The sequence below is a fragment of the Curtobacterium sp. SL109 genome (assembly GCF_026672405.1).
Taxonomy (GTDB): domain Bacteria; phylum Actinomycetota; class Actinomycetes; order Actinomycetales; family Microbacteriaceae; genus Curtobacterium.
This window is the reverse complement of the sequence record NZ_JAPPRB010000002.1, coordinates 227,090-340,733: the sequence shown is the minus strand read 5'-3', so window position 1 is coordinate 340,733 and position 113,644 is coordinate 227,090. Positions and strand designations below refer to the sequence as shown.

117 protein-coding genes and 2 pseudogenes (2 of these 119 cut by a window edge) are annotated in these 113,644 nt (G+C 70.3%); 90 read left to right on the top strand and 29 right to left on the bottom strand.

The window, feature by feature from the left end; all coding sequences use genetic code 11:
• Positions 1-233, top strand: the 3' portion of a protein-coding gene (locus OVA28_RS02965) for a PadR family transcriptional regulator (protein WP_194660135.1). 445 nt of this gene lie to the left of the window's left edge; 233 of the gene's 678 nt are visible here — the last part of the coding sequence; the start codon falls outside the window, past its left edge; its stop codon occupies positions 231-233.
• 77 nt (positions 234-310) lie between these two features.
• Here the strand turns inward: OVA28_RS02965 and OVA28_RS02960 are convergent, their stop codons facing one another.
• Positions 311-928, bottom strand: coding sequence for an alpha/beta hydrolase (locus OVA28_RS02960; protein ID WP_268095683.1), 618 nt, complete (start codon positions 926-928; stop codon positions 311-313).
• A 90-nt stretch (positions 929-1,018) separates the two neighbouring features.
• Here OVA28_RS02960 and OVA28_RS02955 point away from each other — a divergent pair, with 90 nt between their 5' ends.
• Positions 1,019-1,567 carry an NUDIX hydrolase family protein gene (locus tag OVA28_RS02955; protein WP_071276854.1) on the top strand — a complete coding sequence of 183 codons (549 nt, stop codon included), beginning with the start codon at positions 1,019-1,021 and terminating at the stop codon, positions 1,565-1,567.
• A gap of 76 nt (positions 1,568-1,643) precedes the next feature.
• Here OVA28_RS02955 and OVA28_RS02950 read toward each other — a convergent pair whose 3' ends face one another.
• Both OVA28_RS02950 and OVA28_RS02945 read right to left on the bottom strand, forming a co-directional pair.
• The gene (locus OVA28_RS02950; protein ID WP_194659395.1) at positions 1,644-1,844 is read right to left on the bottom strand and encodes a CsbD family protein; all 201 of its coding nucleotides are present in this window, start codon (positions 1,842-1,844) and stop codon (positions 1,644-1,646) included.
• A 69-nt stretch (positions 1,845-1,913) separates the two neighbouring features.
• Positions 1,914-3,659 carry a DEAD/DEAH box helicase gene (locus tag OVA28_RS02945; protein WP_268095682.1) on the bottom strand — a complete coding sequence of 582 codons (1,746 nt, stop codon included), beginning with the start codon at positions 3,657-3,659 and terminating at the stop codon, positions 1,914-1,916.
• Between the two features lie 341 nt (positions 3,660-4,000).
• On the opposite strand from OVA28_RS02945, the gene OVA28_RS02940 reads away from it, so the two are divergent.
• Positions 4,001-4,831, top strand: coding sequence for an endo alpha-1,4 polygalactosaminidase (locus OVA28_RS02940; protein ID WP_268095681.1), 831 nt, complete (start codon positions 4,001-4,003; stop codon positions 4,829-4,831).
• 38 nt (positions 4,832-4,869) lie between these two features.
• On the opposite strand, the gene OVA28_RS02935 is transcribed toward OVA28_RS02940, so the two are convergent.
• The 4 genes from OVA28_RS02935 to OVA28_RS02920 form a co-directional block, all read right to left on the bottom strand.
• A complete protein-coding gene (locus OVA28_RS02935; RefSeq protein ID WP_194659392.1) occupies positions 4,870-5,235 on the bottom strand; it encodes a GntR family transcriptional regulator in 366 nt (121 codons plus the stop codon).
• An 11-nt stretch (positions 5,236-5,246) separates the two neighbouring features.
• Positions 5,247-5,816 (bottom strand): DUF1684 domain-containing protein, encoded by a 570-nt coding sequence (locus OVA28_RS02930; RefSeq protein WP_268098146.1) that lies wholly within the window; start codon positions 5,814-5,816, stop codon positions 5,247-5,249.
• 226 nt (positions 5,817-6,042) lie between these two features.
• Positions 6,043-6,519 carry a hypothetical protein gene (locus OVA28_RS02925; RefSeq protein WP_268095680.1) on the bottom strand — a complete coding sequence of 159 codons (477 nt, stop codon included), beginning with the start codon at positions 6,517-6,519 and terminating at the stop codon, positions 6,043-6,045.
• 78 nt (positions 6,520-6,597) lie between these two features.
• A complete protein-coding gene (locus OVA28_RS02920) occupies positions 6,598-7,230 on the bottom strand; it encodes a GNAT family N-acetyltransferase (RefSeq protein ID WP_194659390.1) in 633 nt (210 codons plus the stop codon).
• Positions 7,231-7,326: 96 nt separating this feature from the next.
• On the opposite strand from OVA28_RS02920, the gene OVA28_RS02915 reads away from it, so the two are divergent.
• Both OVA28_RS02915 and OVA28_RS02910 read left to right on the top strand, forming a co-directional pair.
• Positions 7,327-7,932, top strand: coding sequence for a hypothetical protein (locus OVA28_RS02915; RefSeq protein WP_268095679.1), 606 nt, complete (start codon positions 7,327-7,329; stop codon positions 7,930-7,932).
• Between the two features lie 58 nt (positions 7,933-7,990).
• Positions 7,991-8,293 (top strand): DUF427 domain-containing protein, encoded by a 303-nt coding sequence (locus OVA28_RS02910; protein ID WP_267424557.1) that lies wholly within the window; start codon positions 7,991-7,993, stop codon positions 8,291-8,293.
• 8 nt (positions 8,294-8,301) lie between these two features.
• On the opposite strand, the gene OVA28_RS02905 is transcribed toward OVA28_RS02910, so the two are convergent.
• On the bottom strand, positions 8,302-9,555 hold the full coding sequence (locus OVA28_RS02905) for an Nramp family divalent metal transporter (RefSeq protein WP_268095678.1): 1,254 nt from the start codon (positions 9,553-9,555) through the stop codon (positions 8,302-8,304).
• Between the two features lie 127 nt (positions 9,556-9,682).
• On the opposite strand from OVA28_RS02905, the gene OVA28_RS02900 reads away from it, so the two are divergent.
• Positions 9,683-10,252 (top strand): hypothetical protein, encoded by a 570-nt coding sequence (locus tag OVA28_RS02900; protein ID WP_268095677.1) that lies wholly within the window; start codon positions 9,683-9,685, stop codon positions 10,250-10,252.
• Between the two features lie 24 nt (positions 10,253-10,276).
• On the opposite strand, the gene OVA28_RS02895 is transcribed toward OVA28_RS02900, so the two are convergent.
• From OVA28_RS02895 to OVA28_RS02875, 5 genes are all read right to left on the bottom strand, one after another.
• Positions 10,277-10,972, bottom strand: a complete 696-nt coding sequence (locus OVA28_RS02895; protein ID WP_194659385.1) for a CGNR zinc finger domain-containing protein — start codon at positions 10,970-10,972, stop codon at positions 10,277-10,279.
• Between the two features lie 66 nt (positions 10,973-11,038).
• On the bottom strand, positions 11,039-11,509 hold the full coding sequence (locus OVA28_RS02890; RefSeq protein WP_194659384.1) for a SprT-like domain-containing protein: 471 nt from the start codon (positions 11,507-11,509) through the stop codon (positions 11,039-11,041).
• Positions 11,506-12,345, bottom strand: coding sequence for a hypothetical protein (locus OVA28_RS02885; protein ID WP_194659383.1), 840 nt, complete (start codon positions 12,343-12,345; stop codon positions 11,506-11,508). Before OVA28_RS02885 ends, OVA28_RS02890 begins: the two co-directional genes overlap by 4 nt.
• Before the next feature lie 99 nt (positions 12,346-12,444).
• On the bottom strand, positions 12,445-13,143 hold the full coding sequence (locus tag OVA28_RS02880; RefSeq protein ID WP_268095676.1) for a hypothetical protein: 699 nt from the start codon (positions 13,141-13,143) through the stop codon (positions 12,445-12,447).
• Positions 13,144-13,240: 97 nt separating this feature from the next.
• Entirely contained in the window at positions 13,241-14,083 is an 843-nt protein-coding gene (locus OVA28_RS02875; RefSeq protein ID WP_268095675.1) for a spermidine synthase, read from the bottom strand.
• Positions 14,084-14,214: 131 nt separating this feature from the next.
• Here OVA28_RS02875 and OVA28_RS02870 point away from each other — a divergent pair, with 131 nt between their 5' ends.
• The 6 genes from OVA28_RS02870 to OVA28_RS02845 all read left to right on the top strand — a co-directional run bounded on the left by OVA28_RS02870 (position 14,215) and on the right by OVA28_RS02845 (position 25,238).
• Complete coding sequence (locus OVA28_RS02870) at positions 14,215-14,715, top strand: hypothetical protein (protein ID WP_194659381.1); 501 nt, start codon at positions 14,215-14,217, stop codon at positions 14,713-14,715.
• The gene (locus tag OVA28_RS02865; RefSeq protein WP_268095674.1) at positions 14,712-15,911 is read left to right on the top strand and encodes a sensor histidine kinase; all 1,200 of its coding nucleotides are present in this window, start codon (positions 14,712-14,714) and stop codon (positions 15,909-15,911) included. Before OVA28_RS02870 ends, OVA28_RS02865 begins: the two co-directional genes overlap by 4 nt.
• Entirely contained in the window at positions 15,908-16,555 is a 648-nt protein-coding gene (locus OVA28_RS02860; protein ID WP_268095673.1) for a response regulator transcription factor, read from the top strand. The genes OVA28_RS02865 and OVA28_RS02860 overlap by 4 nt, the downstream gene beginning before the upstream one ends.
• A gap of 283 nt (positions 16,556-16,838) precedes the next feature.
• Positions 16,839-17,420 (top strand): hypothetical protein, encoded by a 582-nt coding sequence (locus OVA28_RS02855; protein WP_268095672.1) that lies wholly within the window; start codon positions 16,839-16,841, stop codon positions 17,418-17,420.
• Between the two features lie 397 nt (positions 17,421-17,817).
• A complete protein-coding gene (gene rpoB / locus OVA28_RS02850) occupies positions 17,818-21,309 on the top strand; it encodes a DNA-directed RNA polymerase subunit beta (protein ID WP_194659377.1) in 3,492 nt (1,163 codons plus the stop codon).
• 47 nt (positions 21,310-21,356) lie between these two features.
• On the top strand, positions 21,357-25,238 hold the full coding sequence (locus OVA28_RS02845; RefSeq protein ID WP_268095671.1) for a DNA-directed RNA polymerase subunit beta': 3,882 nt from the start codon (positions 21,357-21,359) through the stop codon (positions 25,236-25,238).
• A gap of 109 nt (positions 25,239-25,347) precedes the next feature.
• Here OVA28_RS02845 and OVA28_RS02840 read toward each other — a convergent pair whose 3' ends face one another.
• Both OVA28_RS02840 and OVA28_RS02835 read right to left on the bottom strand, forming a co-directional pair.
• Positions 25,348-26,448 carry a hypothetical protein gene (locus OVA28_RS02840; RefSeq protein ID WP_268095670.1) on the bottom strand — a complete coding sequence of 367 codons (1,101 nt, stop codon included), beginning with the start codon at positions 26,446-26,448 and terminating at the stop codon, positions 25,348-25,350.
• Positions 26,449-26,668: 220 nt separating this feature from the next.
• Positions 26,669-27,067 (bottom strand): VOC family protein, encoded by a 399-nt coding sequence (locus OVA28_RS02835; protein WP_194659374.1) that lies wholly within the window; start codon positions 27,065-27,067, stop codon positions 26,669-26,671.
• 273 nt (positions 27,068-27,340) lie between these two features.
• Here OVA28_RS02835 and OVA28_RS02830 point away from each other — a divergent pair, with 273 nt between their 5' ends.
• From OVA28_RS02830 to map, 43 genes and pseudogenes are all read left to right on the top strand, one after another.
• Entirely contained in the window at positions 27,341-29,005 is a 1,665-nt protein-coding gene (locus tag OVA28_RS02830; protein WP_194659373.1) for a GspE/PulE family protein, read from the top strand.
• Positions 29,006-29,026: 21 nt separating this feature from the next.
• Positions 29,027-30,592: a type IV pilus twitching motility protein PilT gene (locus OVA28_RS02825; protein ID WP_326493731.1), complete on the top strand. Its 1,566-nt coding sequence runs from the start codon at positions 29,027-29,029 to the stop codon at positions 30,590-30,592.
• On the top strand, positions 30,592-31,815 hold the full coding sequence (locus OVA28_RS02820; RefSeq protein ID WP_268095669.1) for a type II secretion system F family protein: 1,224 nt from the start codon (positions 30,592-30,594) through the stop codon (positions 31,813-31,815). The genes OVA28_RS02825 and OVA28_RS02820 overlap by 1 nt, the downstream gene beginning before the upstream one ends.
• Before the next feature lie 195 nt (positions 31,816-32,010).
• Positions 32,011-32,466, top strand: a complete 456-nt coding sequence (locus tag OVA28_RS02815) for a type IV pilin protein (protein ID WP_268095668.1) — start codon at positions 32,011-32,013, stop codon at positions 32,464-32,466.
• Positions 32,467-32,556: 90 nt separating this feature from the next.
• Positions 32,557-33,945: a type IV pilus modification PilV family protein gene (locus OVA28_RS02810; protein ID WP_268095667.1), complete on the top strand. Its 1,389-nt coding sequence runs from the start codon at positions 32,557-32,559 to the stop codon at positions 33,943-33,945.
• A 56-nt stretch (positions 33,946-34,001) separates the two neighbouring features.
• Positions 34,002-34,652: a hypothetical protein gene (locus OVA28_RS02805; RefSeq protein ID WP_268095666.1), complete on the top strand. Its 651-nt coding sequence runs from the start codon at positions 34,002-34,004 to the stop codon at positions 34,650-34,652.
• Complete coding sequence (locus tag OVA28_RS02800) at positions 34,649-36,487, top strand: hypothetical protein (RefSeq protein ID WP_268095665.1); 1,839 nt, start codon at positions 34,649-34,651, stop codon at positions 36,485-36,487. Before OVA28_RS02805 ends, OVA28_RS02800 begins: the two co-directional genes overlap by 4 nt.
• Positions 36,484-37,326: a prepilin peptidase gene (locus tag OVA28_RS02795; RefSeq protein WP_442780757.1), complete on the top strand. Its 843-nt coding sequence runs from the start codon at positions 36,484-36,486 to the stop codon at positions 37,324-37,326. The genes OVA28_RS02800 and OVA28_RS02795 overlap by 4 nt, the downstream gene beginning before the upstream one ends.
• A gap of 41 nt (positions 37,327-37,367) precedes the next feature.
• Complete coding sequence (gene pilM / locus OVA28_RS02790; protein WP_194659366.1) at positions 37,368-38,420, top strand: type IV pilus assembly protein PilM; 1,053 nt, start codon at positions 37,368-37,370, stop codon at positions 38,418-38,420.
• Positions 38,417-39,196 (top strand): hypothetical protein, encoded by a 780-nt coding sequence (locus tag OVA28_RS02785; RefSeq protein WP_268095664.1) that lies wholly within the window; start codon positions 38,417-38,419, stop codon positions 39,194-39,196. Before pilM ends, OVA28_RS02785 begins: the two co-directional genes overlap by 4 nt.
• Positions 39,197-39,199: 3 nt before the next feature.
• The gene (locus OVA28_RS02780) at positions 39,200-39,922 is read left to right on the top strand and encodes a hypothetical protein (RefSeq protein WP_268095663.1); all 723 of its coding nucleotides are present in this window, start codon (positions 39,200-39,202) and stop codon (positions 39,920-39,922) included.
• A gap of 189 nt (positions 39,923-40,111) precedes the next feature.
• Positions 40,112-40,726, top strand: a complete 615-nt coding sequence (locus tag OVA28_RS02775; protein ID WP_268095662.1) for a CBU_0592 family membrane protein — start codon at positions 40,112-40,114, stop codon at positions 40,724-40,726.
• 23 nt (positions 40,727-40,749) lie between these two features.
• Positions 40,750-41,172 carry a DUF6121 family protein gene (locus OVA28_RS02770; RefSeq protein ID WP_194659362.1) on the top strand — a complete coding sequence of 141 codons (423 nt, stop codon included), beginning with the start codon at positions 40,750-40,752 and terminating at the stop codon, positions 41,170-41,172.
• A gap of 63 nt (positions 41,173-41,235) precedes the next feature.
• Entirely contained in the window at positions 41,236-42,414 is a 1,179-nt protein-coding gene (locus OVA28_RS02765; protein ID WP_268095660.1) for a hypothetical protein, read from the top strand.
• Positions 42,415-42,797: 383 nt separating this feature from the next.
• Positions 42,798-43,166: a 30S ribosomal protein S12 gene (gene rpsL / locus OVA28_RS02760; protein WP_058728453.1), complete on the top strand. Its 369-nt coding sequence runs from the start codon at positions 42,798-42,800 to the stop codon at positions 43,164-43,166.
• 4 nt (positions 43,167-43,170) lie between these two features.
• Positions 43,171-43,642, top strand: a pseudogene (rpsG, locus tag OVA28_RS02755) (30S ribosomal protein S7).
• A gap of 87 nt (positions 43,643-43,729) precedes the next feature.
• Positions 43,730-45,848 (top strand): annotated as a pseudogene (gene fusA / locus OVA28_RS02750) (elongation factor G).
• A gap of 157 nt (positions 45,849-46,005) precedes the next feature.
• Positions 46,006-47,193: an elongation factor Tu gene (tuf, locus tag OVA28_RS02745; protein WP_071276770.1), complete on the top strand. Its 1,188-nt coding sequence runs from the start codon at positions 46,006-46,008 to the stop codon at positions 47,191-47,193.
• A 130-nt stretch (positions 47,194-47,323) separates the two neighbouring features.
• Positions 47,324-48,301 carry a DNA topoisomerase IB gene (locus OVA28_RS02740; protein WP_194659360.1) on the top strand — a complete coding sequence of 326 codons (978 nt, stop codon included), beginning with the start codon at positions 47,324-47,326 and terminating at the stop codon, positions 48,299-48,301.
• A gap of 282 nt (positions 48,302-48,583) precedes the next feature.
• Positions 48,584-49,219 (top strand): DarT ssDNA thymidine ADP-ribosyltransferase family protein, encoded by a 636-nt coding sequence (locus OVA28_RS02735; RefSeq protein ID WP_194659359.1) that lies wholly within the window; start codon positions 48,584-48,586, stop codon positions 49,217-49,219.
• A 577-nt stretch (positions 49,220-49,796) separates the two neighbouring features.
• A complete protein-coding gene (rpsJ, locus tag OVA28_RS02730; RefSeq protein ID WP_017885534.1) occupies positions 49,797-50,105 on the top strand; it encodes a 30S ribosomal protein S10 in 309 nt (102 codons plus the stop codon).
• A 13-nt stretch (positions 50,106-50,118) separates the two neighbouring features.
• Positions 50,119-50,775, top strand: coding sequence for a 50S ribosomal protein L3 (rplC, locus tag OVA28_RS02725; RefSeq protein ID WP_194626390.1), 657 nt, complete (start codon positions 50,119-50,121; stop codon positions 50,773-50,775).
• Positions 50,776-50,777: 2 nt separating this feature from the next.
• The gene (rplD, locus tag OVA28_RS02720) at positions 50,778-51,425 is read left to right on the top strand and encodes a 50S ribosomal protein L4 (protein ID WP_194659358.1); all 648 of its coding nucleotides are present in this window, start codon (positions 50,778-50,780) and stop codon (positions 51,423-51,425) included.
• Complete coding sequence (gene rplW / locus OVA28_RS02715; RefSeq protein WP_056121415.1) at positions 51,422-51,721, top strand: 50S ribosomal protein L23; 300 nt, start codon at positions 51,422-51,424, stop codon at positions 51,719-51,721. The genes rplD and rplW overlap by 4 nt, the downstream gene beginning before the upstream one ends.
• A gap of 18 nt (positions 51,722-51,739) precedes the next feature.
• Positions 51,740-52,579, top strand: coding sequence for a 50S ribosomal protein L2 (gene rplB / locus OVA28_RS02710; RefSeq protein ID WP_071276763.1), 840 nt, complete (start codon positions 51,740-51,742; stop codon positions 52,577-52,579).
• Between the two features lie 11 nt (positions 52,580-52,590).
• Positions 52,591-52,872 (top strand): 30S ribosomal protein S19, encoded by a 282-nt coding sequence (rpsS, locus tag OVA28_RS02705; RefSeq protein ID WP_071276761.1) that lies wholly within the window; start codon positions 52,591-52,593, stop codon positions 52,870-52,872.
• Between the two features lie 25 nt (positions 52,873-52,897).
• The gene (rplV, locus tag OVA28_RS02700; RefSeq protein ID WP_071276759.1) at positions 52,898-53,293 is read left to right on the top strand and encodes a 50S ribosomal protein L22; all 396 of its coding nucleotides are present in this window, start codon (positions 52,898-52,900) and stop codon (positions 53,291-53,293) included.
• Positions 53,293-54,108 carry a 30S ribosomal protein S3 gene (gene rpsC, locus OVA28_RS02695; protein ID WP_056121423.1) on the top strand — a complete coding sequence of 272 codons (816 nt, stop codon included), beginning with the start codon at positions 53,293-53,295 and terminating at the stop codon, positions 54,106-54,108. The genes rplV and rpsC overlap by 1 nt, the downstream gene beginning before the upstream one ends.
• A 2-nt stretch (positions 54,109-54,110) precedes the next feature.
• Positions 54,111-54,530 carry a 50S ribosomal protein L16 gene (gene rplP / locus OVA28_RS02690; protein ID WP_071276757.1) on the top strand — a complete coding sequence of 140 codons (420 nt, stop codon included), beginning with the start codon at positions 54,111-54,113 and terminating at the stop codon, positions 54,528-54,530.
• Positions 54,530-54,850, top strand: coding sequence for a 50S ribosomal protein L29 (gene rpmC, locus OVA28_RS02685; RefSeq protein WP_071276756.1), 321 nt, complete (start codon positions 54,530-54,532; stop codon positions 54,848-54,850). Before rplP ends, rpmC begins: the two co-directional genes overlap by 1 nt.
• Positions 54,850-55,134: a 30S ribosomal protein S17 gene (gene rpsQ / locus OVA28_RS02680; RefSeq protein ID WP_071276754.1), complete on the top strand. Its 285-nt coding sequence runs from the start codon at positions 54,850-54,852 to the stop codon at positions 55,132-55,134. Before rpmC ends, rpsQ begins: the two co-directional genes overlap by 1 nt.
• A gap of 35 nt (positions 55,135-55,169) precedes the next feature.
• Positions 55,170-55,538 carry a 50S ribosomal protein L14 gene (rplN, locus tag OVA28_RS02675; protein WP_017885523.1) on the top strand — a complete coding sequence of 123 codons (369 nt, stop codon included), beginning with the start codon at positions 55,170-55,172 and terminating at the stop codon, positions 55,536-55,538.
• Positions 55,539-55,541: 3 nt separating this feature from the next.
• Complete coding sequence (gene rplX, locus OVA28_RS02670) at positions 55,542-55,901, top strand: 50S ribosomal protein L24 (RefSeq protein WP_194626384.1); 360 nt, start codon at positions 55,542-55,544, stop codon at positions 55,899-55,901.
• Positions 55,901-56,491 carry a 50S ribosomal protein L5 gene (gene rplE / locus OVA28_RS02665; protein ID WP_194659357.1) on the top strand — a complete coding sequence of 197 codons (591 nt, stop codon included), beginning with the start codon at positions 55,901-55,903 and terminating at the stop codon, positions 56,489-56,491. Before rplX ends, rplE begins: the two co-directional genes overlap by 1 nt.
• A 153-nt stretch (positions 56,492-56,644) precedes the next feature.
• Positions 56,645-57,043 (top strand): 30S ribosomal protein S8, encoded by a 399-nt coding sequence (gene rpsH, locus OVA28_RS02660; protein WP_071276748.1) that lies wholly within the window; start codon positions 56,645-56,647, stop codon positions 57,041-57,043.
• Between the two features lie 6 nt (positions 57,044-57,049).
• A complete protein-coding gene (gene rplF, locus OVA28_RS02655) occupies positions 57,050-57,586 on the top strand; it encodes a 50S ribosomal protein L6 (protein WP_071276743.1) in 537 nt (178 codons plus the stop codon).
• A 2-nt stretch (positions 57,587-57,588) separates the two neighbouring features.
• Positions 57,589-57,966 carry a 50S ribosomal protein L18 gene (gene rplR, locus OVA28_RS02650; protein WP_071276741.1) on the top strand — a complete coding sequence of 126 codons (378 nt, stop codon included), beginning with the start codon at positions 57,589-57,591 and terminating at the stop codon, positions 57,964-57,966.
• A complete protein-coding gene (gene rpsE / locus OVA28_RS02645) occupies positions 57,963-58,772 on the top strand; it encodes a 30S ribosomal protein S5 (protein WP_442780756.1) in 810 nt (269 codons plus the stop codon). Before rplR ends, rpsE begins: the two co-directional genes overlap by 4 nt.
• Complete coding sequence (gene rpmD / locus OVA28_RS02640) at positions 58,772-58,957, top strand: 50S ribosomal protein L30 (RefSeq protein ID WP_083393236.1); 186 nt, start codon at positions 58,772-58,774, stop codon at positions 58,955-58,957. The genes rpsE and rpmD overlap by 1 nt, the downstream gene beginning before the upstream one ends.
• Positions 58,954-59,418: a 50S ribosomal protein L15 gene (gene rplO, locus OVA28_RS02635; protein WP_228504424.1), complete on the top strand. Its 465-nt coding sequence runs from the start codon at positions 58,954-58,956 to the stop codon at positions 59,416-59,418. The genes rpmD and rplO overlap by 4 nt, the downstream gene beginning before the upstream one ends.
• A 181-nt stretch (positions 59,419-59,599) precedes the next feature.
• Complete coding sequence (gene secY, locus OVA28_RS02630; RefSeq protein ID WP_194626380.1) at positions 59,600-60,922, top strand: preprotein translocase subunit SecY; 1,323 nt, start codon at positions 59,600-59,602, stop codon at positions 60,920-60,922.
• Positions 60,919-61,509 (top strand): adenylate kinase, encoded by a 591-nt coding sequence (locus OVA28_RS02625; RefSeq protein WP_194659356.1) that lies wholly within the window; start codon positions 60,919-60,921, stop codon positions 61,507-61,509. Before secY ends, OVA28_RS02625 begins: the two co-directional genes overlap by 4 nt.
• A gap of 5 nt (positions 61,510-61,514) precedes the next feature.
• Positions 61,515-62,348: a type I methionyl aminopeptidase gene (gene map, locus OVA28_RS02620; RefSeq protein WP_268095658.1), complete on the top strand. Its 834-nt coding sequence runs from the start codon at positions 61,515-61,517 to the stop codon at positions 62,346-62,348.
• 111 nt (positions 62,349-62,459) lie between these two features.
• Here the strand turns inward: map and OVA28_RS02615 are convergent, their stop codons facing one another.
• Positions 62,460-63,734: an LCP family protein gene (locus OVA28_RS02615; protein WP_268095657.1), complete on the bottom strand. Its 1,275-nt coding sequence runs from the start codon at positions 63,732-63,734 to the stop codon at positions 62,460-62,462.
• A 265-nt stretch (positions 63,735-63,999) separates the two neighbouring features.
• Between OVA28_RS02615 and infA the strand changes: the two genes are divergently transcribed.
• The 7 genes from infA (at position 64,000) to OVA28_RS02580 (ending at position 68,470) form a co-directional block, all read left to right on the top strand.
• Complete coding sequence (gene infA, locus OVA28_RS02610; RefSeq protein WP_017885509.1) at positions 64,000-64,221, top strand: translation initiation factor IF-1; 222 nt, start codon at positions 64,000-64,002, stop codon at positions 64,219-64,221.
• 70 nt (positions 64,222-64,291) lie between these two features.
• Positions 64,292-64,408 carry a 50S ribosomal protein L36 gene (gene rpmJ, locus OVA28_RS02605; RefSeq protein ID WP_071276701.1) on the top strand — a complete coding sequence of 39 codons (117 nt, stop codon included), beginning with the start codon at positions 64,292-64,294 and terminating at the stop codon, positions 64,406-64,408.
• A 162-nt stretch (positions 64,409-64,570) separates the two neighbouring features.
• The gene (gene rpsM / locus OVA28_RS02600; RefSeq protein WP_071276699.1) at positions 64,571-64,945 is read left to right on the top strand and encodes a 30S ribosomal protein S13; all 375 of its coding nucleotides are present in this window, start codon (positions 64,571-64,573) and stop codon (positions 64,943-64,945) included.
• 9 nt (positions 64,946-64,954) lie between these two features.
• The gene (rpsK, locus tag OVA28_RS02595) at positions 64,955-65,353 is read left to right on the top strand and encodes a 30S ribosomal protein S11 (RefSeq protein ID WP_017885507.1); all 399 of its coding nucleotides are present in this window, start codon (positions 64,955-64,957) and stop codon (positions 65,351-65,353) included.
• A 187-nt stretch (positions 65,354-65,540) separates the two neighbouring features.
• Complete coding sequence (locus tag OVA28_RS02590) at positions 65,541-66,536, top strand: DNA-directed RNA polymerase subunit alpha (RefSeq protein ID WP_071276697.1); 996 nt, start codon at positions 65,541-65,543, stop codon at positions 66,534-66,536.
• A 65-nt stretch (positions 66,537-66,601) separates the two neighbouring features.
• A complete protein-coding gene (rplQ, locus tag OVA28_RS02585) occupies positions 66,602-67,198 on the top strand; it encodes a 50S ribosomal protein L17 (protein WP_194659353.1) in 597 nt (198 codons plus the stop codon).
• Between the two features lie 150 nt (positions 67,199-67,348).
• Positions 67,349-68,470 carry an FUSC family protein gene (locus tag OVA28_RS02580; RefSeq protein ID WP_268095651.1) on the top strand — a complete coding sequence of 374 codons (1,122 nt, stop codon included), beginning with the start codon at positions 67,349-67,351 and terminating at the stop codon, positions 68,468-68,470.
• Positions 68,471-68,488: 18 nt separating this feature from the next.
• Here OVA28_RS02580 and OVA28_RS02575 read toward each other — a convergent pair whose 3' ends face one another.
• Positions 68,489-69,631: a hypothetical protein gene (locus OVA28_RS02575; protein ID WP_268095650.1), complete on the bottom strand. Its 1,143-nt coding sequence runs from the start codon at positions 69,629-69,631 to the stop codon at positions 68,489-68,491.
• A gap of 81 nt (positions 69,632-69,712) precedes the next feature.
• Entirely contained in the window at positions 69,713-70,867 is a 1,155-nt protein-coding gene (locus OVA28_RS02570) for a hypothetical protein (protein ID WP_268095649.1), read from the bottom strand.
• A gap of 81 nt (positions 70,868-70,948) precedes the next feature.
• Between OVA28_RS02570 and OVA28_RS02565 the strand changes: the two genes are divergently transcribed.
• Complete coding sequence (locus tag OVA28_RS02565; RefSeq protein ID WP_268095648.1) at positions 70,949-74,158, top strand: BTAD domain-containing putative transcriptional regulator; 3,210 nt, start codon at positions 70,949-70,951, stop codon at positions 74,156-74,158.
• A gap of 11 nt (positions 74,159-74,169) precedes the next feature.
• On the opposite strand, the gene OVA28_RS02560 is transcribed toward OVA28_RS02565, so the two are convergent.
• Both OVA28_RS02560 and OVA28_RS02555 read right to left on the bottom strand, forming a co-directional pair.
• Positions 74,170-75,015 carry an ABC transporter permease gene (locus OVA28_RS02560; protein WP_194663008.1) on the bottom strand — a complete coding sequence of 282 codons (846 nt, stop codon included), beginning with the start codon at positions 75,013-75,015 and terminating at the stop codon, positions 74,170-74,172.
• Positions 75,012-76,019, bottom strand: a complete 1,008-nt coding sequence (locus OVA28_RS02555; RefSeq protein WP_268095647.1) for an ATP-binding cassette domain-containing protein — start codon at positions 76,017-76,019, stop codon at positions 75,012-75,014. Before OVA28_RS02555 ends, OVA28_RS02560 begins: the two co-directional genes overlap by 4 nt.
• Positions 76,020-76,132: 113 nt before the next feature.
• On the opposite strand from OVA28_RS02555, the gene OVA28_RS02550 reads away from it, so the two are divergent.
• The 7 genes from OVA28_RS02550 (at position 76,133) to glmM (ending at position 84,116) form a co-directional block, all read left to right on the top strand.
• On the top strand, positions 76,133-77,110 hold the full coding sequence (locus OVA28_RS02550) for a tRNA pseudouridine synthase A (protein ID WP_442780755.1): 978 nt from the start codon (positions 76,133-76,135) through the stop codon (positions 77,108-77,110).
• Positions 77,107-77,853, top strand: coding sequence for an MBL fold metallo-hydrolase (locus tag OVA28_RS02545; protein WP_268095646.1), 747 nt, complete (start codon positions 77,107-77,109; stop codon positions 77,851-77,853). The genes OVA28_RS02550 and OVA28_RS02545 overlap by 4 nt, the downstream gene beginning before the upstream one ends.
• 36 nt (positions 77,854-77,889) lie before the next feature.
• Positions 77,890-78,147, top strand: a complete 258-nt coding sequence (locus tag OVA28_RS02540) for a hypothetical protein (RefSeq protein WP_268095645.1) — start codon at positions 77,890-77,892, stop codon at positions 78,145-78,147.
• A 95-nt stretch (positions 78,148-78,242) separates the two neighbouring features.
• On the top strand, positions 78,243-81,296 hold the full coding sequence (locus tag OVA28_RS02535; RefSeq protein WP_268095644.1) for an ExeM/NucH family extracellular endonuclease: 3,054 nt from the start codon (positions 78,243-78,245) through the stop codon (positions 81,294-81,296).
• A 452-nt stretch (positions 81,297-81,748) separates the two neighbouring features.
• Positions 81,749-82,195 carry a 50S ribosomal protein L13 gene (rplM, locus tag OVA28_RS02530; protein ID WP_056121470.1) on the top strand — a complete coding sequence of 149 codons (447 nt, stop codon included), beginning with the start codon at positions 81,749-81,751 and terminating at the stop codon, positions 82,193-82,195.
• Positions 82,196-82,234: 39 nt separating this feature from the next.
• Positions 82,235-82,720 carry a 30S ribosomal protein S9 gene (rpsI, locus tag OVA28_RS02525; protein ID WP_194663025.1) on the top strand — a complete coding sequence of 162 codons (486 nt, stop codon included), beginning with the start codon at positions 82,235-82,237 and terminating at the stop codon, positions 82,718-82,720.
• A 22-nt stretch (positions 82,721-82,742) separates the two neighbouring features.
• Entirely contained in the window at positions 82,743-84,116 is a 1,374-nt protein-coding gene (glmM, locus tag OVA28_RS02520) for a phosphoglucosamine mutase (RefSeq protein WP_194663027.1), read from the top strand.
• Between the two features lie 209 nt (positions 84,117-84,325).
• Here glmM and coaA read toward each other — a convergent pair whose 3' ends face one another.
• From coaA to OVA28_RS02505, 3 genes are all read right to left on the bottom strand, one after another.
• Positions 84,326-85,270: a type I pantothenate kinase gene (gene coaA, locus OVA28_RS02515; protein ID WP_194663029.1), complete on the bottom strand. Its 945-nt coding sequence runs from the start codon at positions 85,268-85,270 to the stop codon at positions 84,326-84,328.
• 102 nt (positions 85,271-85,372) lie between these two features.
• Positions 85,373-85,858 (bottom strand): glutathione peroxidase, encoded by a 486-nt coding sequence (locus OVA28_RS02510; protein WP_268095643.1) that lies wholly within the window; start codon positions 85,856-85,858, stop codon positions 85,373-85,375.
• Between the two features lie 9 nt (positions 85,859-85,867).
• Positions 85,868-87,055, bottom strand: coding sequence for an ATP-binding protein (locus OVA28_RS02505; protein WP_268095642.1), 1,188 nt, complete (start codon positions 87,053-87,055; stop codon positions 85,868-85,870).
• 125 nt (positions 87,056-87,180) lie between these two features.
• On the opposite strand from OVA28_RS02505, the gene glmS reads away from it, so the two are divergent.
• The 5 genes from glmS to tsaE are packed head-to-tail and all read left to right on the top strand — an operon-like array spanning position 87,181 to position 92,172.
• On the top strand, positions 87,181-89,028 hold the full coding sequence (gene glmS / locus OVA28_RS02500) for a glutamine--fructose-6-phosphate transaminase (isomerizing) (RefSeq protein WP_194663035.1): 1,848 nt from the start codon (positions 87,181-87,183) through the stop codon (positions 89,026-89,028).
• Positions 89,029-89,034: 6 nt separating this feature from the next.
• The gene (locus tag OVA28_RS02495) at positions 89,035-89,415 is read left to right on the top strand and encodes a holo-ACP synthase (protein WP_268095641.1); all 381 of its coding nucleotides are present in this window, start codon (positions 89,035-89,037) and stop codon (positions 89,413-89,415) included.
• Complete coding sequence (alr, locus tag OVA28_RS02490) at positions 89,412-90,515, top strand: alanine racemase (RefSeq protein WP_268095640.1); 1,104 nt, start codon at positions 89,412-89,414, stop codon at positions 90,513-90,515. The genes OVA28_RS02495 and alr (OVA28_RS02490) overlap by 4 nt, the downstream gene beginning before the upstream one ends.
• Positions 90,512-91,675, top strand: coding sequence for an alanine racemase (gene alr / locus OVA28_RS02485; protein WP_194663043.1), 1,164 nt, complete (start codon positions 90,512-90,514; stop codon positions 91,673-91,675). The genes alr (OVA28_RS02490) and alr (OVA28_RS02485) overlap by 4 nt, the downstream gene beginning before the upstream one ends.
• A gap of 38 nt (positions 91,676-91,713) precedes the next feature.
• Positions 91,714-92,172, top strand: a complete 459-nt coding sequence (gene tsaE, locus OVA28_RS02480; RefSeq protein WP_268098140.1) for a tRNA (adenosine(37)-N6)-threonylcarbamoyltransferase complex ATPase subunit type 1 TsaE — start codon at positions 91,714-91,716, stop codon at positions 92,170-92,172.
• On the opposite strand, the gene OVA28_RS02475 is transcribed toward tsaE, so the two are convergent.
• The 3 genes from OVA28_RS02475 to OVA28_RS02465 are packed head-to-tail and all read right to left on the bottom strand — an operon-like array spanning position 92,169 to position 95,045.
• On the bottom strand, positions 92,169-92,837 hold the full coding sequence (locus tag OVA28_RS02475) for a response regulator (RefSeq protein WP_268095639.1): 669 nt from the start codon (positions 92,835-92,837) through the stop codon (positions 92,169-92,171). The genes tsaE and OVA28_RS02475 overlap by 4 nt on opposite strands.
• Positions 92,834-94,108, bottom strand: coding sequence for a sensor histidine kinase (locus tag OVA28_RS02470; RefSeq protein ID WP_268095638.1), 1,275 nt, complete (start codon positions 94,106-94,108; stop codon positions 92,834-92,836). The genes OVA28_RS02475 and OVA28_RS02470 overlap by 4 nt, the downstream gene beginning before the upstream one ends.
• Positions 94,095-95,045 carry a CPBP family intramembrane glutamic endopeptidase gene (locus OVA28_RS02465; RefSeq protein ID WP_268095637.1) on the bottom strand — a complete coding sequence of 317 codons (951 nt, stop codon included), beginning with the start codon at positions 95,043-95,045 and terminating at the stop codon, positions 94,095-94,097. Before OVA28_RS02465 ends, OVA28_RS02470 begins: the two co-directional genes overlap by 14 nt.
• A gap of 139 nt (positions 95,046-95,184) precedes the next feature.
• Here OVA28_RS02465 and OVA28_RS02460 point away from each other — a divergent pair, with 139 nt between their 5' ends.
• The 5 genes from OVA28_RS02460 (at position 95,185) to OVA28_RS02440 (ending at position 98,655) form a co-directional block, all read left to right on the top strand.
• Positions 95,185-95,490 carry a hypothetical protein gene (locus tag OVA28_RS02460; RefSeq protein ID WP_268095636.1) on the top strand — a complete coding sequence of 102 codons (306 nt, stop codon included), beginning with the start codon at positions 95,185-95,187 and terminating at the stop codon, positions 95,488-95,490.
• 37 nt (positions 95,491-95,527) lie between these two features.
• Complete coding sequence (gene tsaB, locus OVA28_RS02455) at positions 95,528-96,157, top strand: tRNA (adenosine(37)-N6)-threonylcarbamoyltransferase complex dimerization subunit type 1 TsaB (RefSeq protein ID WP_268095635.1); 630 nt, start codon at positions 95,528-95,530, stop codon at positions 96,155-96,157.
• Positions 96,154-96,693: a ribosomal protein S18-alanine N-acetyltransferase gene (gene rimI, locus OVA28_RS02450; RefSeq protein ID WP_268095634.1), complete on the top strand. Its 540-nt coding sequence runs from the start codon at positions 96,154-96,156 to the stop codon at positions 96,691-96,693. Before tsaB ends, rimI begins: the two co-directional genes overlap by 4 nt.
• Entirely contained in the window at positions 96,686-97,735 is a 1,050-nt protein-coding gene (gene tsaD, locus OVA28_RS02445) for a tRNA (adenosine(37)-N6)-threonylcarbamoyltransferase complex transferase subunit TsaD (protein ID WP_268095633.1), read from the top strand. The genes rimI and tsaD overlap by 8 nt, the downstream gene beginning before the upstream one ends.
• A 119-nt stretch (positions 97,736-97,854) precedes the next feature.
• The gene (locus OVA28_RS02440) at positions 97,855-98,655 is read left to right on the top strand and encodes a DUF4190 domain-containing protein (RefSeq protein ID WP_268095632.1); all 801 of its coding nucleotides are present in this window, start codon (positions 97,855-97,857) and stop codon (positions 98,653-98,655) included.
• 54 nt (positions 98,656-98,709) lie between these two features.
• Here OVA28_RS02440 and OVA28_RS02435 read toward each other — a convergent pair whose 3' ends face one another.
• Positions 98,710-99,900 carry a class I SAM-dependent methyltransferase gene (locus tag OVA28_RS02435; protein ID WP_268095631.1) on the bottom strand — a complete coding sequence of 397 codons (1,191 nt, stop codon included), beginning with the start codon at positions 99,898-99,900 and terminating at the stop codon, positions 98,710-98,712.
• Between the two features lie 146 nt (positions 99,901-100,046).
• On the opposite strand from OVA28_RS02435, the gene groES reads away from it, so the two are divergent.
• Positions 100,047-100,343, top strand: a complete 297-nt coding sequence (gene groES / locus OVA28_RS02430; RefSeq protein ID WP_056121496.1) for a co-chaperone GroES — start codon at positions 100,047-100,049, stop codon at positions 100,341-100,343.
• 132 nt (positions 100,344-100,475) lie between these two features.
• Positions 100,476-101,417, top strand: a complete 942-nt coding sequence (gene rarD, locus OVA28_RS02425) for an EamA family transporter RarD (protein ID WP_268095630.1) — start codon at positions 100,476-100,478, stop codon at positions 101,415-101,417.
• Positions 101,418-101,508: 91 nt separating this feature from the next.
• Here rarD and OVA28_RS02420 read toward each other — a convergent pair whose 3' ends face one another.
• Positions 101,509-102,837, bottom strand: a complete 1,329-nt coding sequence (locus tag OVA28_RS02420) for an ABC transporter substrate-binding protein (protein WP_268095629.1) — start codon at positions 102,835-102,837, stop codon at positions 101,509-101,511.
• Between the two features lie 289 nt (positions 102,838-103,126).
• On the opposite strand from OVA28_RS02420, the gene OVA28_RS02415 reads away from it, so the two are divergent.
• Entirely contained in the window at positions 103,127-103,927 is an 801-nt protein-coding gene (locus OVA28_RS02415) for an SDR family oxidoreductase (RefSeq protein WP_194626322.1), read from the top strand.
• Between the two features lie 150 nt (positions 103,928-104,077).
• Here OVA28_RS02415 and guaB read toward each other — a convergent pair whose 3' ends face one another.
• Positions 104,078-105,580, bottom strand: coding sequence for an IMP dehydrogenase (gene guaB / locus OVA28_RS02410; protein WP_268095628.1), 1,503 nt, complete (start codon positions 105,578-105,580; stop codon positions 104,078-104,080).
• A gap of 230 nt (positions 105,581-105,810) precedes the next feature.
• Between guaB and OVA28_RS02405 the strand changes: the two genes are divergently transcribed.
• From OVA28_RS02405 to OVA28_RS02375, 7 genes are all read left to right on the top strand, one after another.
• Positions 105,811-107,238, top strand: coding sequence for a branched-chain amino acid ABC transporter permease (locus OVA28_RS02405; RefSeq protein ID WP_268095627.1), 1,428 nt, complete (start codon positions 105,811-105,813; stop codon positions 107,236-107,238).
• Positions 107,239-107,250: 12 nt separating this feature from the next.
• Positions 107,251-108,237, top strand: coding sequence for a branched-chain amino acid ABC transporter permease (locus OVA28_RS02400; protein WP_071276616.1), 987 nt, complete (start codon positions 107,251-107,253; stop codon positions 108,235-108,237).
• Entirely contained in the window at positions 108,230-109,207 is a 978-nt protein-coding gene (locus OVA28_RS02395) for an ABC transporter ATP-binding protein (protein WP_268095626.1), read from the top strand. The genes OVA28_RS02400 and OVA28_RS02395 overlap by 8 nt, the downstream gene beginning before the upstream one ends.
• 116 nt (positions 109,208-109,323) lie before the next feature.
• Positions 109,324-110,049, top strand: a complete 726-nt coding sequence (locus OVA28_RS02390; RefSeq protein WP_228505998.1) for an ABC transporter ATP-binding protein — start codon at positions 109,324-109,326, stop codon at positions 110,047-110,049.
• Between the two features lie 403 nt (positions 110,050-110,452).
• Entirely contained in the window at positions 110,453-110,635 is a 183-nt protein-coding gene (locus OVA28_RS02385) for a hypothetical protein (RefSeq protein WP_194663086.1), read from the top strand.
• A gap of 28 nt (positions 110,636-110,663) precedes the next feature.
• Positions 110,664-111,782, top strand: coding sequence for a GuaB3 family IMP dehydrogenase-related protein (locus OVA28_RS02380; RefSeq protein ID WP_071276610.1), 1,119 nt, complete (start codon positions 110,664-110,666; stop codon positions 111,780-111,782).
• Between the two features lie 124 nt (positions 111,783-111,906).
• On the top strand, positions 111,907-113,644 hold the 5' portion of the coding sequence (locus OVA28_RS02375) for a glycerol-3-phosphate dehydrogenase/oxidase (protein ID WP_194663088.1). Its footprint extends 134 nt past the window's final position; the window shows 1,738 of its 1,872 coding nt (coding positions 1-1,738); the start codon lies at positions 111,907-111,909; the stop codon falls past the right edge of the window.

Genomic DNA, 113,644 nt, shown 5'->3' with positions numbered 1-113,644 from the left:
AGCTCACGGACGCCGGCCGGGCCGAGGCAGCGGCCAAGGCCGACGAGATCGCCGCCGCGTGGGAGTCCACGCCCGGCATGCCCGACTCGCAGCGCGAGTTCGTCGAGGCGCTCCGCAAGACCATGGGCGTCCTGCACATGTACCGCACCAGTGCGACCGACGAGCAGGTCAAGGCCGCCGCGGCCAAGGTCGACCAGCTCCGCAAGGACCTCCTGCAGATCCTCGCCGACTGAGCCGGGCCACACGACGGACGGGAGGCTCCCCACCAGCTGGCGGGGAGCCTCCCGTCCGTCATGTGGTGGCGACGCCGTCAGCCGCCGATGAAGGCGGCCACGTCGGCCAGCTCCGCGGCCGACACCGCGTGTGGCAGCCCCTCGTAGGCACGGACGGTCACGTCCGTGTGCTCCGCTGCCCACACCGCGGTGCGCGCGGTGGCGTCACCGGGGATCACCGGGTCGAGGTCACCGTGACCGAGGAACACGCGGGGCCGGACGGCCGCGACCGCCTCGTCCCGGGAGTCGGTGACGCCCGGCACGACGAAGCCCGACAGGGACACCGCGAACGCGAAGCCCGCCGGCCGGGCGCGCAGGAGCTGCAGCGCCATCGACCCGCCCTGCGAGAAGCCGAGCAGCCCGATGCGCGGGTGGTCGGCCGCGACGCCGTCGACCCAGTCGAGGACCTCCTCGACCGCCGCGTCGACGGGTCCGAGCTCCGGCGACCCCGGCGTGCCGAGCGGGTACCAGCTGTGTCCGCCGCCCCACGGCAGCGGCGCCCGCAGCGAGGCGATCGTCCACGCGGGCGGCAGGGCCGGCGCGAGCGCGAGCAGGTCGTGCTCGTCGGAGCCGACGCCGTGCAGCGCGACGAGCAGGGGTGTGCCGGCGCGGTCACCGGTCGGGCGGGTCCACTGGACGAGGTCGGGGTCGATCATGCAGCCGACAGTAGCGACGCGCACCCGGTGTCCCTCCACGACCCCGCGCCCTTCCACCTGCTTCGCCCCGCCGCCTGGTAGACACGGAGCATGGCCTCGACGCGCACCCCCGATCCCGATCCTGACTCCGGCTGGCTGTCCGACGAGGAGCTCGCGATGGTCCGCCGTCGCCTGCCGATCTGCTACGTCGAAGCCATCCCCGTCCGCACCGACGGACTCGGCGTCGTGACCGAGGTCGGCGTGCTGCTCCGCGTGGCCCCGAGTGGGTCGATCGCCCGCACGCTCGTGTCCGGTCGCGTCATGTTCGGCGAGTCGATCCGCACGGCGCTGTTCCGGCACCTCGAGAAGGACCTCGGGCCGATGGCGTTCCCGCAGCTGCCGTCGAACCCGGCGCCGTTCACCGTGGCGGAGTACTTCCCGCTCCCCGGTGCCTCGGTCTACACGGACGAGCGCCAGCACGCGATCTCCCTGGCGTACGTCGTCCCCGTCACCGGGACGTGCGAGCCGCGGCAGGACGCCCTCGAGCTGACGTGGATGAGCCCGATGGAGGCCGCCTCGATCGCGGTGTCCGAGGAGATGGAGGGTGGCCGCGGCGCCCTGATGCGCGCCGGGCTCGCCTCGGTCGGCGCCCTGCTCTAGCCCCACGCACGACGAAGCCCCCGGGACCGATGGTCCCGGGGGCTTCGCAGCGCGGTCTGTCGAGACCGGCTTGGTCCTACTTGTTGTCCTTGAAGCTGTCGGCCACGCCGTGCGCGGCGTCCTTGACGTCGGTCGCACCCTGCTTGGTCGAGGCCTTGGCCTGGTCGGTCTGACCCTCGGCCTTCAGGCGGTCGTTGTCCGTCGTGTTGCCGACGGCTTCCTTGACCTTGCCGGCCGCCTTCTCAGCGGCGTTCTTGATGTCGTCGATGCCTGCCATGTGGCGGCTCCTTCCGTCGTCGGACAAAACCACCGGTGGTCGCTCGCGCGCCCGCCGATGACCAGGAACCTACGCGCTCTGCGGACACGCGTTCGCAGTCCCCACCCAGGTTCGACTCGCCCCCCCCGACGCAAGACACCGGTGTTCAGCAGTCGCGCCGCGGAGATCCGCGGTGCGACCACCGAACACCGGTGTCCCGCGGGGGTTGCACGCCCCGAGGGAGCGTGGGTCAGCGGCCGGTGCCGGCCGGACGGGAGGCACGGCGCGAGCCACCACGGCGGTTGCCGCTGGACTCGGTGCCGGCTGCGCGACCGGGGGCGTAGCCACCGTCGGAGGACCAGACCTGGGCGGACCCGCCGCGGGGCGAGTCGCTGCCGGCGCGACGGGGGCGCCACCGGAACGACGCTGACCGGTCGAGCCGGCGGACGAGGCGGACGAGCCCTCGGTGGCACGGCCACCGCGACGACCCGAACCCGAGCCGTTGCCGGCCGAGCTGGACTGCGCGGCCGGAGCCGAGCCTCCCGAGCGGCCACCGCGGCCACGGCCACGACCGGCGGACGACGAGCCCGCGGAGGACTGCTGCCGGCGCTGCGGCTGCTGCTGCTGGACGGCGGCCGGGTCCTCGTGACGGAGCGGGGCGATCTCGCCGACGAGCTCGAGCACCGGCGCGGACCGCGGGGTGACCTGCTGCGGCGCGACGGAGATCGCGGCCTTGCGCATCATCTGCGCGACGTCGCGACGCTCGGCGGGCATCACCACGGTGACGACGTCACCGGACGAACCGGCGCGGGCGGTCCGGCCCGAGCGGTGCAGGTACGCCTTGTGCTCGGTCGGCGGGTCGACGTGCACGACGAGCTCGACGTTGTCGACGTGCACACCGCGGGCGGCGACGTCGGTGGCGACGAGGACGAGGGCCTCGCCGGCGGAGAACTTGGCGAGGTTGCGCTCACGGGCACCCTGCGACAGGTTGCCCTGCAGGTCCACCGCGGGGATGCCCTGCGAGGAGAGCTGCTTCGCCAGGCGCTTGGCGTGGTGCTTCGTGCGCATGAAGAGGATGCGGCGACCGGTGCCCGAGGCGAGGGTCTGGACGAGGTCCTTCTTGCCGTCGGCGTCGGCGACCTCGAACACGTGGTGGGTCATCGCCTCGACGGGGCTGGACTCGTCGTCGACGGAGTGCATGACCGGGTTGTGCAGGAACTTCTTGACGAGCTTGTCCACGCCGTTGTCGAGCGTCGCGGAGAACAGCATGCGCTGCCCGCGCTCGGGCGTGGCCTGCATGATCTTCGTCACGCCGGGCAGGAAGCCCATGTCGGCCATGTGGTCGGCCTCGTCGAGGACGGTGACGTCGATCGCGTCGAGGTGGGCGTGGCCCTGCTGCATGAGGTCGGCGAGGCGGCCCGGGCAGGCGACGACGATGTCGACGCCGCTGCGGAGCGCGTCGACCTGACGACCCTGCGAGACGCCGCCGAAGATCGTCGTGGTGGTGAGGCCCATCGCCTTGGCGAGGGGGGCGAGCACGGCGTCGATCTGCGTCGCGAGCTCACGGGTCGGGGCGAGCACCAGGGCGCGGGGGCGGCCCGGGCGACGCTTCTGCGGGTTCGCCGCGAGACGGGCGACGAGGGGGATCGCGAACGCGATGGTCTTGCCGGAGCCGGTGCGACCGCGGCCGAGCACGTCCTTGCCCTTGAGGGAGTCGGGGAGCGTGTCCGCCTGGATCGGGAAGGCGTTCTCCTTGCCCTGGCTGACGAGCACGTCGACCATCGGGGCGGGGACGCCGAGGTCGGAGAAACGGATGTCTTCGATGGGGTTGGTCATGACGACCTTTCGGGCCGGATTCGGCCGTGGTGCGCGCTCGATCGGCGCGCGGGCGGGAGCATGTCCGCGTCCGTCGTCCGCTCGGGGAGCGGCCGTGTCCTCTGCTGGAGAGGACGTGGAGGTGCGGGCACTGTCGCCGCAGCAGAGAGCCTGGCACCGGTGTCCCACCCGGACGGGTTCCGGGGGAGCGGTGGTGCGCGATACGCATCGGTCGAGTTCGACCGGGAGGTTTCGGGGGCGTCCGTACGACGCACGAGGCGATCGGCGCCTCGAGTACAGCCAGTGTAGCGCTCCGACGGGACCCGGCGGAAGAGCAGGTCCCCCGTGGGACCCTGGACGTCGTGCGCCTCCGTTCCCTCCTGCTGCCCGCCGTCCTCCTCGTCACCCTGGTCGGCACCGCCGCCTGCGCGGCCGACACCGGCACGGCCGCAGGTGACGGCCACCGCGACCTCCCGACCTCGGGCGTGCCGGACTACCAGCTGGGTGGGGCCTACGCGCCGCCCGCCGGTGTGACCGTCGTCGAGCGGGACAGCACCGAGCGCCCGGCGAAGGGCACCTACGGCATCTGCTACGTCAACGGCTTCCAGACGCAGCCCGGCGACGCTGCCATGTGGAAGGAACAGCACCCGTCCGCGATCCTGCGCACCGCGGCCGGCAAGCCGGTGTCCGACCCGGGCTGGCCGGACGAGATGCTCCTCGACACCCGCACCGCGGCGAAGCGTGCCGTGGTCACGAAGGTCATCGGGAAGGCGATCACCCGCTGTGCCGACCGGGGCTTCGACGCCGTCGAGTTCGACAACCTCGACTCGTGGACCCGGTCGAAGGGCGCGCTGACGCGGGCGGACAACGTCGCGCTGGCGACGTCCCTCGTCGCGGCGGTGCACCGCGAGGGGATGGCGGCAGCGCAGAAGAACACCCCGCAGCTCGGCACGGCCGGCAAGCGGACCGCCGGGTTCGACTTCGCGGTCGCCGAGGAGTGCGTGCAGTACCGGGAGTGCTCGGCGTACACGGACGTCTACGCCAAGCGCGTCATCGACGTCGAGTACGCGGACACGCTGAAGCCCTCGTGGTCGTCGGTGTGCGCGATGCGGGACCGACCCGCGATGACGATCCTGCGCGACCGCGACCTGGTGCCGAAGGGCGACCCGGCGTACGTGTTCGACCACTGCTGAGCGCAGCAGCAGTCGACGCGACGGTGAGGCCGTGCTGCCTACGCGGGCCAGGCGTCCCGGAGCGCCGCTGCCGCCTGGTCGGCGGAGAGCCCGGCTGCACGGGCCTCGGTGACCACGCCGCGGATCGCCGCGGCGACCTCGTCCGGCACCGCTGCCGGCCGGACCACCCGCGTGCCTGCTCCCCGTGCGGTCTGCACGAGCCCGGACTCCTCGAGCAGCTGGTACGCCTTCGCGACCGTGCCGGGCGCGAGCTTGAGGTCGTCCGCGAGCGACCGCACGCTCGGCAGCCGCTGGCCGTCGACCAGGTAGCCGGCGGTGATCTGCGCCGCGATCTGGGAGCGCACCTGTTCGAACGGCGGGATGCGGCCGCCGGGGTCGAGTGCCACGAGGCTCGTCGTCGACATGTCCGGAGCTCCTAGAAGTCGTACTGCTCGCCGACGGGGATCGGCACCGCGACGGTGTTGCCGGGGGGAGCGAGCGGGCACGCCCAGGCCGGGTCGTACGCGCACGAGGGGTTGTACGCGAAGTTGAAGTCGAGCACGAGCTCGCCGTCGTCCCCACCGAGGTCGGCGCCCTTGATCGTGTCGAGCAGGTAGCGCCCGCCGCCGTACGTGCCGCGCGCCTTGCCGGCACTGGCGTCCTTGACGGGCACGAAGACACCGCCCGCGTAGCCGCCGTGCGACCAGACGTCGAGCGTGCCGATGCCGGGCAGGGAGACCACGCCGAGACGGTCGAAGTGCACGATGCCGTCGGTGCCCGTCTCGACGTCGAGCACCTGCGGCTCGGCGGTCTCGATACGGGCCCGGAAGCGCCACTCCGGGTCGTAGGCCGGCACGGGGAGCTCCTCGAAGTCGCGGGCGTCCTCGTCCAGCAGCGGACTGGCGGGGTGCTCGGCGAACATCGCGTCACGGGTCTCGCGCCACATCGCGTGCGCGGTCTCCGGGTCGGATGTCGCACGGACCCGGCGGTACAGGTCGAACGTCATGCGCCGCCAGTCCACGGTCGCCATCGTGCTGTGCACGCGGTCGTCGGTCGTCGGCTCCTGGGGGCGCGTCTGGCTCACAGAGTCGAGGCTACGCCCGTCGCGTTGCCGGGCACCAGGGCAGACGGGAGGCCCGGGTCCGGTCGGCGTGTCCGGTCCTGTCCGGCACGTGGCCGGGCTGGTCCGACGTCGGTCCCAGGCCGTCGGCGTTCCCCGGGTGGCGTGGGTCTCAGGCCGGCGGCCAGGACGGCGCCTGCGCCCGCATCCGGATCGCCCGCCACTGCCAGATGACCCACATGCCGGGCCAGAGCGCGACGCCGAGCAGCGCCGGGCGCATCCGGTAGTCCAGCCGGTCGACGAACAGGGTCTTCCCGTCGGGGAGCTCCGTCGCGGCCATCCGGTGCCGCATGTCCATCCGGGCGAACAGGCCGCTCGTGCCACCGCCGTTGTCGCGCTGCACGGGGACGCCGTCGACCTCGTAGCGGTCGATGTCCACGTGGCTCGCACCGCTCGGCACGACGCCGAAGGCACTCGCGGCGATCGGGTGCGGCTGCCCGGGGGTCCAGCGGCGCGGGAAGCCCTCGGGCGCGAGCGAGCGGTAGACCAGGAACGGCTTGGTCACGCCCACCATCACCGCCGGGGCCATCAGGGCGTCACGGACGGACGCGACCGGGGCGTCGAGGACGAGGCGGAGACCGACGTGCATGACGCCGACCGTACGCCGCGGCCCTGCTGCCGGTCCGTGCGGGCCAGGCGTGCGAGTGGGTCGGGCGTGCCGTGCAGGTCAGGCGTGCCGGGCGGACCGACGGCGGGAGCCCTCGGCGCGGTCGTGCTGCCGGAGACGCTCGGCCAGGGACAGCCGGACGGTGGGCCACTCGGACGCGGTGATCGAGAAGACCACGGTGTCGCGGAGGGTGCCGTCGCGCCCGATCTGGTGGTTGCGCAGCACGCCGTCCTGCTTCGCGCCGAGCCGGGCGATCGCGGCGCGGGACTGCTGGTTGTGCCAGTGCGTGCGGAACTCGACCGCGATGCACTGCCAGACGTCGAACGCCTGCGAGAGCATCAGCAGCTTCGACTCGGTGTTGATCCCGGAGCGCTGCGCCGACCTGGCCAGGAAGGTGTGCCCGATCTCGACCCGACGGTTCGCGGTGTCGATCGCCATGAAGGTCGTCGAGCCCACCACGCGCCCGGTGGGTCGGTCGCGCACGGCGAACGGCACCATCCGGCCCGCGGTCTGCTCCGCGAGGCGGCGCTCGATCTCGTCGTCGACCTGCGCCGGGGACGGGATCGCGGTGTACCAGGTGCGCCAGAGGTCCCCGTCGCCGACCGCCGCGCGGAGGTCGTCCGCGTGCTCCGGGCCGAGGGGCTCGAGCGTGACGCGGTCACCGGTCAGGGTAGGTGCGGGGGCGATCTCCATGGGAGTCGATCGTACTGGCGGCCCTCCTGACGAACGGCTCCAGAGCGCAGCACCTGTGGAAAGGGACAGGTCCTCCACAGCGGTTATCGTGACGAGGTGCGTGAACGAGGCCAGCAGCAGTACCAGGTCCGCTTCGGCTGGGGCATCGCCGATGCCCGTCGGGTCGCGAGCGGGGCGCACCTGGTCGTGTGGACGGACGTCCTGCCGACGCCGGGCGCCGATGACGTGGGCACCCACCGGGCCCTGCGGCGCGCGGTGCCCGCCGGGGCCGAGGTGGTGCTCGGTCACCTCGGCAACGCGGCGACGGTGGCGGACCGCGTGACGAGCCTCCAGGCCGCACTGGGTGACCGCTGCGTCGTCGCGGTGATCGCCGCCGGCACCGCTCCGACACCCGTCGGGGACGACGCCGCCGAGGCGGCCGGGGAGTCCGTCGACGTGCCGGAGGCGCCCGGCTTCGCCGTCGAGGACCTGCTCGGTGCCGGCGCCGTCGTGGACGCGCTGACGGCGGTCGGCATCGACCACTGCTCGCCGGAGGCCGCGGCCGCGTGCGCCGCGTTCACCGGGCTCCGGCGCGCCGTCCGACACCTGGTGTCCGCGTCCGAGGCCGCACGGGAGCTCGGACCGGAGCGGGTGCACGCGGCGCTCGCCGCGGGGCCGGAGCTCCTGAGCGTCCGGCCCGGGGAACACACCGGCGCGGCGTAGCGTTCCCACCATCACGCCAGCGGTCACCGGATCGCGGGCACGGCACGAGGAGCACATCATGAAGGCAGTCGTCGGCGACACCGTCATCGCAGAGGCATCCGAGGACGACCTCATCAAGATCGAGGGCAACTGGTACTTCCCGCCGTCGAGCGTGAAGACCGAGCTCTTCACCGAGACCGACACGCAGTACCACTGCCCGTGGAAGGGCGACACGCAGTACTACACCGTGAACGTCGACGGGCAGTCGCTCAAGGACAACGCCTGGTCGTACCCGACCCCGATCCCGTCGTCCTTCGACCGCGTCGGCAAGGACTACAGCGGCTACGTGGCGTTCTGGAAGGGCGTCCGCGTCGTCGAGTAGCCCCCGGCTCAGCCGACGAACGTGAGCACCACCAGGGCCACGTTCAACGCGACGATCACCGCCGCGATCACCCACGCCACGACGCGGGTGGTTGCGGCGTTGACGTCGGTGCCCATGACGCTCCGCCGGGACGTGTAGACCACGAGCGGGACGAGGGCGAAGGCGATGCCGAAGCTCAGCACGACCTGGCTCACCACGAGCAGCATCGTCGGGTCGGCACCGACGGCCAGCAGGACGAGCGCCGGCACCAGGGTCACCAGGCGTCGGGCGAGCAGCGGGACCCGCACGTGCAGCAGTCCGTGCATGATCTCCGCGCCGGCCATGCACCCGACCGAGGTCGACGCCAGCCCCGACGCCAGCAGCCCCACCGCGAAGAGCACCCCGACGACCGGCCCGACGTTGGCGGTGATCGCGGCCTGGGCGCCCGGGATCGTGTCCGTGTCCTCCACCCCCGACAGCGTCGCCGCGGCGAGCACGAGCATGCAGACGTTCACGCCGCCCGCGACGATGAGCGCCAACGCGACGTCCCACCGCGTCGCGACGAGGACCCGGCGGCGCTCCGGCCCAGCGGGGGTGTCGCCGTGCCGGTCGCGCGCGAGGGCCGAGTGCAGGTACACCGCGTGCGGCATCACCGTCGCGCCGAGCATCGACGCGGCGAGCATCACCGACCGTGTGCCCTCGAAGCGCGGGACCAGGCCGGACACCAGCTCGCCCGGTGACACCTGCGCGAACAGCAGTCCCGCGCAGAAGCCGACGGTCAGGATCGCGAGCATCGACGTGACGACGACCTCGAACGTGCGGGCACCCCGCCGGTTCTGCAGCACGAGGATCGCCATCGAGACGACCCCGGTGATGACGCCCCCGGCGACGAGTGGCAGGCCGAACAGCAGGTGCAGGGCCAGTGCTCCACCGATGACCTCGGCCACGTCGGTCGCGGCGGCCACCACCTCGGCCTGTGCCCAGAAGAGCAGCCGCGGGGTCCGGCGCATCTTCAGCCCGAGCAGCTCCGGCAGCGACCGGCCTGTGACCACCCCGAGCTTGGCGGAGAGATACTGCACCACGACTGCGCTGGCGTTCGCGGCGACGAGGACCCAGAGCAGCAGGTAGCCGTACTGCGCCCCCGCGGTGAGGTTCGCGGCGACGTTGCCCGGGTCGACGTAGGCGATCGCGGCGACGAACGCCGGCCCGAGGAGCGTCAGGCCGGCCGCACGCTTCCGCGGACCGCCGGCGGGGGCGAGGCGCGGGGTGACGATGTCGGTCATGCTGCCGAGCATGCCAGAGGATTCGGGGGACCGAATCCAGGAATTCGGGGGTTCGCAACCCGACGGACAGCCGAGCTCGTCGTCGAGGACGTGCCCCGGGCCTCCCGGCTGACTACCGTGGACGACCATGCAGGGGACCGCAGCACGACTGACCACGGCGGGTGCGCTCGCCGTCGCCGCCGCCATGACGCTCGCCGGGTGCGCCCAGGGCGGCCACGACATCGGTGACTCCGTGACCACGAAGCTCAACGGCTCCGCGTTCCACGGCCAGCTCGACATCCGGGCCACGAAGGTCGAGCGCGTGACCGCCCGGGCGATGGACCAGTTCGGGCTCGACCCGAAGGGGGACGACGCCTACCTCGCCCACTTCACCGTCCGGACCGAACGGGGCACCTTCGACACGGATGCCGTCGGTGACCTGGCCAACGACGCCTGGGGGCTCCGCGCCGACGACCGGCTGCAGGCCGGACCCGAGCTCGACGCGGCCGACCGGAACGCCGTCCTGCAGGACGCCTGCCCGTTCGACCGCTCCGCGATCGCCGAGGCCCTCACCTCCGACGGCACGGCCGACGTCTGCGCCGTCCTCCTCGCACCCGAGGGCAGCACCGTCGAGGCCGTCAGTTACCTGCGCGCCGCACCGGTCGACGAGGGCCCCGAGGGCGACGCGACGATCACCTGGCGCGCACCGGAGGCGTAGGCGGTCAGGCGGCCGCGCGACGGGTCAGGCGGCCGCGCGACGGGCGCGGTGCGCGCGGACCTTGGCGCGGTTGCCGCAGCGCTGCATCGCGCACCAGCGACGGGTGCCGCCGCGCGACGAGTCGTAGAACACCAGCCCGCAGTCCGGCGCCGAGCACCGGCTCAGCCGTGTGGGCCGGCCGTCGGCCTCGACGTCGTCGAAGCCGACCTCGGTGAACAGGGCGACGGCGTCGCGGGCGACGCTCGACAGGGCCTGGGTGAGCCGGACCCGGTTGGCGCCGGCGCGGCGTCGTCCACCCGGGAGGCTCGGGGGCACGTCCGGCAGGGCGGCGAACAGGTTGACGGTGTCGATGTCGTCCGGGGCGGGACGCGTCCTGCCCGTGCCGGCGCGGAGCCCGGCTGCCACGGCGGCCCGCTCCGCCGCCGACGGGGCCGGTCCCGGGGCGGCCGCGACCGCGAGGCGGCCGATCGCCGCGCGGAGGGCACGGGCGTCCTGGAGCTCGCGGGCGTTCGCGCCGACGTCGATGGGTTCGGTGTGCTCGCTGAGCCACTCGTCGAGGTCGGCTGGCGTCATCAGGAGCTCGCCGAGCCGCGACCGGGGGCGACGGCCGTCGGGGTCGTCGGCGAAGCCGCCGGTGTGCGCGAAGTCGAGCGCGATCCGTCCGGCGTCGAAGAACCACGACGAGCCCGAGTCCGTGCGGATGTGCTGCCCCGTGTGCATCCGGCCAGGCTAATGGGTGACCTGCGGATCGTGCTGCCGGGTCCGGAAGGGGTGCATCCGGCCAGGCTAATGGGTCGTCTGACGCTCCTGTTGGCGGGCCCAGGTGATCAGGTGGCGCTCGTCGAACCGGCGGGAGCACTTCGCACAGGCGAGCGGTCGGGTCGGTGTCCGGTAGCGGTAGTGCTCGTGGCCCGCGGGGCAGGTGCCCACCCACGGTGCGAGCTCGCTGGCGATCGGCCCGTCGTGCAGCCGCGACCCGGTGTACCCGATCGACCGGGCGGTCCGCCGCCAGGCTGGTCCGTGGCCGGCACGGGCCCCACTCAGCGCATGGGCGACCTCGTGCAGCAGGACCTGCTCGACGTCCTCGTCGGAGAACCGTGCCGCCAGGTGCCGACTGACCGTGATCCGGCGCTTGGCGAAGTCGCACTGGCCGGCACGGGTCTTCGCGTGGTCGAAGCCGAACGACCACGAGCCGCCGCCCAGGTGCAGGCGCAGCAGCTCCTCGGCCCGGTCCCGGACCTGGTCGAGCGAGGTCACCGGTCGGTGTCGGTGGGGCGCGCGCGGTCCGAACGGCCGGTCAGCTTGCCCCAGATGCTGTCGCCCTCGGTGCGGGCCGCGTCGGGGGCGCCGAGGACGCGTCGACGGATCGGCGGCACCTCCTTCACCGGCTCGGCCACCCGGGTGACCGGGTCGGTCTCGCGGCGGGCAGCGAGCTCGCGGGCCGTCCGGGGACGGTCGGCGGCGTCGCGGTCCTGCGCGCCGGTCGTGGCGGGCTGGGCGATCGACGCACGCATGGCGGCCTCGACCGCGGTGCGCAGCGCGTCCGTGCGCTCGGACGGGGCACCGGCGGCGCGGAAGGCCTCGTACGAGCGGGCCAGGACTTCGCGGGCCTCGTCGAAACGGGAGAGCTCGAACAGCGACCAGCCCTCGATCTCGGCGGCGGCGCCCTCGAGCTCCGGCCACTCCTCGGTCGTGGCGGTGTCGCGCGCCATGGCGGCCTCGCTCGCGGCGCGCTCGTGCCGACCCAGGTCGTGCAGGACGTGGGCGCGGCGGATGCGGGCGGCGACCTTGTCGGAGCGCTCACCCGTGAACATCGTCAGGCGGAAGACCTCCTCGGCCAGGACGAGGGCCTCGTCGAGGCGGCCGAGCAGCCGCATCAGCTCGGCGCGCTCGGCGAGAGCGTCGGTGCTGCGGCTCTGGCCGAGGTCACGGAGGCGGTCCTGCACGGCCTGCACGTCCACGGCGGGGCGCAGACTGATGGGCGCGAAGGTGCTGCCGGGGCTGACGCTCGGGCTTCCGGGGGCCGCGTGACGCGGTTCCCGGGCGCGGTCGTCCCGGTCGAGGTGCTGGCGGTCTTCGGGCGGGTTGGACATCAGGGTCGAGGGTAACCGGGCTCACCCGGGAGTGACCGCTGCCACACGCCGAAGGCCCGCCTCGCGCAGTGCGGGACGGGCCTTCGAGGACGTGCCTGGTCAGGAGGCGGAGACCGCGATCCCGATGTAGACGACGAACGCCACGATGACGGCGACGACGGCCAGGATGACCGCGAAGACACCCCAGCGGCGGCCACGCTTCGTGGCGATCGCGACGATGCCCTGCACGATGCCCCACACACCGAACAGCGTGGCGACCCACATGAAGACGCTGCCCACGGCGAACTGGCCGCCGTTCGCGGAGTTCATCAGCGAGTCCTGGAGCTGCCGCTGGAGCTCCTGCTGGTCACTCGCGCTCCCGGTGCCGCCGCTCTGCATGAGGTCGCGGATGACGCCGGTCGCACCGAGCGCGGTCCCGAGGACGTACCCGCCGATGACGCCGAGCACGAGCGCGATGACCGAGGCGACGAAGGCGATCCGGCCGACGGTCGGCTTCTTGGCGACGGGTTCGTGATGCTGCTGCCACGCCGGGCCACCGGAGGACGCCGGGGCGGACCCGTACTGCTGCTGGTGGTGCTGCGGCTGGTGCTGCTGGCCACCCCACGAGGGGGCGTCCGACTGCTGGCCCTGCTGCTGCCCGTACTGGTCACCCTGCTGCTGCTGGCCGTACTGCTGCCCGTACTGCTGGCCCTGCTGCTGGCCGTACTGCTGCTGCTCGCCGTACTGCGGCGTCGAGTCCGGCGTGATGCGCTCGCCGTAGCGAGGCCGGTCGTCGTTGCTCCGGTCGTCGTTCGTCATGAGGGCTTCCCCGTCTCGTTCGGTCGCGCACCTGCGCGGTCGTCCAGCGTCCATCCTGGCAGCGCGACCGTCCCGTTGCCCGAGAGCGCCGTGCGGGTCACGCCCCGAAGACGGACCGGTTCGGCTCCGGCGACGCGACCGCCGTCGCGTCCGTGACGATGGGTGCCCCGGCGATGAACGCCCGAAGTTCGGCCCCGTGCACGACCTTCGCCGGCATCGGGTCCGAGGAGTACCGGCGCGGCATGTCGGCCACGGGCAGGTCCGTCGGCGAGCCGAGGAGCACGATGTTGCCGAAGCGCCGGCCCTTGAGCATGCCGGTGTCCGCCACCGCCGCGACCGAGGGCAGCACGGACTGCAGCGTCGACGCCTGACCGCGGGCGAACGCGAGACCGGCACCGTCGGCGACGTTCACCGCGACGATCCCGGTGGGGGAGAGGAACGCGGCGACCGCCCGGTAGAACTCGACGCTCGTCACGTGCGCCGGGATCCGCGAACCACCGAAGACGTCCACGACGGCGAGGTCGACCGTGCCGTGCAGCCCGTTCGGCAGCTTGCCGAGGACCTCGCGGGCGTCGCCGTACCGCACGCGGATCGAGGCGCCGCGGGGGAACGGCAGCACCTCGCGCACCTGGTCGACGAGGTCACGCTCGAGCTCGACCACCTGCTGGCGGGAGCCCGGCCGGGTCACCGCGACGTAGCGGGGGAGCGTGAGGGCGCCGGCGCCGAGGTGCAGCGCGGTGATCGGTCCGGGTGGCAGCAGGTCGATGGCGTGCCCGATCCGACGGATGTACTCGAACGCCAGGTGCGTCGGGTCCTCCAGGTCCACGTGGGACTGGGGCGTGCCGTCGACCACCAGCGTGAAGGACCCCGGCCGGTGCCGGTCGGGCTCGATCACCGAGAACCCCGCACCGAGCTTGAACCCGTCGAACGCATCACCCATGGGTCCATGGAACACCACCGGCATCACCACCCCGGTCACCACCCGTGGGTGGTGGGGCCGCGGACCCGTCCGTCGAAGGATGGGACCACCGGCCGGGAACCCCCGCCGGGCACTCGGGAAAGGCGCACACCATGTCGGCTCAACTCCTCGCGAACGTCGTCATCGGCCTGGCGCTCGTCGGCTTCCTCGCCTGGCGGCAGGCGACCTGGCAGTACCTCGACCCGGCACGCATCTGGCGCATGCCCCTCGTGATGGCCGGCGTCGGGATCGTCGTCCTCGCCCAGTCCACGGCGACGATCGGCACGACCGACGTCGTGTTCCTCGGCATCGAGGCGCTCGTGTCCGTCGGCCTCGGCCTCGCGATGGGCAGCCTGACCCGCTTCCGGACGGTCGGCACCCCGGACCACAAGGGCAGGACGCTGCAGTCCCGCACCGGTGCGGCCGGAGCCGTGCTGTGGATCGTGCTCATCGTCGTCCGGATCGGCATCGACGTCCTCGGCGGCCACCTCGGCGCGCACCTGCTCAGCTCGACCGGCGCGGTCCTGCTCATGCTCGCGGTCAACCGGGCCGCCCGGGCGCTCGTCGTCGACCAGCGCATCCCGTCCCGCCCCAGCGGCATGATGGTCCGGTGACCCTCCTCTCCGGTGTCGAACCGACCGACCTCGCCCGGGGCCGGTCGCGTTCGCGTCTCGGCTGGTGGCTCACCGCCGTCGGGGTCGTCGCCGTCGTGTTCTGGTTCGTGCACAACGGTCTCGCCCTGCACCACCCCGTGTGGGTGTGGGTCGTCGGGAGCGTGGCGCTCGCCGCCTGGGTCGCGCGTGAGGTCGTGCGGTCCGCCCGCGCCGGGTTCGCCGTCGCGGTGGTGATGGTCGCCGCCGGGGCCCTCGTCGTGGTGCCCACCGACGCGCTCCTGCTCGTGCCGGTCATCATCGGCATCGTGGCCCTGCAGGCCAGCGCCGACCTGCCCGTCTGGACCGGCACCGTCGCCGTGCTCGTCGCGATCGTCGAGATCGCCGGCGTCGCCACGCTCGAGCGGGCCCCCGTGGCGCTCGTCCTCGCCGCGTGCGGTGGGCTCGTGCTCGGCGTGCTCGTCGGCTTCAGCCGCCGCCAGGTCCGACTCGGCGAGCTCCAGGCGCGCCAGGGGGAGCGGGACCAGCAGCGTGCCGAGCTCCTGGCCGACCGGTCACGGGCGGCCAGGGACGTCCACGACGTCCTCGCGCACTCCCTCGGCGGGCTCGTGCTGCAGCTCGACGCCGTCGAGGCCCTGCTCGAGGCCGGCCGTGTCGACGACGCCGCCCGCCGAGCCGCGGACGCCCGCACCCTCGCCGCCGACGGCCTCGCGGAGGCGCGCCGCGCGGTCCGCGCCCTGCGCGAGGACGACCCCGCACCCGCCGCGGCCGACGTGTCGGAGCCGCACCGAGCCTCCCGGCCGCAGGCGACCACCGCCACCGGCCTCGCGCCCCTCGTCGACGCGCACCGGTCGTTCGGCGGCGCGGTGCACGTCGACGGCGACCTCACCCTCGCCGGACTCGACCCGGCCCACCGTGCCGCCGTGGTCGCCGCCACCCGCGAGGCCCTCAGCAACGCCCGCCGCCACGCACCCGGCCGCCCGGTCACGCTCACCGTCGAGCGGACCGGACCCGCCGGCCCCGTCGACGTCGTCGTCACGAACCCGCTGGCGGACCCGGGGCACGGGCTCGTCGGCATGCGGGAGCGCTTCGCCGAACTCGACGACGACGCCACGATCCGTGCCGAGCGCACCGACGACGCGTTCGTCGTCGCGATGCACCTGCCCGCGTCGCGGTCCGGGACCGAGGCGAGCGCGTGAGCATCCGCGTGCTCGTCGTCGACGACCAGGCCATCGTCCGCGACGGTCTGGTGACGGTGCTGTCGCTCGTGCCGGACCTCGAGGTCGTGGGCGGGGCCGCCGACGGTGCCGAGGCGGTCGCCCTCGTGGCGGAGCACGCGCCGGACGTCGTCCTCATGGACCTGCGCATGCCGGTGGTCGACGGCCCGACCGCCACCGCGCAGATCACGGCGGCGCACCCGGAGGTCGCGGTCCTGGTGCTGACGACGTTCGCCGACGACGACTCGATCGTGACCGCCCTCCGCGCCGGTGCCCGCGGCTACCTGACGAAGGACGCGGGCCGCGTGGAGATCGCCACCGCCATCCGGGCCGTCGCTTCGGGGCAGTCGACCTTCGACGCCGCGGTCGGGGCCCGACTCATCGCGGCGCTCGGGAGTCCGACGCTCCCGACACCCCCGACGCCGGTGTCGGTCCGCGAGCGCTTCCCCGACCTCACCCCACGCGAGGCCGACGTGCTCGAGCGCATCGCGGACGGCCGGACGAACCCCGAGATCGCCGCGGAGCTGTTCCTGACCGTGCCGACCGTCAAGTCGTACGTGAACCAGTTGTTCCAGAAGCTCGGGGTCAGGTCCCGCGCGGAGGCCGTCGCCCTCGTCCTGCGCTGACGCGTCCCCCGCTCTGGGGTGAATGCGTACACATGAACGGACAGTGAACGCCAAGGCACGCGACGTACCGTCGACGGGTCGTCCGCCGAGCGCGTCGACCTCCGGAGCCCGCGTGCTCCTGGCGGGTCCGCATCCGGCAGACCGTGGCGCGCACCCCCACTGCCGCCACCCACGGGTCGCACCGCAGCGCCCGCGCCGTCGGCGTGCGCCAGTGCGCTCCGACCTCGAACACACCGCGTCCGGAGTGCCCCACGCCCTGGACCGCCTGCACCAGGAGACCCACTTGTCCGCCGACACCATGAGCATCCAGACGCCCCGCCGCGTCACCGCGAGCCGATCGACGGGGGCGAGCGGAGCCTCCCGTTCGTTCCATGCCGACCGTGAAGCGGCGCCGCTCTGGATGCGGACGATCGGCGCAGCGCTCCTCGGGGCAGGAACCGCCCTGTCGGCGGCCGTCCTCGCCTGGCCGGGGGATGCGCCGGAGATCGCGCTCCTGGTACCGGGCGTCCTCGGCATGGCCGTCGGCCTGCTGCTCCTGCTCGCCCGTGCCGGGTTCACCGTCACCGAGCGGCACGTCACGCTGCACTTCCGTCCGTTGCCGCCCCGCCGGATCCCACGGAGTCGGATCGTCCAGGCGCGCCTGGTCGAGGCCGACGCGACCACCTTCGGCGGCATCGGCCTGCGCATCGGCCGCGGGGTCCGGGCGCTCCTGCTGACACCGGGTCTCGGCATCGAGCTGACGGACGACCGAGGGCGGACCACCTTCGTCCGGACCCGTCGTCCGGAGGACGCGTTCCGTGCGCTGGCCGGTCTGACCGGTCAGCCGGGAGGCCCGGTGCGCGCCGAGCGCGAACGCCTCGGCTGAGGGGCCGGTCGCCTCCGGATCCGCGGCGGGACGGCGATCGCGGGGGAGTGACCGGCAGGAGCAGTGACCCTGCCGTCGTGCTTATACACGGCTCTGGCGAACTTGGTCAAGCCAGGACTGGACAGCACGTGCGACCACTGCATATGATGACTGTTCGCGCTCCCTGGCATCCGCGTCGTCATATTGCGGTCGACCGAAAGTCCTCGAAGGACTCCGCCTGGTGCAGCCGGACCCGCACATGTCGGCAGGTCCCGCTCACCCAGATCATCGCACATGCAACGCCTTCACTCGGATGGTGCATGACCGCGTGTTCTCGTGGGGTCGTCGGCGTTCAATCCACTCACCTACATGCTGCCCGTCAGTATCGGCCCGACGGGGCCAACCGGAGGTCAAACCCTTGGCTGCTGCGCTCAACGCATCCACCAACACCCCCAAGAACGGTCGCAACCACTCGCGACTCTCGTTCGCCAAGATCACGGACACCCTCACGGTTCCTGATCTGCTCGCTCTCCAGACGGAGAGCTTCGACTGGCTCGTCGGCAACGACGTCTGGAAGGCCCGACTGGCCGAGGGGCAGGAGCAGGGTCGTACCGACCTCGCGCTGCACTCCGGCCTCGAGGAGATCTTCGAGGAGATCTCCCCGATCGAGGACCTCGGCGAGACGATGCAGCTCTCGTTCACGTCCCCGGAGCTCGAGGACCCCAAGTACTCGATCGACGACTGCAAGGAACGCGGCAAGACCTACGCCGCCCCGCTGTACGTCAACGCCGAGTTCATGAACCACATGACCGGTGAGATCAAGACGCAGACGGTCTTCATGGGCGACTTCCCGCTCATGACCGAGCGCGGCACGTTCATCATCAACGGCACCGAGCGCGTCGTCGTCTCGCAGCTCGTCCGCTCGCCGGGCGTGTACTTCGAGCGCCAGCAGGAGAAGACGTCCGACAAGGACATCTACTCCGCTCGCGTCATCCCGTCCCGCGGTGCCTGGCTCGAGTTCGAGATCGACAAGCGCGACCAGGTGGGCGTGCGCATCGACCGCAAGCGCAAGCAGTCGGTCACGGTCTTCCTCAAGGCGCTCGGCATGACGAGCGAGGAGATCCTCGAGGAGTTCCAGGGCTTCGCCTCCATCGAGTCGACCCTCGAGAAGGACGCCATCCTCACGAAGGAAGAGGCGCTCAAGGACATCTACCGCAAGCTGCGCCCGGGCGAGCAGGTCGCTGCCGAGGCCGCGCGTGCGCTCCTCGACAACTTCTACTTCAACTCCAAGCGCTACGACCTGGCGAAGGTGGGCCGGTACAAGCTCAACCGCAAGCTCGGCATCGACGCGCAGCTGAGCGACTCGGTCCTGACCGTGCAGGACATCGTCCGCACGATCAAGTACCTCGTCTCCCTGCACGCCGAGAAGACGAACCTCGACGGCGTCCGCGACGGCGAGCCGGTGCAGCTGCGCCTCGACGTGGACGACATCGACCACTTCGGCAACCGTCGCATCCGCGCCGTCGGCGAGCTCATCCAGAACCAGGTCCGCACGGGTCTGTCCCGCATGGAGCGCGTCGTCCGCGAGCGCATGACCACGCAGGACATCGAGGCCATCACCCCGCAGACCCTGATCAACGTGCGCCCCGTCGTCGCCGCGATCAAGGAGTTCTTCGGCACCTCGCAGCTGTCGCAGTTCATGGACCAGAACAACCCGCTCGCGGGCCTGACGCACAAGCGGCGTCTGTCGGCCCTCGGCCCGGGTGGTCTGTCCCGTGAGCGTGCCGGCGTCGAGGTCCGCGACGTCCACCCGTCGCACTACGGCCGCATGTGCCCGATCGAGACCCCGGAAGGCCCGAACATCGGCCTGATCGGCTCGCTCGCGTCCTTCGGTCGGATCAACTCGTTCGGCTTCATCGAGACCCCGTACCGTCGCGTCGTCGACGGCGAGGTCACGAAGACCATCGACTACCTGACCGCTTCGGAAGAGGACGAGTTCGTCGTCGCGCAGGCCAACGCCCCGCTGACGAACGACTTCCACTTCGCCGACGACAAGGTGCTCGTCCGCAAGAAGGGCGGCGAGGTCGAGCTCGTCGGCCGCGGCGAGGTCGACTACATGGACGTCTCCCCGCGCCAGATGGTGTCGGTCGCGACGTCGCTCATCCCGTTCCTCGAGCACGACGACGCGAACCGCGCCCTCATGGGTGCGAACATGCAGCGCCAGGCCGTGCCGCTCCTCCGCTCCGAGTCGCCGCTCGTCGGCACCGGCATGGAGGGCTACACCGCCATCGACGCCGGCGACGTGATCATCGCCGACAAGGCCGGTGTCGTCTCCGAGGTCTCGGCCGACGCCGTGACCCTGCAGCTCGACGACGGCGGCACGCAGTCGTTCTACCTGCGCAAGTTCGACCGCTCGAACCAGGGCACCAGCTACAACCACCGCGTGATCGTCAGCGCCGGTGAGCGTGTGGAGCAGGGCGAGGTCATCGCCGACGGCCCCGCGACGGAGAACGGCGAGCTCGCGCTCGGCAAGAACCTCCTCGTCGCGTTCATGCCGTGGGAGGGCTACAACTACGAGGACGCGATGATCCTGTCGCAGAACCTCGTGAAGGACGACACCCTCTCCTCGATCCACATCGAGGAGTACGAGGTCGACGCCCGCGACACCAAGCTCGGCAAGGAAGAGATCACCCGCGACCTGCCGAACGTCAGCCCGGACCTCCTGGCCGACCTCGACGAGCGCGGCATCATCCGCATCGGTGCCGAGGTCCGCCCCGGCGACATCCTGGTCGGCAAGGTCACGCCGAAGGGCGAGACCGAGCTCTCCGCCGAGGAGCGCCTGCTCCGCGCGATCTTCAACGAGAAGTCGCGCGAGGTGCGCGACACCTCGCTGAAGGTGCCCCACGGTGAAGAGGGCACGATCATCGGCGTCAAGGTGTTCGACTCGCAGGACGGCGACGACGAGCTCGGCTCGGGCGTCAACCAGCGCGTGGTCGTCTACATCGCGCAGAAGCGCAAGATCACCGCGGGCGACAAGCTCGCCGGTCGTCACGGCAACAAGGGCGTCATCTCGACGATCCTGCCGGTCGAGGACATGCCGTTCCTGGCGGACGGCACCCCGGTCGACATCGTGCTGAACCCGCTCGGCGTCCCCGGTCGCATGAACTTCGGCCAGGTGCTCGAGATCCACCTCGGGTGGCTCGCGAAGCAGGGCTGGAAGGTCGACGGCATCCAGGAGTGGGCTTCGGCTCTCCCCGAGGCCGCCCACAGCGCCGAGCCCGGCACCAAGGTCGCGACCCCGGTGTTCGACGGCGCCTACGAGCGCGAGATCGAGGGCCTCCTCGACTCGACGCTCCCGAACCGTGACGGCGAGCGTCTGATCGGTTCCTCCGGCAAGGCCCAGCTCTTCGACGGCCGCTCCGGCGAGCCGTTCCCGGAGCCCGTGTCGGTCGGGTACATGTACATCCTGAAGCTCCACCACCTGGTCGACGACAAGATCCACGCCCGTTCGACCGGTCCGTACTCGATGATCACGCAGCAGCCGCTGGGTGGTAAGGCGCAGTTCGGTGGACAGCGTTTCGGCGAGATGGAGGTGTGGGCGCTCGAGGCATACGGCGCGGCCTACGCCCTCCAGGAGCTCCTGACGATCAAGTCCGACGACATCCTCGGCCGCGTGAAGGTCTACGAGGCGATCGTCAAGGGCGAGAACATCCAGGAGCCCGGCATCCCGGAGAGCTTCAAGGTCCTCATGAAGGAGATGCAGTCGCTCTGCCTGAACGTCGAGGTCCTCTCGGCCGACGGCCAGGCGGTCAGCCTCCGCGACACGGACGACGAGGTCTTCCGTGCCGCTGAAGAGCTCGGCATCAACATCTCCTCGCGGTTCGAGTCGTCCTCCGTCGACGACATCTGATCCCGCCCCGCCCGACAACGTTTCGAATTCAGCAAGAGAGAAGAACATTGCTCGAAGCAACTTCCTTTGACGCACTGCGGATCGGCCTCGCCACGGCCGAGGACATCCGCCAGTGGTCGTACGGCGAGGTCAAGAAGCCGGAGACCATCAACTACCGCACCCTGAAGCCCGAGAAGGACGGTCTGTTCGGCGAACAGATCTTCGGTCCTTCCCGCGACTGGGAGTGCGCCTGCGGCAAGTACAAGCGAGTCCGGTTCAAGGGCATCGTCTGCGAGCGCTGCGGCGTCGAGGTCACCAAGTCCTCGGTCCGTCGTGAGCGCATGGGCCACATCGAGCTCGCCGCACCCGTCACGCACATCTGGTACTTCAAGGGCGTCCCGTCGCGCCTGGGCTACCTGCTGGACATGGCGCCGAAGGACCTCGAGAAGGTCATCTACTTCGCCGCGTACATGATCATCAGCATCGACGAAGAGGGCCGGCACGCTGACATGCCGGGTCTCGAGAACGAGATGCGCCTCGAGATCAAGAACCTCGAGAACCAGCGCGACTCGATCATCGCCGACCGCCTCAAGAAGCTCGAGGACGACCTCGCAGCGCTCGAGGAAGAGGGCGCCAAGGCCGACATCAAGCGCCGGACCAAGGACACCGCCGAGAAGGAGATGGCCCAGGTCCGCAAGTCCTTCGACGAGGACATCACCCGTCTCGAGCGTGTGTGGGAGGACTTCTGCAACCTCAAGGTGGGCGACCTCAAGCCCGAGGACGCCGTCTTCCACGAGCTGCAGGACCGCTTCGGGATCTACTTCGACGCCTACATGGGCGCCGAGGCGATCAAGCTGCGGCTCGAGGCCTTCGACCTGACCGCCGAGGCCGAGGCACTGCGTCTGCAGATCGCCGAGGGCAAGGGCCAGAAGAAGATCCGTGCGATCAAGCGTCTGCGCGTCGTCAGCTCCTTCCTCGCCACCGGCAACTCGCCGGCAGCGATGGTGCTCGGCGTCGTGCCGGTCATCCCGCCGGAGCTCCGCCCGATGGTGCAGCTCGACGGTGGCCGTTTCGCCACGTCGGACCTCAATGACCTCTACCGTCGTGTGATCAACCGCAACAACCGTCTCCGCCGCCTGCTCGACCTCGGTGCCCCCGAGATCATCGTGAACAACGAGAAGCGCATGCTGCAGGAAGCGGTCGACGCGCTGTTCGACAACGGTCGTCGTGGACGTCCGGTCACGGGTACCGGCAACCGCGCCCTCAAGTCCCTGAGCGACATGCTCAAGGGCAAGCAGGGTCGTTTCCGCCAGAACCTGCTCGGCAAGCGCGTCGACTACTCGGGCCGTTCGGTCATCATCGTCGGCCCGCAGCTCAAGCTGCACCAGTGCGGTCTGCCCAAGCAGATGGCGCTCGAGCTGTTCAAGCCGTTCGTCATCAAGCGCCTGATCGACCTGTCGCATGCGCAGAACATCAAGTCGGCCAAGCGCATGGTCGAGCGTTCGCGCCCGCAGGTGTGGGACGTGCTCGAGGAGATCATCCGCGAGCGCCCCGTGCTGCTGAACCGTGCGCCGACGCTCCACCGTCTGGGCATCCAGGCGTTCGAGCCGCAGCTCGTCGAGGGCAAGGCCATCCAGCTCCACCCGCTCGTCTGTGCTGCGTTCAACGCGGACTTCGACGGCGACCAGATGGCCGTGCACCTGCCGCTGTCGGTCGAGGCCCAGGCCGAGGCCCGCATCCTGATGCTCGCCTCGAACAACATCCTGAAGCCGTCCGACGGCCGCCCGGTGACCCTGCCCGCACAGGACATGATCATCGGTCTGCACCACCTGACGACCGTCCGCGAAGGCGCCGTCGGTGAGGGCCGTTCGTTCTCCTCGGTCGCCGAGGCGATCATGGCGAAGGACCAGAACACGCTGCACCTGAACGCGACCGTGAAGATCCGCATGTCGGGTGTCCACTTCGCCGAGGGTGAAGCGCCCGAGGGCTACGAGGTCGGTCAGACGATCCTGCTCGAGACCACCCTCGGTCGCGCGCTGTTCAACGAGACCCTGCCGGCGGACTACCCGTTCGTCCAGAAGGTCACCGACAAGGGCACGCTCTCCGCGATCGTCAACGACCTCGCCGAGCGCTACTCCAAGACCGAGACGGCCGCTGCGCTGGACCGCATCAAGGACGCCGGCTTCTACTGGGGCACGCGCTCCGGTGTGACCGTCGCGCTGTCGGACGTCGTGACGCCTCCTCGCAAGAAGGAGATCATCGCGGGCTACGAGATCCAGGCCGCCAAGGTGCAGGGCGAGTTCGACAAGGGTCTGATCACCGACTCCGAGCGTCGCGCCGACCTGATCAAGATCTGGACCGAGGCCACCAACGAGATCGCCCAGGAGATGCGGGACAACTTCCCCATCGACAACACGATCAACCGCATGGTGTCCTCCGGCGCCCGAGGCAACTGGCTGCAGGTCCGCAACATCGCCGGTATGCGTGGTCTGGTGAACAACCCGAAGGGCGAGATCATCGCCCGCCCGATCATCAACTCGTACCGCGAGGGCCTGACCGTGGCGGAGTACTTCATCGCCACCCACGGTGCTCGCAAGGGTCTTGCCGACACCGCGCTGCGCACCGCGGACTCCGGGTACCTCACCCGTCGTCTCGTGGACGTCTCGCAGGACGTCATCATCCGCGAGGACGACTGCGGCACGACGCGTGGCCTCGAGCTGCCGATCGCGACCGTGGACGCTGACGGCAAGCTCGTCCGCGACCCCCGCGTCGAGAACACCGTGTACTCCCGCACCCTCGCCACCGCGGCGTCGGACGCGTCGGGCACGGTCGTCGCCGAGGGTGGCGAGGACGTCGGTGACGTCCTGCTGGACACGCTGCTCGCTGCCGGTGTCGAGAGCATCAAGGTGCGCTCGGTCCTGACCTGCGAGTCGGCCGTCGGTGTCTGCGCGCAGTGCTACGGCCGGTCGCTCGCCACGGGCAACCTCGTCGACATCGGCGAGGCGGTCGGCATCATCGCCGCCCAGTCCATCGGTGAGCCCGGTACCCAGCTGACGATGCGTACCTTCCACACGGGTGGTTCGGCCTCGGCCGACGACATCACCCAGGGTCTGCCCCGTGTCACCGAGCTCTTCGAAGCTCGTACCCCCAAGGGCGCGTCCCCGATCGCCGAGGCCCCCGGCCGCGTCGTCGTCGAGGACACGGACAAGGGTCGTCGGATCATCCTGACGCCGGACAACGGCGACGAGCCGTTCATCTACCCGGTGCTCAAGCGTGCGACGCTCCTCATCGAGGACAACCAGCACGTCGAGCTCGGCGAGCAGTTCATCGCCGGCACCGTCGACCCGAAGGAAGTCCTCCGGGTCAAGGGTGTCCGAGAGGTCCAGAAGCACCTGGTCAACGGTGTGCAGGACGTCTACGGCTCGCAGGGTGTGCCGATCCACGACAAGCACATCGAGGTCATCGTCCGTCAGATGCTCCGCAAGGTGACGGTCGTCGACCACGCCGACACGGACCTGCTGCCGGGTGAGCTCGTCGACCGGTCGCGCTACAACGCGATCAACCGTGCGGCGCTGCAGGAGGGTCGCAAGACCGCCTCGGCTCGCCAGGAGGTCATGGGCATCACGAAGGCGTCCCTCGCGACCGAGTCGTGGCTGTCCGCCGCGTCCTTCCAGGAGACCACCCGCGTGCTCACGCAGGCGGCCATGGAGGGCAAGCAGGACCACCTCGTCGGCCTCAAGGAGAACGTCATCATCGGCAAGCTCATCCCCGCGGGGACGGGTCTCAGCCGGTACCGCGACGTGGACGTGAACGCGACGGAAGAGGCGAAGGCAGAGCGGTACCCCAACCGCATCTTCGCTGACGACTCGTCGTTCTCGGACGCCGACCTGAGCTTCGTCGACTTCGACAGCTTCTCGTCGGACGACTTCACGCCGGGTACCTACAACTGAGCAGGCGCAGGCGGCTGGACACCAGCCACCTGAGCCGGTCGGTCTGACGGAAGGGCCCCGCATCCACCTGGATGCGGGGCCCTTCCTGCGTCCGAGCGCCGTGTCCCAGTCAGCGGTAGGTCACCGTGGCACTGCCGAGTGGGCCGTCGTCGCCAGTCGCCGAGACCGTCACGGAGCCGCCGGTCATGCGTCGCGGGTCGAGGGTCACGCGCCACGTCGAGCTCCCCGGGACCGGGGGCTCGACGCGGTTGCCGTCGGCATCCGTCACCGAGGTGCCGTCCCCGTCCGTGAAGGACAGGCGCGCGCCGGGTTCGGCGGAACCGGTGAGCACGAGCCGGGTCGGCGTGGACGAGGCCACCGAGGCGGTCACCGGGAACGGGATGGTCGCGCCGGTGGTGGTCGAACCGACCAGCCGCCCGCCGTCGAACACCTGCGCGACGATCCCCATGAAGCGCGTGCCGGCCGCGGGGTACTCGAGGTCAGCGCTCCAGGTGCCGTCGACGTTCGCGGCCCAGTCCTCTCCTGTGGTCAGTGCCCACGGGGCATCGGACTCGTCGACGAAGCGCATCTCGGTGCCGACGGGTCCTCGGCCCTCGACGTGCACCGTCCGGCCGATCGGGTCGACGGAGATCGTGTCGACGACGGGGAACGGCTCGAGCTTCGCGGAGGAGTTCACCCGGAGTTGCTCGGCGCCGTCGAAGTGCTCCGTCGTGGTGACGGTGTGCTCTCCGAACGGCACGCCCGTGACCCGGTGGGCGAAGGCGCCGTCGCGGTCCGTGGTGGTGGTGCCGACGCGGTTGCCGTCGACCGCGAGCTCGATCTGCGCGTTCGGCTCGAGTCCGGCGCCCGTGACGCGGAGCGCTCGGCGCCAGTTGTCGCGCAGTACCCCGATCGTGGTGAAGCTCACCCGGTGGGTCGTCGCGCGCAGGGTGGAGGCGGGGGACCCGATGGAGTCCGCAACGCGGAAGGTGTGTGCTCCGAAGCCGTCGACGTGGGCGGTGGTCCGCCAGGACCCGTCGGGGTCGACCCGAGCATCGACGGGGGCGCCGTCCGAGGGTGTGACGGACACCAGGTCACCCGGGTCGCCGGTGCCGGTGATGGTCACGTCCCCGGCGTTGTGCACGATCGCCGCCACCCGTGCCGTGAACCCCGCTGCCTGTGCCGGGGCTGCCATCCCGACGGCTCCGAGCGCGACGGAGGCAACGAGCACGACGCTCGCAATCGTTCGCCGTGTCACATGTGAAATCCGTGTGTTCTGCATGACCGCCATCGTGGCAGCGCCCAGCGCCGAGCGCCCAGCCCGGAAACGAACTGTTCACAACCGTGCTGCAACGCGGAACGGCGCGGTGCTGTGGAGGGATGACCACCGGTCTGGAGGCACGGTGCGGGCCCGCACCGCGCCTCCAGACCGGTGGTGGACGCGGTGCGCGCTAGAGCGAACGGCCGGCGTCGCTGTCCTGGCCGCCGTGCCCACGTCCCGTCTCGTCGGCGAGGGAGTACAGGCTGAGGACGTTGCCGTCGGGGTCGTGGACGTCGAACCAGTCGACGGCTCCGTCGACGTGCTCGACCGGCCCGACGTCGATGCCCAGGGCGGCGATCCTGCGGTGCTGTGCGGCCACGTCGTCGACGCCGAAGCGCACCAGGACGGCGTTCTCCTCGGCACCCGCGTCCTCGACGAGCTGGATCCAGATCCCGCCGATCTCGTACTCCGCGACGCCCTCGGCGGGCTCGAGGTCGGGGTCGACCCGCTCGAACACGGCGCCGTACCAGAGGCAGGACGCCTCGAGGTCGGTGACGGGTAGGCCCACGGTCACGCTCGTGATCTCCATGACTCATCATGTCCTCTGGGTGCTCGCCCCGTCGAGGGGATCTGCGCGCCGTGCTCGTGTCGGTCCCGTTCGTCAGGTGTTCCTCCACAGGTGCCGTCACGGGCCGAACTGTCCACGCACCCCTGTTCTGGGTGCACCGAGGCACCCTCGCCCCCTCATTCTGGGACTGCGGCACCGACCGGTGCCGGACGTAGCGTTGACGAGCGCCGAGCCCCCTGGACGGCGCTTCGACCCCACCCGCTTGCGCGCGACACCGAGGAGGCTCCGAGACCCATGGCGACGCTCTCCGAGATCCTGATCCTGAACGGCGCTCTCCCGATCGAGCACCTCGACTCCCTGACGGGCGACGAGGACATCGACGAACGCTCCATCCGCTCCCTGGTCACGCAGGGCGTGGTGAGCGAGGCACAGTTCATCACCGCGCGGGCCGCGTCGAACAACTCGAAGACCGTGCCCCTGACGGACTACCCGGTCGACGGCACCGCGGTGTCGATGCTGCCGGCGGCGCTGTGTCGGCGCCACGGCGTCCTCGGTATCGGGTTCGAGGGCGAGACCCTGGTCCTCGCGATGGTGAACCCGTCGAACGTGCTGGCGATCGACGACGCCCGCGCCGCATCCGGTCGCATGATCAAGCCCCTGCAGGTGGACGAGCGCGACCTCGCCACCGCGTTCGACCGCTACCTCCGGGCGGACGACGAGCTGAACGACCTGACCTCGTCGCTCGAGGAAGAGGCCGGCCGGAGCACCGAGCAGCAGGTCGACCTCGCAGACGGGTCGCTCGACGACGTCCCGATCGTGCGCTTCGTGAACCTGCTCGTCTCGCAGGCGATCCAGGACCACGCCTCGGACATCCACATCGAGCCCGGCGAGCACGAGGTCCGTGTCCGCTACCGCATCGACGGCGTGCTGCACGAGATGGCGCCGGCACCCAAGAACATCCAGAACGGCGTGATCAGCCGCCTGAAGATCATGAGCGACATCGACATCGCCGAGCGTCGGAAGCCCCAGGACGGCCGCATGTCGGTGCGTCACGGGGGTCGGCAGATCGACCTCCGCGTGGCGACGCTCCCGACGGTGTGGGGCGAGAAGGTCGTCATGCGCATCCTCGACAACACGAACACGTCGCTGACGCTCAAGGACCTCAACCTGCTCGACCGGAACGCCGCCGCGTACCAGCGCTCCTACTCCAAGCCGTACGGGATGATCCTGGTCACGGGCCCCACCGGCTCGGGCAAGTCGACCACGCTTTACACGACCCTCAACGCGGTCGCCAAACCGGAGATCAACGTCATCACGGTCGAGGACCCGGTCGAGTACCGGATGGCCGGTGTCAACCAGGTGCAGGTCAACCCGAAGGCCGGTCTGACGTTCGCGTCCGCGCTGCGCAGCATCCTCCGCTCCGACCCGGACGTCGTGCTCCTCGGGGAGATCCGCGACCACGAGACCGCCCAGATCGCCATCGAGGCCTCGCTCACCGGTCACCTCGTGCTCTCCACCCTCCACACGAACGATGCCCCCTCGGCCATCACGCGCCTGACCGAGATGGACATCGAGCCCTTCCTGGTGGGCTCCGCGCTCGACTGCGTCGTCGCCCAGCGTCTGGCGCGCAAGCTCTGCGACCGGTGCAAGGCACCGGCGATCTACGAGCCCGAGCAGCTCCGCGCCCTCGGGTTCATCGACGGACAGGACGTCCCCGCGTTCTTCGCCCCGATCGGCTGCGCCGTGTGCTCGAACACCGGGTACCGCGGCCGCATCGCCCTGCACGAGGTCATGACCGTGTCCGAGGAGATCGAGCGGCTCGCCGTCGCCCGGGCCTCGAGCGCCGAGATCAGCCGCGTCGCGCAGGCCCAGGGCATGCTCACTCTCCGGCAGGACGGGTGGGAGAAGGTCAAGCTCGGCATGACGAGCATCGACGAGATCATGCGCGTGGTCGCGTAGCGAAGGCAGAGGACGATCATCATGAGCGACTCCGTGTACGACATCACCACCGCCGGCGACGAGCCCGTCGCCGGTTGGCACCCCGGGCGCCCGGGCCACGAGATCGGCTCGCGCCGCGCTGCCCGGTTGGCACAGACCGGCACGCAGCCGACCGTCACCCCGGCCCAGCCGGTGGTGGACATCCCCGTGTACGACCTCGGTGACGACGTCGCCGGATGGCCTGCGCCGTCCGGGTCCCCGGTCGCCGTGCCGGTGGCGCAGCCCCACGCCGCCCCGGCCACCCCGCCTGCCGCCGTCCCGCCGTCGACGGCCAGCTACGGTTACCCGGACGCGGTGACCCAGCACCTGCCGGTCGTCCCTGCGCAGCCGGACACGAGCCTCCAGGTCCTGCCCGTCTCGGCCACCTCGGAGATCCACTTCACCCACCACGCGCGCGAGGTCGCCGACCCAGACCTGCTGACCGCGCTCGCGCAGGTCGTCTACCAGGGGGCATCGGACCTCCACCTCACCGCCGACGCCGCACCGACCGTGCGCGTCGACGGCTCCCTCCGTCCCGCCGTCCCCGGTGGGCCGTGGGCGCGGAACAAGGTGGTCGCGGCGCTGAAGACGCTGCTGTCCGCCGAGCAGGCCGCCCAGTTCGATCAGGACCAGGAGCTCGACTTCGCCTACTCGCTGTCGCCGGAGTACCGCTTCCGCGTGAACTACTACCAGCAGCGTGGCAACTGGGGCGCGGCCTTCCGCATCATCCCCACCAAGATCAAAACGCTCAAGCAGCTGGGCATCCCGGCACACGTGTCCGAGTTCGCGAAGCTGCCCCGCGGGCTCGTGCTCGTGACCGGTCCCACCGGGTCCGGCAAGTCGACCACCCTCGCCGCGCTCATCGACCTGGTCAACGAGACCCGTGCGGACCACATCGTGACGGTCGAGGACCCGATCGAGTTCATGCACGACCACAAGAAGGCGATCATCAACCAGCGCGAGGTCGGCGCGGACACCCACTCGTTCGCCGCCGCCCTCAAGCACGTGCTGCGGCAGGACCCCGACGTGATCCTGATCGGTGAGCTCCGCGACCTCGAGACGATCTCCGTCGCGCTGACCGCCGCCGAGACGGGGCACCTGGTGTTCGCGACCCTGCACACGCAGAGCGCTCCCGGCACGATCGACCGCATCATCGACGTGTTCCCGCCGCACCAGCAGGGACAGATCCGGACGCAGCTGGCCTCCACGCTCGAAGGCGTGGTCTGCCAGACGCTCGTGCCGAAGGCCAACGGCTCCGGCCGAGTCGTCGCCACGGAGATCATGAAGACCACCCCCGCCATCGCCAACCTCGTGCGCGAGGGCAAGACCTACCAGATCACCTCTTCCATGCAGGCCGGCCGTGACGCGGGCATGCACACCATGGACCAGGACCTCGCCGAGCTCGTCAACGTCGGCACCGTCACCCGCGCCGCGGCGATGGAGAAGGTCCACGACCACGACGGCTTCGACCGGCTCGTCCAGCGCGTCGAGTCCCCGTCCGACTCGTCCGCCGCGGCCATCGCCGCGAGCGAGATCGACTTCGGCGACAAGTTCTCCGGAGGCCACTGATGTCACTCGCGTTCGACTACCGCGGGCGGGACGTCGCCGGCAAGCTCGTGAAGGGGCGCCTCGACGCCGCGTCCGAGGGCGCCGTCGTCGCCCGGCTCCGTGGGATGGGCGTCTCGCCGATCGACATCAGCGAGGCCAAGGTCGGCTCCGGGCTGCAGACCGAGATCAAGATCCCGGGGTTCGAGAAGGGCGTCGGGCTCAAGGACCTGGCGATCATGGCGCGGCAGGCGTCGACGATGCTGTCGTCGGGGCTGTCGCTGCTGCGGGCGCTGACGATCCTCACCGACCAGACGGACAACAAGAAGCTCAAGGGCGTCCTGTCGAAGGTCCGCGACGAGGTGGAGCACGGTGTCTCCTTCTCGGACGCGGTGTCGAAGTACCCGGTCGACTTCCCGCCGATCATGATCAACATGATCCGGGCCGGGGAGACGGGCGGCTTCCTGGACCAGGCCATGGACTCCATCGCCACCAACTTCGAGAAGGAGCACAAGCTCCGCTCGACCATCAAGTCCGCGATGACCTACCCGGTCGTCGTGCTGTGCATGTCGCTCGCCGCGGTCGTCATCATGCTGGTCTTCATCGTCCCGATCTTCCAAGACATGTTCTCCAGCCTCGGCGGCAAGCTCCCGCTGCCGACGATGATGCTCGTCTACCTCTCGCACGCGATGGTCTACGTCGGGCCGGTCCTCGCCGTGGCGATCATCCTCGGGTGGATCTGGTGGCGCGCGAACAAGAACACCGACCGGGTCCGGGCGTTCGTCGACCCGCTCAAGCTGAAGCTCCCGGTGTTCGGGCAGCTCAACCGCAAGATCGTGATGGCCCGGTTCTCCCGGAACCTGTCGAACATGATCGGCGCCGGCGTGCCCATCCTCGAGGCGCTGAGCATCGCCGGTCAGGTGTCGAACAACTTCGTCGTCGAGAAAGCGCTGAACCGCGTTTCCGAATCCGTCCGGAAAGGTGAATCGATCGCCGCTCCACTGGAACGCGAAACGGTGTTCCCGACAATGGTCTCGCAGATGATCGCCGTCGGTGAAGACGCGGGTTCCATGGAATTGATGTTGGAACGCATCGCGACGTTCTACGACAATGAAGTGGAATCCACCACCGAAGCACTGACGTCACTCATCGAGCCGCTGCTCATCGCGTTCCTCGGCGTGGTCGTCGGCGGCATGATCGTCGCGCTCTACCTGCCGATCTTCCAGATCTCCACGCTGATCAAGTAACGAGGACCCCTCACGGCGGACCACCCCCTGGCGGGGGTGGTCCGCTTCGTCGTCACCCCCGGTACTGGGGGCATTTCACACTCGTCTGCCCCCCGTTCTCGGGATTATGCCCGGAAACCGACGTGAATACGCTCGACACCGGCGGCAGAGCTAGCCCCCGAACCCTTTCCGAAATCCGAAAGAATGGAAGAGCACATGTACTCCGCTCTCATGGGCAAGCTGAACGCTCGCCGCAACGGCCTCGTCGAGAACAACGACAAGGGCTTCACCCTGATCGAGCTCCTGGTCGTCGTGATCATCATCGGCATCCTGGCCGCGATCGCGATCCCGGTGTACCTCGGCATCCAGAACAACGCCAAGGACTCGGGCGCCCAGTCGGACCTGTCGAACACGAAGACGGCGATCATCGCCGTGCAGACCCAGGACAGCACGGCGACGTTCCCCACCACCGCGCCGGACTTCACGTCCGACAAGTACAAGTCGGCCGGTGCCACGAGCAACAGCTCGAAGACGCTCACCTACAGCGCGAACTCGGGTGGCACGGCGTTCTGCATCGTCGCCGTGAGCAACTCCGGCACGAGCTTCGCCATCACCGACACGAGCGGCGCAACCAAGGGCAGCTGCGCCGCCGGCGTTTTTGTGAAGCCGTAGTCGAACTGACGGGGACGGGGGCGGGTCGAGCGATCGACCCGCCCCGTCCGCACACCAGCACCGCACGGGCACGACCGAGAGGAGCAGCGCGTGATCACCGCAGTCGCACGTCGTCTCCGGGCGGCACGGGAGTCCGACGAGGGCTTCTCGATCATCGAGGTCATGGTCGCGATGACGATCTTCGCGATCATCGCCGCCGGTGTCGCGATGGGCATCGCCTCGACGCTGTTCCTGACCCAGGACAACCGCTCCCGTGAAGCCGCGCTGAACCTCGCGAACCAGGCGCTCGACGCGGCGCGCAGCACCAAGGACGTGTTCACGCTCGACGACGACACGTCCCAGCAGGCGATCGGCGCCCAGAACTACACGATCAAGCGCACCACCAACTGGATCAACTCCGACGGCACCGACAACTCCTGCGGCGCCGGCAGCGGGGTGCTCGCCTACAAGCGCGTGGCCGTCACGGTGTCGTGGTCGAGCCACTCCTCGCCGAAGCAGAAGCGCGTCGTCATCGACTCGCTCATCGCCCCGTCCTCGGCGGTCTCGAGCGCGACCGCCTCGACCATCGTCGTCGGCGTGCAGACGGCGACCGGCGGCCCGAACCAGGGTGTCAACGTCGTGATCACCGCCCGCGCAGACGGCGCCAAGAGCCTCCCGGCCCAGCCGGCGGCGACCGATGCCAACGGCTGCAGCTACGCCCTCGGTGTCACGCCGGGCACGTACCGGATCACGATCACGAAGGCCGGCAACATCGACCCCGACGGGGCGCCGGCACCGTACTTCGACGTGACGACCACCACCGGCGGTGTCGGCAACAAGACCTTCACGTACGACCAGGGCATCAACGTCACGGTCGGAGCGCCGCTGAACGCGAACGGCAAGGCGGTGAAGCTCCCGACGTCCATGACGACGAGCTTCCAGAACGCCAGCGCGGTCAAGACGATCTCGACGACCTCCACGACGCTGTTCCCGTACGCCGACGGCTGGAACGTCGTCGCCGGGAGCTACACCTCAACCTGTACCGACGTCGACCCGACCGCGTGGAGCACGCCCACCGCGAGCAAGCTCGTCGTGTCGCCGTTCGTCTTCACCGACTCGAACACATCGCTCGGGACACCGGGCTTCAACCCGACGAGCGCGACCGCGGCCACTGCCCGAGCGCCGATGGGCATCGTCGACGTGAAGCTGAGCGGCCTGGACACGGTGCTGGTCGCGACGGTCAAGAACACGAGTCCGGCAGCGGGGGACCCCGGGTGCTCCCCGGCGACGACGTACTCGTTCACCGGGCTGAACAGCGTGACGCCGACCACCATCGCGTTGCCGTACGGCTCGTGGACGCTCCGGGGCAGCACCGCGCTCGGCGGACTGCTCAGCTCGAACAGCCAGACCGTGGGCGCGACCCCGGGCGTCCTGAACGTCAACACCTCCGTGAACGGCAACGTCGTCACGCTCGACCCGAGGACGGTGCCGACACCGTGACGACACGACTGCAGCGCCTCCTGGCTCGTGCCCGGGGCGAGGATCGCGGCCTCACGTTGTCCGAGCTCATCATCGCGATGTCGCTCTCCGTCCTGATCCTGACGGTGGCGGGGTCGTTCCTGGTCTCCTCGCAGAAGGCGGCAAAGGTCGCGAGTTCCGTCAGCGCCAACACCCGTGTCGCCGCGAGCGTGATGAACGAGGTGGGCCGCAACCTGCGGGCGGCGACGGACAACCCGGTGCCCACCGGCGACGACTCGCAGTTCGCATTCCAGTACGCGAGCGCCACCTCGGTCCGGTTCTTCGCCTACGTCAACCTCGACTCCAGCCTGTCGAAGGCGGTCGAGGTCCAGCTGACCCTGGACACGACCCGCAAGGTGATCACCGAGACCAAGTGGTACGGCACGGCGGTCGCCGGGAACTCCTCGTACTACTCGTTCCCCCTGGCGACCGGGTCGCTGCTGTCCGCGGCACCGAGCTCGACCCGCACCCTGGCGACGTCGGTGACGAGCACGTCCCTCTTCGCGTTCTCGGACGCAGCTGACACCCCCCTCGGTTCGTTGGCGGCGCCGGTCGCGGCCGTCGACCTGCCGGACATCCGAGCGGTCGACGTCAGCGTCACCATCGGCGCGAACGCGACGGACCCGAACGCCGTGTCCCTGACCAACACGGCCAGCATGCCGAACATCGTGATGGGAGCCTCCTCGTGATCCGTCTCCTCCGGGCGATCCGCGCGCGCGACGACGAGCGTGGCGTCGCGTTGGCCGTGGTCGTCCTCATCGGCATGGTCGTGATGCTCCTCGTCGCGACGATGGTCGCCGTCGCGACGAGCGGTGCGCGCGTCACCTCCACCGACACGGCGTGGAACCGTGCGATCGCCGCGGCCTACGCGGGTGTCGCCGACTACCAGTCACGCCTCAACGCCGACAACACGTACGGCACCTACGGCCAGGCGAACGCACCGTTCAGTGTTGCCAGCGGCACCAGCAGCTTCCCGAAGGGCACCGGCGGGAACCCGGCGTTCAACTACCAGTCGGGCACCGCGTGGGTGACCGTGCCCACGGCGGACGGTTCGGCGAGCGACGCGTCCTTCCGGTACGCGGTGGACAACAGCAAGCTCTCGTCCCAGGGCGTCATCCGCCTGCAGTCGACGGGCCGCGCCGGGAACACGACCAGGACCGTGGTCGCGAACGTGCGTCCGGACGGCTTCTCCAACTACCTCTACTTCACCAACTACGAGTCCGGGGACCCGACCGTCACGAACGAGAAGGGCACGTTCACCGCGCCCTGCACGAGTGCGTACCGCCCCGCGGCGACGAGCACGACCTGCGACCAGATCCAGTTCGGGCAGAACGACACGCTCGAGGGGCCGGTGCGGTCGAACGACCAGATCAAGGCCTGCGGCGCGACGTTCAAGAGCACCTTCCAGAGCGTCTACGGCTGGACGAGTGCGAACTGTGGGACCGCCGCCGCGAAGTTCGCCTCGAACCCGACGACCGTCTCGACGCTCACGCCGCCGTCGACGATCGGGGACCTGCGCGACTCGATGCGGTCCGACCTGCCGGCGACCACGGACACCGTCGAGGGCACCGGGTGCCTGTACACCGGCCCGACGAAGATCACCTTCAACGGCAACGGCACCATGACGGTCCTGTCCCCGTTGACGATCCGGAGCAACGTGACCGGAGCGACGGCGACACCTGGTGCGGTGATCACCGGAGCGCCGTCGCAGCCGGACAAGTGCGGCCGACTCGCCGACCTCCGGAGCGGGTCCGGGGCAACGGTCCCGATCCCGAAGAACAACATGGTCTTCGTGCAGAACGAACCAGCGGCGCGGGCCGCCGGGACGACCCAGGACCCGAACTACTGGAAGGGCAACGCCGAGACGAAGACCCTCCCGACGGCGTGCGACACCGCGGGGACGGCCAGTCAGTGGACCAGCTCGAAGGCGAACGGGGTCGGGTACCCGTACGTCGGGAACTCCTCGACGACGTCCGAGGCCGACCCGACGGCCGGAGCCGGTGCCAACGTCGTCACGCCGTACGGCTGCGACCGCGGTGACGCCTTCGTCCAGGGGACCGTCGACAAGGCCGTGACCGTCGCCGCGGAGAACTACCTCTACGTCACCGGGGACGTCAAGTACCCGTCCACCCGGACTCCCTCCACGGTGCTGGGGCTCATCGGCCAGCGCGCGGTCTGGGTGTGGAACCCGGTGAACTCGGCCGGCAACCCGATCCTGCCCGCCAACCGCGAGGTGAACGCGGCGATCCTGTCGAACCTCGGCACCTTCGTCGTCCAGAACTGGACGAGGGGCTCGACGGCCGGGCGCGGGACGCTGACGGTCAGCGGCTCGATCGCCCAGAACTTCCGCGGTGCGGTCGGTCTCGCCAGCGGTCAGGGCTTCGACAAGAACTACCGGTTCGACTCCAGCCTGGCGACGTACACGCCGCCGAAGTTCCCGCAGCCGACGGTGACCACGTACCGCGTCGCCAGCCAGGTGGAGTCGAAGACGGCGTACGACGTGAACGGAGCGCCGGTCCCGTGACCGCGTCGCTGATGCCCCTCGCGGCGATGGTCCTCGGTCTCGGTGGTGTGCTGGGCCTGGCGATCGGCTCGTTCCTCAACGTCGTCGTGCACCGGGTCCCCGCTGGGCTGTCGGTCGTCGCCCCCGCGTCGTCCTGCCCGAAGTGCGGCAGCAGCATCCGCCGGGTGGACAACGTGCCCGTGCTCTCCTGGCTGCTCCTCCGCGGTCGCTGCCGAGACTGCGCGGCGCCGATCTCCGTCCGGTACCCCCTCGTGGAGCTCGGGACCGCCGCCTTCTTCGTGGTGGTCGCCCTGCGGTTCCTGCCGGACGGCGCTGTCGACGGTGCGACGTCGGCAGGACAGACCGTGCTCCTGCTCGCGCTCCTCTACCTGGCAGCCGTCAGCGTCGCGCTCACCCTGATCGACCTCGAGACGCAGCGGCTGCCGAACGCGATCGTGCTCCCGATGTACCCGGTCCTGGGCGTCCTGCTGGCTGGTGCGAGCGTGCTGACGGGTGACTGGGCAGCACTGGTCCGGGGCGTCGGGGGGCTCGCCGTGCTCGGTGGTGTCTACCTGTTGCTGGCCATCGCGGTCCCGCGCGGGATGGGCATGGGCGACGTGAAGCTCGCCGGCACACTCGGGCTGGTCCTCGCGTACCTCGGATGGGGCCCCCTCGCAGTGGGTGCTTTCGGAGCCTTCCTCCTCGGCGGTACCTTCGGCATCGTCCTCATGCTCGTGCGTCGCACCGGCCGGGGGGTCGGTATCCCGTTCGGCCCCTGGATGCTCCTGGGTGCGTGGATCGGGGCCTTCGCCGGCGAACCCGTCTGGCACGCCTACCTCGCACTCCTCGGTCTGGCCTGACGGCCGACCCACGTTCAGCACGGACCCGGAAGGAACACGACATGGCGAAGAACATCGTCGGCATCGACATCGGCGCGGACGTCATCCGCGCGGTCGAGGTCGCCGACGTCGACAAGCCGCAGCCGACGATCCTCCGGTTCGCCGAGATCGCGGCCCCTGACGAGTCGACCAAGCACGGCGAGGTGCTCCAGGCGAACACCGTCGCGGGCGCACTCCGGTCGCTGTGGGCCCTCGGCAAGTTCAGGAGCAAGGACGTCGTCCTCGGCATGGGCAACCAGCGGGTGCTCTCGCGCGACCTGACCGTGCCCAAGGCCCCCATCGCGCAGATCCGGGAGTCGCTGCCGTTCCAGGTGCAGGACATGCTGCCGGTCCCGGTCGGCGAGGCGATCCTCGACTTCTACCCGACGTCCGAGGGCACCGGCGAGAGCGGTCCAGTCGTACACGGACTCCTCGTCGCCGCGATCAAGGACGCGGTCCTCGCGAACGTCAACGCGGTGCAGCTCGCCGGGCTCAACCCCGTCGCCGTCGACCTGATCCCGTTCGCGCTGACGCGGGTTCTGGCCCCCAGGGTCGCCGGTGCGGGAACCGTCGCGATCGTCGACTGCGGCGCGACCACCACCTCCGTCGTCATCGCGACGGACGGCATCCCCAAGTTCGTCCGGATCATCCCGACCGGGGGAGCGGACGTGACGAAGTCGATCGCCGCCCGCCTGGAGATCGGCGTGCCCGAGGCCGAGGCGGTCAAGCGGCACTTCGGCCTGTCCGGTGTGACCCGCACCACGGACGACGTCCGGGCCGTCGCCGTGACCCGGGAGGCGGTCGGAGAGCTCATGCAGAGCATCCGCAACACCGTCAACTACTTCGCGAACACCCGCCCGGAGGAGCCGGTCCGCGGGATCCTGCTGGTCGGCGGTGGGGCCGCGCTCCCCGGGCTCCGCGAGGGCCTCGGCGAGTCCTCGGGTCTCCCGGTCGCCCTCGGTGACCCGTTCATCTCCGCTCGCGCCGGCCGCGGCATCGGGCCGGACGTCCTCCGCGAGCGCGGCGGGTCCATCGCCGTCGCGTGGAGCCTCGCAGTCGGGAGCCGAGCAGCATGACCGAGATCATCGACGCACCGCCGACCGACGGCGGGAAGCCAGCGCGCTGGGGCCGTGCCAGCAGAGGGACGGCCGGCGCCGTCGCCCAGATCGACGCGGGGTCGAGCCGACGCCGAGGTCGACAGCAGATCGTGATCGGCGCCGCTCCCCGTGCGGACCTGCTCCCGAGCGAAGTGCATGTCCACCGTCGTCAGCGCGCGACGGTCCGTCGGGCATGGGCCGGTGTCGTGGTCGTCGCGCTCGCGGTCGGACTCGGCGCAGCCGGTGCCGGCATGACGAAGAGCGCCGCGGACACCCAGCTCGCCGCCGCGCAGAACGAGACGGTGAGCCTGCTCCAGCAGCAGCGCCAGTTCAGCGACGTCCGGTCGACGGAGAGCGCCACAGGTCTGCTCGAGGCGGCCCAGCAGGTCGGCGGTTCGACTGAGATCGACTGGTCCCCCGTGCTCGGATCGGTGCAGTCGAAGCTGCCCGCCGGTGTCCGGATCAGCGGTGTGACGGTGGACTCGGCCTCGGCGACCACGGCCTACGCGCAGTCGGTCGACCCCCTGCAGGGCCAGCGCGTCGCGACGCTGACGATCGACGCCAAGACCACCGCCCTGCCCTCCGTGCCGACGTGGCTCGACGCGGTCGCGACCGTGACCGGCTTCGTGGACGCGACGGCCAACTCGGTGACCCGCGACGACGCCTCTGGCGAGTACACGGTGAACCTCACGATCCACCTCGACGAGAAGGCGTTCGACGGCCGGTTCGTCGCGGACTCCGAGAAGAAGGACTGACCGATGTCACGCAACCGTCTCAGTCTGCTGCTCGCCGTCGTCGCCATGGCGGTGGTCGCCGTCGGCGGCTTCTTCCTCGCCGTCCAACCGCAGCTCGCCCAGGCGTCAGCGGCGCAGACGCAGACGGAGAACGTCGAGACGACGAACCACGCGAGCCGGGCCGAACTGGCGCGCCTGCGTGAGCAGGCAGCCAAGCTGCCCGCGATGCGTCAGGAGCTCGAGCAGCTGTCGGCCTCCGTCCCGGACGGTGCCGACCTGTCCTCCTTCATCGCCGACCTCGACGGGATCGCCTCCGCGTCCGGGATGGAGGTGTCCTCGTACACGACGAGCGACGCCGTCGCGTACGCACCGGTCGTCCCCGCGGCAGCGCCGTCCTCGGCACCGAGCGCGTCACCGTCAGCGTCCGCGGCTCCCGCTGCGACCGTGCCGTCCGCGCCGGCTGCGCCGGCCGTCGTGACCAACGGTGCGATCACCGGGCAGAACTTCTCGGTCATCCCGGTGACCGTCGCGGTCGACGGGACCTTCGAACAGGCCCGCGCCTTCCTCGCCGGAGTCCAGCACGGCAAGCGGTTGTTCCTCGTCACGAGCATCGCCTCGGCCGAGAAGAGCGGCGAAGACGGCGCGGCGTCGGACCAGTCGACCTGGACGTTCGGCGGCTCCATCTACGTCCTCGCCACAGCCGACGCAGCGAAGCAGACCCAGACCGCCGCCCCCGCCAACGGCTGACCCCGCCCCTCCACAGGACGCCCTCCAACTGGGGCCCTCCACACCACGCCGGAGCCCCTTCCGCGACGGTCGTCGTTCTGCTTACGATGATCTGGTCGCCGTGTCCTCGGCGCATCCCACCCTCTCGGACGGCCGGCACGAATCGGCCGTTCCCCGTCGTGCCCGGAGTCGCGCGTGTTGTCTGGAATCGTGGAGTTCCTCGGATGGTTCGGAGCCATCACCGTCCTGTCGGGCTACATCCTGTTCTCGACGGGCAAGCTCCCGAACGGGCCGGTCTACCAGCTGTTCAACCTGGTCGGCGGTGTCGCCGTGGCCGTCAACGTCGCCGCGCACCACGCCGTGCCGTCGACCATCGTCAACGGCATCTGGGCGATCGTGGCCGTCGTCGTCCTGGTGCGGATGGGGCGGGCGCGACGCGCTGCCCGCCGGTCCGGGCTGCAGCCCCACCGCGAGCTGACGACGGAACCACCGGCCACCACGGCGGTGCTGCCCGTGATCGGGCCGGCCGTCCGTGACCACGAGTCGGGCGTGACCGCCGACGAGCAGGTGCCCCAGAGCCTCCAGACCGGGACCGGGACCGGAACCGGGACCGCGACCGCGACAGCGACCGGGACCGGGACCGCGACAGCGACAGCGGCAGCGACGCCGGCCGCGACCACCCCTGCGCGACCGGCCGCCCCGATGACCGAGAGCATCCCCGTCATCACCGCGACCATCGCCCTCGCCCTGGTGAGTGCTGCGCAGCAGCAGCAGCAGGAGCCTGCGCAGGACGGACTCGCCCGCACCGAGCCGCACACCACCTGAGCGCCCGACGCTACGATCGCTGCATGTCCCGATGGCTCGTGGCGACGATGACGTCCGTCCTGTTCGTCGCCCTCGTGATCGCCGTGACGGGTTTCGAGTCCCTGCTCGCGAACGTCGAGGTGATCGCCCAGTCCGACGCGACCCCGTACCTCGGCCCGGCCATGGTCGTCGGGGGAGCGGTCGTCGTCCTGTTCGCGACCGCGCTCGGCATCCGTGACGGCAACCCGGGTGTCACCGGACTCGTCGCGGCCGCCACCGCCTACCTGGTCATGCTCGGCATCGGGGCGGTCGGCTACGCGCTCATCCGCCAGGACGTCACGCAGCTCCTGGTGTTCCCCGCCGGGTACGCCCTCGGCCCGTTCGTCGTGAGCTCGGTCGTCGTCGCGCTCCTCTGCGTGGTCGGTGGGATCGCCCTCGCGCGGCACCAGGCCAAGCAGTCGCAGTGACGTCGGTCGCCGGTAGGCTCGATGCTGCCGGAGGACCGAACCGGCAGTGACGACGGGGGATCCATGACCGACCAGCCGACCGCGCCCGGCCAGCCCGGCCCCGCCCAGCCCGACCCCGCCTGGGCCGCCGTCCCCCGGGTCGCCGACATCAGCGGCACGCGCGACGCCCCGCTCGCAGCGGTCGCCCCTGGCGACCAGAACGCCCACGCCCCCCGCCGTCGCCGTCTGCGCCGCGGCCAGCTCGTCGGCATCATCGCCGGGTCCACCGCCGTCGTGCTGCTCGCGGTCGCCGGCCTCGTCGGCTACTCGGTCGGCAGCACCTCCCACGCACCGGAGCGCCAGGTCGAGGCCTTCCTCGACGACCTCAGCGCCGGCCACGTCGACGACGCGCTCGCGGACGCCGGCATCCGCCCCACGAAGTCCGACGTGCTGCTCACCGATGCGGCGTACGCCACGGCATCGGGCCGCGTGACCGGGTACCGCATCGCGGGCGTCGAGCGCAGCGGCGACACCGCGACAGTGGGCGTCTACCTGACGCAGTCCGGCCGCCGGGTCCCCGCGACGTTCACCCTCGAGCAGGTCGGCACCGACTGGGGCGTCTTCCCGCGCTGGGAGCTCCGCGCCCCGACCCTCGGCGCGGTCGACCTGGTCGTCAAGGGGCCGCCGCGGACGGCAGTCGAGGTCGCCGGCCAGCGGACCCGCACGGACTCCTCCGGCGCGGTCACGCTGCAGGCGCTCCCGGGCACCTACGACGTCGCCGTGGACGGCGGCAAGTGGTTCTCCGCGAAGTCCACCACGGCCCGGGTCCTCGGGTTCGGCGTCACGGGCTCGAGCCCGGTCTCGATGACCGCGTCCCTCACGGCAGCCGGCACCCAGGCCGCCACCGCGGCGGTCGACGCCTGGGTGGACGGCTGCATCGCCTCGACCGAGACGGCGCCGAGCGGCTGCAGCTTCTACGCCTACGGCGAGAACCCGGCGAACACCTACACGAACCAGAAGTGGACGCTCGACACCCGCCCCACCGTGCAGGTCGACGGGTGGCTGACCAAGGGGTGGATGGTCACGACGTCGTCCTTCGGCTCGGCGACGTTCACCGCGGCCTTCACCGGCCCGGCCGGCACCGGCACCGCGACGGCCGGCCCGATCAACGTCAACGCGAGCGGCTACGTCACCGGCTTCTCGGACACCGGCGCGACCTTCGTCTCCGCCATCGGCAACGGCTCCTCCGACACCGGTTCCTGACGCTGGCCCGCCTGCCCGACACCTCGGGTCACACCCGGCCGGGAGGCCGTGGTCACCACCCCGGCAGCCCACGGCTCGACGAGCGGGTCGGCCTTGGGGAGCGCCCCGCGCCCAGCGGGAGCGACCGGCGGTCGCGCTGTTCGCCGACGGCCGACACCACGGGCCTCCAGGGCGACGCGCCCGGATTGATTTCACCCGGTGACGCAGGTAGTCTCATCTGGGTGTGCGCCCTCGGGCGCGCCCTGAAAGTCCGGCTGGTCCTCGACCACGACCGGGCAGTCCGCCCCCGGACCACGATCTGCCACTTCGGCGGTCGTCTGCGTGGGCGAGGATGCCGACGGACCGCGTCGGCCAGAGAACACGAGCGAGAACCAGGAGAACAGTTGCCTACTATTCAGCAGCTGGTTCGCAAGGGTCGTACGCCCAAGGTCGTCAAGACCAAGGCGCCAGCACTCAAGGCGAACCCCCAGCAGCGTGGTGTGTGCACCCGCGTCTACACCACCACCCCCAAGAAGCCCAACTCGGCACTGCGCAAGGTCGCTCGTGTGAAGCTCTCGAACGGCACCGAGGTCACGGCCTACATCCCGGGTGAGGGCCACAACCTGCAGGAGCACTCGATGGTGCTCGTCCGCGGCGGTCGTGTGAAGGACCTCCCCGGCGTGCGCTACAAGATCATCCGTGGCGCCCTCGACACGCAGGCCGTCAAGAACCGTAAGCAGGCGCGTAGCCGCTACGGCGCGAAGAAGGGTTAGTCCGATGCCTCGTAAGGGTCCAGCCCCCAAGCGCCCCGTCGTCGCAGACCCCGTCTACGGCGCACCGATCGTCAGCCAGGCTCGTCAACAAGATCCTCCTCGACGGCAAGAAGGGCCTCGCCGAGCGCATCGTCTACGACGCGCTCGAAGGTGTCTCGTCGAAGAACGGCCAGGACGCCGTCGTCACGCTGAAGAAGGCGCTCGACAACGTCCGACCGACCCTCGAGGTCCGCAGCCGCCGCGTCGGTGGCTCGACCTACCAGGTCCCGGTCGAGGTCAAGCCGCACCGTGCGAACACGCTGGCGCTCCGCTGGCTGACCTCGTACGCCAAGGCCCGTCGCGAGAAGACGATGACCGAGCGTCTCATGAACGAGATCCTCGACGCCTCCAACGGCCTCGGTGCCGCTGTCAAGCGTCGCGAGGACACCCACAAGATGGCCGAGTCGAACAAGGCCTTCGCGCACTACCGCTGGTAGTCACCGGCATCGTCAGGGTGCCGGTGGTCAAGAACCCCGGCGCCCTGACGGACGCCATCTCTCCTACAACTCTCCCGGAGGAACCCTGTGGCACAGGACGTGCTCACCGACCTGAACAAGGTCCGCAACATCGGCATCATGGCGCACATCGACGCCGGCAAGACCACGACCACCGAGCGCATCCTGTTCTACACGGGCATCACGCACAAGATCGGTGAAGTCCACGACGGCGCAGCCACGATGGACTGGATGGCGCAGGAGCAGGAACGCGGCATCACGATCACGTCGGCCGCGACGACCTGCTTCTGGGACAACAACCAGATCAACATCATCGACACCCCCGGTCACGTCGACTTCACGGTCGAGGTGGAGCGCTCGCTCCGCGTCCTCGACGGTGCCGTCGCCGTGTTCGACGGGAAAGAGGGCGTCGAGCCCCAGTCGGAGACCGTCTGGCGTCAGGCGGACAAGTACAACGTCCCGCGCATCTGCTTCGTCAACAAGATGGACAAGCTCGGCGCGGACTTCTACTTCACCGTCGACACGATCGTGAACCGCCTCGGCGCGGAGCCCCTCGTGCTGCAGCTCCCGATCGGTGCAGAGTCGTCCTTCGAGGGCGTCGTCGACCTGGTCGAGATGCGTGCACTCACCTGGCGCGGCGACGCGAAGGGTGACGTCCAGATGGGCGCCAAGTACGAGATCGAGGAGATCCCCGCGGACCTCGCCGACCGTGCTGCGGAGTACCGCGAGAAGCTCATCGAGCGCGTGGCCGAGGCCAACGACGAGCTCATGGAGCGCTACCTCGAGGGTGACACGGACTTCTCCGTCGCCGAGATCAAGTCCGCGATCCGTACCCTCACGGTCAACAGCGAGATCTACCCGGTCCTCTGCGGTTCCGCGTTCAAGAACCGTGGTGTCCAGCCGATGCTCGACGCGGTCATCGACTACCTGCCGTCGCCGCTCGACGTCCCGCCGATGATCGGTCACGACGTCAAGGACGAAGAGAAGGAGATCATCCGCAAGCCGGAGGCCTCCGAGCCCTTCTCCGCGCTGGCCTTCAAGGTCGCCGTGCACCCGTTCTTCGGTCGTCTGACCTACGTCCGCGTGTACTCCGGCCACATCGAGTCCGGTGCACAGGTCATCAACTCGACCAAGGGCAAGAAGGAGCGCATCGGCAAGATCTTCCAGATGCACTCCAACAAGGAGAACCCGGTCGACAACGTCACCGCCGGTCACATCTACGCGGTCATCGGCCTCAAGGACACGACCACGGGCGACACGCTCTGCGACCCGCAGGACCAGGTCGTCCTCGAGTCGATGACGTTCCCGGAGCCGGTCATCGAGGTCGCGATCGAGCCGAAGACCAAGGCTGACCAGGAGAAGCTCTCCACGGCCATCCAGAAGCTCGCCGAAGAGGACCCGACGTTCCGCGTCGAGCTCAACGCCGAGACCGGTCAGACCACGATCAAGGGCATGGGCGAGCTCCACCTCGACATCCTGGTCGACCGCATGAAGCGTGAGTTCCACGTCGAGGCCAACGTCGGCAAGCCGCAGGTGGCCTACCGCGAGACCCTCACGAAGGTCGTCGAGCGCTACGACTACACCCACAAGAAGCAGACCGGTGGCTCCGGTCAGTTCGCGAAGGTGCAGATCGCGCTCGAGCCCATGGAGGTCACCTCCGAGAAGGTCTACGAGTTCGTGAACGCCGTCACCGGTGGTCGCATCCCGCGCGAGTACATCCCGTCGGTGGACGCCGGCATCCAGGACGCCATGCAGGTCGGCATCCTCGCCGGGTACCCGACGGTCGGTGTGAAGGCCATCCTCAAGGACGGCGCGGCGCACGACGTCGACTCGTCCGAGATGGCGTTCAAGATCGCCGGCTCGATCGCGTACAAGGAAGCGGCTCGCAAGGCCGGTCCCGTGATCCTCGAGCCGATCATGGCCGTCGAGGTCCGTACGCCCGAGGAGTACATGGGCGACGTCATCGGTGACCTGAGCTCCCGTCGTGGCAACATCGCCGCGATGGAGGACGCCTCGGGCGTCAAGGTGGTCCGCGCGAGCGTGCCGCTGTCCGAGATGTTCGGCTACGTCGGGGACCTTCGTTCGAAAGACCTCCGGTCGTGCCGTCTACTCGATGACCTTCGAGACCTACAACCAGGTCCCGTCGAACGTCGCCGAGGAGATCGTCGCGAAGGCCAAGGGAGAGTAACGCTCTCTCGAGCGTGTTCTCCACAGGCGGGGGCGCCCGGCGACGGGCCCCTCGCCACCAAGTAAAGTACAGACACACACACCGCGGACCAACGGAGCAGCACCCCGACAGGGATGCCTCCGGGGGTGTCGCATCCGAGTCCTGAGGAGGACCCACAGTGGCCAAGGCCAAGTTCGAGCGCACCAAGCCGCACGTCAACATCGGAACCATCGGTCACGTCGACCACGGCAAGACGACGCTCACGGCGGCGATCACCAAGGTTCTGCACGACCAGTACCCGGACCTCAACGAGGCCCGTGACTTCGCACAGATCGACAACGCTCCCGAAGAGCGCCAGCGCGGCATCACGATCAACATCTCGCACGTCGAGTACCAGACGGAGAAGCGCCACTACGCGCACGTCGACGCTCCTGGTCACGCTGACTACGTGAAGAACATGATCACCGGTGCGGCCCAGATGGACGGCGCGATCCTCGTGGTCGCCGCCACCGACGGTCCCATGCCCCAGACGCGTGAGCACGTGCTGCTCGCTCGCCAGGTCGGCGTGCCCTACATCGTCGTCGCGCTGAACAAGTCCGACATGGTGGACGACGAGGAGATCCTGGAGCTCGTCGAGCTCGAGGTCCGTGAGCTCCTCGGCTCGCAGGAGTTCGACGAGGACGCCCCCGTCGTGCAGGTGTCGGCGCTCAAGGCGCTCGACGGCGACGAGAAGTGGGTCAAGTCCGTCCAGGACCTGATGGCCGCTGTCGACGAGAGCGTGCCGGACCCCATCCGCGCCACCGACCAGCCCTTCCTGATGCCGATCGAGGACGTCTTCACGATCACCGGTCGTGGCACCGTCGTCACCGGTCGCGTCGAGCGTGGCGAGCTGGACCTCAACTCCGAGGTCGAGATCGTCGGCATCAAGGCGACCCAGAAGACCACGGTCACGGGCATCGAGATGTTCCGCAAGCTGCTGGACAAGGCAGTCGCCGGTGACAACACCGGTCTGCTCATCCGTGGCCTCAAGCGCGAGGACGTCGAGCGCGGCCAGGTCGTCGTGAAGCCGGGTTCGGTCACGCCGCACACCGAGTTCAAGGCGAACGCGTACATCCTGAACAAGGAAGAGGGCGGCCGTCACAACCCGTTCTACGCGAACTACCGCCCGCAGTTCTACTTCCGCACCACGGACGTCACCGGCGTCATCACGCTGCCCGAGGGCACCGAGATGGTCATGCCCGGCGACACCGTCTCGATGACGGTCGAGCTGATCCAGCCGATCGCCATGGAGGAGGGCCTCCGTTTCGCCATCCGTGAGGGTGGCCGCACGGTGGGTGCCGGTACGGTCGAGACGATCATCAAGTAACTCTCGTTCCCAACGTCAGCGGGGTCGGGCCTTCGGGCTCGGCCCCGCTTTCGTCATGTCCGGGGGCCACCGACGCGCAATGCGACGTTTCCTGCTGCCCCGAGCAGGCGCGACGTGTTTGCTCGGTCGAGTGACACGTCTCCGCAGATCCAAGACCAACGGTCGTGGCTACCACCGGGTCCGCAGCGGACAGGGGTACTCGTACCGCGACCCCGACGGCAACACCGTCACCGACCCCGAGGTGCGCCAGCGTCTCGAGGAGTTCGTCATCCCGCCGGCGTGGGACGACGTCTGGATCTCGCCGTACGAGAACGGGCACATCATCGCCACCGGTTTCGACGCTGCCGGCCGGCGCCAGTACATGTACCACCCGTCCTGGCGCGACCGGATGGACAAGATCAAGTACGACCGAGCGCTCGCCCTCGCCGAGTCCCTGCCGGCTGCACGTCGCCAGGTGACGCAGGACCTCCGTCGACCGGAGCCGGACCAGCGTCGGTCCCTCGCAGCGGCGTTCCGGATGCTCGACCAGGGGTCCCTGCGGGTCGGGTCCGAGCGGTACGCGACCGAACACGGCAGCCGGGGCCTGTCGACGCTGCTCTGCGCGCACGCCAAGGTCTCCGGCGACGACATCGAGTTGTCCTTCCCCGGCAAGAGCCACCAGGAGTGGTCGTCCTCGATCCACGACGCCGACCTGGCACGGGTGATCGCTGGCATGAAGCGACGCGGTGCGAACGCGCGCCTGCTGTCGTACCGCGTGGCCCGTGGCGCGGAGTGGGAGCCGCTGTCGGCCGAGGACATCAACGCGTACGTCAAGGAGCGGGCGGGCGACGAGTTCACCGCGAAGGACTTCCGGACGCTCCACGGCACCGTGGCCGCTGCCGTCGACCTGGCGAAGACCGGCCCGCAGACCGGTGTCGGGAAGCGGAAGAGTGCCGTGTCGCACGCGGTGAAGGCCGCGAGCGAGGTCCTCGGCAACACCCCGACGGTGGCACGGGCGAGCTACATCGACCCCCGACTGCTCGACGCGTACGACCACGGCGAGACGATCGACCCGGCGCGACTGCACGCCGCAGAGTCCGAGGTCCGTGCGCTGCTGTACCGGCAATGAGCGGATCGGTCCCGTTCCGGGGCTGGATGACGTACCGTAGAACCTTGTGCCGTTCCACCCCCACGCGGCACGGAAGGACCCACACCAGTCGTGACAGACGAGTGCATCCACGGATTCCCCACTGAACTCTGCGACATCTGCGCCCCGCGCCAGCGTGACGTGCCGGAAGTCCCCAAGGCCCCAGCTCCGCGGCGAACCCGCGTGAGCACCTCCCTGCGTTCCACCCCTGGCGGATCGCCAGCCCGGGCGAAGGCGACCGCACTGCGGACCGCGGAGCCCGCGATGCCCGCAGCACGGGTGTTCGGCACGCTGCGCGCACACCACGTCACCCACATCGACAACTTCGACGGGATCGTCGCCGACCAGGCCATCGTCGCGGCCGACCAGGTGACGCCGTCCTACGACATCAGCAGCCCGGAGCTCCGTGAGTCCCGCGCCGCCGCCACCGCTCCCGACGGCTCCAGCGTCGCCGGCCACGTGCCGTTCTCGCTGTCACCGGACGGTGCACGCTGGGACGAGGTGCGTCGCGGCGCCCTCGACGAGTCCCGGTGGTCGGAGGCCGCCAGGAACGCCCGTGGCATCGACTACGTCGTGCTCGTGGTCCCCACCGCGGCGTTCGGCGACTCGGTGATCCTCGCCGACACGGACGCCGACGCCGAGGACGCACGGTTCGCGGTCGGGCCCGAGGCAGCGGCGAACCTGCTCCGCCGCACGGACCTCACCGACCCGGACATGACCGGACTCGAGGTCCTCGCGGGCCCGAGCGTGCCCTTCTCTGCCGTCGCGGTCATCGGCGTGCCGAACGACCGCGCACGGCACGCGGTGAAGGACATCCTGTCCGAGCACGGTGGCCACGCTCCCCGCGTCGCCGTCTTCCCGCCGTGGTTCGTCCCACCCGTGGTCCCCGACGAGGACTAGGCAGCCAGGACCGGGGCGACCCGGGCCACGCTGCACCGCCGAACGGACACGGCCCCGCGCACCGCGCGGGGCCGTGTCCGTTCGGTCGTGCAAGGAGGTCGTCGCTGCCCCTCGGGACCGCGCCGGCGAGGCGGACGCACGCCGAGCCTCCAGGCCGACGGATCCGCGGCAGGACGGGGGAGGCGACCCGACCGGACGGCGCGACACGCCCGGGTTGCACCGATGGCGGGGACATGCGAGACTTGTCCGGTTCCGAAATTCCGCGGGCGTTCGCGCCCGCCGGATCACTGCTCTGGCAGTGCACAACCCCCCTGTTCAGCAGGGCTGGGTTGGGCCGCAGGCAGCAGAACAGCTCGACTCCCACCACCATGCCGGTCCGCCGGCGTGCGGGAGACGACACGTCCACGCGGGCCGGTGTGAGCACCAGCAGCACGTCCGCCCGCGCGGTTGACAGGAGAACAGCGGTCATCCCCCGTGGATGCGCCCGGTGATTCACGTAAACAGCCAGGTCCGCACAGGGCGGAACCCGGCGGTGTCAGGCGGCCTGAGGGTGCGCGGCGCAGAGAGGACAGAAGACATGGCGGGACAGAAGATCCGCATCCGGCTCAAGTCGTACGACCACGAGGTCATCGACACGTCGGCTCGGAAGATCGTCGACACGGTGACCCGTGCCGGTGCAACTGTGGTCGGCCCCGTGCCGCTCCCCACCGAGAAGAACGTGATCGCAGTGATCCGCTCTCCTCACAAGTACAAGGACTCGCGCGAGCACTTCGAGAAGCGCACGCACAAGCGGGTCATCGACATCGTCGACCCGACGCCGAAGGCCGTCGACTCGCTCATGCGTCTCGACCTGCCGGCCGACGTCAACATCGAGATCAAGCTGTAAGGGGGCTGCACTGATGGCGAACTCAACCAAGACCGTCAAGGGCCTCCTCGGCAAGAAGCTCGGGATGACCCAGGTGTGGGACGAGAACAACAAGTTCATCCCCGTCACCGTGATCGAGGTCGGCCCGAACGTGGTCACCCAGATCCGCAACGTCGAGCGCGACGGCTACGAGGCGATCCAGATCGCCGCGGGCCAGATCGACCCCCGCAAGGTGAACAAGCCGGCCGCTGGCCACTTCGAGGCCGCCGGGGTCACCCCGCGCCGCACCCTCACCGAGATCCGCACCTCTGACGCGGGCGAGTACACGCTGGGCCAGGAGCTCACCGTGGACGCCACGTTCGAGGCCGGCGCGAAGGTCGACGTCGTCGGCACGAGCAAGGGCAAGGGCTTCGCGGGTGTCATGAAGCGCCACGGCTTCCACGGCGTCTCCGCCTCGCACGGTTCGCACCGCAACCACCGCAAGCCCGGCTCGATCGGTGCTTCCTCGACCCCGTCGCGTGTCTTCAAGGGCATGCGCATGGCCGGTCGCATGGGTGGCGAGCGTGTCACCGTCCTCAACCTCACGGTGCACGCCGTCGACGCCGAGAAGGGTCTGCTGCTCGTCAAGGGCGCCGTCCCCGGTGCTCGTGGCCGCTCCGTCTTCATCCGCACCGCCGTGAAGGGTAAGTGATCATGGCCACCACGATCGACATCCTCGACGCCTCGGGTGCCGTCTCCGGCACCGTCGAGCTCCCCGAAGCTCTCTTCGACGTCGAGACCAACGTCCCGCTGATCCACCAGGTCGTGACCGCGCAGCGCGCCGCGTCGCGTCAGGGCACGCACAAGACCAAGAACCGCGGCGAAGTCCGCGGTGCCGGTCGCAAGCCGTTCAAGCAGAAGGGCACCGGCCGCGCCCGTCAGGGTTCCGTCCGTGCTCCTGAGCACACCGGTGGTGGCGTCGTCCACGGACCGACCCCCCGCGACTACTCGCAGCGCACCCCGAAGAAGATGATCGCCGCAGCCCTGCTCGGCTCGCTCTCGGACCGTGCCCGCGGCGGACGCATCTCCGCAGTGGAGGGCTTCGTCTCGGCTGAACTGCCGTCGACCAAGACCGCCCGCTCGCTCCTCGAGAAGGTCGCGCCCGTCAAGCACGTGCTCGTCGTGCTCGAGTCGGATGACGAGCTCACGCTCAAGAGCATCCGCAACCTGCCGAACGTCCACGCGCTCTCGTACGGCCAGCTGAACGCCTACGACGTCCTCGTGTCGGACGCCATCGTCTTCAGCAAGAGCGCCCTCGACGCCTTCATCGCGTCGAAGACCGCGAAGGAGATCACCGCATGAGCGGCTTCAACAAGGACCCGCGCGACATCATCATCTCGCCGGTCGTGTCGGAGAAGAGCTACGGCCTCATCGACCAGGGCAAGTACACGTTCATCGTGGACCCCCGCGCGAACAAGACCGAGATCAAGCTCGCGATCGAGAAGATCTTCAACGTCAAGGTCGCCGGCATCAACACGCTGAACCGTCCGGGCAAGACCCGCCGCACCAAGTTCGGTCTGGGCAAGCGCAAGGACACCAAGCGTGCCATCGTGACGCTCAAGTCCGGTTCGATCGACATCTTCACGGCTGTCGGCTGAGGACCAGAGGGATAAATCATGGCTATTCGCAACTACAAGCCCACGACCCCCGGTCGTCGCGGCTCCTCGGTCTCCGACTTCGCTGAGATCACCCGCTCGACCCCGGAGAAGTCCCTCCTGCGTCCGCTGCCCAAGACCGGTGGCCGGAACAGCTCGGGGCGGATCACCACCCGCCACATCGGTGGTGGCCACAAGCGCCAGTACCGCGTGATCGACTTCCGTCGTCACGACAAGGACGGCGTGGACGCCAAGGTCGCGCACATCGAGTACGACCCGAACCGCACGGCGCGCATCGCGCTCCTGCACTTCGTGGACGGCACCAAGCGCTACATCCTCGCGCCGAACAAGCTCAAGCAGGGCGACGTCATCGAGCAGGGCGCCGGCGCCGACATCAAGCCCGGCAACAACCTGCCGCTGCGCAACATCCCCGTGGGTACGGTCATCCACGCGATCGAGCTCCGCCCCGGTGGCGGCGCCAAGCTCGCGCGTTCGGCCGGTGCCTCGGTGCGTCTCGTCGCCAAGGACGGCCCCTACGCGCAGCTCCGTCTGCCGTCGGGCGAGGTCCGCAACGTCGACGCCCGCTGCCGCGCCACGATCGGCGAGGTCGGCAACGCCGAGCAGTCGAACATCAACTGGGGCAAGGCCGGCCGCATGCGCTGGAAGGGCGTCCGCCCGACGGTGCGTGGTGTCGCGATGAACCCGGTCGACCACCCGCACGGTGGTGGTGAGGGCAAGACCTCCGGTGGACGTCACCCGGTCAGCCCCTGGGGCCAGTCCGAGGGTCGCACGCGCAAGGCCAACAAGCCGAGCGACAAGCTCATCGTCCGCCGCCGTAACGCCGGCAAGAAGCGCAAGTAGGAGTTCAGAAGATGCCACGCAGTCTGAAGAAGGGCCCCTTCGTCGACGAGCACCTGCTTCGCAAGGTCGTCACGCAGAACGAGGCCAGCACGAAGAACGTGATCCGTACGTGGTCGCGCCGCTCGATGATCGTCCCGAACATGCTCGGACACACCATCGCGGTGCACGACGGGCGCAAGCACATCCCGGTGTTCGTCACCGAATCCATGGTCGGCCACAAGCTCGGCGAGTTCGCGCCGACTCGTACCTTCCGCGGTCACGTGAAGGACGACAAGAAGGGCCGTCGCCGCTGACGCGGCGACGAAGAGGAGGAACGAAATGGTGGAGTCGATCGCACGCGTGCGACACATCCGCGTCACTGCTCAGAAGGCCCGTCGCGTCATCGAGCTGATCCGCGGCAAGCAGGCCCACGAGGCCCTCGCCATCCTGAAGTTCGCCCCCCAGGGCGCTTCGGAGCCCGTGTACAAGCTGGTCGCCTCGGCGATCGCCAACGCACGGGTCAAGGCGGACTCGACGAACAGCTTCCTGGACGAGCGCGACCTCTACGTGAGCCGCGTCTTCGTCGACGAAGGAACGACCCTCAAGCGGTTCCAGCCGCGTGCCCAGGGCCGTGCCTTCCGGATCAACAAGCGCACCAGCCACATCACGGTGGTCCTCGCGACCCCTGACGAGGCCGAGGCCGCTGCCGCGACGAGCAAGAAGGCGAGCAACTAATGGGCCAGAAGGTCAACCCGTACGGCTTCCGCCTCGGGATCACGACGGACCACGTCTCGCACTGGTTCACCGACAGCACGAAGGTCGGGCAGCGTTACGCCGACTACGTCGCCGAGGACATCAAGGTGCGTCAGTACCTGAAGAAGACCCTCGACCGTGCAGGCGTCGCCCGCATCGAGCTCGAGCGCACCCGTGACCGCGTCCGCGTGGACATCCACACGGCACGTCCGGGCATCGTCATCGGCCGCCGCGGCGCCGAGGCCGAGCGCATCCGCGGTGAGCTCGAGAAGCTCACCAAGAAGCAGATCCAGCTCAACATCCTCGAGGTCAAGAACCCCGAGACCGAGGCCCAGCTCGTCGCGCAGGGCATCGCGGAGCAGCTCAGCGCTCGTGTCGCGTTCCGTCGCGCCATGCGCAAGGGCCTCCAGGGTGCACAGCGCGCCGGTGCCAAGGGTGTCCGCATCCAGGTCGCCGGCCGTCTCGGCGGCGCCGAGATGTCGCGCTCGGAGTTCTACCGCGAGGGCCGCGTGCCCCTGCACACGCTCCGCGCCAACATCGACTACGGCTTCTACGAGGCCCGGACGACGTTCGGCCGCATCGGCGTGAAGGTCTGGATCTACAAGGGCGACATCACGAACAAGGAGCTCGCTCGCGAGCAGGCGAACCAGCGTTCGTCCCGCCCGGAGCGTCGCGGAGGCCCGCGTGGCGACCGCAACGACCGTGGCGACCGCGGTGACCGTCGTGGCGGCGACCGCGGCGGCCGTGAGCAGCAGGCCCCGCAGGACGCGCCGGCCGGCGCAGGAGTTGAGGCGTAACCATGCTTATCCCCCGTCGAGTCAAGCACCGCAAGCAGCACCACCCGAAGCGTTCGGGTCAGGCCACCGGTGGCACCAAGGTCTCCTTCGGTGACTACGGCATCCAGGCCCTGACCCCCGCCTACGTGACCAACCGTCAGATCGAGTCCGCTCGTATCGCGATGACGCGTCACATCAAGCGTGGCGGCAAGGTGTGGATCAACATCTACCCGGACCGTCCGCTCACCAAGAAGCCTGCTGAGACCCGCATGGGTTCCGGTAAGGGTTCGCCCGAGTGGTGGGTCGCCAACGTCAAGCCGGGTCGTGTGCTCTTCGAGCTCTCCGGCGTGAGCGACGAGGTCGCTCGCGAGGCACTGACCCGTGCAATTCACAAGCTGCCCCTCAAGGCACGCATCATCAAGCGCGAGGAGGGCGACGCATAATGGCGATCGGTTCCAAGGAGCTCCGTCCGACGGAGCTCGACACGTTCGAGAACGAGCGTCTCGCTGACGAGCTGAAGAAGGCCAAGGAGGAGCTGTTCAACCTCCGCTTCCAGTCGGCCACCGGCCAGCTGGAGAGCCACGGCCGTCTCCGTGCCGTCAAGCGCGACATCGCCCGGATCTACACCGTCCTCCGCGAGCGCGAGCTCGGCATCCGTGCCACTCCTGCGCCCGTCGAGACCGCAACCAAGGCCAAGAAGACGACCAAGAAGGCTGAGAAGCCCGCTGCGTCGACCGAGGCCGAGACCGCCGAGGAGAACTGATGGCGAACGAAGAGAAGGACTCCGCCGCCCTCACCCGCGGCTACCGCAAGACGCGCCGCGGTTACGTGACCAGCGACAAGATGGACAAGACCATCGTCGTCGAGGTCGAGGACCGCGTGAAGCACGCGCTCTACGGCAAGGTCATCCGCCGCACCTCCAAGGTGAAGGCACACGACGAGGCCGGCTCGGCCGGTGTCGGCGACCTCGTCGTGATCAGCGAGACCCGTCCCCTCAGCGCATCCAAGCGCTGGCGCCTGGTCGAGATCCTCGAGAAGGCCAAGTAGGCCTCGCGGCCCGCTTGCGGAAATAGGAGACAGCAGTGATTCAGCAGGAATCCCGCCTGAAGGTCGCCGACAACACGGGTGCCAAGGAGATCTTGACCATCCGCGTTCTCGGTGGCTCGGGTCGTCGCTACGCCGGACTCGGTGACGTCATCGTCGCCACGGTGAAGGACGCCATCCCCGGCGGCAACGTGAAGAAGGGTGACGTCGTGAAGGCGGTCATCGTTCGCACCAAGAAGGAGACCCGTCGTCAGGACGGCTCCTACATCAAGTTCGACGAGAACGCGGCAGTGATCCTCAAGGCCGACGGCGACCCGCGCGGAACGCGCATCTTCGGTCCGGTCGGTCGCGAACTTCGCGACAAGAAGTTCATGAAGATCATCTCGCTCGCGCCGGAGGTGCTGTAAGCCATGGCGAACATCAAGAAGGGTGACCTCGTGCAGGTCATCACGGGCGCCACGCAGGCGCGCGGCGGTGACCGCGGCAAGCAGGGCAAGGTCATCGAGGTCCTCAAGGACAAGAACCGGGTCGTCGTCGAGGGCGTGAACTTCGTCACGAAGCACGTCCGCGTCGGCCAGACGCAGCGCGGCTCCAAGACCGGTGGCATCGAGCAGCACGAAGCCTCGATCCACGTGTCGAACGTCGCGATCGTCGACCCCACCACGAAGAAGCCGACCCGCGTCGGCTTCCGCAACGAAGAGGTGGAGAAGGACGGCGTCAAGAAGACCGTCCGTGTCCGCTACTCCAAGAAGTCTGGTGAGAAGCTCTGATGACTGACACGACTGCCGCGACGGCTGACAACGTCCAGCCGCGCCTGAAGCAGAAGTACAAGGACGAGATCAAGGCGACGCTGACCGAGCAGTTCGGGTACGCGAACGTCAACCAGGTCCCCGGCCTGGTCAAGGTCGTCGTCAACACCGGTGTCGGCGAGGCAGCTCGCGACTCGAAGATCATGGACGGGGCCATCAAGGACCTGACCGCGATCACGGGTCAGAAGCCGCAGGTCACGATGGCCCGCAAGTCCATCGCCCAGTTCAAGCTGCGTGAGGGCCAGGCCATCGGCGCGCACGTCACCCTCCGTGGTGACCGCGCGTGGGAGTTCCTGGACCGCCTGGTCTCGCTGGCACTTCCCCGTATCCGCGACTTCCGTGGTCTCAGCGACCGCCAGTTCGACGGCAACGGCAACTACACGTTCGGTCTCTCGGAGCAGAGCATGTTCCACGAGATCGACCAGGACCGCATCGACCGTGTCCGCGGGTTCGACATCACCGTCGTGACCTCCGCGAAGACGGACGACGAGGGACGCGCCCTGCTCAAGCAGCTGGGCTTCCCGTTCCGCGCTGCCGAGCAGACGGTCTAAGCTACTCCGGGTGATGCGGGCCGGAGGATCAACGTCCTCCGGCCCGCACGCACGAACACACAGTCTCCGGGGAATCGCCCTGGAGTCACTCGATCGCTCAGGTCGGCATTCGTGGAACGGGTGTCGAAACCAGGCGAAGAACGGAATCACATCATGACGATGACCGATCCGGTCGCAGACATGCTGACCAGATTGCGGAACGCGAACTCGGCGCACCACGACGCCGTCTCGCTTCCGAGCTCCAAGCTGAAGACGACCATCGCTGACATCCTCAAGCGCGAGGGCTACATCAGCGAGTGGAAGGTGGAGGACGCCCGCGTGGGCAAGACCCTCACCATCGAGCTGAAGTACGGCCCCGAGCGCGAGCGCTCCATCGCCGGCATCAAGCGCGTCTCGAAGCCCGGCCTCCGGGTCTACGCGAAGTCGACGGAGATCCCCCAGGTCCTCGGTGGCCTCGGTGTGGCGATCCTGTCGACCTCCTCGGGCCTCCTGACCGACCGCGAAGCCGAGCAGAAGGGCGTGGGTGGGGAAGTCCTCGCCTACGTTTGGTGATCGAACATGTCTCGAATCGGACGTCTTCCCATTGACATCCCCGCAGGCGTGACCGTCTCCGTCGACGGTCAGAACGTCGCGGTCAAGGGCCCGAAGGGCGAGCTCGCGCTCGTCATCGCGGAGCCCATCCAGGCCAGCGTCGACGAGAACCAGGTCCTCGTCACGCGTCCGGACGACGAGCGCACGTCGCGCTCGCTGCACGGCCTGACCCGCACCCTGATCGCGAACCAGATCATCGGCGTCACCCAGGGCTACTCCAAGGGCCTCGAGGTCGTCGGTACCGGGTACCGCGTCGCTGCCAAGGGCTCGAACCTCGAGTTCGCCCTCGGCTACTCCCACTCGATCACCGTCGAGCCGCCGGCAGGCATCAGCTTCACGGTGGAGGGCAACAACAGGGTCACCGTCAACGGCATCGACAAGCAGGCCGTCGGCGAAGTGGCGGCCAACATCCGCAAGCTGCGGAAGCCGGAGCCCTACAAGGGCAAGGGTGTCCGTTACGCCGGCGAGAACGTGCGCCGCAAGGCCGGAAAGTCAGGTAAGTGATCATGGCCATCGGAACTCGTACTCGAGGCAAGAGCAAGGCGGCCGCCAAGGCCCGCCGCCACAACCGTCTCCGGAAGAAGATCACCGGGACCGAGACCCGTCCCCGTCTCGCCGTCACCCGCTCGTCACGTCACGTGTTCGTGCAGGTCATCGACGACACCAAGGGTCACACCCTCGCCAGCGCATCGACGATGGAGGCCGACCTCCGCTCGTTCGACGGCGACAAGACCGCCAAGGCGCGCCGCGTCGGCGAGCTCCTCGCCGAGCGTGCGAAGACCGCCGGTGTGGACGCCGTCGTGTTCGACCGCGGTGGTAGCAAGTACGCCGGTCGCGTCGCCGCGATCGCCGATGGTGCCCGTGAAGGAGGGCTGAACCTGTGAGCGACATCGCGAACAACAGCAACGCCGAAGAGACCCCGGCCGTCGAAGAGACGACCAGCGTCGAAGAGACCGCGACCGCCGACGAGGCGACCACCGAAGCCGCCCCGAAGGGCAAGGAGGCGGAGGCTGCTGCCCCCGTCGCCGAGCGTCCCGTCGAGACCGCTGCCGGTTCCGCGTCGAACAACCGCGACTCGGCCGACAACCGTGGCCGTCGTGGTGGCGGCCGTGACCGTCAGCAGGGCCGCGACCGTGACAAGCGAGGCGGCGACAGCCAGTTCCTCGAGCGCGTCGTCACGATCAACCGCGTCTCCAAGGTCGTCAAGGGTGGTCGTCGCTTCAGCTTCACCGCACTCGTCGTCGTCGGTGACGGCAACGGGCTCGTGGGTGTCGGCTACGGCAAGGCCAAGGAAGTCCCCACGGCGATCTCCAAGGGCGTCGAAGAAGCCAAGAAGAACTTCTTCCGGGTCCCGCGCGTCGGCAACACGATCCCGCACCCGGTGCAGGGTGAAGCCGCCGCTGGCGTCGTCCTCCTGCGTCCGGCCGGCCCCGGTACCGGTGTCATCGCCGGTGGTCCGGTCCGCGCCGTGCTCGAGTGCGCCGGCATCCACGACGTCCTGAGCAAGTCGCTCGGTTCGTCGAACACCATCAACATCGTGCACGCCACGGTCGAGGCCCTCAAGCAGCTCGAGGAGCCCCGCGCCGTCGCAGCACGTCGTGGCCTCGACATCGACCACGTCGTGCCGGCTCGCCTGCTCCGTGCCGAGGCCGCTGCGCGTCACGCCGCGAACGAGAAGGCAGGTGCCTGATGGCCATGCTGAAGATCACGCAGACGAAGTCCGTCATCAGCGAGAAGCAGTACCAGCGCGACACGCTCCGCAGCCTGGGTCTCAAGCGCATCGGCCGTACGGTCCTGCGTGAGGACAACTCCCAGAACCGCGGGTACGTCGCCACGGTGGCGCATCTCGTGAAGGTCGAGGAGGTCGACGCATGAGCGACGAGAAGAACGAGCGCGTCCAGATCCTGAAGGTGCACCACCTTCGTCCGGCCGCTGGCTCGAAGAAGGACCGCACCCGTGTGGGTCGCGGTGAGGGCTCGAAGGGCAAGACCGCAGGCCGCGGCACCAAGGGCACGAAGGCCCGGTACCAGGTCCGCGTCGGCTTCGAGGGTGGGCAGATGCCGCTGCACATGCGCACCCCGAAGCTCCGTGGGTTCAAGAACCCGTTCCGCGTCGAGTACCAGGTCGTGAACCTGGACAAGCTCGCGGAGCTGTACCCGAACGGCGGCGACGTCACCATCGCGGACCTGGTCGCCAAGGGCGCCGTCCGCAAGAACGAGAAGGTCAAGGTTCTCGGTCAGGGTGACATCAACGTGAAGCTCACCGTCACGGTCGACAAGGTCTCGGGTTCCGCCCAGACCAAGATCGCGGCAGCGGGCGGCACCGTCACCGAGTAGTCCCCCGTCCGGCGGCCCGTGTGCATTGCGCACGGGCCGCCGTTACGGTTTCCTTGATGGAGGCCCGGAACGCTCCGCCAGTCAGGCTGGCGGTCACCGGGCCACGCGGTCGGCGCTTCCGGCCACGGGCGACCACGCCCGGCACGACTGGCCAGTCCGGTCCCAGAAGTTCGGAGTTCTCGTGTTCAGAGCGGTCGCGCGCATCATGCGCACCCCCGATCTTCGGAAGAAGATCGGCTTCACCCTCGCGATCATCGCGTTGTTCCGGCTGGGGTCGTACATCCCGGCGCCGTACGTCGACTACGCGGCGGTGCAGACCTGCCTCGCGAGTGCCTCGTCCTCGGGCGGTCTCTACGACCTGATCAACCTGTTCTCCGGTGGCGCGCTGCTGAAGCTCTCGGTCTTCGCGCTCGGCATCATGCCGTACATCACGTCGTCGATCATCGTGCAGCTGCTGCGCGTCGTGATCCCGCACTTCGACGCCCTCTACAAGGAGGGCCAGACCGGTCAGGCGAAGCTGACCCAGTACACGCGCTACCTCACCATCGCGCTCGGTGTGCTGCAGTCCACGACCCTGATCACGGTCGCACGCTCCGGTCAGCTCTTCGGCACCAACGCCAGCGCCTCCTGCTCGTCGATCATCTCGAACGACTCCTGGTACGCGATCATGCTCATGGTGGTCACGCTGACCGCCGGCACCGGCCTGATCATGTGGATGGGTGAGCTCGTCACCGAGCGCGGCATCGGCAACGGCATGTCGCTCCTGATCTTCACGTCCATCGCAGCGCAGTTCCCCTCCGCGCTCTGGGCGATCGAGCAGTCCCAGTCGTTCGAGCTGTTCCTCTTCGTCATCCTGGTCGGCCTGGTGATCATGATGGCCGTCGTGTTCGTCGAGCAGTCGCAGCGGCGGATCCCGGTGCAGTACGCCAAGCGCATGGTCGGTCGTCGCACCTACGGCGGCAACAACACGTACATCCCGATCAAGGTGAACATGGCCGGCGTCGTGCCCGTCATCTTCGCCTCGTCGCTGCTGTACCTGCCGGCCCTGGTCGCGCAGTTCAACAAGCCCTCCGACGGCACCGAGCCCGCGGCCTGGGTCACCTGGATCGAGAGCAACCTCGTCTCCGGTGACAACTGGTTCTACATGGTGCTGTACTTCCTGCTCATCGTCGGCTTCACGTACTTCTACGTCGCGATCACCTTCAACCCCGAAGAGGTCGCCGACAACATGAAGAAGTACGGCGGGTTCATCCCCGGCATCCGTGCCGGCCGTCCCACCGCCGAGTACCTCGACTACGTCCTCACCCGGGTGACGCTGCCCGGTGCGCTCTACCTCGGTCTCATCGCACTCATCCCGCTGGCAGCACTGGCGCTGTTCGGCGCGAACCAGAACTTCCCGTTCGGTGGCGCGAGCATCCTCATCATCGTGGGTGTCGGTCTCGAGACCGTGAAGCAGATCGACTCGCAGCTGCAGCAACGTCACTACGAAGGGCTCCTCCGTTGAGCGCACGTCTCATCATCGTCGGACCTCCCGGAGCGGGGAAGGGCACCCAGGCCGGCCGCATCGCCGAGTCGTTCGGCATCCCCGCCGTCTCCACGGGTGACATCTTCCGGAAGAACGTCACCGAGGGCACCCCGCTCGGGGTCCAGGCGAAGGCGATCATGGACGCGGGCGACTACGTCCCGGACTCCCTGACGAACGAGCTCGTGAAGTCCCGCCTGCAGGAGTCCGACGCCGAGCAGGGCTTCCTGCTCGACGGTTACCCCCGCACGGTCGGACAGGTCGAGTACCTCGACGCGCTCCTCGCCGAGCACGGCACCGCGATCGACGCCGTCATCCGGCTCGTCGCCGACCAGGACGCCCTCGTCGAGCGGCTCCTGAAGCGCGCCGGCGAGCAGGGGCGCAGCGACGACAACGAGGAGACGATCCGTCGTCGCCAGCAGGTCTACGTCGAGCAGACCGCACCGATCGTCGACGCCTACCAGCAGCGCGGTCTCGTGGTCGAGGTCGACGGCCTGGGTGCCATCGACGAGGTCGGCGACCGCATCCAGGCCGCGCTCGCCTCCCGCGGTCTCGCAGCAGCGGTCTGACCCGCGTGGTCCGGTTCCGCAAGCCGTCCATCTACAAGACCCCGGACGAACTCCGGGCGATGGTGCGACCCGGGCTGCTGACCGCAGCGGCGCTCGACGTCGTCCGGTCCGCGATCCGACCCGGCATCACGACGGGAGAGCTGGACGCGATCGCCGAGCGGACGATCCGCGACGGTGGCGGCGTGCCGAACTTCCAGCTCGTGCCGGGGTACCGACACACGCTGTGCCTCTCGGTCAACGACGAGATCGTGCACGGGATTCCCGGCGAGCGGGTGCTCCAACCCGGTGACCTCGTCTCGGTGGACGCCGGGGCCGAGGTGGACGGCTGGAACGGCGACAGTGCCTTCACGACCGTCGTCCCCGGTGGCGACGCCACGACCACGGCGGCGCGGCAGCAACTCTCGGACACCACCGAGCGGTCGCTGTGGCACGGCATCGCGGCACTCGCCAGCGCGAAGCACCTGCACGAGGTCGGTGACGCCGTGGAGGACGCCGTCGACGAGACGGGGACCTGGGGCATCGTCGAGGACTTCACCGGTCACGGCATCGGCCGGTCCATGCACGAGGACCCGCCGGTCTTCAACCACCGCGTCCGCGGCGGTGGTCCAGCAGTCCGTCCCGGTCTGGTCGTCGCCATCGAGCCGATGGTCACCGCGGGCACGATCGAGAACACCACGGACGACGACGACTGGACCGTCCGCACGCAGGACGGCTCCGACGCGGCCCACTGGGAGCACAGCGTCGCGGTGCACGCTGCCGGCATCTGGGTGCTGACCGCCACCGACGGTGGTGCAGCCGGGCTCGCACCGCTCGGCGTCACGCCGGTCCCGATCCCGTAGCCACCGCCTCCAGGCCGCCGACGCGGAGCCGGGCGAGCGGGTCGGGCCGGACACCCCGGTCAGACCGACCGGTCCGGACTGGAGGCTCGGTGCCGACCCGTCCCGCCGCCGTCAGTTGCCGACGGAGCAGGTCTGCTCCGCGGCGCTCTGCCCGGTGATGGTCGAGGGCAGGGCCGTCGGGGTGCCAGCCGCCCCTGCGTCCGACCCCGTGCCGGTGCCGGTGGCGGCAAACGGTGCGGAGGTGGTCGGAGCGGCCGCCGGCGCCGACGGTGCGGCGCTCGGGTCGCCTGCGGCGGCCGACTGGTCCTCCGACGCCCGACCGGTGGACGAGTCGCCGAGCGTGGTCTTCTCGTCCGTCTGGAGTGCGACGTTGAGTGCGTGGGCGGTGGTCTGGTCGACGATCACGCGCGCGCTGTCGGCCGGGTCGTCGACGACGGGGTACTGCACGAAGAGCATGTTCGCCGTGCTCATGCCGCGGAGCATCCCGGCCAGCCCGACCAGGGTCTGGGCGCGGTTCAGGCCGTCCGACAGCACGACGTTGTGGAGCGCGGCCCCGGCGAGCTTGTAGAGCGTGACCGGGTTCGACAGGGTGCCGTCGGCGGTCACCTTGCGCAGGAGCGAGGACAGGAAGACCTGCTGCGAGCTGATGCGTGCCAGGTCGCTGCCGTCGCCGACGCCGTGTCGGCTCCGCAGGAACGCGAGCGCGTCCGAGCCCTGCAGTGCGTGGGAACCAGCGCTCAGGTGCAGGCCCGTGTACGTGTCGTCGATGGGCTTCGCCACGCAGACGTCGACGCCGCCCAGCGCGTTCGACATCTCGATGACGCCGTCGAAGGTGATGAGGCCTGCGTACGGGATGCTCAGGCCGGTGAGGTTCTCGACGGTGTCGACGACGCAGGAGACCCCGCCGTTGCCGAGCGCCGTGTTGAACTGCGCGGAGGTGGCCGCGGGGTAGCTCGTCCCGGTCTCCGGGTTGCTGCACGCGGGGATCGGCACCATCAGGTCGCGGGGGAAGCTGACGGCGGTGAGCTGCTGGTGGTCCTGGGAGACGTGGATGAGCATCGTGACGTCGTTGCGCGCGCCCTCGACGTCCTCGTCCGAGTCGAACTGCCCGACGCGGGTGTCGCTGCCGATGAGCAGGATGTTCGCGCCGCCCTTGATCGCCGTGATGTCGGCGGTCTTCGCGGTGCTCTGGTCGTCCGTGCTCAGCTGCACCGACGTGGGGGCACTCGCGAGCTGGGCGCCGGCGATGGCCGCGACGCTCGTGCCGCTGACCAGGACGACCGCGACGGCGGACGCGACGACGCCCACGAGCGTCGACCACCCGCGACGGCGGGGGAGACGCCCGTGTCGGGCGAAGGGGCGGGGGCCGCTGGGGGCGTCTGGCACGGGTTCTCCGTTCGTGGGCTCGGGTGTCACCGTAGGGGTGCAGGCCCCTCGTCATCCAGGAGCATGCCGGGGATCGACTGTGGAAGCAGACCCATGCGCACAGGAACACCCTCGGACTGGGGTCCGCGACGCGCCCGGGCTTGGCAATCGGGCGGCAGTCCCATAAGATCGATCTTTGGTGTGCCATGCCCTCTCGGGTGTGGCGCCCGACCCGCAGACCGGCTCGGGGATCACACCGGTAATCCAACCAAGCGACAGTGAGGCTATGGCCAAGAAAGACGGCGTCATCGAGATCGAAGGCTCGGTGCTCGAAGCTCTGCCCAATGCGATGTTCCGCGTTGAGCTGACGAACGGGCACAAGGTCCTCGCGCACATCTCCGGGAAGATGCGCCAGCACTACATCCGCATCCTCCCAGAGGACCGCGTGATCGTGGAGCTGAGCCCGTACGACCTGACCCGCGGCCGGATCGTCTACCGCTACAAGTGATCCGCGAGCTGGAAAGGAACGACTCGGCGAACCCGCCGAGCACGAAGCCAGCGAGCACGAGGAATCAGCAATGAAGGTCAACCCCAGCGTCAAGCCCATGTGCGAGCACTGCCGTGTCATCCGCCGCAAGGGCCGCGTCATGGTGATCTGCAAGAGCAACCCGCGTCACAAGCAGCGCCAGGGCTAGTCCCGGTGCTCTGACGCGGATCGCCCTCGGGCGGCCTGCGCAGGAACCACAACTCAACATCGAACGCAGTACCAAGAACCGCGCGAGCGGGGACACCTCGGGTCGGAGGCCCGAGCACCGGTACTGCTCCACACCTCCATCGACAACAGGAGCAGCCAGCACATGGCACGTCTAGCAGGCGTCGACATCCCGCGCGAGAAGCGCGTGGAGATCGCACTCACGTACATCTACGGCGTCGGCCGCACTCGCGCGGTCAAGACGCTCGCGGACACCGGTATCTCCGGTGACATCCGCGTCAAGGACCTCACCGACGACCAGCTGGTCGCCCTCCGTGACTACATCGAGGGCAACTACAAGGTCGAGGGTGACCTCCGCCGCGAAGTGGCAGCCGACATCCGCCGCAAGGTCGAGATCGGCAGCTACGAGGGCATCCGGCACCGCCGTGGTCTCCCCGTGCGCGGTCAGCGCACGAAGACCAACGCGCGTACCCGCAAGGGCCCGAAGCGCACCGTGGCAGGCAAGAAGAAGGCCCGATAGGAGATCACCATGGCTACTCCCAAGACCGCCGCGCGCAAGCCGCGCCGCAAAGAGAAGAAGAACGTCGCCGTGGGCCAGGCCCACATCAAGAGCACGTTCAACAACACGATCGTCAGCATCACCGACCCGTCGGGTGCCGTCCTGAGCTGGGCGTCCTCCGGGGCCGTCGGCTTCAAGGGCTCGCGCAAGTCGACGCCGTTCGCGGCGCAGCTCGCCGCCGAGTCCGCTGCGCGTCAGGCGCAGGAGCACGGCGTCAAGAAGGTCGACGTCTTCGTGAAGGGCCCGGGTTCGGGTCGTGAGACCGCGATCCGCTCCCTCCAGGCCGCAGGCCTCGAGGTCGGTTCGATCAACGACGTCACGCCGCAGGCGCACAACGGGTGCCGTCCGCCCAAGCGCCGCCGCGTCTGACGCGAGGAGCAACCGGCCGTCCCCTGCTCGTTCCCTAGCGGGTTCGAGCAGGGACGGCCATTCCTGGTCGTTCGATCGCGCACATCGGTGCGCGTGATCACAACTCAACAGACCCGTCGGGGCCCGGCTGGCCCCGTCGTACCGCCAAGTGTCATATAGCGGACACTTCGCCGAAAGGAATCCCACAGTGCTCATTGCACAGCGCCCCACCCTCACCGAGGAGCCGATCTCCGAGCACCGCTCGCGATTCGTCATCGAGCCGCTCGAGCCCGGCTTCGGCTACACCCTCGGGAACTCGCTGCGCCGCACGCTCCTCTCCTCGATCCCCGGTGCTGCCGTCACGAGCATCCGCATCGACGGCGTCCTCCACGAGTTCAGCACCGTCGCCGGTGTCAAGGAAGACGTCACGGAGATCATCCTCAACATCAAGAGCCTGGTCGTCTCCAGCGAGCACGACGAGCCCATCACGGCCTACCTGCGCAAGCAGGGTGCCGGTCAGGTCACCGCAGCGGACATCTCCGCTCCGGCCGGCGTCGAGATCCACAACCCGGACCTCGTCATCGCGACCCTGAACGACACCGCGCGCTTCGAGCTCGAGCTCACGATCGAGCGTGGCCGTGGCTACGTCTCGGCGACGCAGAACCGCTCGGAGTTCAGCGAGGCCGGTCAGATCCCGATCGACTCGATCTACTCCCCGGTCCTCAAGGTCACCTACCGCGTCGAGGCGACGCGTGCCGGTGAGCGCACGGACTTCGACCGTCTGGTCGTCGACGTCGAGTCGAAGCCGGCCATCACGCCGCGCGACGCCATCGCGTCGGCCGGTCGGACGCTCGTCGAGCTGTTCGGTCTCGCCCGCGAGCTGAACACCGCGGCCGAGGGCATCGAGATCGGCCCCGCGCCGGTCGACGCGGTGCTCTCGAACGAACTGCAGACCCCGATCGAGGACCTCGACCTGTCGGTGCGCAGCTACAACTGCCTGAAGCGCGAGGGCATCAACACGGTGTCCGAGCTCGTCGCCCTCTCGGAGACGCAGCTCATGAACATCCGCAACTTCGGTCAGAAGTCGGTGGACGAGGTCAAGGACAAGCTCACCGAGCTCGGCCTGTCCCTCAAGGACACCGTCCCCGGATTCGACGGCGCCCACTTCTACAGCGGGTACGACGAAGAAGAGTCCAGCAACTGACCTCGCGCTGATGCGCACGCGCGTCGTCATGGCGCGCACCCCTCTTTCACCACTGGAGAACTGACATGCCGAAGCCCACCAAGGGCCCCCGCCTCGGTGGCGGTCCCGCTCACGAGCGCCTGCTCCTGAGCAACCTCGCCAACGCCCTCTTCACGCACGGTCGGATCACGACCACCGAGACGAAGGCCAAGCGCCTCCGTCCGGTCGCCGAGCGTCTGATCACGTTCGCGAAGCGCGGCGACCTGCACGCACGTCGTCGGGTCATCGCGGCCCTCCGCGACAAGACCGTCGTGCACACGCTGTTCACGGAGATCGCGCCGCAGGTGTCCGACCGCCAGGGCGGCTACACCCGCATCACGAAGCTCGGCTTCCGCAAGGGCGACAACGCGCCCCTCGCGTCGATCGAGCTCGTGCTCGAGCCGCTCTCGAGCAGCCCGGCTCCCGTGACCCGCAACGCGGCCCCGGCCGCTGCTGCCCCGGTCGCGGACACCACCGTGACGGACGACGCCGACGCTGACAGCGCCGAGGAACTCCCGGTCGAGACGACCGAGACCACCGAGGAGTCGGCTCCGGTCGAGCCCGAGACCGAGGACGCTGCTGCGGCCGAGGTCGAGGCCGACGCCGCCTCGAAGTCGGACGACGCTGCGGACGACACCAAGTAGGTCCCCGCACCACCACGAGACGGCCCCCGCAGCGCATGCTGCGGGGGCCGTCTCGTGTTCCGAGAAGGACGCACCAGGCGGACAGGAGGCTCGTGGCGGCGCCGCCACGAGCCTCCAGTCCGTGATCAGCACCGGCACCACGGAGGACCCATGGGATTCGAACACGTCACGGGGGTGGGGACGAGGATCTGGCGATGGAGCCGGACGTCCGGCACGCAGCCACGCCTGTTGCACGCCGGCAAGGCGGCGGGTGCCGCCGCCCTCGCCTGGGTCGTGGCGCGCCACGTCCCCGGGGTCGCGTCCGACTACCCGTACTACGCGCCGCTCGGAGCCGTCATCGCGATGCAGACCACGGTGTTCGCGGGCCTGCGCAGCGGGATCCAGACGCTCGTCGGGATCGCGCTCGGCATCGGCGTCGCGGGCTTCACGATGTGGGTCGGGGACCCCGGCGTGCTGGCGGTGGCGCTGGCGGTCGGCATCGGCGTGCTGGTCGGTGGGTTCCGGATCCTCGGGGAGGGCAGCTCGTGGGTGTCCACGGCAGCGCTGTTCGTGCTGCTCGTCGGGGGTGCGCACGCCGAGGGGTACTCGCTCGGCTACCTCGTGCAGATGGCCGTCGGCGTGGTCGTCGGCCTGCTGGTGAACTTCCTGGTGTTCCCGCCGCTGCACTTCTGGGACGCCGAGCACCGCATCGACGCCGTCAACGGGGTCCTCGCCGACCACCTCGACGGGCTCGCAGCCGTGCTCCGCGAGGGCAAGCGCGACGTCGCCGCGTGGGACAAGCAGCAGGACCGGTTGGACCGGGCGATCGCCGACGTCCGGTCGCGGGTGTCGATCGCGCACGAGAGCCGTCGGATCAACCCCCGGGGTGCGCTGCGGGGCTCACGGGCTCGGCTGCAGGAGGACGGGGCACGCTTCCGCGCCCTGGAGCGGGTGGCCTGGTACACGACCGACCTCACCGAGCTCGTGGCGCGGTCGGGGCCGGTGTCGGCGGGCATCGGCCGCCCGGACCCCGCGTTCGCGGAACCCCTCGCGGCGGCGCTGGACCAGATCGCCGCCGTGATCCGCGGCACGAGCCCGGACCGCGACGCCGACACGGCCATCGCCGCGGTGGAGAAGGCCCTCGACGCGTCGCGGGAGAACCCCTCGCACGTCGCCGTCACGTCCGCCGCGCTCGTGGCCCTGCGGGGCATCGTCGAGTCCGAGCGCCGGGCCACGGTCGACATCGACACGAAGACCGGGCCGTTCGGCTCAGCCCGGAGCGCGTCGCGCTGAGTCCGGACGGGGTGCCGTTCAGCCGGTGAAGGAGGACACTGCCCAGCGCTCGACGGACGAGCTGGTGTCCGGGGCGACGCGGCTGTGCAGGAGGTACTGCGTCCAGGCGCCGTCGTGCACGACGTCGATCGTGCAGGCGCTTGCGTCGCAGGTCCGCCAGGCGCCGTCATGGTCGCCGAGGCCGGGGAGTTCGATGCGGTCGTCGCGGTCGACCAGCCCGGCAGCGAGTCGCTGTTCCACGAACCAGCCCGCTCGCGGCGTCGACGAGTAGACCGCGTCGGCGAGGACGTGGTCGGGTCCGGCACTGAACACGCAGGCGGCAGCGCCCACCCGGGTCTCCGCGTACTCCCGCAGCCACGGCAGCGTGTCGGTCTGCGCGGCGGGATCGCGCAGCGCAGCCGAGGCGACGGCGTTCACCTTCTCGGGGGAACAGGTGGTGAAGGACCCGTCTCCGGAGTCCGCGCCGGTCTCGGTGCCCGCCTGCGAGGGCTCGACGGCGGCGCGGACGCGGTCGACCAGTGCGACGAACGCGGGTCGCATCGCCTCGGGAGTGGCATCGGCGCCGTCCTGCAAGCGGATGACGTCGACCGTGACCCAGGCGTTCTGCGCGAGGACGCTGCCCTGGCAGGTCACGCGAGCCGGAGTGCTGGCGGCACAGTCCGGGGTGAGTTCGCTGTCCTGGAGCTCCTTCGCCATGCTCGTCGCCGCGTCGAACGCGGTCGTGGCACGGGGCAGCACCGACACGACCACCCCCTCGTACCCGGGGTCGTCCCGCGTTGCGGGGTGGACGTCGTCGACGGGCGACGTGCCGTTCGTCGCCCAGCAGTCCGTCCCACCGGCGACCCGGAGCGCCGACCAGGAACCGTCGACGTGGACTGCAGCGGTGAGCGGGTCCGTGACGGTCACCCCGGGGACGAGGGCGTCCACCAGGTCCGTCGGCAAGAGGGTGGTGCACGCGGGTGCCGCCGCCTGTTCTGGTGCGTCGCCGAAGTCGACCGTCGTCTCCTCGGCGTCGCTCGTCGACGACCCGCTCGGCGTCGCCGAGGTGCTCGGCGTGACGGACGGATCGGCAGGTGTGGTCGCGGTGGAACAGCCGACGAGCACCGTGGCCGCCGTGGTCAGGAGCGCGAGGCCCACGACCCCCCTCGTGATGGTGTGCATGTGTTCAGGGTAGGGCTGAGTGGAGCGGACGTGATCGTGCCTCGATCACGTTCCGACAACGCCTCCGTGGACCACGGTGCGTCAGTTGGTCAGGGACGCCTCGGCCCAGCGGACGACGCCGTCGGAGGGGGCCTCGGCCACCCGTTCGTAGAGCACGAAGTGGGTCCAGTCGCCGTCGTCCACGACGTCGATCGAGCACGCGAGGTCGGTGCAGCTGCGCCACGCGGCAGCACCCGTGGGAAGGCCGTCGAGCTCGACGCGGTCCGCACGGTCGATCGTCCCCGCGTCGAGTCGGCGCTCCACGACCCATCCGCCGCCGGGGACCTCGGAGTACACCGCGCCGGTGATCGCGTACGGCTGTTCGCCGGTGCCCTGGGCCTCGAACACACAGCTCGACGCACCGAGCCGGTTCATCGCGTACTGCTGGAGACCAGCCGAGGCGTCACCACCACGAGTGTGCGGGTCGGCGAGGTCCTTCGACGCGACCGCGTTGACGTTGGCGGCGTCGCACGTCGTGTACGAGCCGTCGGGGGAGCCGTGCTCGGTCGTGGCCGACCCGAGTGGGCTGCCCTCCACGGCTGCAGCCGTCGCGGCGAGCAGGGCCGTGAACGCGGGCTCCGACGCCTCGGGCGTCGCACCGGCGGTGTCCTGCGCACGGACCGAGCGGATGTCGACCCAGGCGGTGCCGGCTCGCACAGCGCCACCGCAGTACACGCGGGCCGAGTCGCTCGCGTCGCACCGCACGGTGGTCGCGGCGACCTCCGGGCTGGTGGCGCTCGTCTGGGCGTCGACGTAGTCCGCGTCGGCGTCGGGCAGCACCGTGAGCCGCACGCCCTGGTACACCGGGTCGTCCTTCGTGGTCGGCAGGACCTCGTCGATGGCGGAGACGCCGTTCGCGCTCTCGCAGTCGGTGCCTCCGGCCGTCGCCGCGAACGCCCACGCCCCGGCGATGTCCGGGGTGTCCACCAGGGTGTCGACGGGCTGCACTCCGGGCACGAGGGCCTCGACCAGGTCCGCCGGCAGCAGGGCGTCGCACGCGGGGACGCCGTCGCGGCTCGGGGCGGCGCCGAAGTCGACCGGGGCGGCCGACGCCGTCGCCGAGGGCGCAGCGGAGGACTCGGACGGCATCGCGGAGACGGTCGGGTCGGCGCTCGTGGTGGGGGCGCAACCGGCCATGGTGACGGCAGCGGCGGAGAGGAGCGCGACGCTCACGATCCCCCTCGTGAAGGTGTGCATCTGCTCAGGCTAGCCAGCACGGGACCCCGCGGACCCCCGGTTCCATCACGATCGCGCATCACGTCGACCTAGACTCGCACCGTGGCAGCGCACCCCCGCATCGCCGTCCTCGGACCGGTCCTGGTGGAGGACCCGACGGGCGTCCCGGCACCCGTGCCCGGAGCGCTCCCGCGGGCCTTCGTGACCGCCCTGGTCCTCGCCCGCGGGCACGCCATGACGACCGACGCACTCATCGACGAACTCTGGGGCGACGCCCCGCCGAAGGGTGCCCGGGCAGCGCTCCAGACCCTCGTCTCGCGGCTGCGGCGGAGCACCACCGAGGGGCTGGTCGTCTCGACGGCGACCGGGTACGCGCTCGGGGTCCGCCCCGAGGACGTCGATCTGGCTTGCGCCGAGCAGCTCGCCACCGAGGGCTCCAGGGCGGACGGTGCGCTCCGGACGGCACTCGCGACCTGGCGCGGCGAGCCGGGTGACGACGTCGAGGGTGCGCTCGGCCAGGCCCTCGCCCACCGCGCGGACGTCGCCCGCCGCGCGCTCCGCCGCGCACTCGGCTCAGCCCTGCTCGACGCTGGGGACGCGGACGGCGCCGTGGCCGTCTGGCGCGAGCAGGCGGAGGCCGACCCGTTCGACGAGCTCGCCGTCGCCGGCTCGATGCGCGCGCTCGACGCGGCGGGACGCACCGCCGAGGCACTGGCAGCGTTCGCGGCGCACCGGGAACGCCTGGCCGACGGCCTCGGTGCCGACCCGTCCGCCGAGCTCGTGCGGCTGAACGCCGAGCTGCTCCGCCGTGCGCCGTCCGGTCCTGGCGCACTCCGCCGCGTCGGCCTGCGGGCATCGCCGAACACGCTGGTCGGACGGGAGGCCGACCTCACCGCCGTCACGGAGCTGCTGTCCCACGGACGGCTGGTCACGATCCTCGGTGCCGGTGGGCTCGGCAAGACCCGCCTGGCGCAGGCGGTCGCCGCCACGATCGCCCAGGACCGCGGTGTCGTGGTGCTCGAGCTCGCGCCGCTCACCACCGGGGAGGACATCGTCCCCGCACTCGGCGCACTGCTCGGGATCGCGGAGGTCCGTGGCGCGCGGTCGCTACGGGAGGCGGTCGTGTCCGACCTGTGGGGCCGGGTCGTCCGGGCACTCGCCGAGGAACCCACCGTGCTCGTGCTCGACAACTGCGAGCACCTGGTCGAGGCCGCAGCCGCCGTCACCGCCGACCTGCTCGCCGTCCTGCCGTCGCTGCGCGTGCGGACGACCTCGAGGGCGCCGCTGGCGATCGCCGGCGAGGTCGTCGCGGCGCTCGCACCGCTGCCCGTCGAGGCCGACGGGTCCGCGGTCCGGCTGTTCACCGAACGGGCACGGGCCGCACGCCCTGGTGCCGTGCTCCCGGTCGACACCGTCCGGAGCATCTGCACGCGGCTCGACGGGTCGCCGCTCGCGATCGAGCTCGCAGCGGCACGCATCCGCGGCATGAGCGCGGACGAGATCGAACGGCGGCTCGACGACCGGTTCGCCCTGCTCCGCGGCGGCGACCGCAGCGCACCCGAACGGCACCGGACGCTGCTCGCCGTGATCGAGTGGAGCTGGCGTCTGCTCGACGACGGGGCCCGGGACCTGCTCACCCGGCTCGCGCTCTTCCCGGACGGACTCGCGGTCGACGCGGTCGAGGCCGTCGCTGACCCTGCCCGGCACGACGACGCCCTCGAGGACCTGGCCGAGCTCGTCGAGCAGTCCCTCGTGCAGCTCGTCGAGCACGAGGGCGAGCCCGTCCGGTACCGCCTGCTCGAGACCGTGCGGGAGTTCGGTGCGGCCCGGCTCGCCGAGCGCGGCACCACCGACGCGGTCCGCGCGGCCATGCTCCGCTGGGCACGGGACTTCGCCGCCGCCAGGAACATGTTCACGGCGACGGGTGAGCGCCAGCGCCGGTGGTTCCGGGAGGTCGGGCACGAGGCCGACAACCTCGTCACGCTGCTCCGGTGGGCGCTCCGCGACGGGGACCACCGCACGGTCGCCCAGGTCTTCGCGGCGCTCGGTGGGTACTGGACGCTCCGCGGCGCCCACGGTGAGGTGGTCACGATCGCCCCGGACCTGCTGCCGATGCTCCGCCGGACCCCACCGCTGCCGGAGGACCGTGCCGCCGTCGTGCTCGGGCTGGTCCTGATCGGGTCGACGTCCGTCTTCACCGACCGTCGGACCGCCGCGTGGGCGATCTCCGCGCTCCGCCGGGTGGTCCGACTCGGTCCCACGGGTGCCGCGACCCTCGACGCCCAGGCGGCCCTGCTGCTCACCCTCGGTCGTCCGGACGACGGGACGGCCCTGCTCGCGCGCTACCGGGCCGGCGACGACGAGGGCGTGGCCTGTCTCGCGTTCCTCCTGAGCGCGCCGATCGCGGAGAACGACGGGGAGTTCGCCGACGCACTCCGCCACGCCCGTCGCGCCGGGGAGCTCGCTGAACGGGTAGACGACGCCTGGGCGCTGGGCTCCGGCGCCGTCACGCTGGCACAGCTCCTCGCGCAGGACGGGCAGCACGCCGAGGCGCTCGCCGCGGCGGCCGTCGCGCGGGAACGGCTCGAGGTGTTCGGCGCCGAGGACGACCTGTACGAGATCGGCTGGACCATCGGACTCTGTGCCGCAGCCACCGGGGACGTCGACCTGGCCAGGTCGATCGCCGCCGACCTCGGCAACCAGCCGGTGGCGAACCGCGGCGGCTTCGAGGACGACGCCGTCCAGGTCGGGGTGATCGCGATCGCGATCGACGCCGAGTGCAGCCGCGCGGACGGGGACCTCGACGGCGCCGTCGAGCACTGGCGCCGCGCGTGGGACTTCGTGGTGCCCCGACGCAAGCGCACACAGAACTGGTGGTTGATGGCCGGGGCCGCGCGCATCGTGGCGGAGGACGAGGCGGCGGCGAGCCGGTCCGGCGGGGCCGCGCCGAGCCTCCAGGCCGAGCAGCAGGCCATCGCGCGCCACCTGCGGATCGGCGCCCTGGTGATGCTGCGCCTGCACCCGTGGTGGCTGGACCTGCCGGTCATCGGCACCGCGCTCATCGGCATCGCGCTCGTCGCGCTGCGTCGGGGCATGTCCGCCGAGGCTGCCCGGTGCTGGGGCCTGGCGACGCGGTTCGGCTCGCGGCAGGACTTCGCGGTGCTCGCGCACCGGCGCCTGCGCCCGCTGCTGGTCGACGTGGTCGGTGCCGACGTGGTCCTGGATGCCGAGACGGCCTCGGCCGGATGGGACCGGGCCGAGGCCGTGACGGCGTTGCGCACACTGCTCGAGGAGCTGCGCACCGTCGCGTGAACCGCGCTGCGTCAGGCCTTCCGCATGTAGGCACGGACGGTCAGCGGGGCGAAGACCGCGACGATGACCGCGGCTCCGAGCAGCGAGAGCCAGAGGTCGGTGCCGACCTGGCCGTGGTTCACGAGCTCGCGGACCGCGGTGATCAGGTGCGAGACCGGGTTGACCTCGGAGAACCAGCGCAGCCAGTCCGGCAGCGTGTCCGCCGGGACGAAGGCGTTCGACAGGAACGTCAGCGGGAACAGCACGAGGTTCGAGATGCCCGAGACGCTCGACGCGGTGCGGGCCACGACGCCGAAGTAGGCGAAGACCCAGCTGATCGCCCAGGCGACCACGATGACGAGCAGGCCCGCCAGGACGACGGCGCCGAAGCCGCCCTCGGGACGGAGCCCCATCGCGAAGCCCGTCACGAAGGTGATCGTCGTCGCGATGGCGTACCGCACGGTGTCGGCGAGCAGTGCCCCGGCGAGCGGGGCGATGCGGGCGATCGGCAGGGACTTGAAGCGGTCGAAGACGCCCTTGTCCATGTCCTCGCGGAGCTGGACGCCGGTGACGATCGAGGACGTGATGTTCGTCTGCACGAGGATGCCCGGGATGATGATCGGCAGGTAGGACGCCACGTCGCCGGAGATCGCGCCACCGAAGATGTAGGTGAACATCACGGTGAAGACGATCGGCATCAGCGTCACGTCGAACAGCTGCTCCGGCGTGCGACGGACCTTGATCAGGCCGCGGTACGCCATCGTGAAGGACTGCCGGATCGTCGCAGCGAGCCCGGTGCCGCCCACGCCGGGGCGCGGGGTGCTCCTGGCGCCGGTCGTGCCGGCGGACGCCAGGTCGGGTGTGGTGAGCGTGGTCATGCGATGCTCCCTTCGAGCGCGTGCTCGTGCTCGTGCTGGTCGGCGGCCTCGTCGGCGACCGGGTTGCCGGTGATGGTCAGGAAGACCTCGTCGAGCGTCGGCTTCTGCACGCTCATCTCGGCGAGGGAGATGCCCGCGTCGCGGAACGACACGAGCAGGTCGGTGACGCGGTCGGGGTCAGTCATCGGGGCGGTCAGGCGCGACCCCTCCGGGCTGACGACCGCTGGGGTGCCCAGGACCCGAGCGACGAGGTCGGACGCCGTCGCGAGGGTCTCGGCGGAGGCGTCGGCGAGCCGGAGCTGCAGCGACGCGGTGCCGATCGACGCCTTGAGCTCGTCACCCGTGCCCTCCGCCACGACCCGGCCGTGGTCGATCACGGCGATGCGGTCGGCGAGCTGGTCGGCCTCGTCGAGGTACTGCGTGGTGAGCAGCACGGTCGAGCCCGTCGCGACGAGCTCGCGGATCGTGTCCCACATCTGCGCCCGGGTGCGGGGGTCGAGGCCGGTGGTCGGCTCGTCGAGGAAGATCAGCGGCGGCTGGGCGATGAGGCTCGCCGCCAGGTCGAGGCGTCGGCGCATCCCGCCGGAGAACTTCTTGAGGGGACGGGTCGCCGCCTCGGTCAGGCCGAAGCGCTCGAGGAGCTCCGCGGACTTCCGCTTCGACTCCGCCCGGCCCAGCCCGAGCAGGCGGGAGAAGATGACCAGGTTCTCGGTCGCGCTGAGCGTCTCGTCGACGCTGGCGTACTGCCCGGTCACGCCGATGAGCCGGCGGACCTCCTGCGCCTCGCGGCGGACGTCGTGGCCGAAGACCCTGGCCTCACCGGCGTCCGCCTGCAGCAGGGTCGCGAGCATGCTGATCGTCGTGGTCTTGCCGGCGCCGTTCGGGCCGAGCACGCCGTACACCGTGCCGGCCTCGACGCGGAGGTCGACACCGTCCACGGCGCGGTTCTGCCCGAAGGTCTTCACGAGGCCGACGGCCTCGACCGCGAGGGGTGTCGTGGTCATCGTCGGTTCCTTTCTCCGATGGGGCGTCGGCGGTCGCGTCGACGTCGAGGACGATGGTGTCGGCCGGCGCTCACGCGGCACTGACGCGGCGCTGACATCGGTACCGTGGTGGTGTGAGCGAGACGGACGTGGCCCCGGCGCAGGCGTCGGCCGACAGCGGCGCCGACGTCGACGTGCGGCTCCGGCTCGACGTCGCGTACGACGGCGCCGCATTCTCCGGGTGGGCCAGGCAGCCGGGGCTCCGCACCGTGCAGGGCGCGCTCGAGACCGCGCTCGCCACCGTCTTCACCCGCTGGGGCTCGCCGCCGCTGCTGACCGTCGCCGGGCGGACCGACGCCGGGGTGCACGCCGTGGGTCAGGTCGCGCACCTCGACCTCGACGCCGCGCAGTGGGCCGCGCTGGCACGGCCCCGACGCAGCGCGCCTGACGCAAGCGGGCGCGACGGGAGCGGGCGCGGTGGCAGCGGGCGCGACCCGCTCGACGGTCTCGTCAAGCGGGTGAACGGCATCGCCGGGGTCGAGGGCGACGTGGTCGTCACGCGGGCGTCGATCGCGCCGGACGGGTTCGACGCCCGGTTCTCCCCGCTCTGGCGGCGCTACCAGTACCGGGTCGCGGACGTCGACGCCCCCCGCGATCCACGACGTCGTGGGCACACGCTCTGGTACCCGGGGCGTCTCGACCCGGCAGCGATGGAGCGCGGAGCGCTGACGCTGTTGGGGCTGCACGACTTCGCGGCGTTCTGCAAGCCGCGCGAGGGGGCGACGACGATCCGGACGCTCCAGGAGTTCCGCTGGGACCGCGAGCCGGACGGCGTGCTGGTGGCGAGCCTCCAGGCCGATGCGTTCTGCCACTCCATGGTGCGCGCGATGGTGGGGGCGACCATCGCCGTCGGCGAGGGGCGCTTCGGACCGGAGCGGCTCGAGGAGCTGCGTGTGGCGGGGGAGCGGACCAGCGCGTTCAAGGTGGCGCCGGCGAAGGGGCTCACGCTGACCGAGGTGGGGTACCCGGCGGACGCGGAGCTCGCGGCCCGGGCGGAGCAGACGCGTGCCCGGCGATCCGTGGACGGGACCTCGGCTACCGTCGGGGGATGAGCTCCCGCGAACCCCGGTCCGTCGTCTCCGTCGCCCCTGGTGTGGTCTTCGTCGAGGGGCCCGTCTCGAACTGGGTCGTGTTGGCGGAGGAGGACGGCGTCGCCCTGATCGACGCGGGCTACCCCGCCGACAGCGACCTGGTGCTCGACACGGTGCGCTACGCCGGACACGACCTCGGCGACCTCCGCCGCATCTACGTCACACACGGGCACGTCGACCACGTCGGCGGCATCCCCGGGATCCTCGAGCGCCACCCGCACGTCGAGGTGCTCGCGCACGCCGCCGAGCTCGACAACGTCCGTGGACCCGAGCGGCAGCAGGTCACGCCGGCGGAGATCGGTGGGCGGCTGGCCTCGGCGCGGGTGCTCCGCTGGCTCGGCCGGGCGATCCGGTCCGACGCCCTGCGGCCCGTCTCGGTGCCCACCGCCAGGGCCTTCACCGGCGCGGACTTCGAGGGACGGGCAATCACGCCGTTCCCCGCCGAGGGACACACGGCCGGTTCCACCGCGTACCTGCTGCCGGCCGCCGACGCGCTCGTCACCGGGGACGCGGTCGTCTCCCACCACGACACGCAGCCGGCGTCGTGGACCCCGCGGCCGCGGATGATCACGCCCTTCTTCACGGCGGACCAGGCGACGGCGCTCGAGTCGGCGCGGGCGCTGCCGATCCCCGAGATCGTGCTGCCGGGGCACGGGCCGGCCGTGCACCGGGTGGGGCGGGAGTGGGTGCCGGTCGGGTCGTGAAACGCAGGTCGTACTGAACGGCAATATGCTGGTTGCATGACTGACGATGTCCAGCCTGAGTCCGATGCGATGCGGACGGTGATCGTCGCGGTGCTCGTGGTGGTGGCGACGCTCGCTCTCCTGACGGTGGGTGTCGCAACCCCGACACGGCCGTCTGTGGCCCTGATCGCGGGCGGCGTCGCTGTCGTCACCGGAGGGCTGTCCCTGGTAGGCGCGCGCAAGCGGGGCAACCTCCTCGGTTGGTACGTGATGATGCTCGGCGTCATGGGGCTGCGGGCACTCACCGGGTCATGAAGCGCAGTAGACCGAAGGGTTCACCTCGTCGAAACCTGAACGCCCCCGCAGATCGGTAGCGTGCTGGAGTCCACGACCCCGCACCGAAGGTCCGCATGCCCCAGCACATCCGTCGCACCCTGCTGTGCGCCACGGTCGCCGCGACACTCCTCGCCGCACCGCTCGTCTCCGCCACCGCCGCCTCGGCGGACCCCGCCGGCACCGGCCTGGTCATCCGTGAGGCCTACCTGAAGGGCGGCAGCGCCGGCGCGCCCTTCAACCACAAGTTCGTGGAGATCGGCAACCCGACGGCAGCGCCCGTGTCGGTCACCGGGTGGTCACTGCAGTACCGGTCCGCGACGAGCACCGGCGCGTTCAGCACGAGCGCGCTCGAGGGCACCGTCCCCGCCGGTGGCACGTTCCTGGTCTCGATGGCGGGCAACGGCGGCGCCGCTGCCGTCGGTGCCGACCTCCCCACGCCCGACGACGAAGCGGGCCTCAACCCGTCCGGCACGACAGGGACGCTCGTCCTCGCGGACCGCACGACGGCGCTGGCCCTGCCCGCCGGTGCGGTGGCGCCCGGCACGCCCGGCGTCGTCGACCTGCTCGGCTACGGCGCGTCGAACACCTTCGAGGGGGCGGTGCGCTCCGTCGACGGCGGGAACCCCGTGCCGAACGCCCTCGTGCGAGCGGGCACGACCGACACCGACGTCAACGCCGCGGACTTCTCGAACACCACCACGCCGACCCCGACGAACGCCGCGGGACAGACGGCGGGCGGGGGCACGACCACCACGCCCCCGACGGACCCGACCCCGCCGACCGAGCCCGCTCCGGCCGAGGCCGTCACGATCGCGCAGCTCCAGGGCACGACGGACACCTCGCCGTACGCGGGGAGGAACGTCGTCACGTCGGGCGTCGTCACCGCGGTGTACGCGACCGGCGGCTTCAGCGGCTACACGATCCAGACCCCGGGTACCGGCGGCGCGGTCGACCTGACCACGCACACCGCGTCGGACGCCGTCTTCGTCTACTCGGCCGCGACGGCGTCGTCCGTCACGGCAGGGCAGCACGTCGAGGTCACCGGCGCCGTCTCCGAGTTCAACGGCCTGACCGAGCTCACGGTCTCCAGTGCAGCCGGGCTGCGCACGCTGTCCGGCACCGTGCCCGCCCCGCAGGCCGCGGCGGTCGCCTTCCCGCGGACGGACGCGCAGCGCGAGTCGCTCGAGAGCATGCTCGTCGCCCCGCAGGGCCGGTACACCGTCGCGGACAACTACACGACGAACCAGTACGGCGAGGTCGTCCTGGCCTCCGGCACCGAGCGGCTCCTGCAGCCGACCGAGGTCGCGCGCCCCGGCACCCCGGAGGCAGCGGCGATCACCGCGGACAACGCGGCGCGCAGGGTCACGCTCGACGATGGCGCCAGCACCAACTTCCTGACGAAGGCCAATCAGGGCATCCCGGTGTCGTGGCTCACGCAGGGTCCCGTCACCGTCGGTGCCGCCGCCACGTTCGACGCACCGGTCGTGCTCGACTACCGCAACAACGCGTGGAAGTTCCAGCCGACCGCGCCGGTCACCGGCGCGACGCCGTCGGCAGACCTGCCCGTCGCGTTCTCGGACGTGCGCACCGCGAAGCCCGAGGACGTCGGCGGTGACCTGAAGCTCGCCGGCTTCAACGTGCTGAACTACTTCCCCACGACGGGTGACGAGCTCACCGGTTGCACGTACTACACCGACCGCGACGGCGACCCCGTCACGGTGAACTCCGGCTGCGACGCCCGCGGTGCCGCCGAGCAGGAGGACCTCGAGCGCCAGCAGGTCAAGATCGTCAAGGCGATCAACGGCCTCGGCGCCGACGTCGTCTCGCTCGAGGAGATCGAGAACTCGGCACGCTTCGGCCAGCCGCGTGACGCTGCGGTCGCGACCCTCGTCGGGGCGCTCAACGCCGCGACCGGTGCCGACACGTGGGCGTACGTCCCGTCCCCGGCGGTCGTCCCGGCGAGCGAGGACGTCATCCGTCTCGCGCTGATCTACAAGAAGGACCGCGTCGCCCCCACCGGAGCGTCCACGATCCTGCAGGACGCCGCCTTCACGAACGCCCGACAGCCCGTCGCCGACGCCTTCCGCCCGCTCGGCGGCACCGCGGACGACGAGTTCCTGGTAATCGCGAACCACTTCAAGTCCAAGGGCTCCGGCACCGGTGCGAACGCCGACCAGGGTGACGGCCAGGGGGCGTCGAACGCGGACCGCGTCGCACAGGCGAAGGCCCTGGTGACGTTCTCCACCGCCATGCAGACCCAGTACGGCACGGACAAGGTCTTCATGCTCGGCGACTTCAACGCCTACAGCAAGGAGGACCCGATGGTGGTCCTCGACGACGCCGGCTACACCGACCTCGGGCCGACGGCGGACGCCGACGAGTGGTCGTACGTCTTCAGCGGCCTGAGCGGGTCGCTCGACCACGTGCTCGCCTCGCCCGCAGCGCTCGCCGACGTCACCGGCGTGGACATCTGGAACATCAACTCGGTCGAGTCGGTGGGGCTGGAGTACAGCCGCTACAACTACAACGCCACGAACCTCTACACCGACGACGTGTACCGGGCGAGCGACCACGACCCGATCCTTGTCGGCATCGACCTCCCCGGGATCGGCGGGACGACGACGCCTCCCGGTGACGGTGGCACGACGCCTCCTGGTGACGGTGGCACGACGCCTCCTGGTGACGGCGGAAGCCCGACTCCGACTCCGACCCCTGCTCCGCAGCCGGGCGACGAGGCCGCGGTCCTGGCCGTCGACGGTCACCTCCGTGTCGGGGCGTCGTTCCGCCTGACGGGCACCGGCTTCGCTGCCGGCGAGCGGACCACGGTGGAGCTGCACTCCGAGCCGGTCACCCTCGGCACGCTGACCGCGGACGCCTCCGGCCGCCTGTCCGGCACGTTCACGGTGCCGTCGTCGGTCACCGCCGGGACGCACACCCTGGTGGTGACCGGACCGACGACCGGCACGGTGACGCTGGTCGTCACGGTCGACCCCGCCACCGGCACGGCATCGGGGCTCGCGTTCACCGGCGCGGAGCTCACCGGCGGCATCGTCGCAGCGCTGCTGCTCCTGGCAGCGGGTGCCGGCCTGCTCATGGTGCGCCGACGTCGCCTGGCTCGCGCCGCGTAGTCCACGCGACCACGAACGGACGGGAGGCTCCCCACCGGTCACGGCCGTCCCGCCGCTGCCGCGTCGGTCCGGTACCGGCCGGCGTGGGCCCAGGTGCCAGCTGGCACGAGCCTCCCGTCCGGTTCTTCCCACATCGCTCGCGATGGAAGGCGCGATCGCACGTTGCAGGTCGAGAATCCTGACCCGCAACGCGCGATTCCGCGTGCTGCGCGCGATTCCGCTTGCGGGGGAGCGGGAGCGGGGCGCGGGGAGAGAACGGGTGGGGGTGGTGCGCGCGTGTGTTTGACCCGCGCGAGTCGCATCCGGTAGGCTCTCACATTGGTCTGCGCGCCGTTGTGCGCCAGACAGTCAGATGAGCCCTCCACCGGGGCGTTCAGCGGGTGTCACCCGCCAGAACACCTCACGGAGCGGGATTCACGGACTCCTCACCTCGACACGAAAGCAGCACTCCTGTGACTCGCACGTTCTCACCGAAGCCGGCAGACGTCCAGCACGACTGGATCGTCATCGACGCCACCGACGTCGTCCTCGGCCGTCTCGCCTCCCACGTCGCCGCCCTCCTCCGCGGCAAGCACAAGGCCACCTTCGCCCAGCACATGGACATGGGTGACTTCGTCATCATCGTGAACGCGGACAAGGTCGCACTGACCGGTTCCAAGCTCGCGAAGAAGGTCTACTACCGTCACTCGGGCTACCCGGGCGGCCTCACGGCGACCTCCTACCCGGAGATGCTCGAGAAGCACCCGACCCGCGCCGTCGAGAAGGCGATCCGCGGCATGCTCCCGAAGAACACGCTGGGCCGCGAGCAGCTCAAGAAGCTCAAGGTGTACGCGGGTCCGGAGCACCCCCACGCCGCGCAGCAGCCCAAGACGTACATCTTCGACCAGGTCTCGCAGTAACCAGCGGCCACGACGACTTCCAAGGACTAGAGAAAACTCATGGCTCAGATCGCTGACTCCCTCGACCAGACCCCGGAGAGCTTCACCACGGAGAGCGCACCCGCCGCTGCCGAGGCCGCTCCCCGTCAGATCCTCAACGTCTCCGGCGGTGCCGTCGGGCGCCGCAAGGAGGCCATCGCCCGCGTGCGCCTCGTCCCCGGCTCCGGCACCTTCGTGGTGAACGGCCGCACGCTCGAGGACTACTTCCCGAACAAGCTGCACCAGCAGCTCATCAACGACCCGTTCAAGGTGCTCGAGCTCCTCGGCTCCTACGACGTCACCGCCCGCATCACGGGTGGCGGCCCCTCGGGTCAGGCCGGCGCGCTGCGTCTCGCCATCGCCCGCACGCTGAACGAGATCGACCGCGAGAACAACCGCGCGGCCCTCAAGAAGGCCGGCTTCCTCACCCGTGACGCCCGCGTCATCGAGCGCAAGAAGGCCGGTCTCAAGAAGGCCCGCAAGGCGTCGCAGTTCTCGAAGCGCTGATCAACTGACGTCGGAGGACACCATGCCCCGTCTGTTCGGTACCGACGGCGTTCGTGGCCTCGCCAACGGCGAGTTGACGGCCGCGCTCGCACTGGGCCTTGCCCAGGCGAGCGCGGCCGTGCTCACGCACGGACACCACGCGGACGCCCGGCGGGCGTCCGGCCGACCGCGCCCCCGCGCGGTCCTGGCGCGCGACCCGCGCGTCTCCGGTGAGTTCCTCGGCGCGGCAGTCGCAGCCGGGCTCGCCAGCGCTGGCGTCGACGTCCTCGACGCCGGAGTGATCCCCACCCCGGCCGCCGCCTTCCTGGTGGCCGACATCGACGCCGACTTCGGCGTGATGATCTCCGCGTCGCACAACCCGGCGCCGGACAACGGCATCAAGTTCTTCGCCGCGGGCGGGCGCAAGCTCCCCGACGAGGTCGAGGACCGCATCGAAGCCGCCATGCACGACCAGTCCGCGCCGACCCCCACCGGCATCGACGTCGGGCGGATCACCCGCTTCGCCGACGCTGAGGACCGCTACGTCGTCCACCTGCTCGGCACGCTCCCGCACCGGCTCGACGGGATCCACGTCGTGCTCGACTGCGCCAACGGTGCCGCCGCGGGCGTCTCGCCCGAGGTCTTCGTGAACGCCGGGGCGAAGGTCACGCTCATCGGGGCCGACCCCGACGGCTGGAACATCAACGACGGCGTCGGGTCCACCCACATCGACAACCTCGCCCGTGCCGTGCTCGAAGCCGGCGCTGACGTCGGCATCGCCCACGACGGCGACGCCGACCGGTGCCTGGCCGTCGACGCCGCCGGCAACGCCATCGACGGCGACCAGATCATGGCGATCCTGGCGCTGTCGCTGCAGGAGCGCGGGCACCTGAAGTCCGACACCCTCGTCGCGACGATCATGTCGAACCTCGGGCTCAAGCGGGCCATGGCCGACGCGGGCATCACGATGATCGAGGCCGGCGTGGGCGACCGCTACGTGCTCGAGAAGATGAACGAGGGCGGGTACTCCCTCGGCGGCGAGCAGTCCGGCCACATCATCTTCCAGGAGTACGCCACCACAGGCGACGGCATCCTCACCGGACTGCACCTCGTCGCCGAGATGGCGCGCACGGGCAAGTCGTTGCAGGAGCTCGCGTCGTGCATGACCGTGTTCCCGCAGGTGCTGCTCAACGTGCGCGGGGTCGACCGCCACGGGCTCGCCGACCAGGGCGTGCAGGACGCCGTCGCCGCGGCCACCGCGTCGCTCGGTGACACCGGCCGCGTGCTGCTGCGTCCGTCGGGCACCGAGCCCGTCGTGCGCGTGATGGTCGAGGCCGCCTCGCAGGAGACCGCTCAGCGCGTCGCCGAGGAGCTGGCCGCGGTCGTCGAGGAGCGCTTGGCGCTCGACGCCGCGTAGGCGCTTCGCGGGCTTGCTGCGGCGCGGCTGCGCGCCCCCTGCAGCGCCGCTGCGCGTCCCGCTGCGCGCCGCAGCGAGTTTCGGAAGACACCGGTGTTCGTGCTCCGCGCCGCGGAAAGTCGCGGCGCGAACGACGAACACCGGTGTCTCCCGGACGGGGGCGCGGGACGGGCCGTGCCACCACCACTGGCCAGCCAGCGCCGCGCGCGTCAGATCTTGCGGAGCAGGACTGAGTTCACCTTGTGGTTCGGACCCTTCTTCAGCACGAGGGTGGCCCGGGAGCGCGTCGGCAGGACGTTCTCGACCAGGTTCGGCTCATTGATCGCGTGCCAGACCTCGGTCGCGGTGCGGACGGCGTCCTCGCGGGACAGGCTCGCGAACCGGTGGAAGAACGAGTCCGGGCTCGAGAACGCCTCCTCCTGCAGGGCCAGGAACCGGTCGACGTACCAGGACTCGATGTCTCGGGTCTTGGCGTCGACGTAGATGGTGAAGTCGAAGAGGTCGGACAGCGCCAGCCGACCGTGCAGCGGCGGCGCCAGCACGTTGAGCCCCTCGACGATGAGGATGTCCGGCTGGCGGACGACGATCTCGGCGTCCTCGACGATGTCGTAGACGAGGTGCGAGTAGTACGGCGCCCGGACCTCGGCCGCGCCGCTCTTCACCTGGCTGACGAAGCGCAGCAGGGACCGGCGGTCGTAGGACTCCGGGAAGCCCTTCCGGTCCATGATCCCGCGCCGCTCGAGTTCGGCGTTCGGGTACAGGAACCCGTCGGTCGTGACGAGTTCGACGCGGGGGGTGTCGGGCCAGCGCTTCGTGAGCTCGCGGAGCAGTCGGGCGACCGTGGACTTGCCGACCGCCACGGACCCGGCCACGCCGATGACGAACGGCGTCCGCCGGGCACGCTCCCCGAGGAAGCGACTGGTCTCCGCGTGCAGGTCCTTCGCGCCGGCGGCGTAGAGCGTCAGCAGGCGGGACAGGGGGAGGTAGACCTCCTGCACCTCCTGGATGTCGAGGCGGTCACCCAGGCCCCGGAGCTGGACGATCTCCGTCTCCGTCAGGGACAGGTGCTCCTTGGGAGCGAGCTGCGACCACTCCGCGCGCGGGATCTCCACGAAGGGGGAGGGGTGCGCGACGGTGGTCTCCGTGATCGGCATGCGTCCGAGCGTACAGACGGGAGGCCCGGATCACGTTCGCCGACCGGCGCCCGTGACCCGGGCCTCCCGTCTGTATCCGCGGCTCGCGCCGGGCGCGACCGCTCAGGCGGGGAGGGCCGCTTCGATGGCGGCGATGACCTCAGGAGCGTCCGGCTTCGTCGTCGGGCGGAAGCGCGAGACGGTGCCGTCCGGCGCCACGAGGAACTTCTCGAAGTTCCAGATGACCCGACCGGCCTTGCCGCCTGCGTCGGGCGTCTGCTTCAGCTCCTTGTAGAGCGGGTGCGCGCCCATGCCGTTGACCTTGACCTTCTCCGACATCGGGAACGTCACGCCCCACGTGGCGGAGCAGTACTCGTCGATCGCCTCGGCGGAACCGAGCTCCTGCAGGAACTGGTTGCTGGGGAAGCCGAGGACCGTGAAGCCGCGCGGGCCGTACGTCTTCTGGAGCTCCTCGAGCTGTTCGTACTGGGGCGCGAGGCCGCAGCGCGAGGCCACGTTCACGACGAGCACCGCCTTGTCCCCGAACGCCCCGAAGGTGGTCTGCTCGCCGCGCAGGGTGGTGATGGCGATCTCCTCGAAACGTCCCATGGTCGCAAACTAGTCGACCAGGTCGAGATCGGCCTGACGGCGGACGAATGCGCGCATGTGCGGCACGGTGAACGCGATGCGTCCTCGCTGTGGAGCGAAGACGATGCCCTTGCTGATCAGGGCATGGCGGGCCTGGCTCGTCGCGTTGGCCGCGACGCCGAGGCGTGTCGCGACCGCACCGGTTGAGGACTCTCCGTCCGGGTCCTCGGACATGGCGACGAGGTACTGCCGCTCTGCAGGCGTCGCGCTCGCCCACCGGCCGGGGAAGAACCCGCTGTCGAGTTCGGCGTTGCCGCGGTCGATGGCGCCGATCGCGTCGGCCTCGGTGATCCGCCTGTCCTCTGCCAGGTCCCAGGCAGCGGCTCCGTAGGTCTGGAGGAAGTAGGGGTACCCGCCGGAGGCGTCCACCAGGACATCGAGGGCACTCGCGTCGAACGTCACGCCCGCGCGTCTGGCTGGCACCACGAGGGCGTCGCCGGCGGCACCGGAGGGCAACGACCCGATCTCGCGGTAGTCGAACAGTCGCTCCGCGTAGGACTTGGCGGCGGTGAGCGTTCCGGGCACGCTCGGCAGGCCAGCGCCGACGACGACGAACGGCCACCCACGCTGTCCTGCACGGTGCTGGACTGACAGGAGTGCCCCGAGGAGTTCCGGTTCCAGGTCCTGGAGCTCGTCGATGAACAACGCGATCACCCGCTGTTGCTCGCGGAGCGCCGGAGCGAGGTCCTCGACCAGTTCTTCGAGGTCAATTTCGATCACGCCGGTGTCTGCTCGTCCGACGGCAGCCTCGAGCTCGATCGAGAAGCCCAGCCCTCCGAACTGCATGCCGAACGACTTCACGGTGGCCAACGCCTCGAGGACCGCTGCCGACATCGCGCGGCCACGACTCAGCCGTCGGGCAGCGAGCGCGATCTCACGGGCGAGTCGCCGTCGAGTCGTCTGTCGGCCCGAGTCCGACGTCTGCCCCTCGACGTCGACGACGAGCCACCCGGCACGGTCTGCCTGCACGCGGAACTGGTTCAGCAGGACGGTCTTGCCGACACCGCGCAGACCGTGCAGGACGAGGCTCCGGGCGGTCTGCCCTCGTCGCGAGCGTGCAACGAGCAGGTCGAATGCATCCAACTCTGGCTGCCGGCCCACGAGTTCCGGTGGGCGAAGGCCCGCCCCGGGTGCGTAGGGGTTGAGTTCGGCATGCATCTGACAGATTCTATCCGTCTCTGAGGTTCACGACAGAATCATTCAGAAAGCGGCAGACCGTATGGTCTGTCTCGATCCGGTGTCCACGCAGGAAGGTCGCCCGAGGAGACCATAAGATCGACGCCATGTGTGGAATCGTCGGCTACGTCGGCAGCAACAGCAGCACGGACGTGCTCATCGGTGGTCTCCGTCGGCTCGAGTACCGCGGGTACGACTCCGCCGGGATCGCCGTGATCGACCCCTCCGGGGACATGACCTCGGCCAAGAAGGCGGGCAAGCTCCAGGCCCTCATCGACGAGCTCGACGAACGTCCGATCCCCGACGGCGGCACCGGCATCGGGCACACCCGCTGGGCGACCCACGGCGGTCCGACCGACGAGAACGCGCACCCGCACCTCGCCGACGGCGGCAAGCTCGCGCTCATCCACAACGGCATCATCGAGAACTTCTCCGCGCTGCGTGCCGAGCTGACCGCCGAGGGCGTCGAGTTCCTCAGCGAGACCGACTCCGAGGTCGCCGCGCACCTCGTCGCGCGGGCCTTCCGCGACACCGGCGACCTGACGACCGCGATGCAGCAGGCCGTGCAGCGACTCGACGGCGCGTTCACGCTCCTCGTCGTGCACGCCGACCAGCCCGGCGTCGTCGTCGGCGCCCGCCGGAACTCGCCCCTCGTGGTCGGCCTCGGTGACGGCGAGAACTTCATGGGCTCGGACGTCGCCGCGTTCGTCGCCTACACGCAGCGCGCGCTGTCGATCGGCCAGGACGAGATCGCCACGATCCGCCCCGACGGCGTCGACGTCATCCACTTCGACGGCACCCCGGCCGAGCCGAGCGAGTTCGAGGTGAACTGGGACGCCTCGGCCGCGGACAAGGGCGGCTGGTCCTCGTTCATGGCGAAGGAGATCAGCGAGGAGCCCGAGGCCGTCGCGAAGACGATCCTCGGCCGCGTTCACGAGGGTGCGGTCACCCTGACCGACCTCGACCCGATCGCGGACCGCCTGCAGCAGGTCGACCGCGTCGTCGTCATCGCCTGCGGCACAGCGGCCTACGCCGGCATGCTCGGCAAGTACGCCATCGAGCAGTGGGCACGCGTGCCCGTCGAGGTCGAGCTCGCCCACGAGTTCCGGTACCGCGACCCGGTGCTGAACGACCGCACGCTCGTCGTGTCGATCAGCCAGTCCGGCGAGACGATGGACACGCTGATGGCCGTGAAGTACGCCAGGGAGCAGGGGGCGCAGGTCCTCTCGATCTGCAACACCCAGGGCGCCACGATCCCGCGCGAGTCCGACGCGGTGATCTACACCCACGCCGGGCCCGAGGTCGCGGTGGCGTCGACGAAGGCGTTCCTCGCGCAGGGCGTCGCGCTGTACCTGCTCGGGCTGCACCTCGCCACGCTCCGCGGCACGCTGACGACCGAGCAGGTCGCCGAGCAGGTCGCCGAGCTCGAGGGCCTGCCCGCCAAGCTGCAGCAGACGATCGAGGACGCCTCTGGGGTCGCCGAGCTGGCGAAGTGGATGGCGGACACCCGCAGCGTCCTGTTCCTCGGCCGCCACGTCGGGTACCCGATCGCGCTCGAGGGCGCGCTCAAGCTCAAGGAGCTCGCGTACATCCACGCGGAGGGCTTCGCCGCGGGCGAGCTCAAGCACGGCCCGATCGCGCTCATCGAGCCGGGGCAGATCGTCTTCGTGATCGTGCCCTCGCCGCGTGACGCCCGGTCGCTGCACCCGAAGGTCGTGTCGAACATCCAGGAGATCCGCGCTCGCGGCGCCCGGGTGATCGCCATCGCCGAAGAGGGCGACGCCGCCGTGCTGCCCTTCGCCGACGAGGTCCTCCGGATCCCGCTGGCGACGCCGCTGTTCGAGCCGCTGCTGGCCGTCGCGCCGCTCCACATGTTCGGCATGGAGCTCGCGGCCGCGAAGGGGCTCGACGTGGACCAGCCGCGCAACCTCGCGAAGTCGGTCACCGTCGAGTAGTCGGCGATGATCATCGGCATCGGGGTCGACGTCGTCGACCTGGAGCGGTTCGAGCGCACCCTCACCAGGACGCCCGCCATGCGGGCGCGCCTGTTCACGGCCTCCGAGCTCGTGCGCGACGGTGAGCCCCGTGCGATCGCGTCGCTCGCGGCACGGTTCGCCGCCAAGGAGTCACTGATCAAGGCGTTCGGGTCGAGCGCCGGGCTGAGCTGGCAGGACCTCGAGGTCGTCTCCGACGACCAGCGGAACCCGTCGCTCACGCTGCACCGGCAGGCGCGCCAGGTCGCAGACGCGCGTGGCGTCGTCTCCGTGCACCTGTCGCTCTCGCATGATGGGGGCATCGCCACGGCGTTCGTGGTGCTGGAAGGAACAGGTGAACCGGCTTGAGTGCGTTCACGGGGATCACGGTCGACCGGGAGGCTCTCATCGCCAACTACGCGACCGTCGCCGACCAGGTGGCACCGTCCGGCGTCATCCCGGTCGTCAAGGCGAACGGGTACGGCCACGGCGCGGCTGACGCCGCGCAGGCCTTCGTGGACGCGGGCGCGGAGTGGCTCGGGGTGGCGGACATCGACGAGGGCATCGCGCTGCGGCAGGCGGGCATCGACGAGGGCGTCCGGATCCTCGCGTGGCTGCACGCCCCCGACGAGGACTTCCGTCGCGCGGCCCAGCACGGCATCACCCCGGCGGTGTCCAGCGTCGAGCAGCTCTCCAGCGCCGCCGACGCCGAGGTGGCCGCCGTGCACATCTGTGTCGACACCGGGCTCAGTCGGAACGGTGCCGTCGAGTCCGAGTGGCCCGAGCTCTTCGACCGTGCGGCGTCGCTCGCCCGCGGTGGTGCCCGCACCCGGATCGAGGGCGTGATGTCGCACCTGTCGAACGCCTCGCGCACTGACGACCTCGACCAGGACGCCTCCCTGCAGCGGGCCCTCGACGGCCTGCGCGCGCGGGGGATCGTGCCGGACATGGTGCACCTCGCCGCCAGCGCCGCGAGCCTCGCGCTGCCGGAGACCCGCCGTGACCTGGCCCGCGTCGGCATCGCGCTCTACGGACTCAGCCCGTTCCCCGACCGGACGTCGGCCGACCTCGGCCTGCGCCCTGCGATGCGTCTGACCGCCTCGGTCCTCCGCACCGTGGTCGTGCCGGCGGGTGACGGCGTCAGCTACGGCTACACCTGGCGTGCCGAGACGGACACGCGACTGGCGGTCATCGGCCTGGGGTACGCGGACGGCTTCGACCGCGGGTTCGGCAACCACGTCTCCGTCCGGATCGGTGACCGGTTGTTCCCGGTCGTCGGACGGGTCGCCATGAACGCGATGCACATCGCCATCGGGGACGCGGACGTCGCCGTCGGGGACGAGGTCGTGCTCTGGGGCGACCCGGCGAACGGCGACCCCGCCGTCGAGGACTGGGCGTCGGCCGTCGGCACGATCAACTACGAGGTGGTGGCCCGGCTCGGCCGGAGCATCGAACGGAGGACGACGTGAGCGCGCCCCTGCGTCAGGCCGAGATCGACCTCGACGCCTACCGCGCCAACCTCGAGCGGGTCCGCGGGTGGATGCACCCGGTCGAGGTGATGGCGATCATGAAGGCCGACGCGTACGGGCACGGCCTCGAACCGATCGCGCTCGCCGCGGTCGACGCCGGCATCCGGTGGATCGGCGTGCTGACGGTCCCAGCGGCGCTGCGGCTCCGGGCGATCGGCGTCGGCGAGGACGTGCACCTGTTCACGTGGCAGCACGACCCGGCGCTGGACTTCCGCGACGCGATCGACTCCGCGGTGGACCTCGGGGTCTCGAACCTCGCCGAACTGCAGCGGATCGTGGAGGCCGTCGACCAGCGTCCAGCGCGTGTGCACCTCGGCGTCGACACGGGGCTGCACCGCGATGGGTCCTCGATCGACGACTGGCCCGCGCTGGTCGAGGCGGCCAGGGACGCCCAGCGCGCCGGTCGCATCGAGGTCGTCGCCGCGTACACGCACCTGGCGGAGTCCTCGGACGACGACGACGCTGCGTCGGTGTCCCTGTTCGAGGCCGCGATCGAGCGTGCCGAGGACCTCGGCGTCGACGTCCCGATGGAGCACGTCGCCGCGTCGCTCGCCGGGCTCGAACGCAAGGAGTTCCGCAAGGACATGGTCCGGATGGGGGCGAACCTCTACGGCATCCCCGGCGCCGACGGCGTCTCCGCGGCGGACCTCGGGCTCGAACCCGTGATGACGGTGACGGCCTCGGTCGCGAAGACGAAGCGTGTCCCCGTCGGCACCGGCGTCTCGTACGACTACACCTACCGCACGGACGACGAGACGACCCTCGCGCTCGTGCCGTTCGGCTACGCGGACGGGGTGCCGCGCTCGGCGCAGGGACGCGTCGAGGTCGCGATCAACGGCAAGCGGTACCCGGTCGCCGGTCGGGTCGCGATGGACCAGTTCCTGGTCGACGTGGGCGACGACGACGTGCAGGTCGGTGACACCGTCGTGCTGTTCGGCACGGGGGAGCGCGACGAGATGACCGTGCTGGAGTGGGGCGCCGCGCTCGACACCATCGGCGAGGAGATCGTCTGCCGGATCGGCGCCCGGGTGCCCCGCGTCTACTCCGGCCACTCGGTCGAGGGCCGCGTCGGCGAGTACCTGCGCGGAGAGCACGCGTGAGGACGCTCCTGGACACCAGCGTCCTGAACACGGCCGAGATGGGTGCACTCGGGGCGCGGTTGGCGGCCGTGCTGCGCGCCGGGGACCTCGTCGTGTTGACGGGGCCGCTCGGTGCCGGCAAGACCACGCTGACGCGGGGCCTCGGTGCCGCGCTCGGTGCCCGGGGCCAGGTGTCGAGCCCGACGTTCGTGCTCGCCAGGACCCACCCAACGACGGCCGGGCCGGACCTGGTGCACGTCGACGCCTACCGGCTGAGTGACCCGGTGGAGCTCGACGACCTCGACCTCGACTGGGACGGTGCGATCGTCGTGGTGGAGTGGGGCCGTGGGATGGTGGACGGGATCAGCGACGCCGTGCTCGACGTCGAGATCACCCGCGCGACCGGGGCCGACGTCGATGTCCTCGCGGACGACCTCGACCCGGACGACGTCCCCGACGAGCCGCGCCGTGTCGTCGTCACGGCGACCGGCGCACGGTGGGACGGCGTCACCCTCTAGGCCTCCGGCGGCAGGACGACGCGGTTCTGGTAGGCCCAGACCACGGCCTGCAGGCGCGACCGGACGCCGAGCTTCGGCAGGATCCGCGCGACGTGGGACTTCACCGTGGACAGCTCGACGACGAGCTCGGTCGCGATGTCCTCGTTCGACAGCCCCTGTGCCAGGAGCAGCAGCACGTCGTGCTCGCGGGCGGTGAGCAGGTCATCCGCCCGTGCCCCGGTCACCGGCTGCAGCTGCCGGCGCTCGACGAACTCGCGGAGCACGCGCTTGGTCAGCTGGTGGTCGAGCGTGCCGTTGCCGGCGGCGACCTGGCGGACGGCGCCGATGATCGTGTCCGGGTCGGCGTCCTTGAGCAGGAACCCGGACGCGCCCGCTTCGAGGGCACCGAAGACGTAGTCGTCGAGGTCGAACGTGGTGAGCATCAGCGCGGGCACGGCGGGGTCGGCATCGGGGCCGCACAGCGCGCGTGCGACCTCGATGCCGTCCAGGCCGGGCATCCGGATGTCCAGGCACGCCACGTCCGGGCGCGTGCTCCTCGCCAGGGCCAGCGCCTCGATGCCGTCCGACGCGACACCGACGACCTCGATGTCCTCCTCGGCGCCGAGCAGCGCCGAGATGCCGGCACGGACGAGGGCCTGGTCGTCGGCGACGAGCACGCGGATCACCGGGAGGACCCCTCGCGTGGGAGCACCAGGCGGACGTCCCAGCCGCCGTCCGCAGCGGGCCCGACGCTCACGGTGGCTCCGACGAGTTCCGCACGCTCGCGCATGCCGAGCAACCCGAACCCGCCCGCCGAGGACCGCGCGACCGGCGTCGCCGACGGCGGGTCGTTGTGGACGGCGACCGTGACCTGCTCTGCTGACCGGTCGTCGACCTGGACGGAGCACGCGGTGCCCGGAGCATGCATGGCGGCGTTGGCCAGGGCCTCCTGGACGGTGCGGTACGCGGCCAGCTGCGCGAGCGGGCCGATCCCGGCACCGAACGGTCCGTCGTCGTCGGAGCCCAGCGGGCGGAGGACCGAGAAGCGGACGTCGCCCGGTGTCCGCGCGACCAGTTCGGGCAGTGTGGCGAACGTCTCGACGGAGCGTTCGGCGGCAGCGGACTCGTCACGGAGCAGTCCGACGAGTCGGCGGAGGTCGTCGAGCACCGCGCTGCTCTGGTCGCGCACCTGGCGGACACCGGCGTGCGCCTGCTCCGGGTCGGTGTCGATCTGTCGGTCGACGACGCCGGCCATCAGGGCGATGCCGGACAGGTGGTGCGCGGCGATGTCGTGGAGCTCACGGGCCATCTCTGCGCGTTCGCGGGCGAGGGTGGCGTCGACCATGGCCTCGCGTTCGCCGACCAGGGCGCGCTGTTCGTCGCGGCGGGCGGCGCCGACCTCGCGGCGGGACCGCACGACGAGGGCGGCGAGCAGGGGGAGGGCGACGACGCCGACCGCCTGCAGGAGCCCTTGGCCGACCGCGGCGGCCAGCGGCGCGCCGAACGCGACGAGCATGTTGACCGTCACACCGGTCGCCACCAGCGCTGCCGCGGCCACCAGGGCCGGCCAGCGCCGGAGGGGCGGGATGGTCAACACGAGCAGGACGACGGCGACGCCGACGGGGAGGGCGCTCATGCCGTACAGGGCACCAGCGACCGCCGCGGGGACGACGGCGAGTGCCGCCGTGGCGACGAGGACGGACCCCGGCAGGCGACGGACCGGCAGGAGCGCGGCGGACTGCACGAGGAGCACGACCAGCAGCAGCCACCAGCCGCCGGAACCTGCCCCGGTCCCGAGCGGGGGCACACCGAGTGACGAGCCGTCGGGGTCGGCGGCGTCGATCGCGGGGAGCGAGAGCAGCAGCCCGATCGAGACCAGGGCGGTGACGGCGGCGACGACGACGTCACGGCGACGGATGGACACGTCGGCGCTCGTCCGGGCGTCAGCGGTGGCCATGAGCCGAGTCTACGAAGCGCTGGTCGGAGCCGTGCACGACGGTGTCGTCGTGGTCGCCGGTGTAGCCGAGTCGTCCGCGGGTGCCGATGATGATCGCCAGGGCAGCGACCGTGGCCCCGATGAAGAGCACGAGCACGCCGCGGTCAGCGTCGATGCCCGGGTACATGTCGGTCCAGAGCACGGAGACGGTGTTGTTCACGCCGACGTGCAGGAGCACCGACAGCGGCAGGCTCTGACCCGTGCGGTTGAACACCCACGCCATCACGACGTTGAAGGTGATCGTGAAGCCGGCGAAGACCAGCGGCGCGGTCCAGTGCGCGTCGGGCCACCCGCCCCAGTCGCTGAAGAAGAGCGGCATGTGCCAGAGCGCCCAGAGCGGGCCGAGGACGGCGGCGGCACCGAGCGGGCCGAAGCGACGCTGGAGACGGGGGAGCGCGAAGTCGCGCCAGCCCGGTTCCTCGGACAGCCCGGTCGTCACCATCTGCAGCGCGAGCGCCGGGACGATCGTGGCGAGCGCCAGCAGCGACGGTGGGTTGACGACCCCGCCGGACGCGATCGCGCCTGCGGCCACCACCACGAGCGGCACCGCGACGAGCGCGAGCACGTACCACTGCCACGCGACCCGCCACTTCCAGAGCCGTCCGACCCAGGTGCGGAGACCGGCACGGCCGTCGGTGACCGCGGTGACCAGGAACGCGGCACCGAGCGGGCCGAGGAGCGCACCCGGCAGGACCCCGGCGAGCTGTGCCGAGCCGAGCATCTCCGGCACGTGGACGTCCCACACGCCGAGCCCGTGCGGGGACAGGATGTACGGCAGCCAGGCGAGCCAGCTCAGGCCGCACGCGAGGACCGCGAACGCGACGAGCGGGTGGCGCCGGATGAGGTTCGGGGCACCTCCCGTGTCGGGCGTCGCCCTGGTCGGGGTGATGGTGGTCATGATGTCCTCCGTGTCGATCCGCAACCGTCGATCGGTCACACCACGACGCTAGGAACAGCCGTCGTCTGGGACGACCGGAGGAAGGACGAGGTCTCGGACATCGTCCGGAAGGAGGAGGCGTGACCCGTATGCTTCGGCGGTGGACTCGACACTGCCCTCGGGGACGACACGACGCCGTGTCGAACTCCGGATCACCCGCCCGCTGCTGACGTGGTTCGCCCGTCCGACCGTCACGATCAACGGCGTCGGCCAGCCCGCCCAGTGGGGCGTCGGCACCTGGGCGGTGCCGGACGGCGACACCGAGATCGGCGTCTACTGCTACAACCGCGCGTGGCGGTTCGGAGCCGCGCACATCACCGTCGCCCCCGCTGACCAGGGGTACGAGTACCGCGTCGGCGTCCTGCCCGTGGGACCCGGGACGCTCCGTCCACAGCCTGCGGCCTAGACCCCGGCGGGGCTCCCGAGCCGCCTACGATGGACGGGTGCTGCTCGCGATCGACACCTCCGCCGGGACCTCCGTCGCCGTCGTCGACTCTGCGACCCGCCGGGTCCTCGCTGAGCGCTCGACGGAGGACACCCGCCGGCACGCCGAGGTCATCGGCCCCTTCCTCGCCGAGGTCCTCACGTCCGCCGGCATCACCCCCGCAGACGTCACCGGCGTCGTCGCCGGCATGGGCCCCGGACCCTTCACTGGCCTCCGCGTGGGGATCGCCGCCGCCCGGACCTTCGCGGCCGCGCGAGCCGTCCCGTTCCTGCCGCTCGTCAGCCACGACGCGGTCGCGGCGGACGTCGCCGCGACCGACCCCGCCGACGCCGGCCCCTTCGTCGTCCTGACGGACGCCCGCCGACGCGAGGTCCACTGGAGCGTCCACGACCAGGCCGGCACGCGCACCGCGGGGCCCGGACTCGCCAAGCCGGCGGACCTGGACGACGTGCTGGGAGCCTCCGGGGCGTTCCGGCGGGTCACCGCAGCCACCGTCCCCGCCGGGAGGCTCGGGGTGCTCGCCGCGGACCGGCTCGCCTCCGGCGCACCCTTCGCCGAGGACGCCCCGCTCTACCTCCGCGAGCCCGACGTGACCGTGCCCGGCGCTCCGAAGCGGGTCGCGCGGTGACGCTGCCCGACGGGCTGCGCCTGCGGCGCGCCCACCCGCAGGACCTCGACGACGTGATGTGGCTCGAGCACGCCTCGTTCCCGACCGACGCCTGGTCGGCGTCGCAGATGTCCGGGGAGCTGTACTCCCCGCACGGGTACTACGTCGTCGTCGAGACGACCGGGGAGGGCGCATCGACGGTCGTCGGGTACGCGGGGCTGTCCTCGTTGCCCGGCAACCCGGTGGCCGACGTGCAGACCATCGCGGTGTCGGCGGAGCACCGCGGGCAGGGCATCGGCCGGACGCTGTTCACCGAGCTCCTCGACGAGGCCCGGCGTCGTGGCGTGCACGAGGTCTTCCTCGAGGTCCGCGCGGACAACCCCGTCGCCCAGACCATGTACACCGGGTTCGGGTTCGAGCAGATCGCCGTCCGACCCCGCTACTACCAGCCGGACGGGGCCGACGCGTGGGTGATGCGGGCGGAGCTGCCGCCGGTGTCGGCCGCACCGCCGCGGACCGGGCCCGGCCCGATCGGACAGGAGACCTTCGATGCGTGAACCGCTCGTGCTCGGCATCGAGACCTCGTGCGACGAGACGGGCGTCGGCATCGTCCGCGGGACCACCCTGCTCGCGAACGTCATCGCGTCGAGCATGGACGAGCACGCGCGCTACGGCGGCGTCGTGCCCGAGGTCGCCGCACGCGCCCACCTCGAGGCGATGACGCCCACGCTCACCCAGGCGCTCGCCGAGGCCGGCGTCACGCTCGACGAACTCGACGCCGTCGCGGTCACCGCGGGCCCGGGGCTCGCCGGCGCCCTCATGGTCGGGGTCGGGGCCGCGAAGGCGCTCGCCGTGGCCACCGGCAAGCCGCTCTACGGCGTGAACCACCTGGTGGGCCACGTCGGGGCGGACGTCCTGCGTGCGGACGGCAGTGCGATCGAGCTCCCGACCGTGGCGCTGCTGGTGTCCGGCGGGCACACCTCGTTGCTCCTCGTGCGGGACCTGGTCGGCGACGTCGAGCTCCTCGGCGAGACCATCGACGACGCCGCGGGCGAAGCGTTCGACAAGGTCGCACGACTCCTGGGGCTGCCGTACCCGGGCGGGCCGCAGATCGACCGCGCCGCTGCCGACGGTGACCCGACCGCCATCCGGTTCCCCCGTGGGCTGACCCTGCCGAAGGACATGGCCGCGCACCGGTACGACTTCTCGTTCTCCGGGCTGAAGACCGCCGTCGCGCGCTGGGTGGAGCGCTGCCGCGACGACGGGCGCGAGGTCCCCGTCGCCCACGTCGCCGCCAGTTTCCGCGAGGCCGTCGTCGACGTGCTGCTGACCAAGGCGCTCAACGCCTGCCGGGACACCGGGGTGGACCGGCTCCTGCTCGGCGGCGGCGTCGTGGCGAACGCCCGCCTGCGCGCCGTGGCCGAGGCCCGCTGCGCCGAGGCCGGCGTCGCGCTCCGCATCCCCCCGCTCGACCTCTGCACCGACAACGGTGCGATGATCGCGGCCGTCGGGGCGCGGCTGGTCGCGGAGGGGCACGCGCCGAGCGACCTCGACATCGCCGCGGACTCCACGCTGCCGGTGACGACCGTCCAGGTCTGAGCGCCGGCCGCAGCTGCTGGTCCGCCCCCGTGCCGCCCCGAACAGGGCTGGGTCGGCGGGTCCGCGCCTGTGGCAGGCTTGCAGGCGACGGCCGCACGGGTCGTCGGGAGGGGTGCATCGTGTCCGATCAGAACCAGTGGCCGAAGCCGGGCGAGCAGCGGCCGGACGGACAGCAGCCGGACGCGTCGGCACCAGCACCCGGATCGGCGGCCGAGCCCGGTGGGTACGGGCAGGATGCCCCGCAGCAGCAGAACCCGTACCAGCAGAACCCGTACCAGCAGCCGGGTCAGCCCCAGGCGAACCCGTACCAGCAGCCCGGGCAGTACGGGCAGAGCGGTCAGGGGCAGTACGGCCAGCAGCAGCAGCAGCAGCAGCAGCCGCAGCAGCAGTACGGGCAGCAGCCGGGCCAGAGCCAGGGCCAGGGCCAGGGCCAGGGCCAGCAGCAGCAGTACGGCCAGTACGGCCAGGGTCAGAACCAGGGGCCGGGCCAGAATCAGGGCCAGTACGGCCAGCAGCCGCAGTACGGCGCCCCGCAGAACCCCTACGCCGCGTCGAACCCGTACTCGCAGCAGTACGCCCAGCCCGGCGCCTACGCGAACACCGGCTACCAGCCCTACGCGCAACGACCCAAGACGAACCTCTTGTCGATCCTGTCGATCGTGTTCGGACTCGGCGCGATCCCGTTCTTCTTCATCGCGATCCTGGTCGGTCCCGCCGGTGCGATCCTCGGCCACGTGGCGCTCCGGAGGATCAAGCAGACCGGTGAGAACGGCCGCGGCCTCGCACTCACCGGCATCATCGCCGGCTGGGTGATGACGGGCTTCTGGCTCCTCTGGATCATCGTGGTCGTGTTCGCCTTCGGGCAGGCCGGCGGCTACACCGACTACGGCAGCTACGACTCCGGCGCCTTCATCAGCTGACGACGCTGACGACACTGACGGCGGTGCGCCGCTGACGGCCCGGACGCCCCTGCGTCAGAGCCGCTCGCAGAGCACCGCCGTGTGCCGCCCCTCGAGCCGGGTGAGCACGAGCGTCACCCGGCCCGTGCCCCCGCGCAACCGGAGGCGCTTCCGGAACTCGGCCGGGTCGACGTCGACGCCCCGCTTCTTGATCTCGACCGTGCCCACGCCGTCGGCGGCCAGGCGTGCGGCGAGCTTCTTCACGTCGAGCGGCATCGTGTCGAGCACGCGGAACCCCTGCGCGAACGGCGTCGTCACGGCACGGTCGGCGCTGACGTAGGCGATGCCCTCGGAGAGCATCCGCCCGTCGAGCTGCCGTGCGAGGTCGCCGATCAACCGGGCGCGGATCACGGCGCCGTCGGGCTCGTAGAGGTACTCGCCGAGCGGCCCCGTGTCGACGTCCTCGGTGTCGCCGTCGGCGGTCAGCTCCGCGATGCCGTGCGCGCCGATGACGGTCGCCGCGCGCCGGATGCCGGGTCGTGCGAGCGGGCCGAACCACAGGGCGAGCTCGACGACCTCCCGGTCGACGGACGTCCACTGCGCCTCGGCGGTGTCGGGGACCAGGTCGCGGTCGATGCCCGGTCCGAGCTTCACGCCCGTCGGGGTGGTCGTCGCGGCGGCGAACACGGTGTCGAGCGACGGTGACCAGTCGTCCGGGTCCGCCAGGCGACGGGTGTTCGTGTGCCCGGTGGTGCGCCGTGCGGGGTCCATCCACACGCCGTCGACGCGGGTCAGGTCGAAGGCGGCCGCGTCCCCGAGCTCGACGCGGGCGTCCGGCCAGAGCGCGAGGTTGTGCGTCGCCACCGCTGCCGTGACCTCGTCGCGGTCGACCGCCGTCACGTCCAGGTCGAGCGCCGCCATCGCCATCGCGTCCCCACCGATGCCGCACCCCAGGTCCGCGACCCGGCGCAAGCCGGCGGCGGCGAACCGTCCGGCGTGCTGTGCGGCGACGGACAGTCGGGTGGCCTGTTCGAGCCCCGCCTCGGTGAAGAGCATCCGGCTCGCGAAGTCGCCGAACTTGCCCCGCGCCTTCTGGCGGAGCTTCGCCTGCGTCAGCACCGCTGCGACGAGTCCGGGGTCGTGGCCCTCGGCACGCAGCCGGGACACCACGCGGACGATCTCACCGCCGTCGGAGACCGCCGGGGTGCGGTCGAGCAGCGCCATGCCGTCCGGGGTCAGCAGCTGAGCGAGTTCGGCAGCGTCCATGAGACGATCCTGTCATCACCAGGAGACCTGGCACTCGGATTGACCGAGTGCCAGCCGCCCCCTACAGTTGGACCTGGCACTCTCGTGCGCGTAGTGCCAACCGGTTTTCATCTGTACCAGTCAGTACCGAGAAAGAAGAGGTCACCGTGGCCGTCACCATCAAGCCGCTCGAAGATCGCATCGTCATCCGTCAGGTCGAGGCGGAGCAGACCACTGCATCCGGTCTCGTCATCCCGGACACCGCGAAGGAGAAGCCGCAGGAGGGCGAGGTCGTGGCCGTGGGTCCGGGTCGCATCGACGACAACGGCAACCGCGTCCCCCTCGACGTCGCCGTCGGCGACAAGGTCATCTACTCGAAGTACGGCGGAACCGAGGTCAAGTACTCGGGCGAGGACCTGCTGGTCCTCTCCGCCCGCGACGTCCTCGCGGTCATCGAGCACTGAGACAGCTCCACTCCTCGAACGCCCCGTCAGCCCCGCGCTGACGGGGCGTTCGTGCGTTCCGGGGACGGTCCGGGCCAGCCGGGAGGCTCACGCTGCGTCCGCCGCGTCGACGCGCGTCCGTAGCATTGGTGCGTGACAGAGCGCGTGGTGCGGAGCGAGGCGTCGGTCGGGGTCCTGCAGGCGGTCATCGCGTACGGGCTCTGGGGGCTGATGCCGCTGCTCTTCGTGGCGATGGCACCCGCCAGCGCGTTCGAGATCGTGGCCTGGCGCATCGTCGTCGGGCTGCTCTTCTGCCTGGTCGGCATCGCGCTCACCCGGTCGTGGCTCCGGACCCGGTCCCTCGTCGCCCAGCGCCGCATGATGGGCGTGATGGCGATCGCCGCCGTGCTCATCCTCGTGAACTGGACCGTGTACGTCCTCGCGACGACGACGGGTCACACGGTCGAGGCCGCGCTCGGGTACTTCATCAACCCGCTCGTGACGATCGCACTCGGCGTGGTCCTGCTCCACGAGCGGCTGCGCCCGGTGCAGTGGGCAGCGGTCGGGCTCAGCGTCGTGGCCGTCGTGGTGATCGCCGTCGGGTACGGCCAGATGCCCTGGATCTCGCTCGCGCTGGCGTTCTCCTTCGGGCTCTACGGCCTGGTGAAGAAGCGCGTCGGCGGGACGGTCGACGCCCTCAGCGGGTTGACGATCGAGACGATGTGGCTGACGCCGCTCGCGGTCGTCGCCCTCGTCGTGCTCGGGGCGACGGGCGTCGCGGGCGGGATCACGTTCGGGTCCGAGGGCTGGGTACACGTGCTCCTGATGCTCGGCGCCGGCCCGGCGACCGCGGTGCCGCTGCTCCTGTTCGCGTCCTCCGCCCGTCGGCTGTCCCTCTCGACGCTCGGGCTGACGCAGTACCTCACGCCCGTGCTGCAGCTCGTCGTCGGCGTCGTGGTCCAGCACGAGGCGATGTCGGCCTCGCGCTGGATCGGCTTCGGGATCGTCTGGGTCGCCCTGCTGATCCTGACCACCGACTCCCTGATGGCTGCGCACCGCGCCCGCCGCACCGTGCTGCCGCGTCGAGCGGCCTGACGGACGCCAGCCGAGCCTCCCGTCCGCCCTCACCGGACGCGGAACGGCCCCGGGAGCCGAGCTCCCGGGGCCGTTCAGTGGTGGTGCGGTGCTACTTCTTGACGGCGCCCTGGATGGCGCTCTGGTAGACCGGCTTGTTGTCGCCGTCGAACTTGTAGATGCCGATGTAGGCGGTGGACGGGTCGTTGTTCGCATCGAACGGACCGATGCCGGACGGACCCGTGTAGTGGATGTCCTTGCCGCCGTCGAGGAGCGTCTTGCAGTCCTTGAACGTGGCGCACTCGGTGCCGCCGTCGACGCCGGAGACCTTGTCCATGTTGGCCTGGATGGTCCCGGAGTCGGTGCCCTTGCCCTTCACCGCTGCGAGGGCGGCGAGGGTGGTGGCGTCGTAGGACTCCGCCGCGTACGAGTAGTCGGCCAGCACCTTGCCGGAGGACTTCTTGTAGAACTCGGCGAGGCGCTGCTTCAGGTCGTCCTTCGGCGAGGCGCCGGGGATGGTGCCCTGGGCACCCTCGAGCGTGCCCGGGTCGAAGTCCTTCGAGTAGTCAGCCGTGTTGCCGTCCGACATGTAGATCTTCGCCATGTCCGCGTTCTGCGACTTGAGCTCGGGGATGATCGACTTGGTCTCGTCGAACGCCAGCACGACGATCGCGTCAGGCTTGGTCGCGAGCGCGGCCGTCACCTCGGACGAGAACGTGGTCTGGCCGGGCGGGAACTCCTGGCCCTTGCCCTTGCCGCCGTAGACGACCTGGCCGCCGGAGGCCTCGACGGCCGCCTGCACGGAGTTGCGCAGGCCGGTGCCGTACGTGTCGTTGAAGACGAGGAACGCGACCTTGGCGTTGCCGTCACCGGTGACGAGCTGGCCGAGCGCCGAACCCTGCACCGAGTCCGGCGGAGCGGTCCGGTAGTAGTACGACGAGTAGCCCGAGAGGTCGGACGCGGTGTTCGCGGGCGAGATCTCGACGATGCAGTTGCTGGTGAGCTGGTCGATGACGTTGAGCGTCACGGACGAGGACTCGGCGCCGATCGCGACCGGGACCTTCGCGTTGACAAGCTTCGTCGCCGCGGAGCTCGACACGGTCATGTCGGTGCTGTCACCGGAGTCGGTCTGCGGCGAGATGGCGACGTCCTTGTCGAGCACCCCACCAGCGGAGTTGATGTCCTCGACGGCCAGGCCGACGCCGGACTCGGCGGGCGGGTTGAGGTAGGCCAGCGATCCGGTGAGGGGCAGGATCGTGCCGATCTTCAGCGCGTCGGTGCCGGGCGACGACGGCGCCTTGCAGCTCGAGGCCGGGTCCTTCTTGGCGGCCGAGGCCGACGAGGACGGGCTGGTGCTGCCGGAGGTGGAGCACGCCGCGAGCAGGACCGCAGCCGCTCCCGCCAGTGCCAGCGCCGTGGTGACGCGGGTGGTTCTGATCATCCGTGGAACCCTTTCTGTGCGCGGAGGCCGTTGCCGCATCGGGTCGAGTGCGGCACCTCCACGTGGGGATGCGAGCAAAAGTAGGGTCTGCGTGTTTCGCCCGTGTGACGGGGTGGTACGGAAAGTGTTTCGTTACGAAGCCGTGACGAAGGCTGTGCGGACGTTCGGGGTCGGGCCGCGGGGCTGAGTGCGCGGTCTGCGCCGGGCGGATGGTCCGGTCTCGGAGCTGCTTGCGCCGGGCGGATGGTCCGGCAGGGCGCCCTGGAGGCTCGGCGTACGTTCCGCAGGCATGAGCGACTACCAGCCCACCAGAGCAATCGTCACCGGTTCCGAATCCGGCATCGGTCGCGCCACCGCCGTCGCGCTCGCCGCAGCGGGGATGGACGTCGGCATCACCTACCTGTCCGAGCCCGACCGTGCGAACGAGACCGCCGAGGAGGTCCGCGCCGCCGGACGCCAGGCCTTCGTCGAGCAGATCGACGTCAGCGACCTCGCCAGTGCCGGAGCCGTGATCGACCGCCTCGTCGAGCAGCTCGGCGGTGTCGACGTGATCGTCGCCGACGCCGGTACCGGCGACAACGCGCCGTTCCTCGAGATGACGCTCGACCAGTGGCGGCACACGGTGTCCACCGACCTGGACGGGGCGTTCGTCACGATCCAGGCCGCCGCTCGTCGGATGGTCGAGCAGGGCACGGGTGGGCGCATCATCGGCATCACGAGCGTGCACGAGCACCAGCCGCGGTACGGGTCGAGCGCGTACGACGCCGCGAAGCACGGACTCGGCGGCCTGCTGAAGACCATCGCGATCGAACTCGCCCAGTACGGGATCACGTCGAACGCGGTCGCACCCGGCGAGATCGCGACGCGGATGACCGGCGCCGAGGACGAGGACCCGCAGACGATCTCCCGCCCCGGGGTGCCGCTCGGTCGGCCGGGGAACGCGTGGGAGATCGCGGCGGCGGTGGCGTTCCTCGCCTCGCCGGCATCGTCGTACATCACGGGGGTGTCGCTGCCTGTGGACGGCGGCATGCTGCAGATGGGGCCGCACGGAGGATCGCACATCACGTCGGACGACTGGCGCTCCGCCTGAGCCCTCGGGACGTCGGTCTCCGCGGGGCGTCGGTCTCCGCGGGGCGTCGGTCTCCTCGGGTGGACGGCGAGACGCCCCCTGGTCGGCGAGACGGTGCCGGATCCGGCGGTGTCTCGCTGACCAGGGGGCGTCAGGCGTGCGGGTGGTGCGTCAGCGGCTGTAGTTCGGGGCCTCGACGACCATCTGCACGTCGTGCGGGTGCGACTCCTTGAGCCCGGCCGCGGTGATGCGGACGAACTTGCCGCGGGCCTTGAGCTCGGGGATCGTGCGGCCGCCGACGTAGAACATCGACTGCCGGAGCCCGCCGGTGAGCTGGTACACGACGTTGCCGACCGAGCCGCGGTAGGGGACCTGGCCCTCGATGCCCTCGGGGATGAGCTTGTCGTCGTTCGGGACGTCCGCCTGGAAGTAGCGGTCCTTCGAGTACGAGGTCTTCTTGCCACGCGTCTGCAGTGCGCCGAGGGAGCCCATCCCGCGGTACGCCTTGAACTGCTTGCCGTTGACGAAGACCAGGTCCCCGGGGGACTCGTCCGTGCCCGCGAGCAGGGAACCGAGCATCACGGTGTCGGCACCGGCGACCAGGGCCTTGGCGATGTCGCCCGAGTACTGCAGCCCGCCGTCGGCGATGATCGGGACGCCGGCCTCTCGCGCGGCGAGGGAGGCCTCGTACACCGCGGTCACCTGCGGGACGCCGACGCCGGCGACGACACGGGTGGTGCAGATGGAGCCGGGGCCGACGCCGACCTTGACGGCGTCCACACCGGCGTCGATGAGCGCCTGGGCACCGGCACGGGTCGCGACGTTGCCGCCGATCACGTCGATGGAGTCGAAGGACCGGTCGGCCTTGAGGCGGCGGACCATGTCGAGCACGCCTTCGCTCTCGCCGTTCGCGGTGTCGACCACGAGCACGTCGACGCCGGCGTCACGGAGCGCCTCGGCACGCTGCCAGGCGTCGCCGAAGAACCCGATCGCCGCGCCGACGCGCAGCCGGCCCTCGTCGTCCTTGGTGGCGTCCGGGTACTGCTCGCTCTTGTCGAAGTCCTTGACGGTGATGAGCCCGCGGAGCTTGCCGTCCGCGTCGACGAGCGGGAGCTTCTCGATCTTGTGCTGCGCGAAGATCGCGATCGCCGACTCGGGGTCGATGCCTTCGAGCGCGGTGATCAGCGGGGCCTTCGTCATGACGTCGCGGACGAGCGTGGTCTGCTGCTCGAACGGTGCGACGAAGCGCATGTCGCGGTTGGTGATGATGCCGACGAGGGTGCCGTCGGCCTCGACCACGGGGAGACCGGAGACGCGGAACTGGCCGCAGAGCGCGTCGACCTCGGCCACGGTGGCGTCCGGGGTCGTGGTCACCGGGTTGGTGATCATGCCCGACTCGGACCGCTTGACCTTGTCGACGTAGGCGGCCTGGTCCTCGATGGAGAGGTTGCGGTGCAGGATGCCGATGCCACCCTGTCGCGCCATGGCGATGGCCATGCGGGACTCGGTGACGGTGTCCATCGCCGCCGAGAGCAGCGGGACGCTGACGGAGATCCGCTTGGTGAGCCGGGACGCGGTCGACGCCTCGCTCGGGATGACGTCGGTGTGCCCGGGCAGGAGCATGACGTCGTCGTACGTGAGTCCGATGAATCCGAACGGATCCGGCTGGTCCATGGGTCCCCTTCGTGGGCGCGTGAAGTGGTCGAGGCACCGGACGCAGCGTCGGGTTCCGGATGGAACATGCTAACGCGGGAGCCGCGATGCGCATTCCGGCTGTGGAGGACTTGCCCACCGTTCCTCCACAGCATCACAGTTACGGCACGAATCACACAGGGAACACGTTGGAAACACGGGTGTCACAAAAAGCCCATAGGTTCCTCGGCATCCGAACGAGAGGCTCTTCCGTGGGATCCACAACTCCTGCGGGGCCGGCGCTGTTGCGCCGGTTCCGCCCCGGTGCGCCAGGTCGTCGTCGACTGGTGCTCGTCGTCGTGCTCGTCGCGGCCTTCCTGGCGACCTTCCTGATCGACTGGGCGGTGACCATCCCCGCCCAGGGCGCCACCCCCGCCGCGACGGCGAGTGCGAGCGCCAGCTCGGCCCCGTCGTCGAACCAGCCCTGCACCGTGAGCACGTCGAACGGCTGCATCCAGGGCACGATCCTCGACAGCAAAAGGGAGCCCGCCGTCGGCGTGGACGTCGACGTGGCGGGGCCCGCCGGCTTCGCGGCGACGTCCACCACGTCCGCGCAGGGCCGCTGGGCCGTGAGTGTGCCGGCAGCGGGCCAGTACTCGGTCACCGTCGACCAGGACACGCTGCCCAAGGGCCAGTTCCTGACGAACGCCGCCGACGCCAAGCGCACCGTGCAGGCGAACCTCAACGCGAACGCCGGACAGATCTTCCAGCTGTCGGACCAAGAGGGCGCCACCACGTCCGAGGCCGGCACCAGCGTCACCGCGGCGCGGGCATGGCAGCAGTTCGTGTCCGGCATCCGGCTCGGGCTGCTCATCGCCCTGGCGTCGATCGGTCTGTCGCTGATCTACGGCACGACCGGCCTGTCGAGCTTCTCGCACGGTGAGCAGGTCACCCTCGGTGGCCTCCTCGCGTACACGTTCGCCAACCAGCTCCACATGAACATCTGGGTCGCTGGGGTGATCGTCGTGATCATCTGCGCGGCGAGCGGGTACCTGCAGGACATGGTGATCTGGAGTCCGCTCCGGCGCCGCCGCATCAGCCTCACGCAGCTGATGATCGTCACCATCGGTCTCTCGATCGCGGCGCAGTACGCCTTCCAGTACTTCTTCGGCGCCTCGACCGTCCGCATCCAGCAGAGCAACCCCCAGACGGTGACGTTCGCCGGGGTGACCCTGACCGTGCAGTCCTACGTGGCGATGGCCATCGCGCTCGTCGTGCTCATCCTCACCGGGCTGTTCCTCGCGAAGACCCGCTTCGGCCGGGCCACCCGCGCGGTGTCGGACAACCCGGCCCTGGCATCGGCGTCCGGCATCGACGTCGACCGGGTGATCCGCTTCGTGTGGACGCTCGCCGCCGGTCTCGCCGGGCTGTCGGGCGTGATGCTCGGCCTCGTGCTCAACGGCGTCAACTGGCAGACCGGCCTGCAGCTGCTCCTGCTCATGTTCGCGGCGGTGACGCTCGGTGGCCTCGGTACCGCCTACGGCGCCCTCGCCGGGTCGATGATCATCGGCGTCGTCGTCGAGCTCACGAACCTCGTGCTGCCGGGTGACTTCAAGTACGCCACCGCCCTCGTCATCCTCATCCTCATCCTGTTGTTCCGGCCGCAGGGCATCTTCGGCCGCGCCGAGCGGATCGGCTAAGGGAGCGCCGCCATGGACTACATCCTCAACCTCCTCAGTTCTCTGACGCAGGAGGCCCTCGCGCCCACGACGGCCGCGTTCGCGCTCGCCGCCATCGGGCTGAACGTGCACTTCGGCCTCACCGGACTCGTCAACATGGGTCAGGCGGCGTTCCTGCTGCTCGGCGCCTACGGGTTCGCCATCTCGATCACGAACGGCCTGCCCCTCGGGATGGCCGTCCTGGTCGCCCTGCTGGTCTCGATCGTGTTCGCGATCATCCTCGGCATCCCGACGCTCCGGCTCCGCGGCGACTACCTGGCGATCGTGACGATCTCCGGTGCGGAGATCATCCGGATGGTCGGACGCTCGAGTCTGTTGACCACGACCACGGGCGGCTCGAACGGCATCACCGGCTCGAGCTACCGCGACCCGTTCAACGCCCTGAGCTTCCTGCCCGACGGCACCACCACGATCCTGTGGTTCACGTACTCCAACAACGGCGTCAACGGCTGGTGGATCCGGATCGTCGGCTGGGGCCTCGTCGCCCTGTTCACGCTGGTGCTGTTCCTGCTCATGCGCAGCCCCTGGGGCCGTGTCGTGAAGGCCATCCGCGAGGACGAGGACGCCGTGCGCTCGCTCGGCAAGAGCGTCTACTCGTACAAGATGCAGGCGCTCGTGTTCGGTGGTGCGCTCGGAGCACTCGCCGGCATCATCTACGTCATCCCGAGTTCGGTGCAGCCGGACGCGATGGGTCGTTCGATGACCTTCTTCATCTGGACGGCGCTCATCCTCGGTGGGGCGGCGACGGTGTTCGGCCCCGTGCTCGGAGCCGTGCTGTTCTTCGTCGTCCGACTCGGCATCCGCACCCTGGCCGGGGACTTCATCCCGAACTCGATCATGAACGCGCAGCAGGCGGAGCAGTTCTCCTACGTGCTCGTCGGCGTCGCGCTCATGCTCCTCATCGTGTTCCGCCCCCAGGGACTCCTCGGCAACAAGAAGGAGCTGACGTTCAGTGTCTGAGCAGCACGCACCCGCGACCACGGTGTCGCACACGCCCGGGGCAGCGAAGCCCGACGCGATCCTGACGGTCGACAACATCAGCCGGAAGTTCGGCGGCATGACGGCGGTCGACGTCGACCACCTCGAGGTCCAGCGTGGTTCCATCACGGCGCTGATCGGCCCGAACGGTGCCGGCAAGACCACGTTCTTCAACCTGCTCACCGGCTTCGACAAGCCGACGAGCGGGAAAGAAGCCCGCTGGCAGTTCAACGGCGCGACGCTCGGCAACACCGGTGCCGCGAAGGTCGCCCGAGCCGGCATGGTCCGCACGTTCCAGCTGACCAAGGCGCTGTCCCGCCTCACCGTGATGCAGAACATGCTCCTCGGTGCGAAGGACCAGCCCGGCGAGAACTTCTTCGCCGCGCTCATCCGCCCGCTGTGGTCGAAGCGCGAGAAGGAGATCACGGCGAAGGCCGAGGACCTCCTGGCCCGCTTCAAGCTCCTCGAGAAGAAGGACGACTACGCGGGCTCGCTCTCGGGCGGCCAGCGGAAGCTCCTCGAGATGGCACGGGCGCTCATGTCCGACCCGACGATGATCATGCTCGACGAGCCGATGGCCGGCGTGAACCCCGCGCTGACCCAGTCGCTCCTCGGGCACATCCAGTCCCTGCGCGACGACGGCATGACCGTGCTGTTCGTCGAGCACGACATGCACATGGTCCGGCACATCTCGGACTGGGTCGTCGTGATGGCCGAGGGCCGTGTCGTCGCCGAGGGACCTGCCACGACCGTGATGGACGACCAGGCCGTCATCGACGCCTACCTGGGCGCACACCACGACACGGACCTGGGCGACGACTCGCTCCTCACCGAGGAGACCTACGAGGAGCTCGCCGAGGAGGTCGCCGACGAGGACCACGCGGCGCCAGGCGCGACGCACGACACCACAGCAGACGCGGCCGACGCCGCCGACGGGAAGGCCACCCGATGACCGACGCGACCAACGGGTCCCACGCGACCAACGGGTCCCACGCGACGAGCGGCGCGGACGCGGGGCGAGCCTCCAGTCCGGCAGCGGGATCGGGCACGGCCACCCTGGAGCCGGTGATGCGGGCCAGCGGGCTCGTCGCCGGGTACCTGCCGGGCGTCAACATCCTCAACGGCTGCGACCTGGAGTGCTACCCGGGCGAGCTCATCGGGATCATCGGCCCGAACGGCGCCGGCAAGTCCACGCTGCTCAAGGCCCTCTTCGGCCTGGTCTCGGTCCGCGAGGGCTCGGTGACCCTCGAGGGCGCCGACATCACGAACATGAAGGCGAACAAGCTCGTGCAGGCCGGCGTCGGCTTCGTGCCGCAGTCGAACAACGTGTTCCCCTCGCTCTCGATCGAGGAGAACCTGCAGATGGGGATCTACCTCCGCCCGAAGAAGTTCTCCGAACGGCTCGAGGTCATCTACGACCTGTTCCCCGTCCTCGGCGAGCGGAAGGGCCAGCGCGCCGGATCGCTGTCCGGTGGTGAGCGGCAGTCGGTCGCCATGGCCAGGGCGCTGATGATGGACCCGAAGGTGCTGCTGCTCGACGAGCCGAGCGCCGGACTGTCCCCGGTGCGCCAGGACGAGACCTTCATCCGCACCCGGCGCATCAACAAGGCGGGGGTGTCGATCATCATGGTCGAGCAGAACGCGCGACGCTGTCTCCAGATCTGCGATCGTGGGTACGTGCTCGACCAGGGTCGGAACGCGTACTCGGGCACCGGGCGGGAGCTCGCTGATGACCCCAAGGTCATCGAGCTCTACCTCGGGACGCTCGCCAAGGACGTCGACGCCGCTCGTTGAGCGGAGTCGACGTCGGCCACGCTCGTTGAGCGGGGCCGACATCGCCGGTGCCGCTGTGGGGGCGGTGCCGGCACGAGAGGGGTCGTGCGAAGTCGCGTCAGCGCCGCACGGCCCCTTTCCCTCGTCCGTGATCGTGACCGCCCGCTGGGCTCGGTGGCCGGTCACGGGACACCGCTCACGTCCACCGAGCAGGCACGATCCGTCGTTCCGCACCCGTGCACTCCACACATCGCGACCGGTGGACGCGGAACCGACGGGGTGTCGTGACCGCTCGGCAGTTCGCGGGCCGCGCGCACGGCACGGCACAGCACGGCACGGAACAGCGCAGCGCGGCACGGAACAGCGCAGCGCGGCACGGCCTGGAGGCTCGGCTCGCCCCCGCCGAGCAGGTAGCGTTCCGCAGGTGGACCGGGTCTCGAGCATCGCGATGGACATCCTCGTGTGGGTGGTCTTCGCGGTGCTCTTCATCGGAGCGGCGCTGCTCGTCAAGGTCGCCGCGGCGCTGCTCGTCGTGCTCATCGTGCTGGCGCTCGGGCTCGGGCTGACCCTCCGCATGCTCCGCCGGAAGCGCCGCCGCCCGCGCTGACCCGCCCCGCGCCCGCTAGGCTTGCCGGGTGAGTGAAGTCGAGATCGGTGCAGGCAAGCGCGGACGTCGGGCGTACGCGTTCGACGACATCGCAGTGGTCCCCTCGCGGCGCACCCGCGACCCGCAGGACGTCAGCGTCCAGTGGTCGATCGACGCCTTCACCTTCGAGGCGCCGATCCTCGCGGCACCGATGGACTCCGTGTCCTCGCCTGCCACGGTGATCCAGATGGGCCGCCTGGGCATCCTCGGCGTGCTCGACCTCGAGGGCCTCTGGACCCGGTACGAGGACCCCGAGCCCTACTACGCCGAGATCCGCGCGCTCACCGACGGCAACGTCACGAAGCGCATGCAGGAGATCTACGCCGAGCCGGTCAAGGCCGAGCTGATCACCGCGCGCCTGGCCGAGATCCGTGCCGCGGGTGTCCCGGTCGCCGGCTCGCTCAGCCCCCAGCGCACCCAGGAGTTCTCGAAGACGGTCGTCGACGCCGGTGTCGACCTGTTCGTCATCCGCGGCACCACCGTGTCCGCCGAGCACGTCTCGCAGAACACCGAGCCGCTCAACCTCAAGAAGTTCATCTACGAGCTCGACGTCCCCGTGATCGTCGGCGGCGCCTCGACCTACACGGCCGCGCTGCACCTGATGCGCACCGGTGCTGCCGGCGTCCTGGTGGGCTTCGGCGGCGGTGCGGCGTCGACCACGCGCGCGGCGCTCGGCATCCACGCGCCGATGGCGACCGCCGTGGCCGACATCGCCGGTGCCCGACGTGACTACATGGACGAGTCCGGCGGCCGCTACGTGCACGTCATCGCCGACGGCGGCCTCGACACCGCTGGCGACGTCGTCAAGGCGATCGCGATGGGTGCCGACGCCGTCATGCTCGGCACCGTGCTCGCCCGTGCCTCCGAGGCACCCGGCGGCGGCTTCCACTGGGGTGCCGAGGCCCACCACCCGGAGCTGCCCCGCGGCCGCCGGGTCGAGGTCGGCACGATCGCCCCGCTCGAGGACGTCCTCAACGGCCCCACGCCGACCTGGGACGGCCGCGCCAACATCGTCGGTGCCCTGCGTCGGTCGATGGCGACGACCGGGTACTCCGACGTCAAGGAGTTCCAGCGAGTAGAAGTGGTCGTGGCGCCGTACCACCGCTGACGGCGGTGCGCCCGGTCCTCCGGGTGACGCCCGGCGCCTGAGCAGAGCACGCGAACGCTCCGCACCGGGGCGCGCGGGTGCTCCTGAGCAGAGCACACAGGTGCTCGGGTGCGCGGAGGCGACCATGGCAACGACGGTCTCAGGCAAGAAGGCACCGACAGGTGCGTTCGGCACGGCGGGCTTCGACCCGCGGGCGAAGCTCGGCCCGGACGAACGGGCGGCGGCCATCGAGACGCTGAAGACGAAGGAGCTCGACGTCCTGGTCGTCGGCGGCGGGATCGTCGGTGGCGGGAGCGCCCTCGACGCCGTGACCCGCGGTCTCAGCGTCGGCATCGTCGAGGCACGCGACTGGGGCTCGGGGACGTCGAGCCGGTCGTCGAAGCTCGTGCACGGCGGCATCCGCTACCTCGAGCAGCTCAACTTCGCCCTGGTGCGCGAGGCCCTCATCGAGCGCGGCCTGCTGCTGCAGCGCATCGCCCCGCACCTGGTGAAGCCGGTCCGCTTCCTCTACCCGCTCAACCACCGCGTGTGGGAGCGCTTCTACATCGGGATCGGCATGGCGATGTACGACGCCTTCAGCTGGTCCGGCGGTCGTCCTCCGGGCGTCCCGCACCACCGCCACCTCAGCCGCACGCAGGTGCTGAAGTCGATGCCGTCCCTGAAGAAGGACGCCTTCGTCGGCGGCATGACCTACTACGACGCGCAGGTCGACGACGCCCGCTACGTGTCCTCGCTCGTCCGGACCGCCGCGGCCTACGGTGCCCACGCCGCCGCGCGAGTCCGCATCGAGGGCTTCATCAAGGTCGGGGAGCGCGTCGTCGGTGCCCACGCGCACGACATCCAGACGGGCGAGCGGTTCGACATCCGGGCCAAGCAGGTCGTCAACGCGACCGGCGTCTGGACCGACGACACCCAGGCGATGGTCGGAACCCGCGGGCAGTTCAAGGTCCGGGCGTCGAAGGGCGTGCACCTCGTCATCCCGCGCGACCGCTTCCAGTCGAACATGGGCATGATCCTGCGCACCGAGAAGAGCGTGCTGTTCGTGATCCCGTGGGGCCGGCACTGGCTGGTCGGCACGACGGACACCGACTGGTACCTCGACAAGGCGCACCCGGCGGCCACCGCGGCGGACATCGACTACATCCTCGAGCACGTCAACACCGTCCTCCGGGTCCCGCTGACGCGCGAGGACGTCGAGGGCGTCTACGCCGGCCTCCGCCCGCTGCTCGCCGGCGAGTCCGACCAGACCTCGAAGCTCAGCCGCGAGCACGTCGTCACCCACACCGCGCCCGGCCTGGTCGTCGTCGCCGGTGGCAAGTGGACGACCTACCGCGTGATGGGCAAGGACGCCATCGACGAGGCCGTCGCCGCGATGGACGGCACGATCCCGGCGTCCACCACGCAGGACATCCCGCTGCTCGGCGCCGAGGGCTACCCGGCCGCGTGGAACAAGCGCGGTCGCACCGCTCGCTCGTTCGGCCTGCACAAGGTCCGCATCGAGCACCTGCTGAACCGCTACGGCACGCTGACCACCGAGGTGCTGCAGCTCGTGAAGGAGGACCCGGCACTCGCCGAGGCCCTGCCGGGCGCCGACGACTACATCGGCGCCGAGGTCGTCTACGCGGCCTCGCACGAGGGTGCCCTGCACCTGGAGGACGTCCTCGCCCGCCGCACCCGCATCTCGATCGAGGCCTGGGACCGCGGTGACTCAGCCGCCCCCGTCGCCGCACGGCTGATGGCCGGCGTGCTCGGCTGGGACCAGGAGCAGACCGAGGCCGAGGTGGCGAACTACCGCAAGCGGGTCGCGGCCGAGCGCGAGTCGCAGCTCCAGCCCGACGACGAGTCCGCTGACCGCGTCCGCC

Coding starts and splice junctions, on each gene's coding strand:
- coaA (WP_194663029.1), bottom strand. CDS start 85,270: ATGCCGATCACGGAGACCACCGTCGCGCACCCCTCCCCCTTCGTGGAG.
- OVA28_RS02930 (WP_268098146.1), bottom strand. CDS start 5,816: ATGACGTTCGACCTGTACCGCCGGGTCCGTGCGACATCCGACCCGGAG.
- rplR (WP_071276741.1), top strand. CDS start 57,589: ATGGCCATCGGAACTCGTACTCGAGGCAAGAGCAAGGCGGCCGCCAAG.
- OVA28_RS02495 (WP_268095641.1), top strand. CDS start 89,035: ATGATCATCGGCATCGGGGTCGACGTCGTCGACCTGGAGCGGTTCGAG.
- OVA28_RS02545 (WP_268095646.1), top strand. CDS start 77,107: ATGAGCTCCCGCGAACCCCGGTCCGTCGTCTCCGTCGCCCCTGGTGTG.
- rpmD (WP_083393236.1), top strand. CDS start 58,772: ATGGCCATGCTGAAGATCACGCAGACGAAGTCCGTCATCAGCGAGAAG.
- rpsS (WP_071276761.1), top strand. CDS start 52,591: ATGCCACGCAGTCTGAAGAAGGGCCCCTTCGTCGACGAGCACCTGCTT.
- rpsM (WP_071276699.1), top strand. CDS start 64,571: ATGGCACGTCTAGCAGGCGTCGACATCCCGCGCGAGAAGCGCGTGGAG.
- rpsK (WP_017885507.1), top strand. CDS start 64,955: ATGGCTACTCCCAAGACCGCCGCGCGCAAGCCGCGCCGCAAAGAGAAG.
- OVA28_RS02960 (WP_268095683.1), bottom strand. CDS start 928: ATGATCGACCCCGACCTCGTCCAGTGGACCCGCCCGACCGGTGACCGC.
- OVA28_RS02895 (WP_194659385.1), bottom strand. CDS start 10,972: ATGCACACGGGGCAGCACATCCGCACGGACTCGGGCTCGTCGTGGTTC.
- OVA28_RS02905 (WP_268095678.1), bottom strand. CDS start 9,555: ATGACCGACATCGTCACCCCGCGCCTCGCCCCCGCCGGCGGTCCGCGG.
- rplO (WP_228504424.1), top strand. CDS start 58,954: ATGAGCGACGAGAAGAACGAGCGCGTCCAGATCCTGAAGGTGCACCAC.
- OVA28_RS02950 (WP_194659395.1), bottom strand. CDS start 1,844: ATGGCAGGCATCGACGACATCAAGAACGCCGCTGAGAAGGCGGCCGGC.
- OVA28_RS02780 (WP_268095663.1), top strand. CDS start 39,200: ATGTCACGCAACCGTCTCAGTCTGCTGCTCGCCGTCGTCGCCATGGCG.
- OVA28_RS02830 (WP_194659373.1), top strand. CDS start 27,341: ATGGCGACGCTCTCCGAGATCCTGATCCTGAACGGCGCTCTCCCGATC.
- OVA28_RS02955 (WP_071276854.1), top strand. CDS start 1,019: ATGGCCTCGACGCGCACCCCCGATCCCGATCCTGACTCCGGCTGGCTG.
- OVA28_RS02465 (WP_268095637.1), bottom strand. CDS start 95,045: ATGACCACCATCACCCCGACCAGGGCGACGCCCGACACGGGAGGTGCC.
- rpmC (WP_071276756.1), top strand. CDS start 54,530: ATGGCGATCGGTTCCAAGGAGCTCCGTCCGACGGAGCTCGACACGTTC.
- rplD (WP_194659358.1), top strand. CDS start 50,778: ATGGCCACCACGATCGACATCCTCGACGCCTCGGGTGCCGTCTCCGGC.
- rplE (WP_194659357.1), top strand. CDS start 55,901: ATGACTGACACGACTGCCGCGACGGCTGACAACGTCCAGCCGCGCCTG.
- OVA28_RS02575 (WP_268095650.1), bottom strand. CDS start 69,631: ATGCACACCATCACGAGGGGGGTCGTGGGCCTCGCGCTCCTGACCACG.
- OVA28_RS02535 (WP_268095644.1), top strand. CDS start 78,243: ATGCCCCAGCACATCCGTCGCACCCTGCTGTGCGCCACGGTCGCCGCG.
- OVA28_RS02945 (WP_268095682.1), bottom strand. CDS start 3,659: ATGACCAACCCCATCGAAGACATCCGTTTCTCCGACCTCGGCGTCCCC.
- rplV (WP_071276759.1), top strand. CDS start 52,898: ATGGTGGAGTCGATCGCACGCGTGCGACACATCCGCGTCACTGCTCAG.
- OVA28_RS02920 (WP_194659390.1), bottom strand. CDS start 7,230: ATGGAGATCGCCCCCGCACCTACCCTGACCGGTGACCGCGTCACGCTC.
- rplC (WP_194626390.1), top strand. CDS start 50,119: ATGGCGAACTCAACCAAGACCGTCAAGGGCCTCCTCGGCAAGAAGCTC.
- glmS (WP_194663035.1), top strand. CDS start 87,181: ATGTGTGGAATCGTCGGCTACGTCGGCAGCAACAGCAGCACGGACGTG.
- pilM (WP_194659366.1), top strand. CDS start 37,368: ATGGCGAAGAACATCGTCGGCATCGACATCGGCGCGGACGTCATCCGC.
- OVA28_RS02505 (WP_268095642.1), bottom strand. CDS start 87,055: ATGCATGCCGAACTCAACCCCTACGCACCCGGGGCGGGCCTTCGCCCA.
- OVA28_RS02875 (WP_268095675.1), bottom strand. CDS start 14,083: ATGGGTGATGCGTTCGACGGGTTCAAGCTCGGTGCGGGGTTCTCGGTG.
- OVA28_RS02390 (WP_228505998.1), top strand. CDS start 109,324: ATGCGGGCCAGCGGGCTCGTCGCCGGGTACCTGCCGGGCGTCAACATC.
- rpsI (WP_194663025.1), top strand. CDS start 82,235: ATGGCTCAGATCGCTGACTCCCTCGACCAGACCCCGGAGAGCTTCACC.
- rplX (WP_194626384.1), top strand. CDS start 55,542: ATGGCGAACATCAAGAAGGGTGACCTCGTGCAGGTCATCACGGGCGCC.
- OVA28_RS02470 (WP_268095638.1), bottom strand. CDS start 94,108: ATGGCCACCGCTGACGCCCGGACGAGCGCCGACGTGTCCATCCGTCGC.
- OVA28_RS02770 (WP_194659362.1), top strand. CDS start 40,750: ATGTCCCGATGGCTCGTGGCGACGATGACGTCCGTCCTGTTCGTCGCC.
- OVA28_RS02885 (WP_194659383.1), bottom strand. CDS start 12,345: ATGTCCAACCCGCCCGAAGACCGCCAGCACCTCGACCGGGACGACCGC.
- OVA28_RS02420 (WP_268095629.1), bottom strand. CDS start 102,837: ATGATCAGAACCACCCGCGTCACCACGGCGCTGGCACTGGCGGGAGCG.
- OVA28_RS02935 (WP_194659392.1), bottom strand. CDS start 5,235: ATGTCGACGACGAGCCTCGTGGCACTCGACCCCGGCGGCCGCATCCCG.
- OVA28_RS02570 (WP_268095649.1), bottom strand. CDS start 70,867: ATGCACACCTTCACGAGGGGGATCGTGAGCGTCGCGCTCCTCTCCGCC.
- OVA28_RS02870 (WP_194659381.1), top strand. CDS start 14,215: ATGTCGGCTCAACTCCTCGCGAACGTCGTCATCGGCCTGGCGCTCGTC.
- OVA28_RS02555 (WP_268095647.1), bottom strand. CDS start 76,019: ATGACCACGACACCCCTCGCGGTCGAGGCCGTCGGCCTCGTGAAGACC.
- rplP (WP_071276757.1), top strand. CDS start 54,111: ATGCTTATCCCCCGTCGAGTCAAGCACCGCAAGCAGCACCACCCGAAG.
- OVA28_RS02560 (WP_194663008.1), bottom strand. CDS start 75,015: ATGACCACGCTCACCACACCCGACCTGGCGTCCGCCGGCACGACCGGC.
- OVA28_RS02820 (WP_268095669.1), top strand. CDS start 30,592: ATGTCACTCGCGTTCGACTACCGCGGGCGGGACGTCGCCGGCAAGCTC.
- OVA28_RS02400 (WP_071276616.1), top strand. CDS start 107,251: ATGGACTACATCCTCAACCTCCTCAGTTCTCTGACGCAGGAGGCCCTC.
- OVA28_RS02825 (WP_326493731.1), top strand. CDS start 29,027: ATGAGCGACTCCGTGTACGACATCACCACCGCCGGCGACGAGCCCGTC.
- OVA28_RS02580 (WP_268095651.1), top strand. CDS start 67,349: ATGGGATTCGAACACGTCACGGGGGTGGGGACGAGGATCTGGCGATGG.
- OVA28_RS02435 (WP_268095631.1), bottom strand. CDS start 99,900: ATGGACGCTGCCGAACTCGCTCAGCTGCTGACCCCGGACGGCATGGCG.
- rpsH (WP_071276748.1), top strand. CDS start 56,645: ATGACGATGACCGATCCGGTCGCAGACATGCTGACCAGATTGCGGAAC.
- OVA28_RS02735 (WP_194659359.1), top strand. CDS start 48,584: ATGCCCGCAGCACGGGTGTTCGGCACGCTGCGCGCACACCACGTCACC.
- rpsC (WP_056121423.1), top strand. CDS start 53,293: ATGGGCCAGAAGGTCAACCCGTACGGCTTCCGCCTCGGGATCACGACG.
- rplF (WP_071276743.1), top strand. CDS start 57,050: ATGTCTCGAATCGGACGTCTTCCCATTGACATCCCCGCAGGCGTGACC.
- OVA28_RS02910 (WP_267424557.1), top strand. CDS start 7,991: ATGAAGGCAGTCGTCGGCGACACCGTCATCGCAGAGGCATCCGAGGAC.
- glmM (WP_194663027.1), top strand. CDS start 82,743: ATGCCCCGTCTGTTCGGTACCGACGGCGTTCGTGGCCTCGCCAACGGC.
- tsaE (WP_268098140.1), top strand. CDS start 91,714: ATGGGTGCACTCGGGGCGCGGTTGGCGGCCGTGCTGCGCGCCGGGGAC.
- OVA28_RS02785 (WP_268095664.1), top strand. CDS start 38,417: ATGACCGAGATCATCGACGCACCGCCGACCGACGGCGGGAAGCCAGCG.
- rplB (WP_071276763.1), top strand. CDS start 51,740: ATGGCTATTCGCAACTACAAGCCCACGACCCCCGGTCGTCGCGGCTCC.
- OVA28_RS02510 (WP_268095643.1), bottom strand. CDS start 85,858: ATGGGACGTTTCGAGGAGATCGCCATCACCACCCTGCGCGGCGAGCAG.
- OVA28_RS02815 (WP_268095668.1), top strand. CDS start 32,011: ATGTACTCCGCTCTCATGGGCAAGCTGAACGCTCGCCGCAACGGCCTC.
- rpsQ (WP_071276754.1), top strand. CDS start 54,850: ATGGCGAACGAAGAGAAGGACTCCGCCGCCCTCACCCGCGGCTACCGC.
- OVA28_RS02925 (WP_268095680.1), bottom strand. CDS start 6,519: ATGCACGTCGGTCTCCGCCTCGTCCTCGACGCCCCGGTCGCGTCCGTC.
- rpsJ (WP_017885534.1), top strand. CDS start 49,797: ATGGCGGGACAGAAGATCCGCATCCGGCTCAAGTCGTACGACCACGAG.
- OVA28_RS02540 (WP_268095645.1), top strand. CDS start 77,890: ATGACTGACGATGTCCAGCCTGAGTCCGATGCGATGCGGACGGTGATC.
- OVA28_RS02880 (WP_268095676.1), bottom strand. CDS start 13,143: ATGACGAACGACGACCGGAGCAACGACGACCGGCCTCGCTACGGCGAG.
- guaB (WP_268095628.1), bottom strand. CDS start 105,580: ATGGACCAGCCGGATCCGTTCGGATTCATCGGACTCACGTACGACGAC.
- rplQ (WP_194659353.1), top strand. CDS start 66,602: ATGCCGAAGCCCACCAAGGGCCCCCGCCTCGGTGGCGGTCCCGCTCAC.
- rplW (WP_056121415.1), top strand. CDS start 51,422: ATGAGCGGCTTCAACAAGGACCCGCGCGACATCATCATCTCGCCGGTC.
- OVA28_RS02835 (WP_194659374.1), bottom strand. CDS start 27,067: ATGGAGATCACGAGCGTGACCGTGGGCCTACCCGTCACCGACCTCGAG.
- OVA28_RS02415 (WP_194626322.1), top strand. CDS start 103,127: ATGAGCGACTACCAGCCCACCAGAGCAATCGTCACCGGTTCCGAATCC.
- rpmJ (WP_071276701.1), top strand. CDS start 64,292: ATGAAGGTCAACCCCAGCGTCAAGCCCATGTGCGAGCACTGCCGTGTC.
- OVA28_RS02900 (WP_268095677.1), top strand. CDS start 9,683: ATGCAGGGGACCGCAGCACGACTGACCACGGCGGGTGCGCTCGCCGTC.
- infA (WP_017885509.1), top strand. CDS start 64,000: ATGGCCAAGAAAGACGGCGTCATCGAGATCGAAGGCTCGGTGCTCGAA.
- OVA28_RS02765 (WP_268095660.1), top strand. CDS start 41,236: ATGACCGACCAGCCGACCGCGCCCGGCCAGCCCGGCCCCGCCCAGCCC.
- tsaD (WP_268095633.1), top strand. CDS start 96,686: ATGCGTGAACCGCTCGTGCTCGGCATCGAGACCTCGTGCGACGAGACG.